103 protein-coding genes, 1 tRNA gene, 1 pseudogene and 1 riboswitch (2 of these 106 running past the window's edge) are annotated in these 115343 nt (G+C 48.0%); of the genes and pseudogenes, 50 read left to right on the top strand and 55 right to left on the bottom strand.

What is annotated here, in order from left to right:
• The 6 genes from thiQ to EDC45_RS02575 form a co-directional block, all read right to left on the bottom strand.
• A protein-coding gene (gene thiQ / locus EDC45_RS02600; RefSeq protein ID WP_133543155.1) for a thiamine ABC transporter ATP-binding protein crosses the window boundary here: on the bottom strand, nucleotides 1–420 show its 5' portion. It extends 237 nt beyond the left edge of the window; only the first 420 of its 657 coding nucleotides appear in the window; the start codon lies at nucleotides 418–420; its stop codon lies beyond the left edge, outside the window.
• Complete coding sequence (gene thiP, locus EDC45_RS02595) at nucleotides 413–2041, bottom strand: thiamine/thiamine pyrophosphate ABC transporter permease ThiP (protein ID WP_133543267.1); 1629 nt, start codon at nucleotides 2039–2041, stop codon at nucleotides 413–415. Before thiP ends, thiQ begins: the two co-directional genes overlap by 8 nt.
• A 10-nt stretch (nucleotides 2042–2051) precedes the next feature.
• Nucleotides 2052–3062, bottom strand: a complete 1011-nt coding sequence (gene thiB / locus EDC45_RS02590; RefSeq protein ID WP_133543154.1) for a thiamine ABC transporter substrate binding subunit — start codon at nucleotides 3060–3062, stop codon at nucleotides 2052–2054.
• A gap of 268 nt (nucleotides 3063–3330) precedes the next feature.
• A complete protein-coding gene (locus EDC45_RS02585) occupies nucleotides 3331–4080 on the bottom strand; it encodes an amino acid ABC transporter ATP-binding protein (RefSeq protein WP_133543152.1) in 750 nt (249 codons plus the stop codon).
• 10 nt (nucleotides 4081–4090) lie between these two features.
• Nucleotides 4091–4807 carry an amino acid ABC transporter permease gene (locus tag EDC45_RS02580; RefSeq protein ID WP_133543150.1) on the bottom strand — a complete coding sequence of 239 codons (717 nt, stop codon included), beginning with the start codon at nucleotides 4805–4807 and terminating at the stop codon, nucleotides 4091–4093.
• Entirely contained in the window at nucleotides 4797–5579 is a 783-nt protein-coding gene (locus EDC45_RS02575) for an amino acid ABC transporter substrate-binding protein (protein ID WP_133543148.1), read from the bottom strand. The genes EDC45_RS02580 and EDC45_RS02575 overlap by 11 nt, the downstream gene beginning before the upstream one ends.
• A gap of 271 nt (nucleotides 5580–5850) precedes the next feature.
• Between EDC45_RS02575 and EDC45_RS02570 the strand changes: the two genes are divergently transcribed.
• The 6 genes from EDC45_RS02570 to glnE all read left to right on the top strand — a co-directional run bounded on the left by EDC45_RS02570 (nucleotide 5851) and on the right by glnE (nucleotide 14946).
• Nucleotides 5851–6885: a YeeE/YedE family protein gene (locus EDC45_RS02570; protein WP_133543146.1), complete on the top strand. Its 1035-nt coding sequence runs from the start codon at nucleotides 5851–5853 to the stop codon at nucleotides 6883–6885.
• A 20-nt stretch (nucleotides 6886–6905) separates the two neighbouring features.
• Nucleotides 6906–7130: a sulfurtransferase TusA family protein gene (locus EDC45_RS02565; RefSeq protein WP_133543144.1), complete on the top strand. Its 225-nt coding sequence runs from the start codon at nucleotides 6906–6908 to the stop codon at nucleotides 7128–7130.
• A gap of 338 nt (nucleotides 7131–7468) precedes the next feature.
• Nucleotides 7469–9319, top strand: a complete 1851-nt coding sequence (locus EDC45_RS02560; RefSeq protein WP_133543142.1) for a beta-glucoside-specific PTS transporter subunit IIABC — start codon at nucleotides 7469–7471, stop codon at nucleotides 9317–9319.
• 114 nt (nucleotides 9320–9433) lie between these two features.
• Nucleotides 9434–10903 carry a glycoside hydrolase family 1 protein gene (locus EDC45_RS02555; RefSeq protein ID WP_133543140.1) on the top strand — a complete coding sequence of 490 codons (1470 nt, stop codon included), beginning with the start codon at nucleotides 9434–9436 and terminating at the stop codon, nucleotides 10901–10903.
• Between the two features lie 88 nt (nucleotides 10904–10991).
• A complete protein-coding gene (gene licT / locus EDC45_RS02550; RefSeq protein ID WP_133543138.1) occupies nucleotides 10992–11834 on the top strand; it encodes a BglG family transcription antiterminator LicT in 843 nt (280 codons plus the stop codon).
• 154 nt (nucleotides 11835–11988) lie between these two features.
• Nucleotides 11989–14946: a bifunctional [glutamate--ammonia ligase]-adenylyl-L-tyrosine phosphorylase/[glutamate--ammonia-ligase] adenylyltransferase gene (gene glnE / locus EDC45_RS02545; RefSeq protein ID WP_133543136.1), complete on the top strand. Its 2958-nt coding sequence runs from the start codon at nucleotides 11989–11991 to the stop codon at nucleotides 14944–14946.
• Nucleotides 14947–14949: 3 nt separating this feature from the next.
• On the opposite strand, the gene qseC is transcribed toward glnE, so the two are convergent.
• The 8 genes from qseC to mepM all read right to left on the bottom strand — a co-directional run bounded on the left by qseC (nucleotide 14950) and on the right by mepM (nucleotide 23317).
• Nucleotides 14950–16314: a quorum sensing histidine kinase QseC gene (gene qseC / locus EDC45_RS02540; RefSeq protein ID WP_424960654.1), complete on the bottom strand. Its 1365-nt coding sequence runs from the start codon at nucleotides 16312–16314 to the stop codon at nucleotides 14950–14952.
• A 5-nt stretch (nucleotides 16315–16319) separates the two neighbouring features.
• Nucleotides 16320–16985 carry a response regulator gene (locus EDC45_RS02535; protein WP_133543132.1) on the bottom strand — a complete coding sequence of 222 codons (666 nt, stop codon included), beginning with the start codon at nucleotides 16983–16985 and terminating at the stop codon, nucleotides 16320–16322.
• 215 nt (nucleotides 16986–17200) lie between these two features.
• Nucleotides 17201–17788 (bottom strand): NirD/YgiW/YdeI family stress tolerance protein, encoded by a 588-nt coding sequence (locus EDC45_RS02530; RefSeq protein WP_166635094.1) that lies wholly within the window; start codon nucleotides 17786–17788, stop codon nucleotides 17201–17203.
• 230 nt (nucleotides 17789–18018) lie between these two features.
• Complete coding sequence (locus EDC45_RS02525) at nucleotides 18019–18930, bottom strand: siderophore ABC transporter substrate-binding protein (protein ID WP_133543129.1); 912 nt, start codon at nucleotides 18928–18930, stop codon at nucleotides 18019–18021.
• Between the two features lie 14 nt (nucleotides 18931–18944).
• Nucleotides 18945–19709, bottom strand: coding sequence for an iron ABC transporter ATP-binding protein (locus tag EDC45_RS02520; RefSeq protein WP_133543127.1), 765 nt, complete (start codon nucleotides 19707–19709; stop codon nucleotides 18945–18947).
• Complete coding sequence (locus tag EDC45_RS02515; protein WP_133543125.1) at nucleotides 19700–20656, bottom strand: iron chelate uptake ABC transporter family permease subunit; 957 nt, start codon at nucleotides 20654–20656, stop codon at nucleotides 19700–19702. Before EDC45_RS02515 ends, EDC45_RS02520 begins: the two co-directional genes overlap by 10 nt.
• 19 nt (nucleotides 20657–20675) lie before the next feature.
• A complete protein-coding gene (locus tag EDC45_RS02510; RefSeq protein ID WP_133543123.1) occupies nucleotides 20676–21629 on the bottom strand; it encodes an ABC transporter permease in 954 nt (317 codons plus the stop codon).
• A 191-nt stretch (nucleotides 21630–21820) separates the two neighbouring features.
• Entirely contained in the window at nucleotides 21821–23317 is a 1497-nt protein-coding gene (gene mepM, locus EDC45_RS02505; protein ID WP_133543121.1) for a murein DD-endopeptidase MepM, read from the bottom strand.
• Nucleotides 23318–23590: 273 nt separating this feature from the next.
• Here mepM and znuC point away from each other — a divergent pair, with 273 nt between their 5' ends.
• Together znuC and znuB are read left to right on the top strand one after the other, a co-directional pair.
• Nucleotides 23591–24412: a zinc ABC transporter ATP-binding protein ZnuC gene (gene znuC / locus EDC45_RS02500; RefSeq protein WP_133543119.1), complete on the top strand. Its 822-nt coding sequence runs from the start codon at nucleotides 23591–23593 to the stop codon at nucleotides 24410–24412.
• Nucleotides 24400–25185 carry a zinc ABC transporter permease subunit ZnuB gene (znuB, locus tag EDC45_RS02495; RefSeq protein WP_133543117.1) on the top strand — a complete coding sequence of 262 codons (786 nt, stop codon included), beginning with the start codon at nucleotides 24400–24402 and terminating at the stop codon, nucleotides 25183–25185. The genes znuC and znuB overlap by 13 nt, the downstream gene beginning before the upstream one ends.
• 250 nt (nucleotides 25186–25435) lie before the next feature.
• Here znuB and metF read toward each other — a convergent pair whose 3' ends face one another.
• Nucleotides 25436–26317: a methylenetetrahydrofolate reductase gene (gene metF, locus EDC45_RS02490; protein ID WP_133543115.1), complete on the bottom strand. Its 882-nt coding sequence runs from the start codon at nucleotides 26315–26317 to the stop codon at nucleotides 25436–25438.
• A 242-nt stretch (nucleotides 26318–26559) separates the two neighbouring features.
• Here metF and trhP point away from each other — a divergent pair, with 242 nt between their 5' ends.
• Nucleotides 26560–27948, top strand: a complete 1389-nt coding sequence (gene trhP, locus EDC45_RS02485; protein WP_133543113.1) for a prephenate-dependent tRNA uridine(34) hydroxylase TrhP — start codon at nucleotides 26560–26562, stop codon at nucleotides 27946–27948.
• A gap of 253 nt (nucleotides 27949–28201) precedes the next feature.
• Entirely contained in the window at nucleotides 28202–28819 is a 618-nt protein-coding gene (locus EDC45_RS02480) for a class I SAM-dependent methyltransferase (RefSeq protein WP_133543110.1), read from the top strand.
• A gap of 46 nt (nucleotides 28820–28865) precedes the next feature.
• Here EDC45_RS02480 and glyA read toward each other — a convergent pair whose 3' ends face one another.
• The 7 genes from glyA to EDC45_RS02445 all read right to left on the bottom strand — a co-directional run bounded on the left by glyA (nucleotide 28866) and on the right by EDC45_RS02445 (nucleotide 36959).
• Nucleotides 28866–30128 (bottom strand): serine hydroxymethyltransferase, encoded by a 1263-nt coding sequence (gene glyA / locus EDC45_RS02475; protein WP_133543108.1) that lies wholly within the window; start codon nucleotides 30126–30128, stop codon nucleotides 28866–28868.
• Between the two features lie 148 nt (nucleotides 30129–30276).
• Nucleotides 30277–31566 carry a phosphoribosylamine--glycine ligase gene (gene purD / locus EDC45_RS02470; protein WP_133543106.1) on the bottom strand — a complete coding sequence of 430 codons (1290 nt, stop codon included), beginning with the start codon at nucleotides 31564–31566 and terminating at the stop codon, nucleotides 30277–30279.
• A gap of 28 nt (nucleotides 31567–31594) precedes the next feature.
• Nucleotides 31595–32203, bottom strand: a complete 609-nt coding sequence (locus EDC45_RS02465) for a hypothetical protein (protein ID WP_133543104.1) — start codon at nucleotides 32201–32203, stop codon at nucleotides 31595–31597.
• 72 nt (nucleotides 32204–32275) lie between these two features.
• On the bottom strand, nucleotides 32276–33877 hold the full coding sequence (purH, locus tag EDC45_RS02460) for a bifunctional phosphoribosylaminoimidazolecarboxamide formyltransferase/IMP cyclohydrolase (protein WP_133543103.1): 1602 nt from the start codon (nucleotides 33875–33877) through the stop codon (nucleotides 32276–32278).
• Nucleotides 33878–33964: 87 nt separating this feature from the next.
• Entirely contained in the window at nucleotides 33965–34447 is a 483-nt protein-coding gene (locus EDC45_RS02455) for a YbaK/prolyl-tRNA synthetase associated domain-containing protein (RefSeq protein ID WP_133543101.1), read from the bottom strand.
• Between the two features lie 150 nt (nucleotides 34448–34597).
• A complete protein-coding gene (locus EDC45_RS02450; protein WP_133543099.1) occupies nucleotides 34598–35008 on the bottom strand; it encodes a DoxX family protein in 411 nt (136 codons plus the stop codon).
• Between the two features lie 127 nt (nucleotides 35009–35135).
• A complete protein-coding gene (locus EDC45_RS02445) occupies nucleotides 35136–36959 on the bottom strand; it encodes a protein-disulfide reductase DsbD (RefSeq protein ID WP_133543097.1) in 1824 nt (607 codons plus the stop codon).
• A 218-nt stretch (nucleotides 36960–37177) separates the two neighbouring features.
• Between EDC45_RS02445 and parE the strand changes: the two genes are divergently transcribed.
• Nucleotides 37178–39076: a DNA topoisomerase IV subunit B gene (gene parE, locus EDC45_RS02440; RefSeq protein WP_133543095.1), complete on the top strand. Its 1899-nt coding sequence runs from the start codon at nucleotides 37178–37180 to the stop codon at nucleotides 39074–39076.
• A gap of 121 nt (nucleotides 39077–39197) precedes the next feature.
• Nucleotides 39198–41456, top strand: coding sequence for a DNA topoisomerase IV subunit A (gene parC / locus EDC45_RS02435; protein ID WP_133543094.1), 2259 nt, complete (start codon nucleotides 39198–39200; stop codon nucleotides 41454–41456).
• Between the two features lie 68 nt (nucleotides 41457–41524).
• Here parC and EDC45_RS02430 read toward each other — a convergent pair whose 3' ends face one another.
• Together EDC45_RS02430 and EDC45_RS02425 are read right to left on the bottom strand one after the other, a co-directional pair.
• Entirely contained in the window at nucleotides 41525–42226 is a 702-nt protein-coding gene (locus EDC45_RS02430) for a tetratricopeptide repeat protein (RefSeq protein WP_166635093.1), read from the bottom strand.
• 22 nt (nucleotides 42227–42248) lie between these two features.
• Nucleotides 42249–42962 (bottom strand): YwiC-like family protein, encoded by a 714-nt coding sequence (locus EDC45_RS02425; RefSeq protein ID WP_133543265.1) that lies wholly within the window; start codon nucleotides 42960–42962, stop codon nucleotides 42249–42251.
• Between the two features lie 129 nt (nucleotides 42963–43091).
• Between EDC45_RS02425 and EDC45_RS02420 the strand changes: the two genes are divergently transcribed.
• The gene (locus EDC45_RS02420; RefSeq protein ID WP_133543090.1) at nucleotides 43092–43445 is read left to right on the top strand and encodes a RidA family protein; all 354 of its coding nucleotides are present in this window, start codon (nucleotides 43092–43094) and stop codon (nucleotides 43443–43445) included.
• On the opposite strand, the gene EDC45_RS02415 is transcribed toward EDC45_RS02420, so the two are convergent.
• Complete coding sequence (locus EDC45_RS02415; RefSeq protein WP_166635092.1) at nucleotides 43429–44295, bottom strand: endonuclease/exonuclease/phosphatase family protein; 867 nt, start codon at nucleotides 44293–44295, stop codon at nucleotides 43429–43431. The two genes, EDC45_RS02420 and EDC45_RS02415, sit on opposite strands and share 17 nt — an antisense overlap.
• A gap of 129 nt (nucleotides 44296–44424) precedes the next feature.
• On the opposite strand from EDC45_RS02415, the gene EDC45_RS02410 reads away from it, so the two are divergent.
• A complete protein-coding gene (locus EDC45_RS02410) occupies nucleotides 44425–45747 on the top strand; it encodes a cation:proton antiporter (RefSeq protein WP_133543086.1) in 1323 nt (440 codons plus the stop codon).
• A gap of 101 nt (nucleotides 45748–45848) precedes the next feature.
• Here EDC45_RS02410 and EDC45_RS02405 read toward each other — a convergent pair whose 3' ends face one another.
• Nucleotides 45849–47981, bottom strand: a complete 2133-nt coding sequence (locus EDC45_RS02405) for a 3-hydroxyacyl-CoA dehydrogenase NAD-binding domain-containing protein (RefSeq protein ID WP_133543084.1) — start codon at nucleotides 47979–47981, stop codon at nucleotides 45849–45851.
• A 9-nt stretch (nucleotides 47982–47990) separates the two neighbouring features.
• Nucleotides 47991–49295 carry an acetyl-CoA C-acyltransferase gene (locus EDC45_RS02400; RefSeq protein WP_133543263.1) on the bottom strand — a complete coding sequence of 435 codons (1305 nt, stop codon included), beginning with the start codon at nucleotides 49293–49295 and terminating at the stop codon, nucleotides 47991–47993.
• A gap of 206 nt (nucleotides 49296–49501) precedes the next feature.
• On the opposite strand from EDC45_RS02400, the gene smpB reads away from it, so the two are divergent.
• The 4 genes from smpB (at nucleotide 49502) to EDC45_RS02380 (ending at nucleotide 55205) form a co-directional block, all read left to right on the top strand.
• Nucleotides 49502–49984 (top strand): SsrA-binding protein SmpB, encoded by a 483-nt coding sequence (gene smpB, locus EDC45_RS02395; RefSeq protein ID WP_133543082.1) that lies wholly within the window; start codon nucleotides 49502–49504, stop codon nucleotides 49982–49984.
• Between the two features lie 416 nt (nucleotides 49985–50400).
• On the top strand, nucleotides 50401–51663 hold the full coding sequence (locus tag EDC45_RS02390; RefSeq protein ID WP_133543080.1) for a TolC family protein: 1263 nt from the start codon (nucleotides 50401–50403) through the stop codon (nucleotides 51661–51663).
• A 4-nt stretch (nucleotides 51664–51667) separates the two neighbouring features.
• Entirely contained in the window at nucleotides 51668–53956 is a 2289-nt protein-coding gene (locus tag EDC45_RS02385; protein ID WP_133543078.1) for a type I secretion system permease/ATPase, read from the top strand.
• A 16-nt stretch (nucleotides 53957–53972) separates the two neighbouring features.
• Nucleotides 53973–55205: an HlyD family type I secretion periplasmic adaptor subunit gene (locus EDC45_RS02380; protein ID WP_133543076.1), complete on the top strand. Its 1233-nt coding sequence runs from the start codon at nucleotides 53973–53975 to the stop codon at nucleotides 55203–55205.
• Between the two features lie 60 nt (nucleotides 55206–55265).
• Here EDC45_RS02380 and ruvB read toward each other — a convergent pair whose 3' ends face one another.
• The 7 genes from ruvB to aspS form a co-directional block, all read right to left on the bottom strand.
• Nucleotides 55266–56273, bottom strand: coding sequence for a Holliday junction branch migration DNA helicase RuvB (gene ruvB, locus EDC45_RS02375; RefSeq protein WP_133543074.1), 1008 nt, complete (start codon nucleotides 56271–56273; stop codon nucleotides 55266–55268).
• A gap of 21 nt (nucleotides 56274–56294) precedes the next feature.
• The gene (gene ruvA, locus EDC45_RS02370) at nucleotides 56295–56906 is read right to left on the bottom strand and encodes a Holliday junction branch migration protein RuvA (RefSeq protein ID WP_133543072.1); all 612 of its coding nucleotides are present in this window, start codon (nucleotides 56904–56906) and stop codon (nucleotides 56295–56297) included.
• A gap of 60 nt (nucleotides 56907–56966) precedes the next feature.
• Nucleotides 56967–57539 (bottom strand): crossover junction endodeoxyribonuclease RuvC, encoded by a 573-nt coding sequence (gene ruvC, locus EDC45_RS02365; RefSeq protein WP_133543070.1) that lies wholly within the window; start codon nucleotides 57537–57539, stop codon nucleotides 56967–56969.
• Between the two features lie 96 nt (nucleotides 57540–57635).
• On the bottom strand, nucleotides 57636–58085 hold the full coding sequence (locus EDC45_RS02360) for a hypothetical protein (protein WP_133543068.1): 450 nt from the start codon (nucleotides 58083–58085) through the stop codon (nucleotides 57636–57638).
• A 43-nt stretch (nucleotides 58086–58128) separates the two neighbouring features.
• Nucleotides 58129–58869 (bottom strand): YebC/PmpR family DNA-binding transcriptional regulator, encoded by a 741-nt coding sequence (locus EDC45_RS02355; protein ID WP_133543065.1) that lies wholly within the window; start codon nucleotides 58867–58869, stop codon nucleotides 58129–58131.
• Between the two features lie 281 nt (nucleotides 58870–59150).
• Nucleotides 59151–59594, bottom strand: coding sequence for a dihydroneopterin triphosphate diphosphatase (gene nudB / locus EDC45_RS02350; RefSeq protein WP_133543063.1), 444 nt, complete (start codon nucleotides 59592–59594; stop codon nucleotides 59151–59153).
• A 43-nt stretch (nucleotides 59595–59637) separates the two neighbouring features.
• Nucleotides 59638–61413, bottom strand: a complete 1776-nt coding sequence (aspS, locus tag EDC45_RS02345; protein WP_133543061.1) for an aspartate--tRNA ligase — start codon at nucleotides 61411–61413, stop codon at nucleotides 59638–59640.
• Nucleotides 61414–61617: 204 nt separating this feature from the next.
• Here aspS and EDC45_RS02340 point away from each other — a divergent pair, with 204 nt between their 5' ends.
• The 6 genes from EDC45_RS02340 (at nucleotide 61618) to priC (ending at nucleotide 66340) form a co-directional block, all read left to right on the top strand.
• On the top strand, nucleotides 61618–62136 hold the full coding sequence (locus EDC45_RS02340) for an isoprenylcysteine carboxyl methyltransferase family protein (protein WP_133543059.1): 519 nt from the start codon (nucleotides 61618–61620) through the stop codon (nucleotides 62134–62136).
• 65 nt (nucleotides 62137–62201) lie between these two features.
• Nucleotides 62202–62939 carry a carboxy-S-adenosyl-L-methionine synthase CmoA gene (cmoA, locus tag EDC45_RS02335; protein WP_133543057.1) on the top strand — a complete coding sequence of 246 codons (738 nt, stop codon included), beginning with the start codon at nucleotides 62202–62204 and terminating at the stop codon, nucleotides 62937–62939.
• A gap of 94 nt (nucleotides 62940–63033) precedes the next feature.
• Nucleotides 63034–63441 carry a lactoylglutathione lyase gene (gloA, locus tag EDC45_RS02330; RefSeq protein ID WP_133543055.1) on the top strand — a complete coding sequence of 136 codons (408 nt, stop codon included), beginning with the start codon at nucleotides 63034–63036 and terminating at the stop codon, nucleotides 63439–63441.
• A gap of 64 nt (nucleotides 63442–63505) precedes the next feature.
• Nucleotides 63506–64183, top strand: a complete 678-nt coding sequence (gene rnt, locus EDC45_RS02325) for a ribonuclease T (RefSeq protein ID WP_208107233.1) — start codon at nucleotides 63506–63508, stop codon at nucleotides 64181–64183.
• Nucleotides 64184–64351: 168 nt separating this feature from the next.
• Nucleotides 64352–65707: a Na+/H+ antiporter family protein gene (locus EDC45_RS02320; protein WP_133543053.1), complete on the top strand. Its 1356-nt coding sequence runs from the start codon at nucleotides 64352–64354 to the stop codon at nucleotides 65705–65707.
• 57 nt (nucleotides 65708–65764) lie between these two features.
• A complete protein-coding gene (priC, locus tag EDC45_RS02315) occupies nucleotides 65765–66340 on the top strand; it encodes a primosomal replication protein PriC (RefSeq protein WP_133543051.1) in 576 nt (191 codons plus the stop codon).
• Nucleotides 66341–66373: 33 nt separating this feature from the next.
• Here the strand turns inward: priC and EDC45_RS02310 are convergent, their stop codons facing one another.
• The 3 genes from EDC45_RS02310 to rpsO form a co-directional block, all read right to left on the bottom strand.
• Complete coding sequence (locus EDC45_RS02310) at nucleotides 66374–67789, bottom strand: glucose/sorbosone family PQQ-dependent dehydrogenase (RefSeq protein WP_133543049.1); 1416 nt, start codon at nucleotides 67787–67789, stop codon at nucleotides 66374–66376.
• 194 nt (nucleotides 67790–67983) lie between these two features.
• Nucleotides 67984–68073, bottom strand: a tRNA-Ser gene (locus EDC45_RS02305).
• Between the two features lie 257 nt (nucleotides 68074–68330).
• Nucleotides 68331–68600: a 30S ribosomal protein S15 gene (rpsO, locus tag EDC45_RS02300; RefSeq protein WP_133543048.1), complete on the bottom strand. Its 270-nt coding sequence runs from the start codon at nucleotides 68598–68600 to the stop codon at nucleotides 68331–68333.
• Nucleotides 68601–68888: 288 nt separating this feature from the next.
• On the opposite strand from rpsO, the gene garD reads away from it, so the two are divergent.
• The 5 genes from garD to EDC45_RS02275 all read left to right on the top strand — a co-directional run bounded on the left by garD (nucleotide 68889) and on the right by EDC45_RS02275 (nucleotide 73713).
• The gene (garD, locus tag EDC45_RS02295) at nucleotides 68889–70442 is read left to right on the top strand and encodes a galactarate dehydratase (protein WP_133543046.1); all 1554 of its coding nucleotides are present in this window, start codon (nucleotides 68889–68891) and stop codon (nucleotides 70440–70442) included.
• Nucleotides 70443–70741: 299 nt separating this feature from the next.
• On the top strand, nucleotides 70742–72178 hold the full coding sequence (locus EDC45_RS02290; RefSeq protein WP_133543044.1) for a hypothetical protein: 1437 nt from the start codon (nucleotides 70742–70744) through the stop codon (nucleotides 72176–72178).
• A gap of 112 nt (nucleotides 72179–72290) precedes the next feature.
• Nucleotides 72291–72716 (top strand): MarR family winged helix-turn-helix transcriptional regulator, encoded by a 426-nt coding sequence (locus tag EDC45_RS02285; protein WP_133543042.1) that lies wholly within the window; start codon nucleotides 72291–72293, stop codon nucleotides 72714–72716.
• Between the two features lie 9 nt (nucleotides 72717–72725).
• The gene (locus tag EDC45_RS02280; protein WP_133543040.1) at nucleotides 72726–73181 is read left to right on the top strand and encodes a GNAT family N-acetyltransferase; all 456 of its coding nucleotides are present in this window, start codon (nucleotides 72726–72728) and stop codon (nucleotides 73179–73181) included.
• A gap of 1 nt (nucleotide 73182) precedes the next feature.
• Nucleotides 73183–73713 (top strand): GNAT family N-acetyltransferase, encoded by a 531-nt coding sequence (locus EDC45_RS02275; protein ID WP_133543038.1) that lies wholly within the window; start codon nucleotides 73183–73185, stop codon nucleotides 73711–73713.
• Nucleotides 73714–73813: 100 nt separating this feature from the next.
• On the opposite strand, the gene EDC45_RS02270 is transcribed toward EDC45_RS02275, so the two are convergent.
• The 4 genes from EDC45_RS02270 to garL all read right to left on the bottom strand — a co-directional run bounded on the left by EDC45_RS02270 (nucleotide 73814) and on the right by garL (nucleotide 77959).
• A complete protein-coding gene (locus EDC45_RS02270; protein ID WP_133543036.1) occupies nucleotides 73814–74965 on the bottom strand; it encodes a CdaR family transcriptional regulator in 1152 nt (383 codons plus the stop codon).
• A gap of 13 nt (nucleotides 74966–74978) precedes the next feature.
• Nucleotides 74979–76115: a glycerate kinase gene (locus EDC45_RS02265; RefSeq protein ID WP_133543034.1), complete on the bottom strand. Its 1137-nt coding sequence runs from the start codon at nucleotides 76113–76115 to the stop codon at nucleotides 74979–74981.
• Between the two features lie 111 nt (nucleotides 76116–76226).
• Nucleotides 76227–77135 (bottom strand): 2-hydroxy-3-oxopropionate reductase, encoded by a 909-nt coding sequence (gene garR, locus EDC45_RS02260; RefSeq protein WP_133543032.1) that lies wholly within the window; start codon nucleotides 77133–77135, stop codon nucleotides 76227–76229.
• A gap of 53 nt (nucleotides 77136–77188) precedes the next feature.
• Complete coding sequence (gene garL / locus EDC45_RS02255; protein ID WP_133543030.1) at nucleotides 77189–77959, bottom strand: 2-dehydro-3-deoxyglucarate aldolase; 771 nt, start codon at nucleotides 77957–77959, stop codon at nucleotides 77189–77191.
• A 364-nt stretch (nucleotides 77960–78323) separates the two neighbouring features.
• Between garL and EDC45_RS02250 the strand changes: the two genes are divergently transcribed.
• From EDC45_RS02250 to EDC45_RS02235, 4 genes are all read left to right on the top strand, one after another.
• Nucleotides 78324–79688 (top strand): MFS transporter, encoded by a 1365-nt coding sequence (locus EDC45_RS02250; protein WP_133543028.1) that lies wholly within the window; start codon nucleotides 78324–78326, stop codon nucleotides 79686–79688.
• Between the two features lie 77 nt (nucleotides 79689–79765).
• On the top strand, nucleotides 79766–81103 hold the full coding sequence (locus tag EDC45_RS02245) for an enolase C-terminal domain-like protein (protein ID WP_133543026.1): 1338 nt from the start codon (nucleotides 79766–79768) through the stop codon (nucleotides 81101–81103).
• Between the two features lie 92 nt (nucleotides 81104–81195).
• Nucleotides 81196–82524, top strand: coding sequence for a glucarate dehydratase (gene gudD / locus EDC45_RS02240; RefSeq protein ID WP_133543024.1), 1329 nt, complete (start codon nucleotides 81196–81198; stop codon nucleotides 82522–82524).
• A gap of 133 nt (nucleotides 82525–82657) precedes the next feature.
• Entirely contained in the window at nucleotides 82658–83509 is an 852-nt protein-coding gene (locus EDC45_RS02235; RefSeq protein WP_133543022.1) for an aldo/keto reductase, read from the top strand.
• Between the two features lie 147 nt (nucleotides 83510–83656).
• On the opposite strand, the gene hpt is transcribed toward EDC45_RS02235, so the two are convergent.
• Both hpt and pmbA read right to left on the bottom strand, forming a co-directional pair.
• A complete protein-coding gene (gene hpt / locus EDC45_RS02230; RefSeq protein ID WP_133543020.1) occupies nucleotides 83657–84196 on the bottom strand; it encodes a hypoxanthine phosphoribosyltransferase in 540 nt (179 codons plus the stop codon).
• A 281-nt stretch (nucleotides 84197–84477) separates the two neighbouring features.
• Nucleotides 84478–85833, bottom strand: a complete 1356-nt coding sequence (gene pmbA, locus EDC45_RS02225; protein WP_133543018.1) for a metalloprotease PmbA — start codon at nucleotides 85831–85833, stop codon at nucleotides 84478–84480.
• A gap of 96 nt (nucleotides 85834–85929) precedes the next feature.
• On the opposite strand from pmbA, the gene yjgA reads away from it, so the two are divergent.
• The 4 genes from yjgA (at nucleotide 85930) to thiE (ending at nucleotide 89053) form a co-directional block, all read left to right on the top strand.
• The gene (gene yjgA, locus EDC45_RS02220) at nucleotides 85930–86466 is read left to right on the top strand and encodes a ribosome biogenesis factor YjgA (protein WP_133543016.1); all 537 of its coding nucleotides are present in this window, start codon (nucleotides 85930–85932) and stop codon (nucleotides 86464–86466) included.
• A gap of 171 nt (nucleotides 86467–86637) precedes the next feature.
• Nucleotides 86638–86730, top strand: a riboswitch (TPP riboswitch).
• Nucleotides 86731–86792: 62 nt separating this feature from the next.
• A complete protein-coding gene (thiM, locus tag EDC45_RS02215) occupies nucleotides 86793–87590 on the top strand; it encodes a hydroxyethylthiazole kinase (RefSeq protein ID WP_133543014.1) in 798 nt (265 codons plus the stop codon).
• On the top strand, nucleotides 87583–88389 hold the full coding sequence (thiD, locus tag EDC45_RS02210; RefSeq protein WP_133543012.1) for a bifunctional hydroxymethylpyrimidine kinase/phosphomethylpyrimidine kinase: 807 nt from the start codon (nucleotides 87583–87585) through the stop codon (nucleotides 88387–88389). Before thiM ends, thiD begins: the two co-directional genes overlap by 8 nt.
• Entirely contained in the window at nucleotides 88382–89053 is a 672-nt protein-coding gene (gene thiE / locus EDC45_RS02205; RefSeq protein WP_133543010.1) for a thiamine phosphate synthase, read from the top strand. Before thiD ends, thiE begins: the two co-directional genes overlap by 8 nt.
• A 139-nt stretch (nucleotides 89054–89192) precedes the next feature.
• Here the strand turns inward: thiE and EDC45_RS02200 are convergent, their stop codons facing one another.
• The 8 genes from EDC45_RS02200 to nfsA form a co-directional block, all read right to left on the bottom strand.
• Nucleotides 89193–90449: a YkvI family membrane protein gene (locus tag EDC45_RS02200; protein WP_133543008.1), complete on the bottom strand. Its 1257-nt coding sequence runs from the start codon at nucleotides 90447–90449 to the stop codon at nucleotides 89193–89195.
• Between the two features lie 79 nt (nucleotides 90450–90528).
• Nucleotides 90529–92043 (bottom strand): DHA2 family efflux MFS transporter permease subunit, encoded by a 1515-nt coding sequence (locus EDC45_RS02195; protein ID WP_133543006.1) that lies wholly within the window; start codon nucleotides 92041–92043, stop codon nucleotides 90529–90531.
• 14 nt (nucleotides 92044–92057) lie between these two features.
• Nucleotides 92058–93215 carry an EmrA/EmrK family multidrug efflux transporter periplasmic adaptor subunit gene (locus tag EDC45_RS02190; protein WP_133543004.1) on the bottom strand — a complete coding sequence of 386 codons (1158 nt, stop codon included), beginning with the start codon at nucleotides 93213–93215 and terminating at the stop codon, nucleotides 92058–92060.
• A gap of 18 nt (nucleotides 93216–93233) precedes the next feature.
• On the bottom strand, nucleotides 93234–93914 hold the full coding sequence (locus EDC45_RS02185; RefSeq protein WP_133543002.1) for a M15 family metallopeptidase: 681 nt from the start codon (nucleotides 93912–93914) through the stop codon (nucleotides 93234–93236).
• 1 nt (nucleotide 93915) lies between these two features.
• Nucleotides 93916–95049 carry a succinyl-diaminopimelate desuccinylase gene (gene dapE / locus EDC45_RS02180; RefSeq protein WP_133543000.1) on the bottom strand — a complete coding sequence of 378 codons (1134 nt, stop codon included), beginning with the start codon at nucleotides 95047–95049 and terminating at the stop codon, nucleotides 93916–93918.
• A 7-nt stretch (nucleotides 95050–95056) separates the two neighbouring features.
• Complete coding sequence (locus tag EDC45_RS02175; protein WP_133542998.1) at nucleotides 95057–95404, bottom strand: ArsC family reductase; 348 nt, start codon at nucleotides 95402–95404, stop codon at nucleotides 95057–95059.
• Between the two features lie 72 nt (nucleotides 95405–95476).
• Nucleotides 95477–97360, bottom strand: a complete 1884-nt coding sequence (gene gss, locus EDC45_RS02170; RefSeq protein ID WP_133542997.1) for a bifunctional glutathionylspermidine amidase/synthase — start codon at nucleotides 97358–97360, stop codon at nucleotides 95477–95479.
• A 256-nt stretch (nucleotides 97361–97616) separates the two neighbouring features.
• Nucleotides 97617–98351 (bottom strand): oxygen-insensitive NADPH nitroreductase, encoded by a 735-nt coding sequence (nfsA, locus tag EDC45_RS02165; protein ID WP_133542995.1) that lies wholly within the window; start codon nucleotides 98349–98351, stop codon nucleotides 97617–97619.
• A 210-nt stretch (nucleotides 98352–98561) separates the two neighbouring features.
• Between nfsA and tgt the strand changes: the two genes are divergently transcribed.
• The 12 genes from tgt to gntR all read left to right on the top strand — a co-directional run bounded on the left by tgt (nucleotide 98562) and on the right by gntR (nucleotide 109419).
• Nucleotides 98562–99716: a tRNA guanosine(34) transglycosylase Tgt gene (gene tgt, locus EDC45_RS02160; RefSeq protein WP_133542992.1), complete on the top strand. Its 1155-nt coding sequence runs from the start codon at nucleotides 98562–98564 to the stop codon at nucleotides 99714–99716.
• 3 nt (nucleotides 99717–99719) lie between these two features.
• A complete protein-coding gene (locus tag EDC45_RS02155; RefSeq protein WP_133542991.1) occupies nucleotides 99720–100244 on the top strand; it encodes a hemerythrin domain-containing protein in 525 nt (174 codons plus the stop codon).
• A 19-nt stretch (nucleotides 100245–100263) separates the two neighbouring features.
• Nucleotides 100264–100482: a sulfurtransferase TusA family protein gene (locus EDC45_RS02150; protein ID WP_133542989.1), complete on the top strand. Its 219-nt coding sequence runs from the start codon at nucleotides 100264–100266 to the stop codon at nucleotides 100480–100482.
• A gap of 118 nt (nucleotides 100483–100600) precedes the next feature.
• Complete coding sequence (locus EDC45_RS02145; RefSeq protein WP_133542987.1) at nucleotides 100601–100963, top strand: hypothetical protein; 363 nt, start codon at nucleotides 100601–100603, stop codon at nucleotides 100961–100963.
• A gap of 172 nt (nucleotides 100964–101135) precedes the next feature.
• Nucleotides 101136–101438 (top strand): preprotein translocase subunit YajC, encoded by a 303-nt coding sequence (yajC, locus tag EDC45_RS02140; protein ID WP_133542985.1) that lies wholly within the window; start codon nucleotides 101136–101138, stop codon nucleotides 101436–101438.
• 27 nt (nucleotides 101439–101465) lie between these two features.
• Entirely contained in the window at nucleotides 101466–103316 is a 1851-nt protein-coding gene (gene secD, locus EDC45_RS02135; protein ID WP_133542983.1) for a protein translocase subunit SecD, read from the top strand.
• Between the two features lie 24 nt (nucleotides 103317–103340).
• Nucleotides 103341–104294, top strand: coding sequence for a protein translocase subunit SecF (secF, locus tag EDC45_RS02130; protein ID WP_133543260.1), 954 nt, complete (start codon nucleotides 103341–103343; stop codon nucleotides 104292–104294).
• A gap of 137 nt (nucleotides 104295–104431) precedes the next feature.
• Nucleotides 104432–106417: a transglycosylase SLT domain-containing protein gene (locus EDC45_RS02125; RefSeq protein ID WP_133542981.1), complete on the top strand. Its 1986-nt coding sequence runs from the start codon at nucleotides 104432–104434 to the stop codon at nucleotides 106415–106417.
• A 33-nt stretch (nucleotides 106418–106450) separates the two neighbouring features.
• Nucleotides 106451–106753 carry a trp operon repressor gene (gene trpR, locus EDC45_RS02120; protein WP_133542980.1) on the top strand — a complete coding sequence of 101 codons (303 nt, stop codon included), beginning with the start codon at nucleotides 106451–106453 and terminating at the stop codon, nucleotides 106751–106753.
• Nucleotides 106737–107471 (top strand): monofunctional biosynthetic peptidoglycan transglycosylase, encoded by a 735-nt coding sequence (mtgA, locus tag EDC45_RS02115; RefSeq protein ID WP_133542977.1) that lies wholly within the window; start codon nucleotides 106737–106739, stop codon nucleotides 107469–107471. Before trpR ends, mtgA begins: the two co-directional genes overlap by 17 nt.
• 56 nt (nucleotides 107472–107527) lie before the next feature.
• Nucleotides 107528–108280 carry an SDR family oxidoreductase gene (locus tag EDC45_RS02110; RefSeq protein ID WP_133542975.1) on the top strand — a complete coding sequence of 251 codons (753 nt, stop codon included), beginning with the start codon at nucleotides 107528–107530 and terminating at the stop codon, nucleotides 108278–108280.
• Nucleotides 108281–108417: 137 nt separating this feature from the next.
• Nucleotides 108418–109419: a gluconate operon transcriptional repressor GntR gene (gntR, locus tag EDC45_RS02105; RefSeq protein WP_133542973.1), complete on the top strand. Its 1002-nt coding sequence runs from the start codon at nucleotides 108418–108420 to the stop codon at nucleotides 109417–109419.
• A gap of 53 nt (nucleotides 109420–109472) precedes the next feature.
• On the opposite strand, the pseudogene EDC45_RS02100 reads toward gntR, so the two are convergent.
• The 4 genes and pseudogenes from EDC45_RS02100 to EDC45_RS02085 form a co-directional block, all read right to left on the bottom strand.
• A pseudogene (locus EDC45_RS02100) lies at nucleotides 109473–111332 on the bottom strand (UDP-glucose:protein N-beta-glucosyltransferase).
• A 259-nt stretch (nucleotides 111333–111591) separates the two neighbouring features.
• Complete coding sequence (locus EDC45_RS02095; RefSeq protein ID WP_133542971.1) at nucleotides 111592–112239, bottom strand: bifunctional 4-hydroxy-2-oxoglutarate aldolase/2-dehydro-3-deoxy-phosphogluconate aldolase; 648 nt, start codon at nucleotides 112237–112239, stop codon at nucleotides 111592–111594.
• 18 nt (nucleotides 112240–112257) lie between these two features.
• Nucleotides 112258–114054: a phosphogluconate dehydratase gene (edd, locus tag EDC45_RS02090; protein ID WP_166635091.1), complete on the bottom strand. Its 1797-nt coding sequence runs from the start codon at nucleotides 114052–114054 to the stop codon at nucleotides 112258–112260.
• Between the two features lie 13 nt (nucleotides 114055–114067).
• Nucleotides 114068–114586 (bottom strand): gluconokinase, encoded by a 519-nt coding sequence (locus EDC45_RS02085; RefSeq protein WP_133542969.1) that lies wholly within the window; start codon nucleotides 114584–114586, stop codon nucleotides 114068–114070.
• 314 nt (nucleotides 114587–114900) lie between these two features.
• Here EDC45_RS02085 and EDC45_RS02080 point away from each other — a divergent pair, with 314 nt between their 5' ends.
• Nucleotides 114901–115343, top strand: the beginning of a protein-coding gene (locus EDC45_RS02080; RefSeq protein WP_133542967.1) for a GntP family permease. Its footprint extends 940 nt past the window's final position; only the first 443 of its 1383 coding nucleotides appear in the window; its start codon is at nucleotides 114901–114903; its stop codon lies beyond the right edge, outside the window.

The following is a 115343-nucleotide window of genomic DNA, read 5'->3' as shown; positions in this document are numbered from 1 at the left end:
TAATGCCACTCGTTGTTTCTGCCCGCCGGACAAACGGGTCGGCAGTTCGTTTAAAAAATCCCTTAGCCCGACCGCGCTTGCCGCCTGTATTATACACTTTCGTTCCTGCGGCGTTAATGTTAATTCCGGTTTCAGCCCCAGAGCGATATTTTGCTCCACGTTGAGATGCATAAATAAATTATTTTCCTGAAACAACATGGATACGGGCCGTTCAAAGGGTTGAGTAAAGCTGTGATTTTCTCCGTTCAATATAATTTCCCCTTGTTGCGGCAGTTCAAAACCGGCAATAAGATTCAACAGGGTACTTTTCCCCGCACCGCTTTCGCCGACAATGGCCACTTTTTCCCCTGCGCGGATATGCAGAGAAAACTGCATCGACATAGATTTATAGCGGAATAAAACCTGTTCCAGTTTAATCATTTGTATCCTTACCGGTTTGTATCCCCGGCGCATAACTTTCCGCCAGACGGAAAACCGCCAAACAGAATAACAGTAAAACCATGGCGGTTACCGCCGCCTGATCGCCGCGATAACTCCCCAGCTGCTGATACAGCAAATAAGGCAACGAAGAAAAATCCCGGCTACCGAATAAAGCGATAGCGGTAAAATCACCCAGCGACAGGCAGCATGAAAGGGCAAAAGCATATTTAAAGGGTGCCGCCAGTAAGGGGCCTTCAATCAGCTTAAAGCGCCGCCAGCCCCTTATCCCCAGGGATTGACAAAGTTTTTCATAATACTGCATATTGGCTCTCATGGGCGGAGAAAGCACGCGCAATACAAAGGGCATGGCGGAGAGTCCGTTACATAGCACCACTACGCCGAACAATGCGGGCTTATTAAATTCCATGCCCTGTAACAACAGAAATAAACCTATGGCTAATACCATTGCAGGCACCGCCAGTACCACCATTCCCAGATTCATTAACCCCTCCGCCCAAGCGCTCAGCCCGATCCAATGCAAGCGGCGGGATACCAATAATAAGGCGTAAGCCATCAATAAGGCGAGCAATGCCGAGGATAATGCGATACTCAGCGAATATCCGAAAGCTCGCCATAAGAAAGGATTTTGCCACAAATCTGATAGCTGCGCCGAACTCAATCCGGCCCACAGAATATTCAGCAAGGGGAGTAACAGAAAAACAACCATCAGCGTAATAAAAAAAACTTGCCAAAGTTTAACCGCACTTGATTGCGGAGCAAACCAGTGTTCGAGCTGATCCGTTTCCGTTTGCGCCATCACTCCGAAACGGCTGCCAAAACTGAACAATACAAAGCAGAAAACAAATTGCAACAGGGTAAAAAAAGCCGCTTTGCTCAAATCGAAATCAAAAACAACGGCCTGATAGATGGCCACTTCCAAGGTAGTAAATTGCGGCCCGCCCCCCAAAGTCAATACGATGGCAAAGCTGGTGAAGCAAAGCATAAAAATTAAGATGGCCACGGGCAACAGCTGCTGGCGCCAATAGGGAAATTCAATCAAGCGGATAAAGTGCCAGCCACGGATATTCAGCTGTGCGGCAAGCTGGCGCTGTTGATTCGGTATTGCGGCAAAGCAGGGCAAAAACATCCGGGCGGCAAGGGGAATATTAAAGAACAAATGGGCGAGCAGAATGCCTTTTAATCCGTAAATATTCGGCTGTAGCTCAATCCCCAGCCGTGCGGCAAACTGCGCTAACCAGCCGGAAGCGCCGTACACCCCGAATAAGCCGAAAATAACCGCCAGAGAAGGCAGCACAAAGGTCAGAGAAAACAAACTGCGCAGATAATTTTTACCCGGAAAGCGCTGATAGAAAAAAGCACGGGCGAATAATAACCCTATCAGTACCGAGAATAATGCGGATAAAAAGGCCTGAGCAACGCTGAAAAAAATAACCTGCCGTACATAGGCATCTTGCAGGATATTGCGCCAACTTTCCGTTTCCCCCTGAGCTAATACGGCATGTAAGGCTCCGCCGTAAACGGCGAAAAGTAAAACTAAAACCAGTATTCCGCCCGCATATTGGGCGGGCCGGAAGCGGGCGAAAAACAAGGCGGGGCGCATCATTGCGATATTACCGGCTTAAAGCGCGCTGCCACTGCTCAATCCATCTTTTCATTTGCTCGCCGCTGAGATTCAGGGTATCTAGCGCTTTAGTCCGCATCTGTTTCGCCTTTAAGGCGTCAAAATGAGGTTCCGTTTCCGCTGCGATAACAGGCAACATAATATTTTTACTGACGATTTCCTTCTGTGCCTGCGGGCTAATCAAAAACGCCAGGAAAGCTTCCGCGCAATTATCCTTATCTTCCTCTCTGCCGGCAATTTTCGCCGCCAGTTCAATTTGCAAAACGCCGCCTTCGCTAAATTCGGTCGCCGCATAATTGCTATTCTTATCTTGCAAAAGATGGTAGAGCGGCGAGGTACTGTGGCTCAGCACCAAATCCCCTTCTCCTTTAAGAAATACCCCGTAGGTTTCCGACCACCCTTTACCCACGGTTAAAGTATGAGTTGCCAAACGGCGCCAGATTTTTTCCGTTTGCTGCGGCGGATAAAGACTGTTCACCCATACCACTAAGCCTCGGCCGATACTGCTGGTACGCGGATCCTGATAAATAATTTGCAAATCTTCCCGCTCAATCAATTCCTGCAAACTTTGCGGCGGATTCTTCAACTTGGTTTTATCGTAAATAAAAGCGTATTGCCCGAAGTCATAGGGTAAAAAGGTGCTATCCTGCCATTTTATAGGTAATGAAATCGCTTCCAGAGATACCTTATTTGCACCGAACAGTCCCGATTGACGGGCCGCTTCCAACTGGTGATTATCCAGTCCCACCACAACATCGGCTTTGCTCTTTTTCCCTTCCAAGCGTAAACGGTTAAGCATGGTGGAACGGCTGTCGAAAGGCACCAAATTAAGCCGACATTGAGGAGTTTCCCGCTCAAACATCTTTTTCACTTCGATACCCGGCCCCCATTGGGCAGAAAAGAATTCTTCCGCATAAACATTAATTTCAGTCGGCGCGGATAATGCAGAAAACGGCAGAGAAAGTGCGGTTAGAAAAACCAGTGATTTTATTTTGAACATAAAAAAATCCTTTAATAAGCGAACATCGCCGGGTTAAAGGAATTTAAGTGCGGTCAAATATCGGATAAATTTTTGACGTCTCAAATCCCTACGCTGTTCGAGTTTCTTGACAAAACCCTAATAGATCAGGTTCTACGGGTTTTATCTCAGCCCTGAGGCACCCCGTTGAGAACGATTTTCAGAGTTTAACCTCTTTATATGGCTTTAAGCAAGCCGCATAGCGGCTTCCATCGAAATAAACTCAAGGCCTAAAGCGAAAAATAAAGGATTAATGTGCGCGTAAACGCTGCAAAAAGGCTTTGGTACGTTCGTGGCGAGGATTATCGAACAACTGCTGCGGCGACCCCTGTTCCACAATAACCCCCTGATCCATGACCACCACCAAATCCGCCACGTCCAGAGCGAATTTGATTTCATGGGTAACCACCACCATAGTCATCCCCTCAAGGGCCAGCTCTTTCATACTGTCCAGCACATCTTGCACCAGTTCCGGATCCAGTGCGGAGGTCGGTTCGTCAAACAGCATCAGCTCCGGCTGCAATGCCAGAGCGCGTGCAATTCCTACCCGCTGCTGCTGACCGCCCGACAACTGAAAGGGATACAAATCGACTTTATCCGCCAACCCCACTTTACCCAACAGATTCAGGGCTTCTTCACGAGCTCGTTGAGGAGACTTATGCTGCACATATACCGGCCCTTCCATAACATTTTCTAAAGCGGTTTTATGCGGGAAAAGATTATATTGTTGAAATACCATGCCCGATTTACGGCGCAGGGCAAGAATATCTTTTTTCACCGACTTAGCGGCAAAATCCACTTGCAACGGACGTTCATTTTCAAAAGCGATACTGCCCTGCTCCGGTATTTCCAAAGCGTTCAAACAGCGCAAAAAGGTGGTTTTCCCCGAACCGGAAGGGCCCAAAATAACAATGACCTGCCCTTTCTTAATGTCCAGATCAATACCGCGCAGAATTTCGTTATCGCCGAAGGCTTTATGAATATTGCGTATTTTAATCACTCCAGAATCCTTATCGTGCTACATAGCGTTCCATACGTTTTTCCACTCTGGCCTGAATAAAGAACAGTACCCAGCAGAAACACCAATAAATCAGACCCGCTTCAATATAAATAGGCAAAAAGTCGTAGGACATATTCGCCACCTGCTGAGCCACGCGAAACATTTCCGTTACCGTAACCACCGAGGCCAAGGAAGTATCCTTAAACAGACCGATAAAAGTATTACTTAGCGGCGGTACCGCTACCCGAAATGCCTGCGGCGCAATAATGCGGCGAAAGGTCTGCATATAGGTCATACCTATGGTATAACCGGCTTCCCACTGACCTTTAGGTACGGAAGAAATCGCCGCCCGCACGGTTTCCGAAGCATAAGCGCCAATATTCAGAGAAAAACCGATAATTGCGGCGGGAATTGGATCGATATAAACGCCTATGGCCGGCAGACCGTAGAACACGACGGAAATCTGCACCAGCATCGGCGTACCGCGGATAATCGAAATATAAACTTTAACGATAAGCAGAAAAATACGGTGAATAATTCCGCCGCCCGGTGTGATTCGTACCAGAGCAACGGCCACCGCAATTATCATACCCAGAATAAAGGAAATAACGGCAAGCGGTATTGAAACCAATACCGCTGCGTTAACCATGGGCCAGAATGCGTTTATAACCAAATCCGCTCGGGCTTCGGTCATAAACGGAATAGAGGTAAGAATATTATTTAACACTGATATCTCTGCCGAAGAATTGTTCACCCAGTTGTTTCAGGGTGCCTTCATTACGCAGTTCTACAATCGCCGCACTGATTTTAGCCAATGCTTCCTCATTCCCTTTGTTTACGATTAAGCCTGCCCCTACTTTTTCATCGGTGGGCGCTTCCCAGGCGGTTTTCAACCCGGAATTCGGATTTTTCTTCAAATAATCCAATAACGCCAAACTGTCATTAAAGGTCAAATCCGCTCTTTTCTGTTGAATCAATAACAACCCCTGCGCCATACCGTCGATTGGTACGATTTTAGCCTGTAATTTCGTTGCCAACTCGCCGTAGTTACTGCTCAGCGTCTGAGCCGCTTTGCGTCCTTTTACATCTTCTAGGGTTTTAATGCTGTTATCCTCCTGACGCACCAGCATCATCGCACCGGACCAGCTGTAAGATTCGGATTTGTCAAAAGTCGCCTTACGTTCCGGCGTCGTCAGTGCAACCTGATTGGCCACCATATCGAAACGGCCCGCTTTCAGACCCGCCATCATAGAATCCCAGGAGGTTTCTTTAAATTCGACTTTTACCCCTAATTTTTCCGCTACCGCACGGGTAACTTCAACATCGTAGCCGGTTAATTTACCGCTGGCGTCATGATAAGTAAAAGGGGCATAGGTTCCTTCCGTCCCTACGGTAATAGTTCCTTTATTATTAATACGATCAATCAGACTGTCCGCCGCTTGAGCGCTTGCCGCAAAAGCTAAAACGCCGGTCATCAGAAACGCTAATTTTTTAAACATAAAACTTTTTCCTTCTGTAAGAGAAACGGGTGATTATTCTAAAATAAAAAAATCCATTCCTAAATACCTTATTGTTATAAGTTATATTCAGGATGAATCTTCCGTTGTCTTTTCATACCAAAAATGCTGATTAAATCCGCGCCCCGCAGCTATGTCAGAATATTTTCTGAGAACAATATCACAAAAAAACAATTTGCCCGTTTTAGCCGGAAATATAATTATTTATACTGTGGTTGCTTTACTTATCAACACATTATACTAAGGTTTAGTTATGTTTCTGTCTTTCTTATCCGCTCTGCTAATCGGCAGTCTGCTCGGTTTCATCTTCCAACGTTCCCGTTTTTGCCTAACCGGCGGCTTCCGCGATATGTATATTAGCCGCAACAACCGTATGTTTTATGCCCTGCTAATCGCTATCAGCGTACAGAGTATCGGCGTTATCGCATTAATTCAAACCGGCTATATAGGTTCGCCCTATAAAGATTTTTCCCTGTTTTCCACTATTATAGGTTCCGTTCTGTTCGGCATCAGCATCGTACTTGCCAGCGGCTGCGCCACCGGAACCTGGTATCATGCGGGAGAAGGTCTGATCAGCAGCTGGATCGCATTACTGATGTATATGATTAGCGCTGCAATGATGCGCTACGGCCCCCTTAACGGTTTTCAAAAATCCATGGCACAATATGGGCGAATTAATGACAACCTGGCGGCCAGCCTGAATATTTCCGCCTGGTGGCTGGTCGCCCTGTTGGTCGTAATCACCCTCTTTCTGGTTTACAAATCCCTCAGTAAACCGAGCTTAAAACTCGCCACCCTGCCGCCGCGTTATTCCGGCCTGCGCCACTGGCTGTTTGAAAAGCGCCATCATCCTTTCTTTGCCGCGGTTTTAATCGGTCTGCTGGCATTCGCCGCTTGGTGGGTAAATGCCATGCAGGGGAAAACCGCCGGCTTGGGGATTACCGGCCCTTCCGCCAATATTATTAATTTTCTGACTACCGGCGATACCAAAAAAATTAACTGGGGCGTCTTTCTGGTTCTGGGAATCCTGCTCGGCTCTTATCTCGCCGCTAAAGGCAGCCATGAATTCAGATGGCGGTTACCTGACTTAAAAACCCTGGCGAATAGCGTTATCGGCGGTTTATTAATGGGCGTCGGCGCCTCCCTTGCCGGCGGTTGTACCATAGGTAACGGATTAACCGCCACCGCTGCAATGAGCAGTAAAGGCTGGATTTCCTTATTTTTCATTATGGTGGGTACCTGGCTGATGAGCCATTTTATGTACGTTCGCCCCAATAAACAGGCATAATCAACAACGGAGAAATTACTATGCGCTATCTTCTTGACACCAAAGGACATCTTTGCCCCTTTCCGCTAATGGAAGCGAAAAAGAAAATCCTCGAACTTGCCCCCGGCGACGAACTGCAAATTCAGTTCACCTGCGCCGAAGCAACGGAAAACCTGCCGCGCTGGGCTGCGGAAAACAATTATCCGGTTACCCATTTCGCCCAAATTGATGATGCCGCTTGGGAAATCATTATTCAGAAAAGCTAAATAAAGGGTATAAAAACTCGCTGAAAAAACACCGCACTTTAATGCTCTCCAGCCCGTGCGGAACCCTTCCATGCCGAGCGCCGTATTATACAGCCCTCGGCTTTTTTCAAATTTAGCAAAATTTCTGTGATCCCCGTCGAGCTTTTATTGTTGAAGCTTTGCCTTTAGTTTTGAGCTCGCCTACCTTTTCTCCCGAGAGAATAATCTATCTCTAATATTTAAGATTAAGATAAAAAATTTTTTAAATTTAGGGTGTTACGTTAATTCGGCAAGCCTAAACAAAATAATGTGATTACATATTGTTTTGTTTAGGCTTTTTTATTCTGAGGAGATTTTGCATGGCAAAAAATTTTTCAACTATAGCGGCTGAAATTATTAGCGCCGTAGGCGGAGAACAGAATATTCATTCATTGGTTCATTGCGCTACCCGTCTGCGCTTCGTATTAAAAGATCCCCAAAAAGCCGATAAAACAGGGATAACCCACATATCCGGCGTAATCAGCCTGGTAGAAAGCGGCGGACAATTTCAAGTGGTCATCGGCAATAATGTCGCCAAAGTCTATGCTGAAATTTTAAATATCGCCGATATAAAAACCGACTGTGATTCGACCTGCGCACAACCAAACCGCCTGAACCGGGCCATTGATTTTATTTCCAGCGTATTTACGCCGCTTATCGGCATTATGGTTGCCAGCGGTCTGGTAAAAGGTACGACAGCGACCTTATCCCTAATCGGATTACTGGATATGCAGTCCGGCGCAGCAAAACTGCTGAATACAACGGGCGATGCTTTTTTCTATTTTCTTCCGTTGGCACTGGCCTTCACCGCCGCAACCAAACTAAAGGCCAATCCGTTTTTAGCGCTGGGTATTGCCGCTTCCTTGGTTTACCCCGGCATGGTTGAAGCCACCGCCGGCGGACAAACACTCAAGCTGTTAGGCATTAATTTTCCGTTAATGAATTACACCTACAGTGTCATTCCGGTTTTAATCGCCGTTTTCCTACAATCTTATGTACAACGCTTTTTCGAGAATATTTTACATGAGGCCATCCGCTCTTTTCTTGCTCCCACCTTTACCCTTCTCCTTATCGTACCTTTGAGCTTTATGCTTATCGGTCCTCTGGGGGCGGGAATAGGTTATGCTCTGGCCTTCAGCGTAGACTGGATGTACGTAACCAGTCCCCTGCTAACCGGGCTGATTATGGGAGGGATCTGGCAAATACTGGTGATCTTCGGTATCCATTGGAGCATTGTCCCCATTATGATCAACAATCTGGCCATATCCGGTTACGACATTTTAATTCCGATTGTAACCGGCGCCGGAGTTCTCGGCCAAGTAGGGGCCGCAATGGGTGTATTTGCCAGAACCCGCCGAAATGAATTAAAAACCACTGCTGCCTCAGCCTCTTTAAGCGGTTTATTCGGCATTACGGAACCTATTATTTACGGCATCACGCTACGTTTTAAAAAGCCCTTTATTTTCGGTTGTATCGCCGGCGCCGTCGGTGGTGGAATTATCGGCGTCGGCGCAACCAAAGCTTTTGCTTTCAGCTTCGGCGGATTACTTGGTTTTCCGACCATGATCGGCAATGACAGCAACGTCTGGGCCTATGCTCTCGGCATGGGTGTCGCTTTTGTACTAAGCTTTATGCTCACTTATCTGTTCGGCTATCGGGATGATGAAAAAAACAACCTTACGGAAAATAAGATTCAAAGGGAAAATTCCCCGCTTTACTATACTTTAGCCAGCCCGTTAAGCGGAAAAATCTATCCGCTCCGCAGCCTGAGCGATCCTATGTTTTCTTCCCAAGCCTTGGGCAAAGGTATTGCGATTCTCCCGGACGAGGGTGAATTACGTTCCCCGGTAAAGGGAGTGGTAAGTTCCGTATTCGGTACCGGACACGCCATTAATATCATCGCTGACGAAGGTATGGAAATCTTAATTCATATAGGTATTGATACGGTACAACTGAACGGAAAACATTTTGAAAGTTTTGTAAAAAGCGGAGATCCCGTTGAAATCGGAACATTATTGGCAAAATTTGACCAGGAAGCCATTAAACGGGCGGGCTTTTCACTTATTACTCCGCTGATTATCACAAACTCCGAAGATTATCTTGATCTAATAGCTACGGATAAAACACATATAGAACAGGGCCAACCTTTAATGAAAATCATCGTAAATTAAACCGGGATTATTTAAAGTGCGGTCTTTTTCGAACAAGTTTTTTACTCATCGGCATAAGTAACTTAAGTATCAAAAGGTTTAGTCATACATGTTAATAGGAACAAGGAGCATTATATGAATCAACTAAAATCTTTTCCGGCAAATTTCCTATGGGGCGGAGCGACCGCCGCCAATCAGATTGAAGGCGGATTTGATCTGGGCGGTAAGGGACTCTCCAGCGCGGATATGGTCGCTTATGTGCCGAAATCCGAACGGGGGGCGAACAATATTTCCATTGAAGTGGATTCGCAACGTATTCAAGATATTTTATCCGGCGTATTTCAGGGTCGTTTTCCCAAACGGGAAGGCATTGATTTTTATCATAGCTACCCGCAGGATATCCACCTAATGGCGGAAATGGGCTTTAAAATGTTACGAATATCCATTCACTGGTCAAGGATCTTTCCTAACGGAGATGAAAAACAACCGAATGAAGCGGGATTGGCATTTTACGACAAGATTTTCGATGAATTGCTGAAATATGGCATTCAACCCATGGTTACCCTTTGTCATTATGAAATTCCTCTGGGTTTAGTACAAAAATATAACGGATTCTTACATCGGGCCGTAGTAACCCACTTTGTGAACTATGCCGAAGTCCTCTTTAAGCGTTATAAAGATAAAGTAAAATACTGGTTAACATTCAATGAAATTAACATGGTAACCATGCACAGTCCTTATACCGGTGCCGGGGTTATTCTCGACCGCGTGCCGAAGGCGCAACGGGAAAACGCCAAATATCAGGCGCTGCACCACCAATTTCTTGCCAGTGCATTAGCCACAAAATCCTTACACAAAATTATTCCCGACGCCCGCATGGGTTGTATGCTGGCGCGTATGCTGCACTATGGACTAACGGCCGATCCTGAGGATCAACGTGAAGCGCAATGGCGAAATCAACAAAATTTATTCTATACGGACATACAGGTAAGGGGCGAATATCCAAACTATATAAGGCGCTATTGGTCTGCTAATAACCTATCCCTTCAAAAACAAAGAGATGACGATATTATCCTAAAACAAAATCCGGTAGATTTTATTGCTTTCAGCTACTATATGTCGGTTTGTGTAACCGCCCATAAGGATCAAAGCAAACCTATGGACGGAAACTTTATTGAAGGGGTAAGAAACCCCTATTTGCCCATCTCCGATTGGGGCTGGCAAATTGATCCCATCGGCTTACGCATTGCCCTGAATGATCTGTATGATCGCTATCAAAAACCGCTGTTCATCGTGGAAAACGGGTTAGGCGCTTATGATAAAATCGAGAAGGGTAAAATACATGATGATTATCGGATCAATTATCTGCGTAGCCATATCTGCCAAATGCAAGAAGCCGTTAGCGACGGGGTGGAACTTTTAGGCTACCTTGCATGGGGGCCCATTGATCTGGTCAGCATGTCCACCTCGGAAATGTCAAAACGCTACGGTTTTATTTTTGTCGATATTGATGATGAAGGCAAAGGCTCCCGGCAACGTATTCGTAAAGATTCCTTCTTTTGGTATAAAAAAGTCATCGCAAGCAATGGGACGGATTTAACTTGACCACAGGCAAGGCGGGAGCGCGCCAACCACAGGGTGAAACTATGCACCCGCCTTAATTTAAGTCGGTGATTTATGATAAGGCTTACCTATGCTAATTATTTCCAAAGTTTTTAACAATAACGCAGCACAGGTTAAAAATGAACGAGGTACCGAGCTGGTGATATTGGGGAAAGGTATTGCATTCGGTAAAAAAGCCGGCGATAGCCTCAGCGAAAAATCCATAGAAAAAATCTTTACCTTAAATAATGATCCCTTCACCATCAGATTAACGGAAATCCTCAGTGAAATTCCGCCGGAATTTTTTCAGTTAACCAATCAAATCGTCAAGTATGCCAATCAACAATTAAAAACCAGGCTGAGCAACAGTATTTATGTGAGCTTAACCGATCATCTTTATCACGCCGTTATCCGCATAAACAGCGGGGCTCGCATACAAAACGGGCTTTCCTTTGTAATCCAAAGGCTCTATAAGCAGGAATTCACTGTCGGGAAATATGCGGTGGCTCTTATAAATAAAAGCATGAAATTGGAAATGGACGATGATGAAGCCGGATTTATCGCATTACATATTTTTAATGCCAGAACAGACAGCAATACGATGAAAGACACTTATCGTACAACCCGGATCATCAAAGATATCCTAAACCTGATAAGTTATCACTTTAAGCTTAAATTAGATGAAAGTAGCCATGATTACGCACGCTTTATCACCCATTTACAATATTTCAGCCGGAGGCTTTTTGCCCCCGCTCAGCCCGGCCGTCCCGATAACATTCTCTATAAGCAGACTAAATCGGCCTACCCTAATGCCTATCGCTGTATTGCTAAAATCGAAAAATATCTCTCCCAAAATTTTGATAAATCCCTTACTGACGACGAACACTTATATTTAGCCTTGCATATTCAGCGTGTCATCTACCGGACAAAATAGCTATCTTTGCCGATTGTTCCAAGAGAGGGCTCATTTAAAAAAGCAAAAAGCACCGCACTTTCTCGCTTGTGGCCCCCAAAGTGCGGTCTGTTTTTTCTTAGTTTTTCATGCTACAGTTGCTGCGCTTTAACCGACAAACCAAAGGGGGACGGCGATGCCCTTGCCGCAAACGGAAACCATTCTGAACCATCTGGCCGCATTAATGATCGAACATTTTCCGCAGCAGTTCGACCATCAGCTCTATAAACAGATCCAACGGGAACAACAGAACCCCGACAGCCATATCCGCCGGCTCGCCGAGGCAGTGGCGATGTCCGACTTTGTTGCCGATGTGCTGCATAAACAACCGCACTTTCTGCGCCAATGTTGGCAAACCCCGCCAAGTTTTAGCGCCTGTGAAAACTATATGTCCCGACTGAGCGAGCAACTGCGGGAAGCGGATCAGGAACAGGATTTCTACCGGATTCTGCGCCTGTTCCGTAACCGGGAAATGGCTCTGCTCAGTATTTGCCAGAGCCTGAATCTGGCAACGGTGGAACAGATTTTTATCCGCCTTTCGCAATTAGCCGAAGCACTGATTATTCAGGCGCGGGACTGGCTGTACCAACGGGCCTGTGCGGAAATGGGCACGCCGACGGACGAAGAAGGGCGTCCGCAGCAGCTGTATATTTTAGGTATGGGCAAACTGGGAGGCTATGAACTGAATTTTTCCTCCGATATAGATTTGATCTTTACTTATCCTTCTGGCGGCGAAACCCGTGGGGCAAGAAAGGCGATAGACAACCAGAAATTCTTTATCCGTTTGGGGCAGCGCTTAATCAATGCCTTGGATCAATATAGTGCCGACGGATTCGTCTACCGCACCGATATGCGTTTGCGCCCCTTCGGCGATAGCGGCGCACTGGCGTTAAGTTTCAACGCAATGGAAAGCTATTATCAGGAACAGGGGCGCGACTGGGAGCGCTATGCCATGATTAAAGGACGTATTCTCGGCGCGGAAGAGGGCGATCCGAATGTGCTCAGCCTACGCCGTTTGCTGCGCCCTTTTGTGTACCGGCGCTATATTGATTTCAGCGTGATTCAGTCCCTACGCGATATGAAAAATAAAATCGCCCGCGAAGTTCGGCGCCGTAATCTGAGTAATAATATTAAGCTCGGCGCCGGCGGTATCCGTGAAATTGAATTTATCGTGCAGGTTTTTCAACTGATGCGCGGCGGACGGGAATTAAGCCTGCAACAATATTCATTACTCGCCCTGCTGCCGGAAATTGAAAAACTGGGGCTTCTCACCTCGCAGCAATGTGAGGATTTGCAACAGGCTTATTTATTTCTGCGGCGGACAGAAAATATTTTGCAAGCAATTGAGGATAAACAGATACAGGTACTGCCGGAAAATGAACGGGATCAGGCCCGTCTTATCCATGCCTGCGCTGTTTTCAGCCGGTTAAATCCGCAACAATGTCCCGTTGAAATCCGCTACCCTATTCAAGACTGGCAAAGCTTCTTGCAAATACTGCAGGGCCACCAACAAAAAGTACGAGATATTTTCAATAGCCTGATCGGTGAAGAAAATCCTTCGGAGCAGGAAAGTGAAGAAAGCGAATGGAATGATTTTCTGGATACGGATAGGCTCGATGATGATCAGGAAAACGCCCCCTGGCCTGCCGCTATGGCAGGCGATGCACAGCTGCGCACACAAATATGGGAAATTCTAAGCCGCTTTAAACAGGAACTGGCACGCCGCCCTATCGGCCATCGCGGCCGGGAAGTGTTAAGCGCGCTGGTCCCATTGCTGCTACAGCGGATTTTTTCCCGCCCCGATCCGCTGCCTCTGCTACCTCGCATGCTGAATATTGTAGAAAAAGTTCTGACCCGTACCACCTATCTGGAATTATTATTGGAACATCCGGCGGTTCTCTCCCGCTTAATCGAACTCTGCTCGCAGTCGAAAATGATTGCCGAGCAGCTGGCCCGCCATCCGATTTTGCTGGACGAACTGCTGGATCAAGATAGCCTGTACCACCCAATTCCTTGCGAACAATATGCCTCGGAACTACGTCAATATCTCCTGCGTTTACCCCAGGAGGACGAAGAACAGTTTTTCGACGGGCTGCGCCAGTTTAAACAGGTCAATCTGCTTCGTATTGCAGCGGCGGATATTCTTAATGTACTGCCAGTAATGAAGGTCAGCGATCATCTGACCTTCCTGGCGGAGGCCATTATCGCCGCCGTGGTTGAGGCCGCCTGGCAAAAGGTCAGCGCCCGTTTCGGCACGCCCGCCCATTTAGCGCCGGAGCAAAAAGGCTTTGCGGTAATAGGTTACGGCAAACTGGGCGGCATCGAGCTGGGCTATAAATCCGATTTGGATATGGTTTTTTTATACGACGGCGCCCAGTCCCAAACCCAGGGCGGAATAAAAACCATTGATAGCAGTCAGTTTTATCTGCGACTGGCACAGAAAATCGTTAGTATTTTCAGTACCAATACCAGTGCCGGCATACTCTATGATGTGGATATGCGCCTGCGTCCTTCCGGCGAAGCGGGATTACTGGTCAGTTCGTTAAACGCTTTCGAAGATTATCAGCGCCATGAGGCTTGGACTTGGGAACATCAGGCGCTGGTTCGAGCCCGCAGCGTCTTCGGCGAGTCCCGCCTGCAACAGCGCTTTGCTCAAATCCGCAGCGATGTGTTGGCCATGCCGCGCGATACAGATAAACTGCGTTCGGAAGTCAGACAAATGCGCGAAAAAATGTATCTTCATCTGGCCAATACGGCGGCGGATAAATTCAATATAAAAACCGATCCGGGCGGCATCACCGATATTGAGTTTATCGCTCAGTATTTGGTACTGGCCAATGCGCCGCATAACCAGGATTTAGCCTATTGGTCGGATAATGTCCGTATTTTTGATGTTATGGCCAGCAATAGGGTTATTGAATTGGAAGAAGCGGAACGCCTGAAATCCTGCTATGTAACTTTGCGTAACCGGATACATCATCTGAATCTGCTCGGCGAGGACACATTGGTAAGTGCGCAGGAATTTCACCAAGAACGGCAGTTTATCCGCCAAATCTGGCAGCGCCTGTTTGTAGGCGATACCTCCCCGAGCTAATAGTTAATGCAGCAAAATCAGGCAGCGCAAGCCGACTCGGGTACCATTCGGAGCTTTTATATTTTCCAGCTTCACTCGGTAATGATGTAATTCGGCAATGCGTTTTACGATGGATAAACCGAGTCCGCTGCCCTTTTCATTTTGCCCGGCGGGGCGGAAAAAGCGCTGTCCGAGTTTTTCAAGGGCTTCTTCTTCCACTCCGCCGCCGTTATCTTCAATGCGAATACGGTCTTTTTCCAGATACAGATTAATCCGGGTTCCCGGCGGGCAATAACGCAGCCCGTTATCCACAAGATTACGCAACATCAGACTGAGCAATAAAGGCTGACCTTGTTGCGGCGAAGGGGTTTCCAGATGGATAAAAGCCAGTTCCATATTACGTTCCCGAGCGCTGAAATACAGCTCGCCAATTAAAGAACGGATAAGTTCGGGCCAATCGATCCGTTGCGGATGCTCCGGCTGCTCCTGATGATCGAGCCGGGAAAGGGTGAGCAGCTGTTCCACCAGCTGGCCGGCACGATCGATACCCAGTTGCAAATTTTGCAGCGCCTCCCGGCGTAGGGGTTCATCATCAGCGGCCATTTGTGCGATTTCGGTCTGAATCCGTAACGCGGTGAGGGGGCTGCGCAGTTCATGCGCCGCATCCGAAGTAAAACGCCGCTCGCGTAATAACATATCCGAGGTACGTTGGAAAAAAAGGTTCAGGCTTTCCACCAAAGGCAGAATTTCCTCCGGAATATGACGGGTGGATAACAACCCTACTTCCTGCGGCGAACGGCGTTTTACCTCCTCACCGACATTTTTCAGTATGCGCAACTCGCGACCGATAAAAAAGATAATCAGCCCGATTAACAAGGGCAGACTGGCTATCCAGATCCATAACTGGCTAAATACAAATTCCCTAACGACCTCCGCCCGATATTCTATTTTCTGTCCTACTGCAATCATTAAACGGCCGTTGTCCGAAGGCATCCAGAAAATGCGCCAGGGTGCGCTTTCACCGCTGGGAGTCGCAACGGAAAAGCCCCGTGCTGGCGCAAAAATAAAGTTACTGCCTTTATGATCATCACTTAAGATCATTTCTCCCCGGCGGGAAAAAATGGCAAAGGCAAGGGCATCGTCATCCAGTCTTTTCGGTGGCGGCGGAGCAAATCTGCGTCTTTCTTCGGATTTCTTACGATCCTTCAGAAGGTGGCGTAAATCGGAGGAAGCTAAGCGTTTCGCCAGTAAAATCTGTTGCAAATCAAAGGTATCATTGGTTTTTTTACTCACCTGCGACCAGGCGAACAAGGCGGAAACCGTCCAGATCAATAGCGCAACCGCCGATAAAATCAGCATCAAACGAAAACGCAAACTGCTATTTTTCACTGCGATTATCCTTCTTCTTTACCCAACACATAACCAACGCCGTGAACGGTACGAATAAAGCTTTTTCCCAATTTCTGGCGTAAATTATAAATATGCACTTCCAACGCATTACTGCTGACTTCATCGTCCCAGGTATAGAGTTTTTCCTCAATAAAGGTGCGGCTCAGAACCCGTTCTTTATTGTACATAAACAATTCCAACAGCTTATACTCGCGCATGGTCAGTGCAACTTCGTTCCCCTTTAGCCTGACCTTACGCTGATGGGGATCTAAACTTATCGCGCCATGTTCGATTATCGGATTAGGCTGTTTATAACTGCGACGAATCAGCGCTTGTAAACGGGCGACTACTTCCGCCAGTGCAAAGGGTTTGCACAGATAATCGTCCGCACCGCCTTGCAGGCCGCTAATGCGTTCTTCCAATGCCCCGCGGGCGGTTAAAATCAGCACCGGCGTATCCAGACCTTTAGTTCGCCATTGGCGTAGAATCTCCAAACCGTCCCTTTTGGGTAGGGTTAAATCCAGCACTACCGCATCATAAGGCGCACTACTCAGCGCCGCCATGCCGGTATCGCCCTCTTTAAACCAGTCCACCGTAAAACCGGATTTTGTCAGCCCGACCTCAAGACCGTTGCCGATCAGAGGATCATCTTCAATTAATAAAATTCGCATAAAATTCACCGCACTTTGCACATTTGGGAAGGCGGCGGGAAATCACCGCTAAATGGCCTTATCGTTCAATTCTAACCTTTCGATTTTACGGGATAGCAATGTTGAAAACAAATAAGGGTTAGCCATTGTCCGCCGCCAAAAACAAAAAAGGCGGCATTGCTGCCGCCAAGGGGAAGCGGTATAAAACCGCCAAGGGTAATTCTTTCCAAGCCCGCTTATTCCGTCTTCGGCGCTGCATTATCCGAAGGCGGAAGTCTATTCATCTCCAGCTTCAACGCTTCGACTTCGGTTTTACCCCAGGACTTTTCCACTTCAACCAACAAACGTACCTTATCATGGGGACTGATATGTTTGCCCCGCCAGGCACGAGGGTTAATTTCAAGATTCAATTCTCCGCTGTCGTCTTTAAACAGATAATCTTTTTTACCGATTTGTTTTACAATTCGTCCTTCCAGAATAAGCAGCTGATCATCATGCCATTTTTCCGCATCCGCCACTTTTGCCGGTTGTTTAGATTCAATAAACCCGCCGCCTTTGCGCCGTCCGCCTTTTTCCATGCCAGGCATTTTACTCGCACCTAATTCGTGCGGCATAGGCCCCCGGCCTTCATGCCGGTGCCGACCTTTATAAGAACCTTCTTTAGCAGCTGCCTTAGCTTCCCCTTTGCCGCCCTCAGCCGGCTGTATCTGGAGGGGGATGTTTTGTTGTGTCGCACCTGAGTTATCGCTTTTCTCCATCTGAGCATAAGCCGAGGTAGCGGCAACAGATAAGACTAAAAGTGCAACTAAGCTGAGTTTTTTCATTATCATTCTCCTAATGCAAATATTTATCTTTACATGGGCGCTATTAAAGCAAAGGAATATTAAGAAAAAATTAAGGCGGGGATTTTTTTAACCGAGGCTATGGCGGCGAAATATAAAAAAGGGAAAACAAGCTCATCGCCGCTTCCCCTTAACCCGGAGATTACAGCCGCCCGCACTTAAATCTCGATAACCCTAAAATTATCTCGACAGAGCGGGAAACAAAAAACTTTTTATTTTTTGACCGCACTTTGCAGTTCGTCAACCATAATCTTCATGGATTGCAATCCGCCGAAAGCCAAATACCAGTTGGACGCATTCAGATAGACAATATGGTTTTGCTTCGCCGCCTCGGTCTGTTTGATCAGGGCGTTATCCAAAACTTTCTGTGCGTTATTCGCTTTTTCGGTAATGGCTGCGGTGCGGTCGATAACCAACAAGTAATCCGGATTTTTTTCTGCAATATATTCAAAGCCGATGCTATTGCCATGGGTAGAAGCGGATAGACCCGGATCAATCGGGGTAAAACCAAATTTCTGATACACCAAAGCATAACGGGAATTATCGCCGAAGGCGCTGATCCGACTTTCGTTGACCAGAGTTACCAATGCGTTTTTTCCCTTAGTCTGCGCCTGTAAACCCTCAACAAGGGTATCCAGCTCGGCTAATTTCTGCCGGGCTATATCTTCCTTGGCGAAGATTTGTCCCAATGCGCGCACATTGGCGGCAAAACTCCGGTAATAGTCGGAAAAATCATTATCAATATAAAAAACCGGTGCAATTTCTTTCAGGCGATTCAGTACCTTCTGCTGACGGGCGGAAGCGATGATTAAATCCGGCTCCAAAGCATTAATGGCTTCGAAATCCGGTTCGGGCAACGTACCGGCATTTTTATACTTATCCTGAGCAAATTCGGATAAGTACTCGGGGATACGCCCTTTCGCCAGTGCGATAACAGAATCTTTGGCACCCAACTCGCGAATGCTGTCTAAGGCACCGAAATCAAGAACCACGACCCGTTTCGGATTCTGGGGTACGCTTTGTCGACCGGCGAAGTTTTCGACCTGAATTTCTCCGGCCTGGGCGCTGAGCAGACAAAAAGTGGCAATCAACCCCGTAATTAAAGATGAGAACGTTTTCTTCATAAATTTCCTCCGTTTTATTCTCTGAAATACAATGCGATTTTATGCGAATTAATTTCCTCAATGGGAATGTGCATGCCGTAAATTTCCTGCAGAACCGAGGTTTGCATAATTTCCGCCACAGTCCCTTGGCGTACCAGGCGCCCGTCCCTCATGGCCACAATATGGTCGGAATAACAGGAAGCGAAATTAATATCATGAATGACGATAACGATGGTTTTATTCAGTTCGTCCGCCAATTTGCGCAGCACCTGCATAATCTGTACCGAATGTTTCATATCCAAATTATTCAGGGGTTCGTCCAGTAAAATATAATCCGTATCCTGCGCCAGGGTCATGGCGATATAGGCCCGCTGACGCTGGCCGCCGCTGAGCTGATCGAGATAACGGCTGCGATATGCCTGCAAATTCATATAATTAATCGCATTATCAATAAAAGTGCGATCCTTTGCGCTCAGATTTCCCTTACTGTAGGGAAAGCGCCCGAAGGCAACCAAATCCTCTACGCTTAAGCGTAAATTAATATGATTGGATTGCCTTAAAATAGAAAGCTGTCTGGCGATATCCGAACTTTTTTGCCCTTCCAGAGGCTTACCGTTTAAACGAATTTCCCCGCTGTCGGCACGCAACAAACGGCTGACAATAGATAACAGGGTGCTTTTACCCGCGCCGTTCGGGCCGATAAAAGCAGTGATTTTACCCTGCGGAAGAGTCAGCGAAACATTATCCACCACCTTTTTATCCGCATAACTTTTTGTAATATTTTTAATTTCTATTGCCATTTTTTACTCGTTCTTAACAGTAAATAAATAAAGTAGCTGCCGCCGACGAAATTAATAATAATGCTCAGCGTTGTATTAAAGCTGAATACCCTTGATACCAGCACCTGCCCCACACAAAGGGTAATCACCGCAATACAGATCGCCGCCGGAATCAGTATTCTATGCCGATAATCCCGAATAAACTCAAAGGTCAAATTCATCACCAACAAACCTAAAAAGGTCAACGGCCCCACCAATGCGGTAGACACCGAGGTTAAAACCGCAACGATAATCAGCAAACGCTTACTGATTTGAGCATAGGATACGCCCAGATTAATTGCGTTTTCCCGCCCTAATGCCAGTACGTCTAAATAGGGTAGGTAACGATAGGCATAAAGGATGGCGAATAATAATATAGCCAGAGCCACCCAAAGAATTTCCGTATTGATCCGATTGAAGCTGGCAAACCCAATATCTTGCGCAATCTGGAATTCGTTCGGATCGATCAACACTTCCATAAAGGTCGTCATGCTTTGGAAAAAGGTGCCGCAAATAATCCCCACCAGCAACAGGAAAAAAATGTTCTGATGCTCCCCTTTAAATAAGAAGCGATATAGCCCCAGCGCAAACAGCATCATTACTCCGGTACTGGCTAAAAACAGTAAAACGGGATCAATGGACTGCAGGGTTTTTGAACCGAATAAAAAAATAATCAGGGTTTGTATCAACAAATACAGGGAATCCAGCCCCAGAATACTGGGGGTAAGAATACGGTTATTCACCAGGGTCTGAAAAATCATTGCCGCCAGCGCAATCGCCGCACCGGTCAGTATAATGGCTGCCAGGCTGAGCATTCGATGGTGCAGCGCATACTCCCAACGATTCGGCAAAAGGTAAAACAGATATAAAGCCAGGGCAAGCAGCAATACCGCCGCCAGTCCCCATAGGGAATAATATTTTTTGTACATAAGATTCAGCATATTGTTATCAGGCGTGGCGATAGCGTTTAAACAGCAGATACAGGAAAATAGCGCTGCCGAATACTCCGACTACGGCATTTATCGAAATTTCGTAAGGGTAAATCAGGGTGCGCCCCAAAATATCGCAAAATAAAACAAATACGGCGCCCAAAAGTGCGGTATGCGACAGTGTTTTTTTCAGATTATCGCCCAAATATAGAGTTACCAAATTGGGAATAATTAACCCCAGGAAAGGAATAACACCGACGGAAACAATCACTATAGAGGAAACCGTGGCGACAACCGCCAGCCCCAGATACAACACCTGTTGATAATTCAGGCCCAGATTAACGGCAAAATCCTCGCCCATACCGACGATGGAAAAACGATTGGCGAACAAATAGGCTACAATCAGTGCCGGAATACTGAAATACAACATTTCATAACGCCCGGACATCACCAGTGAAAAATCCCCCTGCAACCAACCGGACAGATTTTGCAGCAAATCCTGCTGATAAGCGATAAAGGCGGTTATCGCACTGATAATATTACCGAACATAATACCCACCAGAGGCACAAAAATCGTATCCTTAAATTTCAAACGGGAAAGAATGCTCATAAACAACAGCGTCCCCACGAAAGAAACCAAAATCGCGATCAGAGTTTTCAGCAACATTGAAGCGGCCGGAAACAGCAATATCGCAATCAAAATTCCTAAACGGGCGCTATCCATAGTACCCGCCGTGGTCGGCGAAACGAAACGATTACGGCTCAGTTGCTGCATCACCAGCCCGCAGATACTTAATGCCGCCCCGGCGATCAGAATACTAATCAGACGAGGTACCCGGCTAATAAAAAAGATTTGCCACTGCGCCGGATCAAAGGCCAGCAATCCGCGTAAATTCAGCGTACTTACACCGAGAAAAAGCGATATAACGGAAAGAATCAATAACAGAATAAGGAAATAACGACGCCGAACCATGCTCTAAATATAAATGAGAATAATTGCGAATAATGCTAACACAAAGGCGCCTAACGATAAAGAATAAAGCGGATAAATATAGTCAGAAAAGCGGAGAGAAGCCTGTGCGCCGGAATTTATACAACTTAAGAAAGAGGATAGCGCACCGGCAGAAAAGAATTTAAGCGGGAAGGATTCTTGAAAAAATCGTTTTAATTTAATTTCAGGCGACGTTCGGCGGCTTTTGCCACAACCAGGAATTTACGCCGTTCGCTTTCACGCATACCGCTGCTGTTACCCGGCAATTTCACCGTCAGCGGGTTCACCGGGCGGCCGTTAATATGGAATTCATAATGCAAATGGGCGCCGGTGGAAATACCGGTATTCCCCGATAAGGCGATACGTTCGCCGCGTTTTACGCTTTGCCCGGCCCGTACCAGCGGTTTACTAAGGTGCATATAGACGGTCTGATACTCTCTGCCGTGGCGAATGATAATATAACGCCCGGCCCCGCCGCGCTGATAAGCCACTTTTTCCACAATACCGTCCGCCGGTGCAATTACCGGCGTTCCGCTCGGCAAAGCAAAATCCACGCCTTTATGCGGACGAATCCGACCGGTAACCGGATGGCGGCGACGGGGATTAAAAGGTGAGGAAACCCTGGCCTGACGTTGAATCGGATAACGGGCAAAACCTTTCCCCAGGGTTTCCCCCTGACGGTTATAATAACGCCCGTTTTCCGCCTGAATGGCATAGTAGCTTTTTCCTTGGGTAATAATATGAATCGCCTCTACATTCCCCTGTCCGGTCAGCTTATCTCCCACATATTCCCTTGAGATCAGGAGCGCAAACTCATCCCCCGCCCGGAGTTTTGCCATATTCAGCTGCCATTGCAGAGCGGTCGTCAATTGTCCGATCTGGCGGCGATCTAAGCCCAGCTTCTGTAGCCCTGCACGCAAGGAGGTGGTTACTTTTCCTTTCAGTACCTCTTTTTTCCAGGTACTTTTCTTTTCCAGAACCTGGCGTCTGAAATTACCGTCGTTACCCCGCTCGTAAATGCGCTCTTCTTTTTCGGAAACAAGCCAGTTTAAATATTCTAGCTCGCTATGCCGATCCAGAATCCAGTACATTTGCTGTCCGGCTTTTAGAGACTTCAGTTCGGGATAGCGTTTAATCAGTTTATTAGCGGTTTCCGCATCCAGACCGGAAAGCTCCAACACGTCTTTTAAGCTGTCGCCGCGTACAATCGTATGACTGAATTGGTCGGTAATTCTTTTCGCCTGATCAGCGGCATCCAATAAGTCGTTCAGTGCGTCCTGCGCATCTTTCGGCAATTCATCCAGAGCAAGCTCATCGCCGTCCAGATCGATTTGATCCACTTCATCATCATCTCCGGACAGATCATCATCATAAGAGGTGGCATCATTATCCGCTTCGGAACCCAGAATGGCTCTGCTATTCTGGCGAGCATAATCCAGCACCAGTGAAATCGCCGTATGCGACGGCGTTACGGGAAGGGAAGAATGCAGCTTTTCATAGCCGCTATCATTGACCGAGGTAATTTGTTCCACATTGTCTTCAACGTTATCTTTCAGGTGTAGCAACAGGCCGGAAAAAATAGACAGGAGGGCGGCAAAAAAAATCGCCGCCTTAATGCGCGATTTTCGTTTCCGTCGCTCTCTCGCCAACTTAATATGCTGTACTACCAAAAAAAACGTTCCTTATACTTCAATTACTTCGCAAGCCGTGTTCTGTAAGACAGAAAAACAGGAGGAAAATTCATTATACAGAAGAAAAAAAATTTAACTGAGTAAATTATCGGCGCTTAGACTTATTCGCCGCCGTCAAATTTTCAGCTTGCCAATAGATTGAATACATTTTCACCTTCTTGGCCCCAATAAAACACAAATAGAGAAACGAATTGCGCCGGCGTAAAAAATAAGCTATGGTTAGCGCCATTTTAATTGCTTTTATGCCGGACGATGCAAATAAACGCTATTCAAATCCCTTTGGTCGAACTTAAGGATATTTCCGTGGTATTCGGCCAAAAAACCGCTTTGCAGAATATTAATTTGGCGGTTTATCCCAATTCGGTAGTAACTATTGTCGGCCCGAACGGCGGCGGCAAATCCACGCTGCTGAAAGTATTGCTACGCTTGCAACAGCCCAGCGGCGGCAAGGTGATTCATGCCAAAAATCTGCGTATCGGCTACGTACCGCAAAAAATACAGATTGATCATAATTTTCCCATCACGGTGAAAAAATTTCTGTCTTTAAAACAAGGGGTGGGCTCCCAGGAAATTTATGAAACTGCCCGGCTGCTATCCGTATCCCATTTGCTGAACAATAGTATGCAGAAACTTTCCGGCGGTGAAATGCAAAGGGTATTACTGGCACGCGCCATTCTCAGTAAGCCGAACCTGCTGGTTCTGGACGAGCCGACGCAGGGCGTGGATATTAACGGACAAATAGAACTCTATCAGCTGATTCATCAAACCAGAAAAAAACTCAACTGTTCGGTGCTGATGGTTTCCCATGATTTGCATCTGGTCATGGCGGATACCAGCGAAGTATTCTGTGTTAATCAGCATATCTGCTGTGCGGGATCACCGGAAACCCTTTCCAATGATCCTAAATTTATCCATTTCTTCGGCGATCAATTTTCTAAAAATATTGCGGTTTATACTCACCGCCATAACCATAAACATGATATGCACGGCGATGTCTGCTGTACCGCAAATTCGCATAGCACAAGCTGCCTGCATCGGGTACGGACAAAAGAGGACGAGCCATGTTCGAAATAATTTTACCCGCCTTGCTGTGCGGCCTTTTGCTGTCATTAATCAGCGCCCCCCTCGGCGCTTTCGTCGTCTGGCGCAAAATGGCTTATTTCGGCGATACCCTATCTCACTCCGCCTTATTAGGAGTAGCTCTGGGTATTTTTCTGGATATTAATCCTTATCTTTCAATTCTGATCCTGACCCTAGTGTTGGCAATCAGCATGGTATGGCTGGAAAACAATACCACTTTTTCCGCCGACACCCTGCTCGGTATTATCGCTCACAGTTGTCTGTCTCTGGGGGTGGTTACCGTCGCCTTGCTGAAAAATGTGCGGGTGGATTTAATCGGCTACCTGTTCGGCGATCTGCTTTCGGTCAGCTATCAAGATCTTTTTTATATCGGACCGGGAGTTCTGGCCGTTGCCGCCACATTGCTCTATTACTGGCGTCCGCTGATCTCCAGCACGGTTAGCCCCGAACTGGCGCAGGTGGAGGGCGTGAAGGTGGCGAAAATGCGCTTTCTGCTAATGATTCTGACCGCATTGACCATCGCCTTAAGTATGAAATTCGTTGGTGCGCTGATAATTACCTCGTTGCTAATTATTCCCGCCGCTACCGCACGGCGTTTCGCCCGAACCCCGGAAGCTATGGCTATCGGCGCTATTTTTATCAGTATGCTGTCTGTATCCATAGGCCTCACAATCTCGGCATTTTATAATACCCAGGCCGGTCCTTCCGTGGTGCTTGGAGCCGCCGCATTGTTTTTCCTTTCTCTATTTAAGCGCGAGCCTATCTAAAGCAAACTATCGAAAAACGGAAACATAGGCTTTTGCACAGGGGCGCCCATAGGGCGTCCCCACAATCATCGGCAAATAACCTTGTATCTGTCGATAATCCGCCAAGCTAAAAAACTCGGGCCAAAAATAACCGCTCTTTTTCTCTCCGCACCAAAACATAATATTAATCTGCCCGCATTTTGGTGCAAGATAATTGTAGGGAGGCGATATTCACCTCCCTCGGATTTAGCTTATAACGAGATTATGTTTTTTAATCGGGACGAACGCCCAGCGTGTGGCAGATTGCATAGGTCAGTTCGCTGCGATTCAGCGTATAAAAATGAAAATCCTTCACCCCTTCCCTCGATAATATGCGCACCATATCCATCGCCACACTTGCCGCCACCAAATTGCGAGAAGTGGGATCATCGTCCAGACCTTGATACATTTTTGCCAGCCAGGCGGGAATTTTTACATTTGTTACCTTTGCCATTTTTTGCAGCTGATTAAAATTGGTTACCGGCAGAATCCCGGGCACGATTTCCGCTTCAATACCGACCGAGGCACAACGATCACGGAAGCGCAGATAACTTTCCACATCAAAGAAAAACTGCGTAATCACATGGTTGGCGCCCGCTTCAATTTTACGCTTCAGATTGATTAAATCCGCCTGCGCCGATTTGGCTTCCGGATGAATTTCCGGATAAGCGGCCACGGAAATATCGAAGTCCGCCACCGAGCGCAGTAACGCCACCATATCTGCGGCATAAAACGGCTTCTTGGCATAGCCCTTCGGCTCATCGCCGCGCAATGCCACAATACGACGGATACCGTTATCCCAATAATCGCGGGCAATTTCCTTCAGCTGCTGCGGTGTCGCATCAATGCCGGTAAGATGCGGCGCCGCCTCCAAACCGGTTTCCTGTTTAATCCGTTTGACCACCGAATGGGTACGATCCCGTTCGCCGGAATTGGCACCATAGGTAACGGAAACAAATTTCGGCTTTAATCCCTTTAAACGGTGAATGGAATGCCATAATGTCTGTTCCATTTTCTCGTTTTTCGGCGGGAAAAATTCAAAAGACACATCTATATTGCCATTAAGATCCGCAATATGCTGATTCAAAGTATCGATATCCGCTGCATATCCCATTGTTCACCTCGCTGCCGTCTAAATTACAATTGGTTAAAATCTTATCGGTTTCAGAGTAAACAGAAAGCAATTATGCGTCAATTTCAAATATTTCATTGTTTGGATGAATTAAATTAATAAACAATAAGCTTTAATTTCGACGGCGGGAATTAGTCCTTTACAAATCCTTAAATCGCCCTAAAATGCAGATCCCCTAAGATTTACCCCGGGTAAATCACTGACTTGATATCAGAAAAGAGAAAATTATGACAAGCTTTAAACCAGAACTTTTATCCCCGGCCGGTTCATTAAAAAATATGCGCTACGCCTTTGCCTACGGCGCCGATGCTATTTATGCCGGACAACCGCGCTACAGCCTGCGCGTACGTAATAATGAGTTTAATCACGCCAATCTGAAAATCGCGATTGATGAAGCTCATGCGCTGGGCAAAAAATTCTATGTGGTAGTGAATATCGCCCCCCATAACTCCAAACTGAAAACCTTTATTAAGGATTTAAAGGTTGTTGTCGATATGCAGCCCGATGCTTTGATTATGTCCGATCCCGGGCTGATTATGCTGGTACGTGAAAATTTTCCGCACATGGATATCCATCTGTCGGTACAGGCCAATGCGGTAAACTGGGCTACGGTGAAATTCTGGAAACAAATGGGGCTGACCCGTGTGATTCTATCGCGCGAACTCTCTCTGGAAGAAATTGCCGAAATCCGGCAGCAAGTACCGGATATCGAGCTGGAAATTTTCGTACATGGCGCGCTTTGTATGGCCTATTCCGGCCGCTGCCTGCTGTCCGGTTATATTAATAAACGGGATCCGAATCAGGGAACCTGCACCAATGCCTGCCGCTGGGAATATAAAGTGGAAGAAGGAACGACCGATGCAAGCGGTAATATCGTTCCGGTGGAAGTGGATCCCGCACAGCAAATCGAAATTAAAAATGTTGCTCCTACCCTAGGTGCTGGCCCGACAACGGATAAAGTCTTCCTATTGGCGGAAACTCAGAATCCCGAGCAGCAAATGAGCGCCTTTGAAGATGAACACGGCACCTATATTATGAATTCGAAAGATCTGCGTGCGGTACAGCATGTGGAAAAATTAACCGCTCTCGGCGTTCATTCGTTAAAAATCGAGGGGAGAACCAAATCTTTCTATTACTGCGCACGCACCGCTCAGGTTTATCGTAAGGCTATTGATGATGCCGCCGCCGGCAAACCTTTTGATAAAAGTCTGTTGGATACCCTGGAAAGCCTTGCTCACCGCGGTTATACCGAAGGTTTTCTACGCCGCCATACCCATGACGAATACCAAAACTATGATTACGGCTATTCCGTTTCCGAGCGTCAGCAATTTGTGGGAGAATTTACCGGCCGGCGTAATGCGCAAGGAATGGCGGAAGTGGCGGTAAAAAATAAATTTTTACTCGGCGACGAAGTGGAAATGATGACCCCGAAAGGTAATATTCTGTTTAAAATCGAACGCATGCTAAACCCGAAAGGCGAAGAAACCCAAGCCGCTTTAGGCGACGGCCATTTTGTTTTTCTTGAGGTTCCGCAGGATATCTCCCTGGATTATGCACTGCTGATGCGTAATCTGAGCGGTACAAACACCAGAAATCCCCATGATAAAAAATAATTGTTAAATTTATGTTGCATTTGTTAAATTTATCCCTATAATTTAACCATACTCTAAAAAGTATGACTCCAAATATTTTGCCCTTTCGATTTGAAAGGGCTTTTTTTATGGAAATCTTCCCCTCAAAGAATAAATTCGCAGTGATATACTATTACCAGGTTTTTTCTGTTTCCGCGGAAAAAGAATAAAATATTATGCACGGATAATAATGCTATAATTTTTAAGCGCTTAATTAAAAATAAGAGTATGAATTATGTCTAATTTTATTTTTTCTAAAGATTGGTTCAGCCACAATATTCCCCCCTTAACTAATATTTTTAGTCATATTCAGCCAAAAACTATTTTAGAAGTAGGTTCTTTTGAAGGGCGCTCTACCGTCTTTTTTGCCGAATTAGCAAGAAAATTCCAGAGTTCGGTTCAAATCTGTTGTGTCGATACCTGGCAGGGCTCCGTTGAACATAGCCATATTAATATGGCGGAGGCGGAACAACGTTTTTTACATAATGTTTCTTTGATTTCTCAGCAAATAGCCAATATTGAGATCCTTCAATTTAAACAATCCTCTCATCAGGCGATGATCGACTTATTGGCTCGGGGTTATGCCAACTATTTTGATTTTATCTATATTGACGGCTCGCATGAAGCGCCCGACGTACTATTTGATGCATTACTCGCGCATAGACTATGTAAAATCGGCGGCATAATCGCATTTGATGATTATCTTTGGTCTCCAAACAGACCTACGCAAGATGATCATTACTTACTCGTCAAACCGGCAGTGGATCATTATGTCAATACTTATCAGCGTAAACTGCAGGTTATTCAAATGCAGCAACTTTATCAATTATATGTAAAGAAATTAGCCGATTAAAAAGAAAAAGCGGCGAAATATCGCCGCTAAAATATCGTTTTTATGCTTAGGCATAAACCGGTAAACGCCGGCAGATTTCCAATACCTTAAGTTTAGTCGATTCGACCACTTCAGTATGATTTTCTTTGCCGATACTGTCTAAAATATCGCACATCCAACCGGCCAGCGCCTTCACGTCTTCTTCTTTAAAGCCGCGACGAGTTACCGAAGGGGTACCCACACGAATACCGGAAGTTACGAAAGGTTTCTGCGGATCATTAGGCACCGAGTTTTTATTTACCGTAATATTCGCCGCACCTAAGGCTGCATCCGCCGCTTTACCGGTAATACCCTGTTTAATAAAGCTGACCAGGAATAAATGGTTTTCCGTACCATTGGATACCACATCGAAACCGCGCTGTTTAAATACTTCCACCATGGCTTTAGCATTTTTCAACACCTGTTTCTGGTATTCTTTGAATTCCGGTTCCAATGCTTCTTTAAAGCAAACCGCTTTCGCCGCAATTACGTGCATTAACGGGCCGCCCTGACCGGCAGGGAACACCGCACTTTGCAGTTTTTTATACATTTCTTCGTCTTTGGCGGCAGACAGAATTAAACCGCCGCGCGGACCCGCCAGAGTTTTATGAGTTGTGGTGGTAACCACATGGGCGTGCGGTAACGGGTTAGGATAAATACCGGCAGCAATCAGCCCCGCCACATGGGCCATATCCACAAACAGGTATGCGCCGACTTCATCGGCGATTTCACGCATTTTCGCCCAGTCAATCACCTGTGAATAAGCGGAAAAACCTGCTACCAACATTTTCGGTTTTACTTCAAGCGCCTGTTCGCGCAACGCCTGATAGTCGATAACGCCGTCTGCGGTAATGCCATATTGAGCGGCACGGTAAATTTTACCGGAGAAGCTGACGGAAGCGCCATGCGTCAAGTGTCCGCCATGGGCCAGGCTCATTCCTAAAATAGTATCGCCCGGCTCCAATAAAGCCATATATACCGCCGCATTAGCCTGTGAGCCGGAATGGGGCTGTACGTTGGCATAATCCGCACCGAATAATTCTTTCGCCCGATCGATCGCCAATTGTTCCACGATATCTACGTATTCACAACCACCGTAATAACGTTTTCCGGGATAACCTTCCGCATATTTATTGGTTAACTGCGAACCTTGTGCCTGCATGACGCGCGGGCTGGCATAGTTTTCGGAAGCGATTAATTCGATATGTTCTTCCTGACGACGATCTTCGTCTTGAATAGCCTGCCATAGCACCGGATCATAATCGGCGATATTCATACTTCTTTTTAACATTGTCTTATCCTCTTAAAGGTGGTGTGAAAGATGCTTTAGTGTACCCGTTTAGGTCAAAATATTTAATTAAAATTTAGCCTCGAATTTTTCATCCCGATGATGAAAATAATACATCATCGGGGCAAAAGGCCGAAAGTGCGGTATTTTTTTAGGCTTTTTTCTCTCTTGCCACCGCACGGTAGCCGATATCACGACGATAGAAACGCCCTGTCCATTGAATACTTTCCGCCAACTGCAATGCTTTCTGCTGCGCTTCAAATACGGTTGCACCCAATGCGGTGGCGCAGAGCACCCGTCCGCCGTTAGTAACCAGTTTACCCGCTTTTTCGGCCACACCGGCTAAGAACACTTTCTCCTCAGTACCGCTTGCTGGAACCAAGCCCTGAATCTCATCACCCTTGCGATAATCGCCGGGATAGCCTTGCGCCGCCAACACAATTCCCAAGGCCGCTTGTTGATGCCATTGAGATTGAATCTGATGCAGTTCGCCCTTACAGGCTTTTAAACAAAGTTCGACTAAATCGGATTTCATTCGCATCATTATCGGCTGAGTTTCAGGATCGCCGAAACGACAGTTAAATTCGATAACTTTCGGCTGGCCTTGATTATCGATCATCAATCCGGCATAGAGGAAACCTTTATAGGTATTACCTTCCGCCGCCATCCCCCGCACGGTAGGATAAATAATTTGCTCCATCACCCGTTGATGAATTTCCGCAGTAACTACCGGAGCCGGCGAATATGCGCCCATGCCACCCGTATTCAGCCCTTTATCCCCTTCGCCCACACGCTTGTGATCCTGACTGGTCGCCATAGGCTCCACATGTTCGCCGTCCACCATAACGATAAAACTGGCTTCTTCACCCGCTAAGAACTCTTCGATTACCACACGACTGCCCGCATCGCCGAAGGCATTACCGGACAACATATCCTTAATCGCTTCTTCCGCTTCGCTCAAGCTCATGGCGACAATAACCCCTTTACCCGCCGCCAAGCCGTCCGCTTTAATAACGATAGGCGCGCCTTTTTCGCGTACATAGGCCAGTGCCGCTTCCACATCGGTAAAGTTACGGTATTCCGCGGTAGGAATATTGTGGCGGGCCAGGAAATCTTTGGTAAAGGCTTTTGAACCCTCCAGCTGCGCCGCCGCCTTAGTAGGGCCGAAAATGGTTAATCCCGCCTGTTCGAAAGCATCGGTTACGCCGATTACCAAAGGCGCTTCCGGGCCGACAATAGTCAGTTCAACGGCATTTTCCCGAGCAAATTTCACCAAGGCGGGGATATCCGTCGCACTGATAGCGATATTTTCAATATTCGCTTCCTGCGCCGTTCCCGCATTACCGGGTGCCACAAACACTTTTGTCGCCAACGGCGATTGCGCCGCTTTCCATGCTAAGGCGTGTTCACGACCGCCGTTGCCGATAATTAATATGTTCATATGTCGTTCCTATTAATTTAAATCGCCCTTACTCAGGCTGTAAATTGTTATGGTAGCATTTTTTGCCGGCTTCTTTATTACACAGATTAACGGTTCCGCCCAAGCGAATCAGCTGAGCTAAACGCTGCTTATCAATCCCCAGATTATTAGCGCCTAAATCCGCACTTGTCGGGCGCCAGGCGCTCCAGTGCTGAAACAAAAAATCCTCGCCTTGCAGAAAGGTCATCACCGTCCCTTCGCCATAAGGAGCATTGGGCATCTTATCTGCGCAAAAAAACACCCAGCTAATAATATCGCCCGCTTTATAGAAGGGATCCTTATGCCGATAGAATTTCGAAAAAGTAAGATTAGAGCAAAGCTGCGGCAGCGCTTTTACATTGGCGGCGACCAGCTGTTTAAAATCGCCCTGATTAATTCGTTTGTAACCGATAAAGAATTTTTTCCAGCTTTCTACACTTTCGCTTTTATCCACATATTCGGCCTGATATTCACCCGCCGGCGTTCCCTGCATAAATGCCAGTTTGGCATAACTAGGTACGGCAAAATCAATTTGTTCGCCGACCACTTTAAAGGGGGCTTGCGCCGCAACCGCAGGGGCTAAAAAGCAAAGGCTAACAGATAAAATTTTGTTGATCATTTTTCCTGCTTTAGACGTTAATTCGCTACCGATTCGACCTGCCGCCACAGATAGCGGCAGGCTTCTTTCCGATTAATGGCGGAAATGACGCATTTTCGTCAGAACCATCACCATGCCGTGCTCGTCCGCCGCATCGATCACCTCCTGATCGCGCATGGAACCGCCCGGGTGAATAACACATTCGATACCGACTTTTGCCGCCGCATCAATACCGTCGCGGAACGGGAAGAAAGCATCGGAAGCCATCACACAGCCTTTCACCTGCAGCCCTTCGTCCTGCGCCTTAATTCCGGCAATTTTCGCCGAATAAACACGACTCATCTGGCCGGCGCCGATACCTATGGTCTGGTTATTTTTAGCATAAACGATGGCATTGGATTTAACGAACTTCGCCACTTTCCAGCAGAACAACATATCTTCCAGTTCCTGTCGGGTCGGCTTACGTTTACTCACCACTTCCAGATCTTCGATGCCCACTTCGCCTAAATCCGCATCCTGTACCAGTAACCCGCCGTTCACCCGTTTCATATCTAAACGCGGTTGCGCTTTAGTTAACGGGCCGCAGGCCAATAAGCGCACGTTCTTTTTAGCCTTCACCACCTCTACGGCGGCGGCGGACACCGTCGGCGCAATAATCACTTCCACAAACTGGCGTTCCACAATGGCTTTTGCCGTTTGCTCGTCCAGTTCCCGGTTAAAGGCGATAATTCCGCCGAAAGCGGAGGTCGGATCGGTTTGATAGGCGCGATTATAGGCCTCCAGCGTATCCCGACCTAAAGCTACGCCGCACGGATTCGCATGCTTAACGATAACGCAAGCCGGCTCCTCAAAAGATTTTACACATTCCAGCGCGGCGTCGGTATCGGCGATATTGTTATAGGAAAGGGCTTTTCCCTGCAATTGTTTTGCCGTTGCGACACTGGCTTCGGTAACTTCTTTTTCCACATAGAAAGCAGCATTTTGGTGGCTGTTTTCACCGTAACGCATAGTTTGTTTACGAATAAAATTTAGATTCAGGGTGCGAGGGAATTGGCCGCAGTTTGCGTTTTTATCTTCTTCCTCGGCGGCAAAATAAGGTTTCACCATACGACCGAAATAGTTGGCAATCATCGCATCGTACTGCGCCGTATGTTCGAATGCCTTAATCGCCAGATCAAAACGGGTTTCCAAGGTCAGGCCGTTCTGATGCCTGTCCATTTCCTCCAGAATTGCATTAAAATCGCCGTTATTTACCACAATAGCGACATCTTTGTGGTTTTTGGCCGCCGAGCGTACCATGGTGGGTCCGCCGATATCGATATTCTCTACCGCATCTTCCATACTGCAATCCGCTTTCGCTACCGTTGCGGCAAAAGGATAAAGATTCACCACCACCATATCGATAGCTTCGATTCCCTGTTGCTGCATCACCTCGTCATCAATACCACGACGACCTAAAATGCCGCCATGTACCTTCGGGTGCAGGGTTTTAACCCGGCCGTCCATCATTTCCGGAAAACCGGTATAATCGGAAACTTCGGTTACCGGCAACCCCTTGTCAGCCAACAATTTGGCGGTACCGCCGGTGGACAATAACTTAACCCCGCGCTGTACCAGCCCCTGAGCGAATTCAACAATACCCTTTTTATCTGAAACACTGAGTAATGCTTGGCGAATAGGACGAACTGTTTGCATTAATAATTCCTTCAACAAAAGTAAATAAAGAGTGAAACAAAAGACGTCGCACATTATAACGCAAACGGTTGCGCAAAGGATAGCTTTTTAATTCGCAAATTCGATTAAGTGCGGATTTGCCATACGTTTATAGTCTTCCGTATTCAGGATAATGGAACGCTCTAAGGTACCTGCATTAAAGGCCAACTCGTCGAAACGCTGAAATAATAAAGGATCCGCCGCCAGTTTCAGCTGCTCGTGAAAACTAAAGGGAGGAATAGCGCCGAATACGCAATCGGTCAACTGCTGAGCTTCCAGCGGGCTCACCAGCGAGGCGCGGCTGCCGCCGAAGGCGAGGGCGATTTTAGTTAAATCCGCTTTCTTATCCGCCGGTAATACGGCCAGCACATATTGTTTGGTTCCCTTACCCTTTACCACGCAGAGCAAAGCTTTAGCGCCCTGCCCCAGTTCGGTACCCCGAATTTTTGCCACTTCTTCCGATTTTCCCGCACTCGGATGTTCAACCACGGAATAGCGAGCCTGATGAAGTTCAAAAAGAGCGGTCAGTTTTTGAAAAGTTTTTTCCGACATGAAATTTCTCCGCAACATTGAGAAGGTGAGAATAATCTATCAGGTTTAAGGGGAGAAGAAAACCGTAAAAAGGCCTGCGCAAAGGCAGGCCTAAAGGTATTATGGGTAGCCCCGGTTTAATGTCGGCAAGCTGCCGGGGGCAGAACGAAATTATTGCCCCTTGCGGAATTTATTATCCAAAGCGAAGGCGCCGGCACCGGCAAAGAAGAAATATAAAAACAGCACGGAATACAAAGCGGCAAGCTCGCCGTGATTGGCAATAGGTAATAATACGTCGGAAGCGGAAGCATGCATACCGAAATAAGCAACCGCCATTTCACCGGCCAGTAAAAAGGCGGCGGGACGGGTAAACCAACCTAAAATCAGCAGCAGGCCGCCGACAATTTCCAATACGCCGCCGACACCCAGCTGGGAAAACAGCTCGACGCCGCCCTGTCCGCCGGTCATGGAAATCGGAAATTCCCAGAATTTTGCCGTACCGTGCAATAAAAACATATAGCCGGCGATAATACGCACGAAAGCCAATACATAAGGGCTGAATTTATTTAATGATGATGACATTTTCTTTCCTCGTAAAAACAAGATTTATAATCTTTGCACTGATTATGCAACGCCGCACATCATAGCAATTCGGCATGATTGGAAAAACCCCGCCGGCAAAGAAACACTTTCAACCGAAAATAAAAAATCAATCGGAAATTATCCGGTATTCTTTCATAAAGTTTAAAAATTCCGCAGCCGACATAAAACCGTTAATACGTGTACCCGAAAGCTCAATCCCCTGTTGGTCGAAAAAGATCAGGCTCGGCAGGCCCAAAACGTTTAGTTGGGTCAGCAACTCCGTATTCGCCACACTGTTTCTGCTGATATCCGCCCTTAGCAATAATACTCTGTCCTTCAGCGCATTACGTACGGCGGGATCGCTAAAGGTATATTTTTCCAGTTCCTTACAGGCCACACACCAGTCCGCATACAAATCCAACATGGCAACCCCATGCGGATTATTTTTCAAAGCCTGTTGCAATTCGGCATAGGAAGCGATGCTTTGAAAAACCTCGTCATCAGGCTTGCTCAGCCCGGCATCGGTAGCAGAATGCCAGACGATTGTCTGCAGGGGCGCCGCCGCCACAATAGCCGCCGTTAGCGCCAGAATACGCAACAGCATCGCCGCCCTACCCTTACCTGCGGAAAACGCCAGCCACAGCAAGAACGTCGTTGCCAACAGCGCCCATAGCGCCTGCTCCCAGAGCGGTGTAATCAGGCGGGAGAGTAAAAATATCGGCAATGCCAACATCACAAAACCAAATGCGGTTTTCACTTTAAGCAGCCAAGGACCGGATTTTGGCAGAATACCGTTACCGAACAGGGTGATTAACATCAACGGTAAGCCCATACCTAAAGCAAGTAAATACAGGCTTAAGCCGCCGATCAGCAAATCGCCGCTCTGGGCGACATACAATAAGGCGCCGGATAAAGGAGCGGAAGTACAGGGAGAAGCCACCAGGCCGGCCACCAGCCCCATTAGGAATACACTGCCGTAAGCGCCGCCGGACTGGCTTTCGCTCAGACGATACAGTTTATTCTGCAACCCGTTCGGTAGCTGTAAGTCAAACAGGCCGAACATGGAAAGAGAGAGCAAAATAAAAATCAGCGATAACCCGATCAGCACATAGGGGCTTTGCAACGCCACCTGAAAAGGCAGACCAATGGCCGCAACAATCAGCCCCAGCAGAGTATAAGTCAGCGCCATGCCCTGTACATAAACCAGGCTGAGCAAAAAGGCGCGCATTGTATTAGGTCGCTTCTCGCGCCCTATTACCAGGGCGGAAAGCAGCGGCAACATGGGCAACACGCAAGGCGTGAAAGCCAGCCCCAGCCCTAATAGAAAAAATCCCCATACGGCGAATTTTGTCTGAAACAAGCGAGCGCTGAGGTCTTCCGCCAGAGCCGGAGCGGTCGAAGTCTTGCCTTGCGGCTGCGCTAAATTTTGTCCATAGGAAAAACTCGGCGCTTTTTCCACCGCACTTTTGCCTTCTTCCTCTTTGCTCTCCGCCGGTTTATTCTCTCCCGCAGACAAAGCTGAATTCAGCGCGCCGGGAATATCTCCGAAGCGCATTTCCCGACTTTCCGGCGGATAACAGAACCCGGCGGTACAGCCCTGATAGCTAACCAAAATCCGGCTATCCGGCGTAACTCCGCGCACCGGAACTTGAATGCTCAATTGCTGGCGGAAAATATCCGTTTCACCAAAAAATTCGTCCTGATGTTTTTCCGCCGCCGGGAATTTCACTTCGCCAGTTTCACCCGGCGAAACTTCAACCCGAATTTCCTTTTTATACAAATAATAATCCGGTGCGATCTGCCATTGTAAAAGCAGTGAATCATCACCTCTTTCGGCCGTAAATACAAAGGCCTCCTGCGCTGTTAAAAAACGAGATTTGGTTCCGAACAGCCCCGCAGATACGGAAAATGCCGTTATCCATAACATTAAAAACAGAAAAAACTTTTTCATTATTCCCCGCAATAAAATAAACTTACCGGCGAATTTTAACATAATTTATACAAAGAAGAATAAAAAGCCTGACAACTCGGAGTTCAGCACTGCCATTACCTGTTTCCAACCGCCTATAAAGGCGTTTTTACCGGAGCAGGCGCAAAAGTGCGGTCGAAATGCGCCGACTTTTTTGGTAGAATTCCGCTAATTTTTGACATTAAAAAACCGATAAAACCATGACAGATAATTATTCCGCACAAGCGATTACCGTCTTAAAAGACCTTGAGCCCGTTCAGTTGCGCCCGGGCATGTATACCGATACCACCCGCCCGAATCATTTAGGCCAGGAAGTTATCGATAACAGCGTTGACGAAGCTCTGGCCGGTTACGCCGATAAAATCGAAGTGATTTTACATCCCGACCAATCCCTTGAAGTCATTGATAACGGTCGCGGTATGCCGGTGGATATTCACCCTACCGAAAAAATTTCCGGCGTCGAACTTATTCTGTGTAAACTGCACGCCGGCGGCAAATTCTCCAATAAAAATTATACCTACTCCGGCGGTTTGCACGGGGTCGGGATTTCCGTGGTCAACGCCCTGTCCGAACGGGTGGAGGTGCAGGTTAAACGGGACGGACAAATTTATAAAATCGTCTTCGCCAACGGCCATAAAATCGAAGATTTACAGGTCATCGGCAGCTGCGGCAGACGTAATACCGGCACCAAAGTACATTTCAAACCTAACCCGAAATATTTTGACAGCGAAAAATTTTCCGTCGCCCGCCTGCGTCATCTGCTACGTGCCAAAGCGGTACTCTGCTCCGGTTTACAGATAAAATTTATCGATAAAGTCAATAACACGGAAGAAAGCTGGTGCTATAAGGACGGCCTGTCCGATTATCTGAGCGAATCGGTGAGGGACTATAGCTGCCTGCCGGAAACGCCTTTTGTAGGAGAATTCAGCGGCAGCGGCGAAGCGGTCAGCTGGGCGCTGTTATGGTTACCGGAAGGCGGCGATCTGATTGCGGAAAGTTACGTCAATCTCATTCCCACCATTCAGGGCGGAACCCATGTAAACGGTCTGCGCCAGGGCCTGCTTGATGCAATGCGCGAATTCTGTGAATTCCGCAATCTATTGCCGCGAGGAGTAAAACTGAGTGCGGAGGATGTCTGGGATCGCTGCGCCTATGTGCTATCCCTCAAAATGCAGGATCCGCAGTTTGCCGGGCAAACCAAAGAACGCCTGTCCTCACGCCAAAGTGCGGTATTTGTCGGCGGCGTCGTAAAGGACGCATTTAGCCTGTGGCTGAATCAAAACGTACAAATCGCCGAACAACTGGCGGAGCTGGCCATTAACTCCGCTCAAAAACGTCTGCGCGCCGCCAAAAAAGTGGTGCGTAAAAAATTGGTCAGCGGCCCCGCTTTACCGGGCAAATTGGCGGATTGCAGCCAACAGGATCTGGATAAAACCGAATTATTTTTGGTGGAAGGGGATTCCGCCGGCGGTTCCGCCAAGCAGGCCCGAGATCGGGAATACCAGGCGATTCTGCCGCTGCGCGGTAAAATTCTGAATACCTGGGAAGTTTCCTCGGATCAGGTTCTGGCCTCCGAAGAAGTGCATAATATCGCCGTCGCCCTCGGGGTGGATCCCGACAGCGATGATCTGTCCCAACTGCGCTACGGCAAGGTTTGTATTCTGGCCGATGCGGATTCCGACGGTCTGCATATCGCCACCCTACTGTGCGCCCTGTTCGTACGCCACTTTCCGCGACTGGTGCAAAACGGCCATGTTTATGTGGCGATGCCGCCGCTGTATCGAATCGATTTAGGCAAAGAGGTTTACTACGCCCTGGACGAAAGCGAAAAACAAGCGGTTCTCGATCGCCTGCGCCATAAAAAAGGCAAACCTAACGTACAGCGCTTTAAAGGGCTGGGGGAAATGAATCCGACACAGCTGCGCGAAACCACCATGGAGCCGAATACCCGCCGTCTGGTGCGCCTGACCTATGAACAGGATGAAAATCTAATGGCGCAAACCCTGGAATTAATGGATATGTTGCTGGCGAAAAAACGGGCGGAAGATCGTAAAAACTGGCTGCAAAGTAAAGGAGACCAAGCGGATCTCGCCGTTTAAAAAAACTCGGCCGAAAATCACCGCACTTTTTATCCCCGTACTTTTTATCGCCGCTGGCAAAACCCTTGGTTTTAAAGCGCAGATGGAATAAACCCCATAACAAACAACAGAAAACGAAAAAATGGAAACGGAACAACAAATTAATTATGAAGGCATCGAGCAGATGCCGTTGCGTACCTTTACGGAAAGCGCTTATCTGAATTATTCCATGTATGTGATTATGGATCGCGCCCTGCCCTTTATCGGCGACGGCTTAAAGCCGGTACAGCGGCGCATTGTATACGCCATGTCGGAACTGGGCCTGAATGCCGGAGCGAAATATAAGAAATCCGCACGTACCGTGGGGGACGTATTGGGTAAATTCCATCCCCACGGCGACAGCGCCTGTTATGAAGCTATGGTGCTGATGGCGCAACCTTTTTCCTACCGCTATCCCCTCGTGGACGGGCAAGGCAACTGGGGGGCGCCGGACGATCCTAAATCCTTTGCCGCCATGCGTTATACCGAATCCCGTCTGGCAAAAATTTCCGAAGTACTGCTGGCGGAACTGGGCCAGGGAACGGTGGATTACCAGCCCAACTTCGACGGTACCCTGGCCGAACCCCAATACCTTCCCGCCCGCCTGCCGCATATTTTGCTGAATGGTACCACTGGTATCGCAGTGGGCATGGCCACGGATATTCCGCCGCATAATCTGAACGAAGTGGCAGAGGCCGCAATTATGCTGCTGGACAATCCTCAGGCCGGTTTAGAGGATCTGCTGACCCGGATTCAGGGCCCCGATTACCCCACCGAAGCGGAAATTATCTCGCCGAAAGAAGAAATCCGTAAAATTTATGCAAACGGCCGCGGCTCGATAAAAATGCGCGCAGTGTGGAAAAAAGAAGAGGGAGAAATTATTATCAGCGCCCTACCTCATCAGGCCTCCCCTTCAAAAATTATCGCTCAGATCGCCGAGCAGATGACGGCGAAAAAGCTGCCGATGGTGGAAGATATCCGTGATGAGGCGGATCACGAAAATCCGGTGCGCATTATTATCGTGCCGCGCTCTAACCGAGTTGACTGCGAAGCCCTAATGGCGCATTTATTCGCCACCACGGATTTGGAAAAAAACTACCGCGTGAATATGAATATGATCGGGTTGGATCATAAACCTGCGGTTAAAAATCTGCTGCAAATTCTGAGCGAATGGCTGGATTTCCGTCGCACCACCGTAACCCGCCGCTTACAATACCGACTGGATAAGGTAATTTCCCGTCTGCATATTCTGGAAGGTTTAATGATCGCCTATCTGAATATCGACGAAGTTATTCATATTATCCGTAACGAAGAACAGCCGAAAACCGTCCTGATGGCACGCTTTAACCTCAGCGAGGAGCAGGCGGAAGCCATTTTGAATTTACGTTTGCGCCATTTAGCCAAACTGGAAGAACATGAATTACAGACGGAACAATCCGCCTTGGAACAGGAACGCTTAAGTCTGGAACAAACACTGGGCTCGGAACGGCGTCTGAATAGCCTGATCAAAAAAGAAATTCAACAGGATGCCAAAACCTATGCCAGCCCGCGCCGTTCGCCGCTCGTTGAACGTGCCGAAGCCCGCGCCATTGCCGAAAGCGAAATGATTCCGGCGGAAGCTGTAACCCTTATTCTGTCCGAAATGGGCTGGGTACGCTGTGCCAAGGGCCATGATATTGATGCCGGCGCACTGAACTATAAGGCGGGCGACGCCTATCTGGCTCATGCCTGCGGTAAGAGTAATCAGGCGGCGGTCTTTATTGACAGCAGCGGGCGTAGTTATGCGCTGGATCCTCTGTCTCTTCCTTCCGCCCGTTCCCAAGGTGAACCTCTCACCGGTAAATTAACCCTACCGCCGAATGCAAGCGTCCGTCAGGTATTGATTGAAGCGGAAGATCAGGCGCTGCTGATGGCTTCCGATGCAGGTTACGGCTTTATCTGTAAATTTGAAGATCTGGTGGCGCGTAACAAAGCCGGCAAAGCGGTGATCAGCCTGCCGGAAAATGCCAATGTGCTACCGGCATTAAGCATAGCGGATCCCGAGGCATTGTTAGTGGCGCTGACGAAAGCGGGCCGTATGCTGATTTTCCCGGTACGGGATCTGCCTTCGCTGGCAAAGGGCAAAGGCAATAAAATTATTACCATTCCCGCCGCCGAAGCAAAAGCAGGCTCGGATTTACTGGTCAAACTATTATTAATCGGTGAAAAAGACGGCCTGATATTCCATTCCGGCAAACGGAAAATCACCCTGAAAGCGGAGGATCTGCAAAAATTCCGTGCCGAACGGGGGCGTAAAGGCACCCAGCTGCCGCGCGGTCTGCACAGCGGCGCCGAAATCGAAATACTGAAAGCGGAAGCTTAAACCGCATAAAAAAATACCTCCCTGAGCCGGGAGGTATTTTTATAGGTAATAGATCTGATAGGCTAAAACTAAGGGCGCCGGCTCTCCGGCTCCAACTCCTCCAGTCTTGCCGCTGCCATAGCGGCGGATTCCGTATCGGATTTGGCACTTTGACGATACCAATGGATTGCCTTTGCGCGGTTGGGGCGCGTGCCTTCGCCTCTTTCGTACATTACCCCCAGTTTAAACTGCGCCTCGCCGTCGCCGGCTTTAGCCGCCCGTTCGAACCAGGTAAAGGAAGAATTCAAATTATTTTTACGGTAATAAGCGTTTCCCAGCATTGTCATTGCCTGCGGATAACGGATATTGGCGGCACGCTGCAGAATTTTTATCGCAAAGTCCGTGTCTTTTTTCACCCCCAAGCCGTCCAGATACATCATACCCAGGTAGGTTACCGCTTTTACGCTGCCTTTTTCCGCCGCCTCATTAAACCACCAATAGGCTTGCTCGGTATCTTTTTGCGTACCTCGCCCGGTAATATATAAGACGCCCAGATTAACCTGCGCCGCCGCATTTCCCCGTTGCGCCAGGGCTAATAGGTTCCGATGCACGCTTTGCCAATCCCCTTTATTCGCTGCCTGCTGAGTATTTTTAATCAGTTCGTCATCACTCGGTCCCTGTAAGTTCAGGCTCTCCACCGCCTGATTATCCACGCCCTTTTCTCCGCCGGAAAGGGGATTTGCCTGCACGCCGAATGCGCAACACAATAAAACTAAAAAACCTAATCTCATATATTCACCCTGATCTTTCCGATTACGCCGCATACAGCAGCAAAATAAAAAAAACTAAACTATTTCCCATTTCAATTAAACCTATCTGCCGCACCGAAAGTTTCTTTCCCGGTAGCCATAAGGCTCGTACCAAGGCGGGAAAAAATGCCGCCGCCAGCAAATATTGTTGCATAAAAATAAACAGTAAAACACAAAGCAGATGAAAAATCAGCGAAGCTTTCAAATAACGCGGATTTTTGCGCTCCCGCAATACCGACTTTACATATAGGGTGGTACCGATAAAAAATAAAGCGGGATAAAAGCCGACCTGCCAAATGCGTACATCGCTCGAACTGTCGGCGAAATAATAAGCCGCAGCGCCTGCCAGAGAAAAAATAGCGATGGCGGCCAAATCGTTACATAAGGCCCGTTCTTCTTTACGGCGGCTGAAATAAGCGTTAACCGCAGCCAAAGGCAGCATCGCCGCAGCAAAAAAAACAATATGCGGATTATAATAAAGTGCGGGCAAAACAAGCAGCAGGGCGACGCCGAGATAAATCGCCGACCATCGGAAATACAAAGGCTTATATTGCCGCTGACATAGTTTTAGCAACGGATAAGTGGCCAAATAAAGGAAAAACCAAGCGCTCAGCAGAAAAATATGCTGCCACAGCGGACGGGACAGAGCAACGCCGTATAAAAAGGGCAACAATGCCATAACAATGGCACCGTGCTGATTGGAAATAAGGGGTTTTATCATTTATTTGTTATTTCTTCCTTAATGATCTGCTAAAGGAGAATGCTACCCTCCTATAGACAAATTTTAGTGATTTCGGTTCGGAGTTGATATAATAACCGAGAAATTTTATCAGGAAAGGAGAAAATAATGCAGCGCATTCAACGTTTACATAGCAACGGACGTCTTGCCGAGGTCAGTATCCATAATAATGTCGCCTATTTTGCCGGTCAGGTAGCGGAAAAAAGCCTGAATCAATCGGCCTATGAACAGACCCGGGAAATATTGTCCTTAATTGATGAGCTGTTAGCTCAAATCGGTTCCCATAAAGCCAATATTCTGAATGCGCAGATTTTCCTCGCCGATATGGCGGACTATGCGGCAATGAATCAAGCCTGGGACGAATGGGTAGATCCCGCTTCCCCGCCAAGCCGTGCAACGGTGGAAGCCCGTCTTGCGCTGGCCGAATGGAAAGTGGAAATAGTGATTACGGCGGCGTTGTAATCAGCGCCGCTTCCACCAGTAGCGGATTATGATCCGAGCTGTCGGTGCGTAAGGTGGTGGCCTGCAGAATTTTTAACCCGCGCACGAACACATGATCCAAGGCATGGCCGAAAAAGCGCAGCCGTTCATCGGGGCTGAACGCCACTTCCTGTAACTCATAGCGCTGCGCCAACTGGCGCAGAATTTCCGTGCGTTCTCGGTTCCAGCTGTTAAAATCCCCGCCCATAATAATAGGTCCCTGATGGCGGGCAACCAGTGCCATCATATTTTCCAACTGACGCCGATAGGCCGTCGGCTGCCATTCGAAATTAATCAAATGTAAATTCACTACCAACAGAGATTGATTCGCCGCCAAGGGAAAACGCATAGCATTTCCCGCTTTCGGAATCATAATCCAGGGTTCTTTTTCCGCCCCGGCACAATATAAATCCGGACTGTTTTCAGCCAGTAATGCAAGGCCGGAAGCCTCGCCCTGGTAGGCAAAGGTGCGGGTATAGAGCGCAGCGGGGAAACGATCCGCATAATGCCGCTCCAATGCCTGCCCGCTGCTAACTTCCTGCAGCAGCATAAAATCCTGCTTCTCGGATAAACGCGCCAGTAGCTCCCGCCAGCCCGAATCCGCCCCCTTATGAAGATTCCAGACCAGAAAACGAAAGCTTTCCTGAGAAAGTGCGGTCGGATTTTGCCGATTTTTATGACAAAGCGGACTCACCTGCTCGAAGCCCGCGGCGGCAGGCGCTATAAACCTATTCTGCGGCGGTAAAAAAATATGTAGCCCGCTGTAAACATAACCCAGCCCCCCTAGCAGCAGTGCCGACAACAGTGCGCCAATTAATTTTATTCTGCTCATTTCTTTTTTGTATTTTCCGTTTTTTAACTTCCTAAACCGGCTCGGTTTCCTTATACTACGCAAATTCATCAACCAGTCAATCACCGTGACCAACCCACTTTGCCGGCGAAATTTTAATAAGGCAATATTATGAGTATTTATACCTATATCTGTTTCCTATCCGCCATCTCTATTTTAATCGGTTTTATTACCCGTAAAATCAGCGATAAAATTCAATCCACCATCGCCATTACCGCTTCTGCGATGATAGGTTCCCTAATACTTCTGCTGCTGGGTGCATTAAACTGGTTTAAGCTGGATGTGGTCGCAACGGAGGTGCTGCAACAACTAGATTTTAAGAGTTTCCTGTTGAACGGGATTCTGGGCTTTTTGTTGTTTGCCGGCGCCCTGGGAATTAAACTGCCGGTACTCAAGGATCAAAAATGGGAAATCACGATATTTGCGTTATTTTCGACCTTAGCCTCCACCTTCTTTATCGGTCTGATGATTTATGCCGCCGCCCGGCTTATCGGATTGGAAATAGATTTAATTTACTGTTTGCTGTTCGGCGCCTTGATTTCTCCCGACGATCCTATCGCCGTGTTGGCGATTATTAAAAATCTTCGTGCGCCGAAACGTTTATCCATGCAGGTGGAGGGAGAATCCTTATTTAACGACGGGGTCGGTCTGGTCATTTTCACCACCATTTTTGCCGTAGCTTTCGGCGGACAGGAAGCCTCTTTCAGCGGGGTTATGGGATTATTCCTGCACGAAGCCATCGGCGGCATTCTATACGGTTTAATTATCGGTCTGATTGCCCACTGGCTAATCTCCGCTACCGACGACGGCAGCTTGGAAATACTGATTTCCCTAACCGTACCTACGGCAGGCTTTATGTTCGCCAATAACGTGCTGCATGTATCCGGCGCATTGGCAATGGTGGTATCCGGCATCATGATCGGAAACTGGACTCGCCAGAAAGGTTTTTCCGAGCAAAGTCAGCGCTATCTGGATCATTTCTGGGAAATGATCGATCATTATTTAAATTCTCTGTTGTTCCTATTAATAGGTTTAGCCCTGTTGCTGGTGGATTTTACCTTACGCGGTTTTATTTTAATGCTGACGGCGATTCCCATTTGCTTGGCCGCCCGCTATGCCAGCCTCTGGTTGCCTTTCAAACTGATGCAAAAATTCCGTACCTATAATCCCTATACCTTAAAGATTCTGACTTGGGGGGGATTACGCGGCGGTCTGGCTCTTGCCATGGCGCTTTCCATACCGAGCGGAACGGCATTAATCAACGGTTCCGTCGATGTTCGCGATCTTATTTTGCTGATGACCTATGCGGTAGTGATGTTCTCAATTCTGGTACAGGGCGTTACCATTGAAAAAATGATTCAGAAATCGAAACTGGTGGATCCAAACCGGGAAGAATACCTCAGACCAACTCGGGAAAACACCGCTTCCCAGTAATTTTCGCCGCCTGTCCGGCCGGAACATAACCCTGCAGGGAATAAAAAAGGGCGTCGCAAACGACCAACAGTCGCGCGACGCCCTTGTTATGGCGATTACCCTCAGGACTCCTGCCGAGCAAGCTCCAGCAGCCAGCTGCAGGGACTAAAACGCTCGCCGTATCGACGGACGTGATCTTGCAGCTCCGCAACAATATTTTTTGCCCCGACTTTATCAATATAAGCGTAAATACCGCCGCGGAAATCAGGAAAGAAAGCGCCGAGTACGGAAGCCACATTCCCTTCTTCCCGGCTGGCGATAATAGCTTCCTGCCAACAATAACAGGCCTCGTTGATCATCATTAAAATACAGCGCCGCACGATTTCTTCCGCCTCCAGATTGTTTGAGGTAACTATTTCCAGAGTATGATAAATACTGCCGTCTTCCATACTGCGCTCACCGCTATCGGAATGGTAGAGATAAAAACCGCGTTTGTTTTTCGTTCCTTTTCTGTCATTCTCAATCAGATAACGAACGCGTTCCGGCAATGCGAAACGACTGCCGAAACAAGCTTCCAAATTCGGCAAAGACTGTACCAGTACATCCAGTCCCATATCATCGATCATCGCCAACGGCCCTAAACTAAAGCCGAATTCCTGCAAGGAACGATCCACAAATTCAATGGCTTCGCCGTCAATAACGCAACGAATCGCTTCCAACAAATAAGGGGTCAAAATGCGATTAACAAAAAATCCGGGCTTATCCGCCACCAGTAACGGAATTTTTCCCTGCTGCACGGCAAAATGAATGGCTTTGGCCAGGGTATGTTCGGAGGTTTGTTCATGGGGAATTATCTCCAGCATTTTTCGCTCGGCCACAGGACTAAAGTAATGAAAGCCGATAACATTGGCCGGATTCGGCGCGCTTTCCGCAATTTCCTTCACCGAAAGGGTCGAAGTATTGGTGGCATACACAATATTATCGCCGAAATACTTCATTCCCTCGCTGACCATTTGCTGTTTCAGCGCCAAATTTTCATACACCGCCTCAATGACAAAATCCGCCCCCGGCTTGCCGATAAAGCGCTCGCCACCGGAAATAAGCTGCATAATCTGTAGCATTCTGCCCGGCGCCAATTCCCCTTTATCCACCGCTTTATGTAACAACAAACTGGTCTGATGCAAAGCTTTGCGTATTTCATTTAAATGAATATCCTTAATCCGTACCGGTAATCCGGCACGGTAAGCGGAAAGATAGGCGATACCCGCGCCCAGAAAACCGCTGCCTAATACCGCAACGCTTTTAATATCCTGCACCTCGCTACGCGCCCGATAATGGGATTTCATGCTGCGCGTGGTTTGTTCAAGACGACGCAATACCTGCGACTGTTCACTGAAAAAAAGTTGACTCAGCGCATTGGCTTCCGCCGCCAAAGCGGCCTTTGCCTCCGTCGCCTTTAGTAGCGCTAACAGGCTTTCCCGCGCCGGACTATTATCAAAGGCAACGGATGAATAACGATTATGAATTCTTTCCAATAAGGAATTACGGATAAAGGCACGGCTTTCCGCCCGCCCTCTGAGTTTTTTCCAAGGGGAAATCCTTGCGGCCGAAGGTGCCCTTCTTAGTTGCGCAAGGTGCGCAAGTGCGGTCTGTAATAATAAATTTTCCGAGGTCAGCACCTCCACTAAGCCCAGCTGTTGTGCATGGCGACAACCGATTTTATTGCCGCTGAATAATAGCTGCGCCGCTTCTTTTAATCCGAGTAAAGCGGATAAACGCCGGGTTCCGCCCGCAAAGGGTAAAATGCCGGAACGAATCTGCGGCATAGCAAAGACAGTGGAAGCGCTGTCCGTTGCAATCCGCACCGAACAGGCCAGTGCCAGTTCCAAACCTATGCCATAGCAATCACCATGAATCGCCGCCACCACGGGTACCCGTAAACATTCAATTTCCCGCATCAATGCCTGGGCATCAATGGCAAAATCCCGTATCTGTTGCGGGGTTTTATTTTCCAATTCGCTTAAATCAAAGCCGCGGATAAAATTATTCGGCTTAGCGGAAATAAATACTAAGCCCTGTAACTGGCGATGGAGTACGGCACCGAGTAAGCTACGCAGTTGCCCGATAAAATCGCAGCCGAATAAATTAAAATCTCTGTCGTATCTATTTATTCGGATAATACCTATTTTATCCTGAACCTCTAATGTGAACAGAGATTGCCCCTCGTCATTATGTTGTAATTCTTCTTGTTGCATAGGCTTTCCTTACTCGCGTTCCAATACCATAGCACCGCCCAAGCCGCCCAAACCACTGGTAGCGACCAATGCCAATTGGCCGTTGCGACGTTTCAATTCGAACAGCGCCTGAATCAAGATACGCAGTCCGGTAACCGCTCGCGGATTACCATAAGCCAGCGAGCCGCCGAGAACGTTCAAACGCGTCGGATCCACGGCGCCAATGGCCGAACTGCGGTTTAAATAACAACGGGCGAATTCCCCATCTTCGAACAGGCGCAGGTTTGCCAATATCTGGGCGGCTGAAGATTCGTGGAAATCGAATAAATCCATATCGCTCGGTTTCATGCCCGCCCTCATCAATGCCAAGGAAGCGGCATAGGCGGTTCCGCTCAGCATATTTTCCCAAACCTCGTTCCCGGTCATCGCATAGCTGCGAATATAGCCCAGCGGCACTAATCCTTCTGCTTTGGCAATATCTTCCCGCATCAGTAACAGGGCGCCGGCACCATCACAAATAGGTGCGATATTCCCTGCCGTTACGCTGCCGTATTTCTTATCAATCAACGGCTTCAGCCCGGCATAATAGGCGGCCGTATGTGAAGATTGCAGTAAATTATCCGCTACGACGAAGTTTTCATAAGGATAAGGAAAAGACACCATCACCTGATCCTTCAACAATCCTTCCAACCAGGCGGATTTCGCTTTATGTAAAGAATCCAAGGTAAACTCGTCCTGCTCCCGGCGGCTTATCGAAAAAAGTTTCGCCATCTGTTCCGATACATCCGCTACGGAATAACCGGTAATATAATCTCGCAGATTCACTCCGTGCGGTTTAAAATCCTGCCATGACAGCTGTTTCAACAACCCAAACTTCCGTTCCCAGCCCTTGGCTTGCAGAATATCTTTACCAATCTGAAGCATACGCGGATTGATACTCAGGGAAGAATTGGAGATGGAATCCGCCGCCCCGGCAATTCCGGACAGAATCGAACCGCTGGCAATGCTGCTGGCAATATTCGCCACCGCCTGCAAACCGGTAACGCAAGAACTGCTGACCGTATAAGCCTGCACATGATACAGCCCCAGAGTTACGGCAATCTCGCGGGCAATATTGGCAACATGGGGCTGCTGTATCACCTGACCGAAAATCAGCTGCTGAATCAAACGGCGATCAAAGGGAAAACGGTTGAGCAGCTCGTTGGTTACCATAGTTCCCAAATCTGCGGCAAACACCTGTTTAAAGCCGCTGTCTTTCAGATTAAAAGGGGTGCGTACCCCGGCAACCACGGCAATTCGAGCCCCTTCCGCCGTACTCAATTTCTGTTCTGTCAACATATTAAATTTTTAAACCTCAAAGCGAATAAAGGGCTATTTCCGCATAGTTCCGTTTGCGCTATCCGTCCCAAGCCCCGTTCCAGCGCAAATAATGGACTTTTTTGAGCTAAAATACCATTGTTATTTTTGCCAATTTGTACTCTTGGAACAGATTAGGTAAAATCTTCCCCATTTCCTCTTGCTATCAGTATTTCAGAAAGATTATGACAAAAAAGAAACTAAAACCCGGGTCCAATACCATCGCATTAAATAAACGCGCCCGCCACGATTACTTTATTGAAGAAGAAATCGAAGCGGGACTTTCCCTGCAAGGCTGGGAAGTAAAATCCATGCGCGCCGGTAAAGCCAATATCAGCGACAGCTATATTATCTTTAATCAGGGGGAAGCCTATTTATTCGGTGCAACCGTTCAGCCGCTGAATGTCGCCTCCACCCATATTGTGTGCGACCCTACCCGTACCAGAAAGCTGCTGCTTAATCGGAAAGAACTGGCCTCTTTGTTCGGTAAAGCCAATCGCGACGGCTATACCATAGTAGCGCTTTCTCTGTACTGGAAAAATGCCTGGGCCAAAATAAAAATCGGTCTGGCTAAGGGTAAAAAACAACATGATAAACGGGAAGACATTAAAGAACGCGAATGGAAAATGCAAAAAAACCGAATTATGAAAAACGCTAACCGAGGTTAACCGCCCTCCGATATATTCGCCGTTCGATAACGAACGGCGAATATATTGCCGCTATCCCACCCCATCAAATCCGCAACCTATAAACATTTCCGGCGGCACAAATAATCAGCCTCTTCAGTCTCTCCCCAAGTGGCAACCCGCTCCATTACTCCGGATTAAAAGGCGGTTGTTTTACTTCCGCCTTATAAACTGAAATCCCTTTAGCAGTGGTAAAAAATCTTTTTCAAAATAAATTAAATCATTTTATTTATATAAAAAATCACTTATTCAACATTTCTAATTGAAATGTTAGAATGCTTCCTCTAACATAAGCCGTTTTTGTTTACACCATAATCAATTAAAAAAATATTGTTAAAAATGACCGCACTTTTTAATCAAAAATAATAACTAGGGGCCAGGCAAATATGAAAAAACATATGCGTAAACAAGTCTCGACCGCTCTCTTAGTGGGAAGCCTTTTATTTTCCACGCAGAGCGTATCGGCTAAAGTGTCATTGCAGCAGATTTTAAGAAACGCCTTTGTTGCGGATCCGACCCTGGACGAGGCTAAAGCCAATATCAATATGGCCCAAAGCCAAACCGAAGTATCCAAAGCCGGGCATTATCCCGTCGTTTCCCTCACCGGAACCTCCGTGTTGGATCAAAAGCATGTTTACACCAGTGAAAGACGCTCAGGCCCGGGAGTTGTAGCTCGCGTTAATCTATATGCTTGGGGCGGTATTGAAGCGGAAGTCGAAAGGGATAAAGCCAAAGAAGGCTATTATCAGCACAAACTAAACGAAACTCAGGAAACCTTGGGACAACAGGTGGGAGAACTCTACCTCGCCGCCTTACGCGCCAAGGAAAATATCGCCATCTATAAAGAAAGCCTGGTTCGCCATGAAAAAATCCTCCGGGATTTAAGAACCATCGCCGATTATGATGAAGGTCGCTATTCCGAAGTTAACGAAGCTCTTTCACGCCGTAACCAGGTGGAATCCACCATATTAATGCAGGAGCGTATTCTGCACGCCTCGCTCAACAGGCTAAGCCGTTACAGCTACAAAGTGTTAAGACCCGAAGATTTAAGCGATCCTTTTGCCGGTACCAGCGCCAGCAATTTTGTGCGCCGCTATAAAAATCCGGATCTCAAAAACTCGCCGACTTACTTAGCTCAACAGAAAGAATTCGAAAGCGCGCAGGCGGCGGTAAAAGCTTCAAAAGCGAAACGTCTGCCGGCCATTAACTTAGAAGGTAACGCCAACCGGCGCGAACATGAGGTATATATCAATATGTCCTGGGATATTTATAACCCGGCGACAAAATATGAGGAACAGCAAAACTATTATTCTCAAAAAGCGGCGGAAGCCAAACTGCGAGAAATAGAACTGGAAATGCAGGAAAAAGCCCTGACCTCGGAAGCGGATATGCTGCGCAATCAGCAACTTATGGCGGTTACTAAAAAACAGATCGCTTTACAGCGCAACGTTGTGCAGGACAATGAACTGAAATTCAGCGTCGCCGATAAAAGCCTGATCGATCTGCTTAATTCATATCAGGAATTAACCTCCGTACAGGCGGCCGAAGTTACGGCGCGTAACGATTACCGCGACGCAGCCTTAGTGTACCTGATTTCTCAGGCCCGTATAACAAACTGGGTGGGAACCAATTCCAATAACTTTCAAAAAATAAATAAATAATCTTATGAAATCAATTATTGAACATGTGGCGCTGGTTACGCAGCTATACGGCTCGCCCGTTGCTCAAGAAGCGCTGACGGCTCAGGTGGTAAAAAATCAAAACGGCAGTATTAACTTTCAGTCGCTAAGCGAAGTGCTGAAAACCTACGGGTTTGAAAACAGCATTTCTAAACGGGCATTACATGATATTCCCAGTCTGGCGGTTCCCTTGGTGGCTATTCTGCATAATGACGAAGCCTTGATTATCACGAAAATCGAGGGTAAGGGTAATCAACGGCGCTTTTATATTCAGCAGGCCGAAGAAGTCAAAAAAGTCATGAGCTATGCGGAACTCAGCGAACTTTACCTGGGTTATTGCTGGTTTATTAAACCTAAGGTCGCTTCCGATATTCGTTCCGATTTACCCGAATATCATTTGCCTAAAGCCTGGTTCTGGAAGGTAATCTGGCGTTTTAAAGCCTATTACGGACAAGTTATCTTAGCCACTTTTATTATTAATTTCTTGGCTCTGGTCAGTTCTCTGTACGTTATGAACGTGTATGACCGAGTCATTCCGAATCAGACTTACGAAACCCTATGGGCGCTGAGTATCGGCGTGATCCTGGCCATCAGTTTCGAATTTGCGGCGAAAATGATCCGCGCCCATTTAACCGATATTGCCGGTAAGAAAGCGGATTTAATTATCAGTGCCGCCTTATTCCGCCGGGTGATGGCGCTACGCCTGATAGATAAGCCGACCTCTTCGGGTTCTTATGCCAATAACCTGCGCGATTTCGAATCGGTACGGGAATTTATGACCAGTGCCAGCCTACTGGTTCTGGTGGATTTACCTTTCCTGTTTTTATTCGTATTCGTGATCTTTCTGGTCGGCGGCTACCTCGCTCTGGTTCCTCTATTCATTATTCCTACCGTGATTATCGTCGGTATCGCCATTCAGCCGAAGTTGGCGAAAAAGATCAATGAATCCATGCGTGAAAGTTCACAGCGTCAGGGCTTAATCGTAGAAGCGCTGGACGGTATTGAAACCCTAAAAGCCAATAACGCCGCCAACTGGGCGCAGCAACGCTGGGATATGTACACGGCCAAAACCTCTGCCTCACAGATAAAAGTGAAGGATCTGAGCAATTTTATCATTAACTTTTCCGTCGGAATGCAGCAGTTAAATACGGTTTTTCTGGTTATTTTGGGAACCTATTTGATTCACAGCCAGGACGAAACAGTTCGTATTTCCATGGGGGCGCTGATCGCTTCCGTTATTCTGTCCGGTCGCGCCCTTGCTCCGCTGGCGCAAATTGCCGGTTTGGCAACCCGTTTCCAACAGGCACGCTTAGCCTTAAAAGGGGTGGACGATATTGTTAATCGCCCGATTGAACGTGATCCGGAACGTAAATACATCACCCTGAAACAAACACAGGGGAAAATCAGCTTTAATAAAGCGGATTTCAAATATAACAAAGAAGCGCCGAAGGCATTGTCCAAGGTGGTACTGAATATTAACCCTGGTGAAAAAGTCGCTATTTTGGGCCGAATCGGCAGCGGTAAAAGTACCCTGCTGAAACTGGCCTCGGGTCTGTACGAGCCAAACGCGGGCGGCGTGCTGCTGGATAATATCGATCTACGCCAAATCGATCCGAATTACCTGCGTAATCAAGTTGCTCTCTTAGGCCAAAGCCCGCGTTTATTCTTGGGCACATTACGTGAAAATCTGGATATTGCCCGTACTGATAATTTCAGCGGCGATCAGGAACTGCTAATGGCTCTGCACCGCTTCGGCTTGGACGATATGGTACGCAAGCACCCGAGAGGACTGGATATGCCCCTGGGTGAAAACGGTTTAGGCCTGTCCGGCGGTCAGAAACAACTGGTGGCTCTTGCCCGCCTGACCATTAAAGACCCGCGGGTGGTATTACTGGACGAGCCGACCAGCGATCTTGATCAGGGCTCGGAAGAAATGGTGTTACAAGCGCTGGCACAATGGATTGGAAACCGCACCATGATTGTGGTAACCCATCGCCCGCAAGTATTGAAACTGGTTAATCGTATTATTGTCATGGACAACGGCAGCGTAGTTATCGACGGGCCAAGAGATGCCGTACTGGAACATTTGAAAAAGAACGAACAGGAAGCCCTTAAAGAGCAGCAAGCGGCCAAAGCTAAGCTACAACAGGCACAGGCACAGGCACAGGCACAGGCACAGGCACAGGCACAGGCACAGGCACAGGCAAAAAGTGTCGCCTCTCCGCAAGCCGCCGCGCAACAGCCCCAGGCAACCCTCGAGCGGAAACCGGCCTAAGACAGGAATAATATAAATGACTGATGAAAACAAACAAGACGAAATAAAACAATCGGATTTATCCTTAATTAATGATCTTAACGCCGCATTACAGGTGGAAAAACATCGCGGCACCTTTGCCGTGATTATCCTGTTCGGGGTATTTCTGATCGTTTTTGTTATCTGGGCCTATTTCAGTCCGCTGGAAGAGGTAACCCGAGGTCAGGGCAGCGTAATACCAAGCAGCCGCGAGCAAATCGTGCAGAGTCTGGATCCCGGCATTATTCAGCAAATGAAGGTAAAAGAAGGGGATATTGTTGAAAAGGGCCAGGTGTTATTGGTATTGGACGATACCCGCAGTTCGGCGATTTTGCGCGAAAGTGAAGCTAAAGTGCAGAACCTGCGCGGGATAGTGGCCCGCTTACAGGCTGAATCCGCCGGTATCGAGCTGAAATTTCCGCCGGATTTACCCCCTGAAGTAAAGGATCGTGAAACTGCCGTTTATAATGCGCGCTATAAAGCAATGCAAGATGCGGTGCAAGGACTTTCGCAAAGTAAAGCATTGCTGGATCATGAAATTAAAATTACCGAACCCATGGTAAAACGTGGTGTAGTCGCTCAGGTCGAATTATTGCGTATGCAGCGCCAGTCTTCGGATCTTGCCCAACAAATCGCCGAACGTCGCAACAGATACGCCACCGATGCCAACAACGAGCTGGTACAAACGGAGTCGGAACTTGCTCAGGCCAGAGAAAATATGGCAATGCGCGCCGATCCGGTGGAACGTTCTCAGATTCGCGCACCGCTACGCGGTATTGTAAAAAATATTCGTATCAATACCGTGGGCGGCGTGGTACAGGCCGGCCAGGATATTCTGGAAATCGTTCCCTTGGACGATACATTGCTGGTACAGGCCTATATTAATCCGAAAGATGTGGCCTTTATCCGCCCCGGTCAGCCCGCATTAGTTAAAATAGGCGCCTATGATTATTCACTGTACGGCGGTCTGGAGGGTAAAGTTATCTTAATCAGCCCGGACACCTTACAGGATGAACGTCGTCGCAGCGAACTGAATTTAAATGCGGAACAGGCCTATTATCGTATTCTGGTGAAAACCGAAGGGGATCATATGACCGACCGTCTGGGCAATAAACTGGATATCACCCCGGGTATGACCGCCACGGTGGATATTAAAACCGGTGAAAAAACCGTGTTCCAATATCTGATAAAACCTATTACCCGTATGAAACAAGCGTTGCAAGAACGCTAAATTTATCCGAAAAAAACAGGGGCTAAAGCCCCTGTTTCTACAATAATGATTGCCGCTATTTTATTCTGCGAGTTTTTCCAAGCCGAAATGGCGGTAAGTTCGCGCGGTGGCAATTCTGCCGCGCGGCGTACGCTGGAGAAATCCCTGCTGAATCAAATAAGGCTCCAACACGTCCTCAATAGTATCTCGCTCTTCTCCGATTGCCGCTGCCAAATTATCCAACCCCACCGGCCCGCCGTCAAAACGTTCGAGCAAGGCATTTAATAATTTACGATCCATAAAATCAAAGCCGGCGTTATCAATGTCCAACAGGGTCAATGCTGACTTAGCCACGGATTCGGAAATTTTACCGCCGTTTCTCACATCTGCATAATCCCGTACCCGTCGCAACAGACGGTTGGCTATACGCGGCGTACCGCGCGAACGACGGGCGATTTCATGGGCCGCCGCCGCCGCAATATCCAAGTTAAGGCAGGCGGCGCTGCGCGCCACGATGCTACTGAGATCCTCTACTGAATAAAATTCCAGACGCTGTACAATACCGAAGCGATCGCGCAAGGGCGAGGTAAGAGAACCGGCGCGGGTAGTGGCACCAATCAGGGTAAAGGGCGGAAGATCCAGTTTAATTGAACGTGCCGCCGGCCCTTCGCCGATCATAATATCCAGCTGATAATCTTCCATAGCCGGATAAAGCACCTCTTCAATTGCCGGCGACAGACGATGAATTTCATCAATAAATAAGACGTCATGGGCTTCTAAATTGGTCAGCATCGCCGCCAAATCCCCGGCTTTTTCCAACACCGGCCCGGAAGTGGTTCGGATATTGACGCCCATTTCATTGGCCACAATATTAGCTAATGTGGTTTTACCCAGCCCCGGCGGTCCGAAAATCAATAAATGGTCTAAAGCGTCCTGACGTAATTTAGCCGCTTGGATAAAAATCTGCATCTGCTCGCAAACCTGCGGCTGCCCCACATAATCCTTCAGCAGCTTGGGGCGAATAGCTCTGTCTATATATTCGTCGTCCGCTTTTTCCGTAGCGCTGATAATACGATCCGCTTCTATCATATCCTTTTCTCTTACAATAAATTATAAGGCGGCTTTCAGCGCTTCGCGAATCAATTGTTCGCTGCTCAGCCCCGGTACGGCAACCTTTTTCACCATTTTCTCCGCATCTGCCGCTCGGTAGCCGAGGGCCACCAACGCAGCTACGGCTTCCTCCGCCGGAAGCACTTCGCCTTCGAATTGCTCCGCCGCGCTCAGCCCGGGGCTTTCAATAAAGAAGTCGCCCTGCCGAACACCTTTAAACTTACCCTTGAGTTCCACCAATAAACGTTCTGCGGTTTTCTTGCCTACCCCGGGGATTTTTACCAAGCGGGACAGTTCCTCATGTTCAATGGCATAAGCAAATTGTTCCACCGACATGGCGGATAGAATCGCCAGCGCCAGTTTCGGCCCGACGCCATTGGTTTTTATCAGTTCACGAAATAGGCTGCGATCCTGTTTATGGGAAAAACCGAACAACAGATGGGCGTCTTCCCTTACCACAAGATGGGTATAGATAATGGCTTCCTGACCGATTTCAGGTAAATTATAAAAACTGGTCATAGGCAGCAGCAATTCGTAACCAACGCCCTGAACCTCAAGTAAAATTTCCGGCGCCTGTTTCTCAATTAACAGCCCTTTTAAACGACCAATCATATTTTTCTCCGCCTCATAAAATCTTCGGCTAGTATAGGATAAAACTGGATAAATGACCAGTTAGATTTTTAGACGAAAGCGGCCACGGCTGTATCTCGCCCGCAAAAGAGCGGTCGTTTTTTCCTGACTTTTTTCTCCCTGGGCGGCAATCGCTACGTTCATGGCATGACGCAAGGAATGTGCATGAGTAATGGCAATGGCCAATGCATCCGCCGCATCCGCCTGCGGCGTATCCGATAGTTGCAGAATTTTGGTAACCATATGCTGAACCTGTTTTTTATCCGCCGAACCTATACCCACCACGGTTTGTTTCACCAGGCGCGCAGCATATTCAAACACCGGTAAATCATGGTTGACCGCCGCGACAATTGCGGTACCCCGCGCTTGCCCTAGCTTTAGGGCGGAATCGGCATTTTTCGCCATAAATACCTGCTCAATGGCAAACATCTGGGGCTGAAACTGCATAATGATTTCCGACACGCCGGCATAAATACGCTTCAGTCTGGTGGGTAAATCCTCGACTTCGGTACGAATCGCACCGCTGCCCAAATATTCCAGTTTGTTCCCGCACTGGCGGATAACCCCGTAGCCCGTTACCCTTGAGCCGGGATCTATACCTAAAATAATCGCCATTTTCTCTCAATATTTTGACGGATATAAATACGGACGCCATACCGGCGTCCGCTGACTGTTATTCGGATTTTATTCAACGGCGCAAAGCCTCCCGCTTTATTTATTCAGTTTCACCGTTGCCGCGCTATCTATACGGCAGTTTTTAGCCAGAATAAGATCCCTCTCTTCCCCCAGTTCAAACAGCATTACCGATGAAGACTGGGCAAAGGTAGCCAGGCTGAAGGTGCTGTCCGCATGCCAACGATACTGCTTGGAGGCGAAAGTTACCGGATTCGGCGCCTTGTTATCCAAAGGCAAGCCCTTGATTTGGCGATTATTCCCCAACAGAATATCTACGCTTTTTACCTGCTCGCCTTCAAAATGGTAAGTGGCTGTTACCCGTTGCTTGTTCTGGCAACGATAAAGTACGGATTTTTTCACACTTTTCGCTTGAAGGGAATGCGCTTCCGTTACCTTCGTTTGTGTAGGTGCGGGCTGCCGTACGGAACAGGCGGATAATATCAAGGCTCCCGCCAATAGCGGAATAAATCCCATCGTTTTTTTCATGCTAACTCCTTTTATGCGTGTTTTATGCTATGCCCTCTGCTTTTTACAGCAAAGCGGCCACCTCATCACTGATTTCACCGTTATGATACACGTTCTGAACATCGTCGCAATCTTCCAGCATTTCAATCAGTTTTAATAATTTCGGCGCGGTTTCCGCATCCAGATCAACCGTAGTAGATGGGATCATAGTAACTTCCGCTTCCTGAATCTTAAAGCCGGCCCCTTCAATGGCATCGCGCACCCCGCCTAAATCTTCCCAAGCGGTGTAGATTTCAAAACTGCCGTCTTCCTGCGGCTGGATATCGTCCGCCCCCGCTTCGATAGCGGCTTCCGTTAATGCGTCTTCATCCGCCTGTTCTATCAGGATCAAACCTTTTTTACTAAACAAATAGCCTACGGAACCTTCGGTACCCAGATTACCGCCGCATTTGGTAAAACTCGGACGTACCTGAGAAATAGTACGGTTAGCGTTATCACTTAAACATTCCACCATTACCGCAGTACCGCCCGGTCCGTAACCTTCGTATACCCGGGTTTCCATATTGGTATCGTCCCCGCCGCCTACGCCGCGTTCAATGGCACGATTAATGGTATCGCGCGTCATATTGCTGGCTAATGCTTTATCCACTGCGGCACGTAAACGCGGGTTGGCGCTTACGTCGCCGCCGCCGATTTTCGCTGCGGTAACCAGTTCGCGAATTAATTTGGTAAAGATCTTACCGCGCTGCGCGTCTTGCGCCGCTTTACGGTGTTTAATATTGGCCCACTTACTATGTCCTGCCATGTTGTTTCCTTCTATAAATTTGCAATAATCTGCAAAACACTGTTTGCGCCGTACGGCGCCGGTTGAATACTATCTTGTCTGATACTCGGCATAATCTCGTATCGATGCCGAATTAAATAAAAAAACCGCCCTAAAATCGGATCGGGCAAGCGAATAACAGCAATCCCGACTAAAATCTTCGCACGCTGATTATACCGCTATCCCGCATAAACTTATGTGCGCCTTTTGTATTGAGCTGTCGCTTCAGGCCTCTTCAGCCCGCTTGGCTGCCAAGCGCCGCCTTATCGCCTACCCATTAAATAGGTTCTGATGGCAGCCGCATTATTCGGTGATTTAGTTAAACTCGCCGCCGCCTCCGCCTCCAGCCATTGATAGGCCAAATGCTCGCTTAATCGGGGAATCCGCTCTTGCGGCAAGGCCAGCAAAAACCAATGTTCTCGGCAGCGGCTGACATTAGGTGCGTATTTATACCGAAAATGGGGAAAAATTTCAAACTCAACACTGTATCGGCAATCGATTAGGCTAAGATTTTCCCCTTCGATATCAATTCCCGTTTCTTCCCGCACCTCACGCAGCGCCGTGTGCCGAGGCTGTTCCTTTTCCGCCAGCGACCCCGTTACCGATTGCCAAAAGTCGGGATCGTCCCGGCGTTGCAGCATCAGCACCCTATCGGAACTTTGTGCGTAAATAACCACCAGAACGCTGTTAGGATTTTTGAATTTCATAAACGAAGGGCGTATGTCATACGCCCCGACCAATTATGCGAAACTATGCGGATTTATCCGTTTTCACCACGTCAATCGCCAGTTCCGCCAAAGCCTGCGGATTGGCAAAGCTCGGCGCTTCGGTCATTAAACAAGCGGCGGCGGTGGTTTTCGGGAAGGCGATCACATCACGGATATTTTCCGTACCTGTCAGCAGCATGGTGAGGCGATCCAAGCCGAAAGCCAAACCTGCGTGCGGCGGAGTACCGAATTTTAAGGCGTCTAATAAGAAGCCGAATTTTTCCCGCTGTTGCTGTTCGTCGATACCTAAAATACGGAATACGGTCTGCTGCATTTTCGGATCGAAGATTCGCACCGAACCGCCGCCCACTTCGTAGCCGTTAATCACCATATCATAGGCATTGGCCACCGCTTCGGTAGGATTGGCTTCCAATTGTTGCGGCGTAAAGTCGCGCGGCGAGGTGAAAGGATGGTGCATTGCCGCCAAACCGCCTTCTTCATCGCGTTCGAACATCGGGAAGTCGATAACCCACAGCGGTTTCCATTGTTCCGAACGGGTCAGACCGAGATCCTTACCTAATTTAAGACGTAGCGCACCCAAAGCGTCGGTGGCCACCGACCATTTATCCGCGCCGAAGAATAAAATATCGCCGTTTTGCGCAGAAGTGCGGTCGAAAATGGCTTTAATTTTTTCTTCGCTCAGGAACTTGGCAATCGGGCTTTGTACCCCTTCAAGACCTGCATTAATATCGTTGATTTTTAACCAAGCTAAACCTTTCGCGCCGTAAATACCGACAAACTGAGTATATTCGTCAATTTGTTTGCGGGTAACAGTTGCACCGCCCGGAACACGAATCACCGCAACTCGTCCGTTTTCATCCTGTGCCGGTCCGCTGAACACTTTGAAATCCACATCTTTGACAATATCCGCCACATCTACGATTTCCAGCGGGTTACGTAAATCCGGTTTATCCGAACCGAAACGGCTCATGGCTTCCTGCCAAGTCATAACCGGGAAGGCGCCCAGATCGACACCGATAATTTCCTGCCACAGCCCGTGAATCATGCGTTCCATAATTTCACGCACTTCCGGTGCGGTTAAAAAGGAGGTTTCCACATCGATTTGGGTAAATTCCGGTTGGCGGTCGGCACGCAGGTCTTCATCACGGAAGCACTTAACAATCTGATAGTAGCGATCGAAACCCGACATCATCAATAGCTGTTTAAACAGCTGCGGCGACTGCGGCAAGGCATAGAATTTGCCTTTATGTACGCGGCTCGGTACTAAATAATCGCGCGCGCCTTCCGGGGTCGCTTTAGTCAACATCGGGGTTTCGATATCCAGGAAGCCTTCGCCGTCCATAAAGCGGCGCACAAAGGCGGTGATTTTCGCCCGAGTTTTCAAACGCTGCGCCATTTCCGGACGACGTAAATCCAAATAACGATATTTCAAACGTTGCTCTTCGGTATTATTTTGATTGAAATCCAGCGGTAAGACTTCGGCGGCGTTATAAACGAACAAGGCCTTTGCCAAAACTTCCACTTCGCCGGTAGCCATATTTTTATTGATCTGATTTTCCGGACGGGCGATCACTTCGCCTTCGATACGGATACAGAATTCATTACGCAAGGCCGCCGCCGCAGTTAATGCCTGCTGATACTTCGGATCGAAACAAACCTGTACGATGCCCTCACGATCCCGCATATCAATAAAGATTAACCCGCCTAAATCGCGACGGCGGTGAACCCAACCGCTCAATGTTACTTCTTGTCCGACATGGCTGCGGTTTAAGCTACCGCAATAGTGAGAACGCATCATATAAATTATCCTTTTTTGTTTTGAGTTAAATTCCGGAAAATACCGCTGATTATAACGAAAAATCGAAAGGGAGAGAACGGTTATTTACGCCCTCGCCCGGGCAAAATCCCTTCCTTTCCGCGGAAAAATTAATGCAAGATACAACCTAATCTGATATGTTAACCCGGCAAAAGGATATTGCCCCCGTTTCAACAAGGAGAAATTATGTTCACTATTAATCTGATCTTTATTCTTATTTTAGCCATTCGGTTTTACAGCTTATCCATTTCCATCCGCAACGAAAAAGCCCTTCTCGCCAAAGGTGCCGTGCAATACGGAAAAACCAACTCGATGCTGCTTTCCGCCGCTCATATTCTGTTTTATCTCTGTGCCATCGGCGAAGCCAATTACCGTAATATCGAACTGGACGCCCTTTCCCTTAGCGGTTTGTTTATTTTGTGTTTTGCCATTTTAATGCTGTTTTGGGTAATAGCTTCCCTAAAGGAAATTTGGACGGTAAAAATCTATATTTTGCCCCAACATAAAATCAACCGTTCCTTTTTATTTAAATATTTCCGCCACCCCAATTATTTCCTCAATATTATTCCCGAACTTATAGGTTTAAGTTTATTCTGCCAGGCCAAATATACGGCAATGATCGGTCTGCCGATTTATCTGCTTATTCTTACCGTTCGCATCAAACAGGAAGAAAAAGCCATGGCGCCCCTATTCCGCCAACCGTAATTGGGATTTGTATCGGGAAAAAACTTCTTCTAAAATGAGCGCACTTGAAACAACAGGTAGCCCTCATGAATAAAAATAAAGATACGATATTTTCCGCCCCCATTGAAAAACTGGGGGATTTCACCTTTGATGAAAATGTAGCGGAAGTTTTCCCCGATATGATTCAACGTTCCATTCCGGGTTATTCCAATATTATTACCGCAATAGGTATGTTGGCGGCGCGCTTTGTGCGAAGTGGTACGAATGTCTATGATTTAGGTTGTTCGCGCGGAGCCGCCACCCTGTCTGCACGCCGCAATATTAATGCGGAAGGGGTAAAAATTATCGCTATTGATAATTCTCCGCCCATGGCGGAGCGTTGTCGTCAGCATATTCAGGCCTATCAAAGCCATATTCCGGTGGAGATCCTGTGTGATGATATTCGCCATGCCGATATCGAAAACGCCTCAATGGTAATTCTGAATTTTACCCTGCAATTTCTGCCGCCGCAGGATCGTGCGGGATTGTTGCAAAAAATCTATGCGGGACTGAATCCCGGAGGCATTCTGGTGCTGTCGGAAAAATTCCGCTTTGAGGACCAAACCGTCGATCAATTACTAATTGATTTACACCATGAATTTAAACGGGCTAACGGTTACAGCGAACTGGAGATCAGCCAGAAACGCACCGCACTGGAAAATGTGATGCGCATCGATAGTATCGCATGCCATAAACAACGCTTGCAGGAAATTGGTTTTGCCCATACGGAACTCTGGTTCCGCTGTTTTAATTTCGGTTCGATAGTTGCCATTAAATCCGAGTAAAGCGCAGAAATAACGCGTCGGATTGAATTATCACCTGATTTTCCGCCGGATTTATGGCATAATCCCGCCGCTATTATTTTATGCGGAGGAAATTATGCGAATTCTACATACCATGCTAAGAGTCGGCGATCTGGATCGTTCGATTAAATTCTATTGCGATATACTGGGCATGCGTTTACTGCGTACCAGTGAAAATCCGGAATATAAATATTCGCTGGCCTTCGTTGGTTATGAAGACGAAGATAAAACGGCGGTTATTGAGCTGACTTATAACTGGGGCGTGTCGGAATACGAAATGGGCGGCGCCTACGGCCATATCGCCATAGGGGTTGAAGATATCTATGCGGTTTGCGAGTCGGTAAAAGCGGCCGGTGCCAAGGTAACGCGCGAACCCGGCCCGGTTAAAGGCGGTACGACGGTTATCGCTTTCGTAGAAGATCCGGACGGTTATAAAATCGAATTTATTGAAAACAAAAGTGCCAAGGCCGCACTGGGCAACTAACTGAAACCTATTGCGGTACGCAGCTCTGCGTACCGTTTTTATTTGTGTAAAATTAGGATTTATCGTGACCGAAATTCATACCGAAACTGCGTGCAGGGAATCCCTTCCGACGGATTATAATTTACTTAAAAATCGTTTCCGCGGCTATTATCCGGTAATTATCGATGTGGAAACCGCCGGTTTCAATGCCAAAACGGATGCGCTGCTGGAACTAGCGGCGATTACCGTTAAAATGGATGAAAACGGGCTATTACAGCCGGATCAGAAATGTCATTTTCATATTCAGCCTTTCCCCGGCGCCAATATTAATCCGGATTCGCTTAAATTTAACGGTATTGATATCGATAATCCGTTGCGCGGTGCGGTTCCCGAACTGGAAGCCATTACCTCATTGTTTCAGATGGTACGGCGCGGACAAAAAAATGCCGATTGCCAGCGTTCGATCATCGTCGCGCATAATGCCGCTTTCGATCAAAGTTTTGTTATGGCGGCGGCCGAACGTACCGGGGTAAAACGTAATCCTTTCCATCCTTTCAGTATGTTTGATACCGCCAGTCTGAGCGGGTTGATGTTCGGTCAGACCGTACTGGTAAAAGCCTGCCAGGCCGCCGCTATTCCTTTCGACGGTAAACAGGCCCATTCCGCCCTCTATGATACGGAACGCACCGCCGAATTATTCTGTTATATGGTTAACCGTCTGAAATCCCTCGGCGGCTTTCCTCATTCCGAAAAAAAGTGCTGAAAAAACACCGCTCTTTTCCGCCGGCGCAAAGAAAATTTGCGCTGCGGCATAACCGGCCCGATACGAAAAGAGAGAATAGAGGCCTGAATTTGCTTCCTCCTCTGGACAAATCATTTTTTTTCGGTACAGTTAAAACTTTCTGAACAAGCTTAAGGAACAATACCTGTCATGTTAACCAATGCTGTCGTTATCTCCATTATTGTCCTGCTTATCCTCAGCCTGCTGCGTATCAATGTGGTTATCTCTCTGGTGATTTCCGCACTGGTGGCGGGCTTGGTAGGTGATTTGGGCATTTCCAAAACCATTGAAACCTTTACCGGCGGTTTAGGCGGCGGTGCCGAGGTGGCAATGAACTATGCCATTTTAGGCGCTTTTGCCGTAGCTATTTCAAAATCCGGCATCACAGATTTACTCGCCTACAAGGTGATTAAACGCCTCGGGCATCAGCCTACCGGCAGTTCAATGGGTAAATTCAAATACTTTATTCTGGCCATTTTATTATTATTTGCCATTTCTTCTCAGAACCTGCTGCCGGTACATATCGCCTTTATTCCGATTGTAGTGCCTCCGTTACTGAGTATTTTTAATAAGCTTAAAATCGACCGCCGCGCCGTAGCCTGCGTGCTTACCTTCGGTTTAACCGCAACCTATATGTTGTTACCGGTCGGCTTCGGGAAAATCTTTATCGAAAGTATTCTGGTTAAAAATATTAATGAAGTGGGCGCCGCCATGGGGTTACAAACCAATGTGGCCGAAGTGTCCCTCGCCATGTCCATTCCCGTTTGCGGTATGATCCTCGGCTTACTCACCGCGATTTTCATCACTTATCGTAAACCGCGCGAATATGCGCTTAGCATAGCGGAACCTACTACCGAAGAAATCGAGCGTCATATTGCCAATATCAAGCCTTTCCATGTTAGCGCCAGCATTATCGCTATTTTCGTTACCTTCGGTTTACAGCTGTTCACCAGTTCGACCATTCTCGGCGGATTGGCGGGTTTAGTTATTTTTGCCCTGTGCGGTATTTTCAAACTAAAAGAAAGCAACGATATTTTCCAACAAGGTCTGCGCCTGATGGCGATGATCGGTTTTGTTATGATCGCCGCTTCCGGCTTTGCCAATGTGATTAATTCCACCGGCGGCGTTACCGAACTGGTTAATACCTTCAGTCAGGATATCCGTCCGGGCGATAAAGGGATTGCGGCCATTTTGATGCTGATTATCGGCCTGCTGATTACCATGGGCATAGGTTCTTCTTTTTCCACCGTGCCGATTATTACTTCTATTTATGTTCCGCTCTGTTTGTCCCTCGGTTTTTCACCGCTGGCTACGGTATCTATCGTCGGTGTGGCGGCAGCCCTGGGAGATGCGGGTTCTCCGGCTTCCGACTCGACCCTGGGCCCGACTTCCGGTCTAAATATGGACGGTAAACATGATCATATCTGGGACTCCGTGGTACCGACTTTCCTGCACTATAATATTCCTTTATTGGTATTCGGCTGGATTGCGGCAATGGTGCTTTAAAATAATAGGCCTCCCCTTAAGGGGAGGTTTCCTTTGTTCCCTGCATAGACCACAGCTATGAATGATATCTCTCATCTTGTGCAACATCTGCGTCTTCGGGTCGATGCGCTATATGCCCGCTACCATGCGGATCCGACGCAAAAAATCAAGGCGAAATTCGACCGCTCTTTATTCCGTCAGGATTCTCAAACCCTATCCGATTATTTAACTCAAATCGAAGAAACCCTGGCATTACTTGCAGATTTTAGCCCAGTGCAAAAGGAGCAATTGATATTTTTCAGCGAAAAACTGGCTGCGCAATGTGCCGCGCTTAGCGAAGCCCTGCAAAGTGCCGAGCAGCGCCCGAATAGCGAGTGCCCCCGCCCTCAAGGACGCACAGAGCGGTTAAAGCAAGCGTTGAACTTGCTGCCGCCGCGCGAACGTCTGGTAAAATATTACGAAGCGCTGCAGGCATTAAATGAAAAAATCGCCGCACAGCAAGATAATGTCGCCGCCTGTACCGACCGGCAACAACAGATACATTACCTTCATCAACTGGAAATCACCCGTCAGCGTCGGCAACGCTGTTTGGAAGCCATTGAAGTTTTGGAAGAATATCTGAACTTTCAACGTCAGAATAAAGAAAACGGCTGAAAATACTTTCAGCCGTCGGAAACTAGCTAAGGTCTATTTCGCCTCAAAAACCAAAATCGCTCCCTGATTATCCACTTTATCCGTAGGTTGCAGTTCTTTGCCCATAATATAACCGGAACTGTCCGTAGCAATATAAATTTTACTGCTGTCAGGTGAAACCAATACCATGCGGTAACGATTGCTGGTACGGAAATGGGTCAGCACTTCGCCCTGTACCTGGCGGCTATCGCCGCTTAAGGGAAGTTGATACAGGATCCCGGTTTTTACTCCGGTTACCAACAATGAATTTTGCAGACTTTTAATTTTTCCGTCCTTCGGATAATAAGCGATACTGGTGGTCGCCACCGTCGGCCAACAAATATAATCGCCTCCGCATTTCGGATCATTAAAATTATAGCTGTTCGGTACCGTATAGAAAGTTTTTAGCGGCGGCTTAAAATTATCCGGATGAACATCCGTTTCTTTCTGGTATACGGCTTTCACGCCGTCGGGTACGGTAACTTCGTCATATACCGGCGCTTGAGTACAGTTATCCACCTGCGAATAATTAACATAGCTGTAGGCCTGGTTATCCTGATAGCCGGCAATATGCGGCCAGCCGTAATTACCGCCTTTCTCGATAAGGTTGACTTCATCGTCCACCCCCGGCCCCTGATCCACATTGAATAACAGATCCCCCACCCAGACCAGACCTTGCGGATTGCGGAATCCATAGGCCCAAATATGGCTTTTCACCCCGTTAATACTCGGGTTATCCGCCGGAATAGAACCGTCTTTATTCAGCCGCAAAATTTTACCGCGATAGTTACTGAAATCCCCTTTTGCCACCTGTTCCGCACTAGGTAATTTCTGAGCGCGGATTTCCTTACAGCTGTTGGCGTATTGGTTAAAGCCGCTATCGCCGAAAGTCGCCAGCAACTTACCCTTTTTATCAAACATCAGTCGGCCGCCATTATGATCATCTCCGCCGGTCAGATTATCCAGTACGATCTGTTCATCCCTTAGGGTACCGGCCTTGGCGTCGAAATGAAGACGCACAATACGTCCGGCGGTGGATTTTCCGTCTTCAGGCTTTTTCGCATAGGTGTAATAAACGTAAACATAGTCTTCTCCTTTACCTTTGAGAAAATCAGGATCAAAGGCCATGCCCAATACGCCCTGGTGAACCGGCTGAGCAAAGGCTTTTTCAAAGGTATAAAGCACCTTATGTTCGCCGCTTTGCGGATCTATGCTCGAAATCCGTCGCCCTTGGCGTTCGGTAATCCAAATTTTACCGTCCGCTCCCCAGACCATATCCCAGATGCCGTCCAAGCCATCAACCAATACGGAGCTTTTAAAGTCCTGCTCAATATTGGCTACTCTCGGATTCTGTACAACCGTATTCTCGGCATAGAGGTTAATACTGAACAGGGCGGTTGCGATTGCTATGGCAGACAATGTTTTTTTCATCGGAGGTTCCTCGCTCGCTACAATAAATATTAAGGCATTCCGAGCGCATTAGACGCTGTTATATTCCCCTTGTCAACGCCCTAAAACGGGTATAATTTGCGGCCGCAAAAATAAAGAGGAATCATTAAAAGAGGAAATAAAAAACCGTAAGCAACCCTTGATAGGGACAATACTTACGGTTTTCAAAAAACTGATGGCGGAGGAACTGGGATTCGAACCCAGGGAGGGCGTAAACCCTCGCCGGTTTTCAAGACCGGTGCCTTCAACCACTCGACCATTCCTCCGTGATTTAAGCGTGGAGAATAATACGGACTAAAGGGCTGTCTGTCAAGCCGGCAATGTGAAAAAAGCGGCGCCGGAATAATTGGAAGGGTTACAATAAAAAACTCGCGGATTTTCGACCGCACTTCAATCTGATTTTTGTCTTTCACAACCGACTATAATCCGACCGGATTCGCCGCTTATGCTTCCTATCAGAGTAAAAATAGCAAAAAAAAGCTCCCCGCAGGGAGCCTTGAATTCTTTCGGTTGTCCGCTACGATTAGCGACGTAAACCTAAGCGCGCGATAGTTTCGGAATACAGCGCCAGATTGGTACGTTTTAAATAGTCTAATAGTTTACGACGACGGGAAACCATGCGTAATAAACCGCGGCGGCCGTGGTGGTCTTTTTTATGTTCGGCAAAGTGCGCCTGTAAATGATTGATCTGAGCGGTTAATAATGCGATCTGAACTTCGGAAGAACCGGTATCTTTTGCATCACGACCGAATTCAGCGACAATCGCCGCTTTTTTTTCTGTACTTAGAGACATATAAAATCCTCTTTAATAGGGTTTGTGAATAATACATCGTTAGCCGATCTCTAATTCAGCCACGACAGGAGCTTGGTATTTTAGCGATTCGAAACCAAAAAGCAATCAAATATTTTCATTCCCGCCGATTCCGCCGGATTTTAAAGCCGAGTCCCCAAAGACAAATTGTAAAAATGCCCAAAAATTCGTACTTTGCAAAGACTTTATTTAGCATTTGCATAATTGTGTTTAACCGGCATCTTTCCCATAATAAGACTCATCTTTCTACCTCAGCCAATAGGAAATAATATGAGTACCCAGCAAAAACCGCTTTATATTAAAGTACACCCGACGGATAACGTAGCCATTATCGTCAATAGTAACGGTTTGCCTGCCGGCACGGCCTTTGATGACGGACTAACCCTAACAGAACATGTACCCCAAGGCCACAAAGTAGCCTTACAGGATATTAAAAAAGATGCCGAAATCATACGTTACGGTGAAGTTATCGGCTATGCCGTACGTGATATTGCACAAGGCTCCTGGATCGAGGAATCGCTGGTACAGCTACCTAAAGCACCGCCGCTGGAAAGCCTGCCGCTGGCCACACGCCCCGCACCGCAATTAGAACCCTTGGAAGGCTATACCTTCGAAGGCTATCGTAATAAAGACGGTAGCGTGGGTACTAAGAATATGCTGGGTATTACCACCAGCGTGCATTGTGTCGCCGGGGTGGTGGATTATATCGTGAAAATAATTGAAAGGGATTTACTGCCTCATTACCCGAATGTTGACGGTGTTGTAGGGTTAAATCATTTATACGGTTGCGGAGTGGCGATTAATGCCCCGGCAGCGGTAGTACCTATTCGTACCATTCATAATATCGCCCTGAATCCAAACTTCGGCGGTGAAATTATGGTGATCGGCTTAGGTTGCGAAAAATTACAACCGACCCGCTTGTTAGAAGGTACTTCGGACGTGTATCCGATTTCTCTGCAAGAGGCCAGTATTACCAGTTTGCAAGACGAACAGCATGTAGGATTCCAGTCCATGGTTTCTTCCATTCTGGAAACAGCGAAAAAGCATCTGGAAAAACTGAACCAGCGTAAACGCGAAACCTGTCCCGTTTCCGATCTGGTGGTCGGCGGACAATGCGGCGGCAGCGATGCTTTCTCCGGAGTAACCGCAAACCCGGCGGTAGGCTATGCCGCCGATCTGTTGGTACGCGCCGGCGCTACCTTTATGTTCTCCGAAGTTACCGAAGTTCGAGACGCCATTCATTTGCTTACTCCGCGCGCCGCCGATAAAGAGGTGGGTAAACGTTTGCTGGAAGAAATGAAATGGTATGATGATTACCTTGATATGGGCAAAACCGACCGCAGTGCCAACCCATCTCCGGGAAATAAAAAAGGCGGTCTTGCCAATGTGGTGGAAAAAGCCTTGGGTTCTATTGCGAAATCCGGCAGCAGTGCCATTGTGGAGGTGTTATCCCCGGGGCAGCGTCCGACTAAAAAAGGTTTGATCTACGCAGCTACGCCTGCCAGCGACTTTGTATGCGGAACCCAGCAACTGGCTTCCGGCATTACGGTACAGTTATTTACCACAGGTCGCGGAACCCCATACGGTTTGGCGGCGCTACCCGTAATTAAAGTCGCCACCCGTTCCGATCTGGCCGAACGCTGGTTTGATTTAATGGATATAGATGCAGGTACCATTGCAACAGGTAAAGAAACCATTGAACAGGTGGGTTGGCGGATCTTCCACGAAATTATTGAAGTGGCCAGCGGACGCAAGCAAACCTGGTCGGATCAATGGGGACTGCATAACGCCCTATCCGTCTTTAACCCGGCACCGGTAACCTGATTAGCAGATTCCCATCGGGAAATAACCGCTTCCATAACAAAGGGAGCGGTTTTTTTATTTTCTTCCCATTTCATCTCTCCGCATATTAATTGTTTTTCCTCACTTGCTTATGGAGCATCAATAAAAATAATTGCGCCTCCCCTACTTGATTTAATCCTATATCGTACTAAAATAAGTCCGATATAAGACTTTATCCCAAATTATATTCTCTGTACCCGCCCTAGCGACCCGGCCGAACCCTTAGGGGCTGTCATAGGCGCGGAATTAATAAGGTTTTTGACAAATAAGAGGAACCCCATATGAAAAATATAAATCTACAGCAATACGAGCCGGATATGGGGCTCGGACGCTATTCCTGGCAACAGCTGATAAAATGGCTGTTAATTGCCCTGTTGATCTACGCGCTGGGCAGCATTTTTATTTCCAATCCTTTTTCCATTTTCGTGGATCGTAAAACCCCGGTGGATTATTCCAGAATCATGTATTTCCACGGTTTGGCTATTGGTTTGGCGGGTTTGACTTGCTTAATCGTGAACCAGGTATTTAATCTTGATAACAAATTTAAAAAGATTATTTTTTACTGCACCCTGGCCGCCGTGTTTTTCGGCCTAAGCGGCGGCGCCATTAACCGCTCCATGGAAGAAACTAAGCTGATGCTCTGGTACCAGACCCTGGGATTCTTTGCCTTAGATGGGGTATTGATTACCTTATTTATCGCTTTCCTGTATAGCCGTCCCCGTACACAGCAGCCTTCATTCGCTTATTATCTGGCAACCATATCTTCAGGTACCGCAGTAATCGCCGCCTTAATCGGAGATTTAATCGGTGTTATGCTGGATTTCGGCGATATCGGGGGAATTTTCGGAAGCTATGCCTCGGCAATCGGCTACAGTTTATCGGAATGGAATGATAATCTGCTGAGATCTCATTCGGATATGATCGTTATTGCCGTTATCGGTCTGCTTCTTTCCGTTATCGATCAAAAATACGGACGCCATCTGATCGGCACGGCTAAATCCATAAAAATCAGCGGCGAACTTATGGCTATTATCGGTATTCTATTAATGGCACTTATCCTGCTGGTTTCCGGTTTCTGCGGAGTAAACTGGCAAATTCCGCATATTTTCACCGAAAAAGGCTTTTATGCTCCCCGCGGGCAAAGCGTTGCAGGTATCGATTTGGTGGATTTTGTCATAGGTACCCTGTTCCTGTTCGGCGGTTTAATGATTATCGGCGCCCTGCTGTTCGGCAAAAAGAGCGCTAACAATCAACTGAGTCAAACGGCCAAATATACCTTAAGCGGTCTGTTCCTCACCTGGAGCGGAATTATCCTTACCGTAGCAGGTATGGGCTTTTTACAGGAATATCGGGCGGATCTGTACAGCTCATCCAATGATGTGCCCCTGGCGGATTACGGCTTTGCTTTTAGAATGTTGCATTTGGACGTCAGCCTGATGCTGTTCCCTGCCATTATGTTGGTAATGCTGATTGCCCAGCACTTCCTGCAGGCTAAGCAAAATAAAAATATGCAGCGTTTTTTACGTACCGGCGTTCTGTTCTGTACCCTAGGCTCTTTAGTTTATATGGTACTGAACCCTGCGGCATTCGGCCCGGGTTACTGGATTGTCGGACTGGGATTCGCCTTTGTGGTATCCGGTATGATCTATTTCTTTGTCAGCGCCCATCATCAAGAAACGGAGAAATTTGACGGGGTAACCGAACATTCGCAACCTTAAGCGGGAATTTTCCTGCCGGAATCAGCCGAAGAGAAATGCGAGGATAGGCGCTATTGACTTCAAAAGGTAATGGGTTAAACTAAATCGGTTATAATACGATATAGGACTAAAAATGAATCCTCTTGATAAATTATCCTCACTTTCCGCCCAGCTTTCGCAGATTTATGCGCAATGGGCGAAACAATATAATCTGACCCTGAACGAATTACGTTTTTTATACCATATCAATGCCCAGGGTTCCTGTTCTCCGAGCGAAATCGGCGATAAATGGAGTCTGCCGAAGCAGACGGTTACTTCCGTTTGTAAGCAACTCAGCCAGAAAGGTTTTCTCCGTTTTTCGCCGGATCACAAGGATAAACGGGCGAAACGGATTGAATTAACCCCGGCGGGATTGGCATTTACCCAACCTATGATTGAAAACCTTATCCGCTTGGAATATCAAGCCAGTGCCGACTTCGATCAGGAAAAGATCACCCTGTTGTTAACCGAAATCGAACGTTGGCAGGCGATGTTAAATCATTATCTCAACAACCAATAGAAGGAACCTATGTCCCTCTTAATCCGTAAAGCCCAACGCCGCGATGCCGAACAAATATGGCGATTAATGCGCGAACTGGCCGAATTTGAAAAATACCTCGACAGCTTCGCTATTACCCCGGCCATAGTGGAAGAATGCGGTTTTGATAAACAACCGCCCGATTTTCACTGCCTGGTCGCCGCCGAGAATGAAAAAATTACGGGCATTGCCGTATATTATTTTCTTCCTTTTACCGCGCAAAACCGACCGGCAATTTATTTAAAAGAACTCTATGTGGATTCCGCTCAACGCGGCCGGAAAATCGGTGAAAAACTGATGCAGGCGCTGAAACAACAGGCCCGTTTACATAAATGCGGCTATATAAAATGGAATGTTGCCCCTTGGAACGAACAGGGAAAAAAATTCTATGCCCGTCTTGGTGCGCAACAAAATGATCAATGGTTAAATTACGAATGGCGAGTTTAATATGCAAATCAGAAGACTAACCATATCCGATCTTCCGCAACTGCGGCAAATCGGAATCGACACCTTCCGTGAAACCTTTAGCTGCAGCAATAGCGCGGAAAATATGTCGGCCTATCTGACACAGAGTTTTTCCCTGCCCCGTCTGCAGCAGGAACTGGAAAATCCTCATAGTGAATTTTATTTTGCCGAACGGGATAATCGGATAGCGGGCTATTTAAAACTCAATAGCGCACAGGCACAAACGGAATTACAGGATAAAAGAGCGGTCGAAATCGAACGTATTTATGTTTTGCAATGCTGGCAAGGTAAAGGCATAGGTCAGAAATTATATGAATTTGCCCTAAATCGGGCCCGGGAGCAACAAGCGCACTATCTTTGGTTGGGGGTGTGGGAACATAATCACAAGGCCCTGGCTTTTTACCGTAAAAACGGCTTTACGGAGTTTGACCGGCATATTTTTCTACTGGGGGAAGATAAGCAAAGGGATATAATGATGAAACGCCCGCTACTTATTGAAAATCAACAAATATAAATCTGCGGCAAATTTAATAAAAATGCGGAAGCTTTTTTGCTCTCCGCATTTTTTTGATTCTCATCCCTTATTAAGGGTATACCGATCAGGACGAGGTTCCTCAGGAAATAACGTGCAGGGCCATATACAGCAGGAACCTGTCGTCGGTACTGTTCAGATCCAGACCGGTAAGATCGGAAATTTTGTTCAGGCGATATTCCAGCGTATTACGATGTACATAAAGCGCTTTTGCAGTAGCAATGGTTTGCATATTATTTTCAAACCAGGCTAACAGCGTCTTCACCAATGCTCCGTTATTATCCATCAGTTTCAGTTTTTTCAAGGGGCGTTCCAGTTCGTCTTTCTGCCAGCCGTTTTTTAACTGATTGAGCAATACCGGTAAAATCAGTTCCTGATAGTTATAGATAGATTGTTTCGGTAAGCGCGACTTGCCGATTTTCAATGTAGTGCGCGCCGTATGATAGGATAAAAACAAACCGTTTTCCGTAGTGAAATAATTTCCCAGAGCAATACGTACATTGGACTTAATATTATCGTTCATGCGCTCGAGCAGCTGTCTGATCCGTTCAATATGATTGTCCGCATCCCAACGTCCGAAACTATTCAACGCCGGTTTCAGGATCACCAATTCGCTCAGCGACAATACCGCCACCAAATTATCGCGCTCCGGATATTTGAGTAACTGTTGCAGATTCTGCAATTCCTCACGCCCTTGCTCCACGCCTAACCGAGCGCTATCTATTTCAATAATACAGGCTACGCGCGGAATAGAAAGATCCACCCCTAGGCGATTCGCCCATTCGACGATATTCGGCGTTATGCTTTCACTATTAATCAGATTCAGGATCAGCTCTTCTTTTAAACGGGTGTCCTGGGCCAACAAATTAAAGAGTCTGGCCTGCTCCAGCATCATTTCCGCAGTCATACATACCAATTTACCGAACTCCTTCAGGCTGGTCGGTTCGCCGGTCAAACCGATAACGCCGATAACCTGACCTTCCACCCGCAACGGTAAATTAATACCGGGACGAACGCCGTGTAAGCTATGAATCACCGCTTCATTAATATCCACGGTTCGTCCCTGTGATAATGCCAATAATGCGCCGTCATGAATTTCACCTATCCGACTGATATCTCCGCTGGCAATGATTTTGCCTTTCGCATCCATAATATTGATATTACAATCAATAATTTCCATCGTCCGTTGTACGATTTTCTGCGCTAATTTCTCATCTAATAGGTAAACTGACATGGTTATTGTTTTCTCAAGATATATTCATTTTAAGTAAGGCGGCGATATTTCTTGCCGTAATTTCCAGATTTTCCTCCGCCTCGGCCAAGGCTTCCGGCAGGGTACAGACCTTATTCAATACGCTGAATACCGCATCCAGTCCGTGGTCGTAAACAACCTGAATATCCTTACCTAAACTACCGGCAATACCGATAACCGGCACCTGATATTTCTTCGCCACCGCCGCCACACCGATAGGTACTTTGCCGTTAATGCTCTGATGATCCAAACGACCTTCGCCGGTAATCACCAAGTCAGCATCCTTTATTTTATCTTCCAGTTCAAGCAATTTTATAATAATACCGATACCGCTCTTTAATTCGGCATTGAAAAAACCCGCAAAGGCAGCGCCTAATCCGCCGGCGGCACCCGCACCCGCCAGGGTTTCGACCTCGCAGCCCAAATCGCGGCGAATAATCTCGGCATAATGTGTTAAGGCTTTGTCCAGGGTTTCAATCATCGCCGGCGTAGCCCCTTTCTGCGGGCCAAAAACTGCGGAAGCGCCGTTCTTTCCGGTTAGCGGATTAGTAACATCGCAGGCCACCTGAAAGCGGCATTCTCGTAAACGCGGATCCGCCCCGCTCATATCTATTCTGGCCAAATCCGCAAGTGCGCCGCCGCCGTAGCCGATTTGTCGATTCTGCTTATCCAGTAATCCGATCCCCAGCGCCTGCAACATTCCTGCCCCGCCGTCATTGGTTGCGCTACCGCCCAGGCCGATAATAAAATGTCTGACCCCGGCATCTAATGCGGCGGTGATTAACTGTCCGACCCCATAGGTGGTGGTAATTAAAGGATTGCGTTTATGTTCGGGTACCTGCTCAATACCGCTTGCCGAAGCGATTTCGATAAATGCGGTTTTTGCGTCTTTCGAGATACCCCAGAACGCCGGCTGCCGCTCTCCCAAGGCGCCGATCACCTCGGATTCGATAATTTCTCCCTGAGTCGCTTCAACCATGGTACAGACCGTACCTTCTCCGCCGTCGGCAATAGGGACTTTGACATAAGTAGCATGCGGAAAAATCTGTTTAAAACCTTTTTCGATGGTATTTGCCACATTCATTGCCGAAAGGCTTTCTTTATATGAATCTGGTGCAATAACGACTTTCATATGATATCTCGCTTCTTTCTTACTTCTGTTTCTATTCCGATGCTTAGTGAGAATAAAATTTATCGGAAGATTAAACGGGAGGATATTTCCCCCTCCCGTTTGATCGGACTGTTAATCCCTTGTAATTTCCGTATTCGCCAGTCTTTCGTAATAACGTGCCAAAGCACTGTGATCCAACTGACCGTCGCCGGCAATCTTCAGCGCCTGCATCATTTCCATCACGGAGGCGGTTAACGGCAGATAAGCGCCGACACCATGAGAAGTATCCAAGGCGTTGGCTAAATCCTTAATATGCAGATCGATTCGGAAGCCCGGTTTGAAATTACGATCCAATACCATCGGCGCTTTCGCATCTAATACCGTACTACCCGCCAGACCGCCGCGAATCGCCTGATAAACCAATTCCGGATTAACTCCGGCTTTAGTCGCCAGCATTAACGCCTCGGACATTGCCGCAATATTCAAGGCCACAATCACCTGGTTCGCCAGTTTAGTCACATTACCCGCGCCGATATCACCGGTATAAACAACGGAACCCGCCATCGCTTTCATCACATCATAGTATTTATCGAAGACTTCTTTTTTACCGCCGACCATTACGGACAGAGTGCCGTCAATGGCTTTAGGTTCGCCGCCGCTAACCGGTGCGTCAAGCATTTCGATCCCTTGTTTTTCCAATTCGGTGTAAATTTCACGGCTTGCCAACGGAGCAATGGAACTCATATCAATTAAAACCAATCCCGGTTTTGCCCCTTCCAGAACGCCGTTTTCACCTAATACGGCGGATTTTACATGGGGAGAATTAGGTAACATGGTGATAACCACATCAACCTGCGCCGCCACTTCTTTGGAATTTGCCGCAGCAACCGCACCTGCGGCCACAACATCTTTTACCGCATCCTGATTGAAATCGGTAACCACCAATGAATAACCCGCTTTTAGCAAGTTCTTACTCATAGGTTTACCCATAATACCTAATCCGATAAATCCGATTTTCATATTTAACCTCTCTTGTTGCATTAACGTTAATTACCGGGCTCCGTCCCGATGTTTAAAAAACTCCCAGCCTAGGGTTAGGCCTTAAAATTATCGCGTAATTTCTGTGTGGCGGCACGGAAAACCCCTAAATCGCTGCCTACCGCAACGAAGGTTGCTCCCCATTCCAGATAGCGACGCGCATCCTGTTCCACCGGTGCCAAAATACCGCAGGCTTTACCATATTTCTTCGCCACGGCAAAAATATGCTGAATTACTTTTTGCACTTCCGGATGATTAGGATTACCCAAGTAGCCCAGGGCGGCGGATAAATCGCCGGGACCGACGAAAATACAGTCTACCCCTTCCACAGCGGCGATTTCTTCCGCATTATCAACCCCCTGCTGGCTTTCAATCTGGACAATCACACCGATATTGTCATTGATCCGTTTGAAATAATCCGGAATGGTGGCATAACCGTTGTTCCGATGAGAAACGGAAACGCCGCGAATACCCACCGGCGGGTAACGGGTCGACGCCACCGCCTGTAAAGCATCTTCTTTACTTTCCACATAAGGTACTAAAATATTGTAGAAGCCGATATCCAATAAACGCTTAATCACTACGGGATCGTTTTTCGGCGGACGTACAATCGGCATACTTTCGCTGTCTTTTAACGCCATTAATTGCGGAATAAAAGAAAGAACATCATTAGGTGCGTGTTCGCCGTCCAATAACAACCAGTCAAATCCGGCCAATCCCAAAACCTCGGTTGAAATAGGATTGCCCAAAGCGCTCCAGCAACCGATTAATTTTTCACCTTTTAGTAATTTCTGCCGAAACAGGTTCGGTACGTATTTTTCGTTCATCGCAGCTTCCTTTTTTAGTCTGATAAGAAATTGCAGAAAGTCTAAATTTTTTTCTTCCAACAATCATTGTATAAATGCACAAAAACAAATTTTAAAACCGACCCATATATATGCAGACGCATAGCCCTCTATTTAATATTTCCGAACAAGCAAGCCTTTATATAAAGGAGAAGAGGCTACTGCTTCGCGCATAAAACGGATGCCTCAATAGAACTAATTTGTGATGGAGATCACAAACAGCTGTGCAGGCGCACAAATAAAAATCGAATTTATTTTTTATCTTCTGACAAATACCGAATACGCATTCAAAGCGAATTCATATAATTTTTAGCGTCGTGAAAATCATTACAGTCAGGAGTTAATTATGAGCGATAACAATGCGAGCGTACGCAGTACCACCGCAGAAGTCATAAAACGCACTAATGTGCGCTGGACCATCGTGGTGCTTTTATTCTTTGTAACCGCAATCAACTATGGGGACCGAGCCACCTTAGCGATTGCCGGTAAACCTATGTCCGATGCCATAGGTATTGACGCCGGCGGCATGGGTTGGGTCTTTTCCGCCTTTTCTTGGGCTTATGTACTGGGCCAATTACCGGGCGGTTGGCTACTTGACCGCTTCGGTTCCAAAAAAGTTTATTTCCTTAGTATCCTGTTCTGGTCGATCTTTACCCTATTACAGGGTGCCGTCGGCTTGTTCTCCGGAGTTTGGGCACTGATTATCCTGTTCTCTCTGCGTTTCCTGGTCGGGATTGCAGAATCTCCTTCTTTCCCGGGTAACAGCCGTATTGCAGCAGCTTGGTTCCCGGCCAAAGAACGCGCTACCGCAGTGGCTATCTTTAACTCCGCGCAATACTTCGCTACCGTGATCTTTGCGCCGATTATGGGTTGGTTAACCGCAGAAATAGGTTGGGAATCCGTCTTTATCTTTATGGGGACGGTAGGTATCTTAATCAGTTTCGTCTGGCTGAAAGTTATTTATAATCCGAAAGAGCATCCGAAAATCAATCAGGCCGAGCTAGATTATATCGAAGCGGGCGGTGCCTTAACCAATATGGATCAGCCGAAAGAAGACGGCAGCAAAAAACAGGGTCCTAAATTCGGTTATATCAAACAGCTATTGAAAAACCGTATGATGCTGGGGGTTTATCTGGGTCAATACTGCATCAACTGTCTAACCTTCTTCTTTATCACCTGGTTCCCGGTTTATCTGGCTACGGAACGCGGTCTGGATCTGAAATCCGTCGGTTTTATCGCCGCAATCCCGGCCATCTGCGGTTTCCTCGGAGGCCTCACCGGGGGTGTTATTTCCGATGCCTTAATGAAAAAAACCAATTCTTTATCCATTGCACGTAAAACCCCAATCGTATTAGGTATGCTGTTCTCCATGAGCATGGTCTTCTGTAACTATGTGGATTCCATTTACATGGTGGTACTGTTCATGTCCATGGCCTTCTTCGGTAAAGGTGTCGGCGCTTTAGGTTGGGCGGTAATGGCGGACACCGCGCCAAAAGAAATCAGCGGTTTGGCCGGCGGTCTGTTCAATATGTGCGGTAACCTGTCCGGTATCGTTTCACCTATCGCCATCGGTTATATCGTAAAACATACAGGGCATTTCGAATGGGCGTTGGTATTCGTCGCCGTTCATGCTCTGATTGCCGCCATCAGCTTCCTGTTTATCGTCGGTCCGATTAAACGTATGGAACTGAAACCTATTGAAGACAAATAATCGCAACGGCACAGGCCAGTTCAATTGCCTGTGCCGTTACATAATACGCTATTAACTCGCTAGCGAAGGAAATAAGTATGAGTACAGAATCCGTTCCACTGATTACCGAAATGAAAGTAATCCCCGTCGCAGGTCATGACAGTATGTTAATGAATGTGGGCGGCGCCCATTCCCCATATTTTACCCGTAATCTGGTTATTCTGAGCGATAATGCCGGTCATACCGGCGTAGGCGAAGCGCCGGGCGGAGAAACCATCTTAAATGCGCTGAAAGAAGCCATACCTCATGTGGTCGGCCGCCCTATTTCCATCCTTAACCGAATAGTTACCGATATGCACAAGGGCTACCTTGACGCCGACTATGATACCTTCGGCAAAGGGGCTTGGACCTTCGAACTGCGCGTAAATGCCGTTGCCGCACTGGAAGCCGCACTGCTCGACTTAATGGGGCAATTCCTGCAGGTACCCGTCGCGGAATTATTGGGGCCAGGCAAACAACGGGACGAAGTAACCGTTCTAGGTTATCTGTTCTATATAGGTGATGACAAAATCACCGATCTGCCTTACCAGCAACCGCTTTCCGGCTGCCATGAATGGTATAAAATCCGCCGTCGCAAGGCCATGGACACACAAGCAGTGGTCGAACTGGCGGCAGCGGCAAAAGATCGCTACGGTTTCAAGGATTTCAAAATGAAAGGCGGCGTATTTGCCGGCGAAACGGAAATCGAAACAGTCAGCGCCTTAAAGAAAAACTTCCCGGATGCAAGAATCACCCTGGATCCGAACGGCTGCTGGTCGCTGGAAGAAGCCATTCAGCTGTGTAAAGGAATGCACGAGGTATTAACCTATGCGGAAGATCCTTGCGGAGCGGAACAGGGCTATTCCGGCCGTGAAGTAATGGCGGAATTCCGCCGTGCCACCGGTATTCCAACCGCCACCAATATGGTCGCTACCAACTGGCGCGAAATGGGGCATTCCATTATGTTGCAGGCGGTAGATATTCCTTTGGCGGATCCGCATTTCTGGACTCTGACCGGCGCCAGCAAGGTCGCCCAGTTATGTAATGAATGGGGATTAACCTGGGGCTGCCACTCCAACAATCACTTTGATATTTCTCTCGCCATGTTTAGCCATGTGGGCGCTTCCGCCCCGGGTAATCCGACCGCACTGGATACACACTGGATCTGGCAGGAAGGTGATTTCCACCTGAGCAAAAATCCGCTTGAGATCATCGACGGTAAAATCAAACTGAATGATAAGCCGGGACTGGGTATTGAGCTGGATATGGAAAAAGTGATGCAGGCTTATGCATTGCATCAAAAATTACCGAGCGGTGCGCGTAATGACGCCGTTCCGATGCAGTTCTACTACCCGGGCTGGAAATTCGATCGTAAGCGCCCGGCAATGCTGCGCTGATACGAATATAACCCCGGTAAAAAAACTTTGCTTTTTTAGACCGCACTTTTAACCTATTTATATACAATCAGTTAACACAAAGAGGCTTTATTATGACAACACCAGTAATTACCGAAATGCAGGTTATTCCCGTTGCCGGACACGACAGCATGCTCCTTAATCTGAGCGGCGCGCATTCCCCTTATTTCACCCGTAATATCGTTATTCTCAAAGATAACAGCGGTAATACCGGGGTCGGTGAAGTACCCGGCGGCGAAAAAATCCGTCAGACCTTGGAAGACGCCAAACCTTTGGTCGTAGGTAAAACCCTGGGGGAATATAAAAATGTGATGACCAAAGTACGAGATACCTTTAACGATCGCGATGCCGGCGGACGCGGCCTGCAAACCTTCGATTTACGTACCACCATCCATGTGGTTACCGCCATTGAAGCGGCGATGCTGGATTTATTAGGCCAGTTCCTCGGCGTTAGCGTCGCTTCCCTGCTTGGCGACGGACAGCAGCGCGATGCGGTGGAAATGCTCGGTTACCTGTTCTATATCGGCGACAGAAAGAAAACGACCTTGGCCTACCAGAGCCAGGAAAATGATCCTTGCGAATGGTATCGCGTACGCCATGAGGAAGCCCTTACGCCGGAAGCCGTGGTTCGCCTGGCGGAAGCCGCCTATGAAAAATACGGCTTTAACGACTTTAAATTAAAAGGCGGCGTACTGGCCGGCGAACAGGAAGCCGAAGCGGTAACCGCTTTATCCAAACGTTTCCCTGAGGCCCGTATTACCTTGGATCCGAACGGTGCTTGGTCGCTGGAAGAAGCCATTCGTATCGGTAAACAGCTACGCAATGTTTTAGCCTATGCGGAAGACCCTTGCGGTGCGGAACAGGGCTATTCCGGCCGAGAAGTGATGGCGGAATTCCGCCGTGCCACCGGCTTACCGACCGCAACCAATATGATCGCTACCGACTGGCGCCAAATGGGACATACCATTTCTCTGCAATCCGTCGATATCCCTCTTGCCGATCCGCACTTCTGGACCATGCAGGGATCGGTACGAGTCGCTCAAATGTGCCACGAATGGGGATTAACCTGGGGTTCTCACTCCAATAACCACTTCGATATTTCTCTCGCCATGTTCACCCATGTCGCCGCAGCGGCGCCGGGTAAAATTACCGCTATCGATACCCACTGGATCTGGCAGGAAGGCAACCAGCGCCTAACCAAAGAACCGCTACAGATCAAAGGCGGCTTGGTCGAAGTACCGAAAAAACCGGGGCTGGGCATCGAATTGGATATGGATCAGGTGGCGAAAGCACACGAATTGTATAAAAACATGGGATTAGGCGCCCGCGACGATGCCATGGCAATGCAGTTCCTGATTCCGAACTGGAAATTCGACAATAAAAAACCTTGTCTGGTACGTTAATCTTCCCGTTCTATAAATTTATTTGCCGGCCCAGTGCTGGCAAATTTTTTATCCGGGGATTATGCTAAGCCGCAAACCATCAAAGTAAAGGGCGCGATCCGATCTCGCAATTAATTGCTACGGAGAAATAACAATGCAAACAATCAATCTGAAAAATGGCGATAAACTCGCTGTGCTGGGCATGGGAACCTGGTTTATGGGCGAGCGTCCCGCACAGCGTAAAGAAGAAATAGCTACGCTGCGTTATGCTATTGAGCAGGGGGTTAATCTGATCGATAGCGCCGAAATGTATGGTAACGGACGTTCCGAGCGCCTGGTCGGCGAAGCCATTGCCCCCTATGCGCGGGAATCCCTTTATCTGATTTCAAAAGTTCTGCCCGAAAACGCCAATCTGCGCCGAATGGAGCAATCCTGCGACGCTTCTTTACGGGCGCTGAATACCGATTATCTGGATATGTATCTGTATCACTGGCGCGGCGCCACGGCGTTGGAAGAAACCGTACAGGGATTGGAAGCCTTAAAAGCGAAAGGAAAAATTCGCGCCTGGGGCGTATCCAATTTTGATCTGGAAGATATGCAGGAACTGCTAGCCCTGCCGCAAGGGAAACATTGCCAGTTGAACCAAGTACTGTTCCATCTGGGCTCGCGCGGTATCGAATATGCGCTTAAACCTTATCAGGATCAGCAACATATCCCGACCCTTGCCTATTGTCCGCTAGCCCAGGCCGGTCGCCTACAGCGTAATCTTATCAATCATCCCGTGCTAACGGAGGTCGCACAGGAAATCGGCTGTACGCCCTATCAGGTTTTATTACTGTTCGTACTGGCTCAGCCCAATACCGTCGCTATTCCGAAAGCCGCCCAACTACAGCATTGTAAAGATAATATCGCCTGTTTGCAGCTCAGCCTCAGCCCCCAACAGCTGATGCGCTTAAACCGAGCTTTTCCCGCCCCCACCCGCCGGCAAGCACTGGATATCGTTTAACTCGAAAGCGCCGTGGAATCCGACTCGGAGCGACAATAGGCTAAAACAGCGGCATACTGATAAAAAAATCCTCGTTACCCGAGTAACGAGGATACATGAAAAAACTTTGTCAATTTCAACCGCACTTTAAGGGCGGTAACGCAATATTTATTCTTCCAAGATAACTTTACCGATATAATCCAGATTACGGTGGCGCTGCGCATAATCAATACCGTAGCCCACCACGAATTCATCGGGAATCGCAAAACCGACCCAGTCCACCGGCACTTCAACCTCACGGCGCGAAGGCTTATCCAACAGGGTACAGATCGCCAACGAAGCGGGATTACGCAAACTTAAAATTTCGCGTACTTTCTCAAGGGTATAGCCGGTATCAATGATATCTTCCACAATCAGCACATGTTCGCCTTTAATATCGCCGTCCAAGTCCTTACTGATTTTAACGTCATGATTGGTAGTCATACCGCTGCCGTAGCTGGAGGTCGTCATAAATTCGATTTCCAGCGGCAATTCAATACGGCGAACCAAATCCGCCATAAACATAAATGAACCGCGCAGCAGACCGACCACAATTAATTTATCTACCTTTTTCTGCTGATAAAAGCGGCTTATCTCCTGTCCGAGCTGATCAATACGGGAATGTACTTCCCGCGACGGGATCAGGGTTTCGACCCGATGTTTTTTCATACTGATTTTTCCATCAATGAGAACAGTTAAAAATTCGTGCGCCGGCAACCTGCCGGGGGCGCATATCATACCATAAAAAAAAGACCGAAGTTAAATAACCTCGGTCTTTTGCTACCCTAACGAATTTACTTTCTACTCTGCCCGTTCGGAATAATAGCTCGGATTTGAAAAGACCTCTACCTATATCCTTTCTTATCCTCTTCCCAACAGACAGGCTTATCATAGAGGAAGGCGAATTGTTCGTCAATAGTAATTATTCTCATTATCAAAAATAATTCCCTCTAGCTACCGGAAATCTTCATACTCTCCACTAACAGGGAACCGGTCTGAATATTAGAACGCAACTCAATATCATCACCCGCCGCCGCAATATTGGCCAGCATATCCCCTAGCTGACCGGCAATGGTAATTTCCGCCACAGGATACTGAATTTCACCCCGCTCCACCCAAAATCCGGACGCCCCGCGCGAATAATCTCCAGTAACCATGTTAACGCCCTGCCCCATTAAATCGGTAACCAGCAGTCCGCTGCCCATTTGTCGCAGCAATGCCGGCAAACCGCCCGTGCTGTTCGGTCGCACCAGCCAGTTATGAATACCGCCGGCATGGCCGGTACTGCGCATTCCCAGTTTTCTGGCACTGTAACTGGTCAGCAAATAGGTTTGCAGAATACCTTTATCAATAATTTCCCGTGCAACCGTTTGTACCCCTTCGCTGTCAAAGGGTGAAGATGCCAACTGACCGCTCAAATGCGGACGCTCACTAATTTGAAACCAATGCGGCAATACCTGTTGCCCCAAATGATCCAACAAAAAACTGGATTTCCGGTATAAACTGCCGCCGCTGATAGCCGTAGCCAGATGACCGATAATTCCCGTCGCCACATCATTCAGAAAAAGAACCGGAGCCTGCCGAGTGCTAATTTTACGCGGATTCAAACGGGCAATCACTTTCTTCGCAGCATTCTCTCCCACCAACTGAGGTGCGTCCAGCGCTTCCGCCCGTCTTGATAGGCTATATTCATAGTCCGTTTCCAGTTCCCCGCCGTCGGCACCGATCAGCGAACAAGAAATAGAATAACGGCTGGAAAGATAGCTCTGTAACATTCCATAACTGTTGCCATAAACCCTTATCCCCTGATGAGAATTAAAGGCTGCGCCGTTACTGTTAACAATGCGGCGATCATAATCCAAGGCCGCACTTTCCGCCGCTAGCGCCAGATTCAGCGCCTGTTCGGTATCAAGATCGCTCGGATGATACAAATCCAGCTCCGGCGCTTCAAAGGCGATCAAATCCCTGTCCGCCAAGCCGGCACAGTTATCGGGCGAAGTGTATTTGGCAATGGCCAGCGCCGCCTGTACCGCATTTTTAATCGCCGCCTCACTCAGATCGGAAGTGGAAGAATTGCCTTTACAATGCCCCGCATACACGGAAATTCCCAGGGCGCCGTCATTATTAAATTCCACGTTTTCCACTTCTTTCAAACGGGTAGAAACCGACAAGCCTTTTACCTTAGTTACCGCCACTTCGGCACTGGCTCCCGCCTGAGCGGCGATCTCAAGGGCATAACTCACCGCATCGCGCAATCTGTTTTCCTGTTGTTTCAATGCGGCACGCTGATTTTCTATCATTTCCATAACAAACCTTTTACCTCGATAAATTTCCGCCATTTTATCTTATTTTCCGCTTTTATGCTAAAATGCGCCGGCATAATGAATTGAAAGGGACGGAACATGAAAAAACGCGGAAAAAAAATCGTAGCGGACTGGGAAGATGAAGAACAAGAAGAAATTATCTGGGTCAGTAAAAGCGAAATAAAACGTGATGCGGAAGAACTGAAAAAGCTCGGTGCGAAACTGGTGGAGCTGACCAAAACCAATCTGGAAAAAATTCCTATGCCGGAAAATCTGGCGGATGCCGTCGAACTGGCAAGACGACTGCAAAAAGAAGCCCGCCGCCGCCAGTTACAATATATAGGTAAATTACTGCGCGCCATGGATACCGAACCTATTCGGGAAGCCCTGGATAAAATCGAAAATAAACATAATCAGCAACAGGCGCTGCTGCATAAACTGGAGCTGCTGCGCGACGAACTGGTGGAAAAAGGCGACTCGGCGTTAGGCCAAGTGCTGGAAACCTATCCTCGGGCGGATCGCCAGCATTTACGTAATCTTATCCGGCAAGCCCAGAAAGAACGGGCGCAAAAGAGCGCACCGAAAGCCTATCGCGAAATTTATCGTTATCTGAGCGACCTGCTGCTCCAGGAATAATCCTTTATCGGGGAAAAGTGCGGTCAAAAACGGCAAAGTTTTTTCCGCCTCAATCCGAATTCTAAAAAACCGCCTAAACAAGGCGGATTTTTTATGCCCGCTTATAACCCGGGACAGTTCACATTTTTAACCGAAAACTTTTGCTTTCCCGGCGCCGAAAGCATAGACTGATAACGTTAGTCGGGGTGCGGCACAGCCGCTGAGATGATACCCGTTGAACCTGATACAGCTAATACTGGCGTAGGAAACTAATCTTTTCACTATTTTTCTCTTCCTTCGTTTATTGCCGCTGTTCTTCTTTTATTCACTCATTCAAAGGAAACAACATGCAATTCCGTTATTTACACCAAGTACGCGCCCGCAATCCGTTGGTGCATTGTATTACCAATATTGTGGTTACCCAGTTTTCCGCCAACGGATTACTGGCTATCGGCGCCTCCCCCTTTATGTCCACCATGGCGGAAGAAGCCGAAGATATTCAACACTTCGCTCAGGCGCTGCTGATTAATATCGGCACCATCAATCGCAGCGACGTAGAAGCCATGCTGGTCGCCGGCAAAGCGGCCAACCGAGTCGGCATTCCGGTGGTTCTGGATCCCGTCGGCGCCGGCGTAACCGAATACCGACGTAATATCACCCGGCGCTTACTGGCGGAAATCCGTTTTAGCGCCATTCGCGGCAATGCGGGGGAAATGGCCTATTTGGCCGGTGTGGAATGGCAAAGTAAGGGGGTTGATGCCGGCCGAGGGAATGGCGATCCGAGCGAAATCGTGCATAAGGTCGCCCGCCAATACCATTGTATCGGCGCCCTTAGCGGAGCGACGGATTTTATCAGCGACGGTGAAAAAATTGTCAAAATCAAAAACGGCAGCCCGCTTTTCCCACAAGTTACCGGATCCGGCTGTTTATTAGGGGCGATCATCGCCGCCTATCTCGGTGTTGCCGCTGCAAACGACCGCTTCAATGCGGTGCTGGAAGCCTGCGCCGCCTATGCGGTTGCCGGCGAATGTGCCGCTCAAGGACTGGATCGGCGTAGCGGCGATTTTGCCTTGGAATTAATCAACCAGCTGGCGTTACTTGAAGATTCGACAATCTGCGCCCGTGCGGAGGTGGAATATGTCTGATTTTCCTCAGGTACTCACCATTGCCGGTTCCGACAGCGGCGGTGGCGCCGGTATTCAGGCGGATTTAAAAACCTTTCAGATGCGCCGGGTATTCGGTACCTCGGTAATCACCGCAATAACCGCTCAGAATACGCTGGGGGTATTTGATATTCACTGTATCCCCTTATCTTCCATTGAAGCGCAAATCAAAGCCGTCGCCGAGGATTTTAATATTAAGGCGGTAAAAATCGGAATGTTGGCCAACAGCGACATTATCGAATGTGTGGCGAAGAGCCTCCGCCATTATGCTTTCGAGCAAATCGTTCTGGATCCGGTCATGATAGCTAAAGGCGGTGCCTCTTTATTACAACCTTCCGCCGTCAACGCCCTGAAACGCTACCTACTGCCGCTGGCAAAGGTAATCACCCCCAATTTACCCGAAGCGGAAACCCTAAGCGGTATCCCTATTCGTAATCAGCAGGATTGCCGCCGGGCGGCGGAAATACTGCAAGCGGCGGGAGCCGAAAACCTGATTATCAAAGGCGGTCATAGCGAAAACAGCGGCAGTACGGAATGCCGCGACTATCTATTTACGCCCCATGGGGAATTTATACTGAATGCCAAGCGCTACCCCACCCGACATACACATGGTACCGGTTGTACCTTCTCCGCCTGCCTGTGTGCGGAACTGGCGAAAGGTCATAGCGTAGAAGCGGCGGCTCGTAAGGCCAAAGCATTTATTTCCGCCGCCATCGCCGCCCCCTTAAATATCGGGCACGGACAAGGCCCCACCAACCATTGGGCCTATTGCGATGAATAAAAACAGCTCTTTACTCAGACTCTATTTTATCGCCGGCAGTCAAGACTGCCGCCATCTGCCCGGCGATCCCGCCCGGCATTTGCTCAATATTTTACAGAAGGCGCTGCAAGCAGGCATCAGCTGCTTCCAGTTTCGCGATAAGGGGCCGGGTTCGCTGCAACAGGATCGGCGCAAGCAATATCAACTGGCCGAACAATGCCGAGATCTGTGCCGCCGCCATCAGGTACCCTTTATCGTTAATGATGATGTGGAAATGGGGCTGGCAATAGAGGCGGACGGGCTGCATACCGGACAATCGGATACCCGTATCGAAAAAATTATCCGCCACGCACCGCCGCATCTGATTTTGGGGCTGTCCATCAATAATCAGGCGCAGGCCCTTGCCGCCGAAAAGCTCGAACGTATCGATTATTTCGGCGTCGGCCCGATTTTTCCGACCCAATCCAAAGCGGATGCTCAAGCGGCGGTCGGCCCGGAATTTATTGCCGCATTACGCCGCCAAGGCATTCGTAAACCTATTGTCGCCATCGGCGGTATTAACCAAGAAAATCTGCCGCAGCTACGGCATAAGGGAGCCCAGGGGATTGCACTGATTTCCGCCATTACCAGAGCCGAAAATATTCAACAACGGGTGCAACAACTGCTAAAAATTCAAATTGATTAAGCTAACTGCGGCTATAAGTTTAAAAAGAGCGGTCAAAAATCGCCGACTTTTCCCCGATATACAGTTTCCTGAAGAGATAAAACAAAAATGCCGTCGGCCATAAAGGCGGACGGCATTTTTAACGGTGGAAAAATCGGCTTTAATTTTTCTCCTGTTGATTCTGGGCGGAGATTTCTTCCTCAACCATTTCTCGCATATCCTGGCGGATGCTATGATTATCAATTACCGAATCTTCCACCAGCTGATTTAGTTTTACCTGGTGTTTAGGGGTAAATTCCTGTTCTTCGTCATACTTTTTCAGCATCAGCGCAAACATCTGACGACGGCGTACTCGTTCTTCTTCTATCCCTTTACGGTTTTTAAACCAAGCCACGGATAAAATCAGCAGCAACAGAATCCCCACATAGCCGAGAATCGGGAACATGGTGGCCACTAAGGTTTTGAAGCCGGCAAAACTAAGACAGAAGCCGATGCCGACTAAGGCAATCATTAACCCTTTAAAGCGTTTTTCACTGCCGTCGGAAAAACGTTTTGCCAGGGAATAATATAGACTGATGGCGGTATTAAAAATCATGCCGAAAATAATCAGCGACATAAGGGTGCCTAACCAAGGGTGAATCTCCGCCACCAAGGCCTGCATCGGAATATCCGCAGCAGCGATAAAATCTATACGAGCAAGCAGGATAAAGGCGGTACAGGCGGTAATAATGCCGATAAGCACACCGCCTACCAAGCCGCCGCACCCCGCTTCGCCCACATACATGGCATCGCCGCCGAGAACAAAGGCCATCGCCGCTCCGGTCATCATACAAATAGCATAATAATTCAGTACCGAAACCCAAATATTCGGGAAAGAAACCGGTTGCTGTAAGGCAATTCGGTCGAGCTGTTGCCAATCGTAGGATTTATCCCAGAAGGTATAAATGGTCAGGGCGATAATGGCGAATACGATAATCGGGGTAAACAGCCCGATAGCCTGGGAAACCCGCTCAAAATTCATCATACTGACCACAATTACCGCCAGGCTGCAAATCAAGGCGCCCACCCAAGTGGGAAAACCGAATTCTTGATTTAAATTGGCCCCGGCACCGGCAATCATAACGAACCCCAGTACGAAACCGCTGACAATCAGAGAGGCATCCAAAAATTTATTTACTAAGGGGGTGGTTATTTGGCCCAGTACCTCGCTGTGCTCACCGGCACGATAATAGGAACCCAGCGCCAGAACGATACGCCCGAACAGCATATGCAGAACCGCAACAATAGCCACGCCCACAAGACCCATAGTACCGAAACTCACAAAGTACTGAAAAACTTCCTGCCCGGAGGCTAGCCCTGCCCCGGTTAATACCCCCACATAAGCCAGGGCGATGGTGAAAATCTTTTTATAATTCATCTGTATTTCACTCCGAAAAAATTAAACCGAAAAATAATAATTACATGAAAAAAATCCGGGATGGAAAAATCCCCAATAGTTAATGTTTTGCGCCGAAAGGCGGTTTCGCCAACCAGACAAAAATTACCAGGCTCAGAAATAAGAGAGCGGACAACCAAAAAATCTCATTGGCTCCGATAATAAACCCCTGTGCGGTAATGGTTTTAGCCAGTTGAGCGGAAGTTTGCAGCTGATTAAAACCGCTGCTTTCCATCATGCTGTAATAGGCTTGTGCATTCGGATTATAGGGGGTGATAAACTCCGTCAGCTGGGTGTGGTGCACCGCTTCTCGGTTATACCACATAAAGGTAGTCAGCGAAGTGCCCACCGATCCCGCCAGGGTACGCAAAAAGTTAAATAAACTTGAGGCCGAAGCCATTTTTTCCGGTGCCAAGCCGGATAAGGTGATGGTAGTCAGCGGCATAAAAAAACAGGCGACGGCGATCCCCTGTATTAACTGAGGCAAAGCCACATCGGCAAAGGTCATATCCGGTTCAAAAGTTACCGCCCGCCAATGGAAGGTCAGGGCATACACCACAAAACTTACGGAAACCAGAATACGCATATCCAGTTTGTAACCGAAGCGACCGATAAGGGGCGATAGCAGAATTGGGAACAGTCCCACCGGCGCCGCCGCCAGCCCCGCCCAAGTGGCGGTATAACCGTACACTTGCTGTAGCAGCAAGGGAATCAGCACCACCGAACCAAGATAGATTAAAAAAGCCAGGCTGGTACACAAACAACCGACGCTGAAATTACGCGATTTAAACAGGGAAATATCCACCACCGGATTATCTTCCGTCAGCTCCCAGATCACCAGAGCAATCAGGGCGATCACCGAAATCACCGTTAGTATGATGATTTCATCGGAATTAAACCAGTCCAGCTCGCGCCCCTGATCCAGCATCAGCTGCAAGCAACCGACCCCGACCACCAGTAAAATCAGCCCGACGGTATCAATAGGTTGCTGATAGGTTCGGGTTTCCCGTTTACCTAGGGTTTTCCAGCTCATAAATACCACTGCCAGACCTATAGGCACATTAATAAAGAAAATCCACCCCCAGTGCAGATTATCGCTGATCCAGCCCCCCAGAATAGGGCCGAAAATCGGTGCCACGACCACGGTCATCGACCAGAAAGCCAGCGCCATACTGCGTCTTTCCGGCGGATAATTGTTTAACAGCAGGCTCTGCGAAAGAGGAATAATCGGCCCCGCCGCCAGCCCCTGCAATACGCGACATATAATCAACATACTCAGGCTATGGGATATACCGCATAACCAGGAGGCCAATACGAATAAAAAGGTAGCCAACAGAAACAGTTTTACTTCGCCGAAGCGTTTTGCCAACCAACCGGTAATCGGAATGGCAATCGCGTTAGCCACCCCGAAAGAAGTGATCACCCAGGTTCCCTGGCTGGAAGAAGAGCCTAAATCGCCGGCAATGGTAGGAATTGCCACATTGGCAATGGTGGAATCCAATACCTGCATAAAGGTAGCCAGCGATAAAGCCAGAGTGGTTATCACCAGGGCGGCGCCCCGTAAGGGTTTTTGCATAACAGGCTCCGCGCTTAGTGAATATTATCCCGAATAATCTGTTCGATCAGCTGCTCCGCTTCCTGGCCGTGATAATCCAACACATCTGTAGCATATAAAGGTTCGGTGCGACGCGTGCCTAACACCTCTCCCGACTTATCGCCCACATTCACGCTAACCGAGGCGGATAAACCGATACGCAATGGAAATTTGCGCATTTGTTCCGGATCCAGTGCAATTCTCACCGGAACCCGCTGTACCACCTTAATCCAGTTACCTGTGGCATTCTGCGCCGGCAACAAGGAAAAAGCGCTGCCCGTTCCCATATCTATACCTTCGACCCGCCCCTCGAACTCCGCATCAGTGCCGTATAAGTCGAAATGCAATGTTACTGGTTGTCCGATGCGCATATTCGTCAGTTGAGTTTCTTTAAAATTGGCGTCCACCCACATCTGTTCGGAAGAAATTACCGCCAGTAGCGGGCTGCCGACAGAAAGCTTCTGCCCAATCTGCACATTGCGACGCGCCACATAGCCGTCCAACGGGCTTAAAATTTTACTGCGTTGCAAATCCAACCAGGCTTTTTTCAATGCACTGGCGGCATTACGCACCTCCGGCTGCTGCCGGAGCGGTGTCTGCATCAATAATGCCTGATTCGCTTCCAGTTGATTACGCATAGCATCCAGTTCCGCCTTAGCCGCACTAACCGCCTCTCTGGCATGTTGCAGGCTTTCCTTATCAATAGCTTGGCTTTTCGCCAGTTGTTCGCGCCGCGCCAGATTTCCCTCCGCCTGGGCGAGCAGCACCTGCTTAGCCCGTACCGATGCCTCTAGTTGTTTTACCAAGTAGTGCAGTTGAGAAATCTGACGCACGGCGGAAGCCAGACGATCTTTCGCCTGTTCGAACACCAGCTTCAGATCCGTATCGTCCAGTTCGATTAATACATCTCCGGCCCGCACAAAATCCATATCTTCCGCATTAATACGTTTGACGCTACCGCTCACCTGCGCCGATACCATCACCTGATTACCCGCGACATAGGCGTCTTCCGTTTCTTCATAATCTTTGATGAAAACAAACCAATAAATGCCTACCGCCAGCGCTATCAGCACCAAAACGGTAATAAAAATACTTAGGGCTTTCTTTCTCTTTTTACTTTTATGGGTTGCGGATTGTGCTGAGCTTTCACTCATAATAAGTCCTTATTATTCTTATAGATAAAATCGTTCGAAAATGTCATCCATATGACTAATTAAGGTTGCTTTCCCTGCAATCTCTTCATCTTGCCAGGCGGCCGCCAGTAGCTCCGGGCCGAATTGACGTCGTGCTGCTTCGGCAACGGGTAAATAGCTGATATGCCAAGGCTCCCGTCCAATTTCCAGTCGCTCCGACACATTGATAAAGGGCAAAGTAAAATCAAAACGGGCTAAGGCTTCGTTTAGAAATTCGCTTAGTTCGAAAAAATAACCGCCCCTTTCATATTCCCAAGGCTCAAGCTGTAACTGCTGCCCGGGCGGTAATAAATGGGGATCAAAAATATCGATTTCCGTTCCCCAATGATGGCGGCTGCCGCCGGGCAAGGCCGACCAACGCAAAATCGCCTGCGCCTTTTCCCAATCGGAAAGCCCCTCCAAAGGTAGCGGCTTACCTTCATCATCATGTACTTTGCGTCGCCCTTCAAACTTCTCGTTCCAGATCCTTTGTTGACGCTGAAAATCGCGGAAACTGCTTGCCGGTTGCAGGTTAAAACCTTGCTGGGCCGCACTTTGTTGTAAGGCGATAAAAGCCTGTAACGCCTCCCCTTGCAGGGCGTGCTGATTAGAAAACGGACAAGGCAGCGGCTGTAAATGGCAACGGGTTTTGCCGCTTAGCATTTGGGCATTGAATATCATCTTAAGCGTCCAACAGATTACTTAGAATGCGGCGGTAAACTTTTCCAAGTGCGCCGAGATCGCTACAGCTGACGCATTCGTCCACCTTATGAATAGTTGCATTTAACGGCCCGAGTTCAACTACTTCGGCCCCGGTCAGGGCGATAAAACGTCCGTCCGAGGTACCGCCGCCGGTTTCCAACTGCGGCTTAAGAGCGAGGCAATGATACAGCGCCTCGCTAACCGCATCAAGCAGTTTACCCGGCCGGGTTAAAAACGGCTTACCGGACAAATTCCACGTAATACGGTAATTAAGTCCATGTTTTTGCAGCATTTGCGCTACCTTCGCCTTGATCTCCGCATCATCAATTTCGGTACTGTAACGCAGGTTGAATTGGATATAAAGTTCGCCGGGGATCACATTATTACTGCCGGTACCCCCATGGATATTTGCAATTTGCAAACCGGTGGGCGGAAAAAATTCATTGCCCCGATCCCATTGGTAGGCGATCAATTCCTGTAGGAACGGCAAGGCGTTATGGATTGGATTACGGGCCAGATGGGGGTAAGCCACATGGCCCTGAATACCTTCAATATATAAATCGGCGGTCAGTGATCCCCGTCGCCCGTTTTTTACCACATCTCCTAGCCGCCGACTGGCTGAGGGTTCGCCTACCACGCAATAATGGATTTTTTCCCCGCGCGCCATCAAGCGATCCACGACTTTTGCGGTACCGTCCTTTGCCGCCGCCTCTTCATCGGAAGTAATTAAAAAAGCGACGGTTCCCTTATGCTCGGGATTGTTCTTTACATATTCCAATGCGGCGATCAGCATCGCCGCCAGAGAACCTTTCATATCCGCCGCACCACGTCCGTACAGCATATCGCCCTCAATATGAGCGGCAAAAGGCGGATAGCGCCATTGTTTTTCATCGCCGGCGGGAACTACGTCCGTATGCCCGGCGAATACCGTTAGCGGAGCGCCGCTACCATGGGTGGCCCATAAATTCAGGGTATGGTTAAAGGGCATAAATTCCAGGCGGAACCCCTGCGCTTCCAATAATGCGCCGATCAACGCCTGACAGCCTTGATCATCGGGGCTGAGGGAGGGGCGTTTAATCAGCTCAATAGCTAAATCAATGATCTGTTGCTGCATATTTTCCTTATAAACCGAAGGCTTGTTGATAAGCTTTAGGATCAAATCCGATTAGGGCTTTATCCTGTTGCAGAATAATCGGGCGTTTAATCAGGGTCGGGTGAGCCGCCATCAGCTCAAGTGCGGTGCTTTTCGACAAAGTTTTTTTCAATGCTTCGTCCAAATTACGCCAAGTGGTGCTGCGCTTATTCAGCATTTGCTGCCAACCGAATTGCGCTTCCGCCTGTAGCAGCCAGTTCTGATCAAGCCCCTCAATACGATAATCGTGCAGCCGGTGCTCAATATGTTGCTGTGTCAGCCAGTTCAACGCCTTTTTCACCGTATCGCAATTTTTGATGCCATAAACCTTTATCATGCCGTTTTCCTTCTTTGTCATAGCGAGAGGAGTTAAATAATACGTGATTTTTTGCTTTTTTGCATATAGGGCTTATTTAAACTCCCGATCGGGGAAAACCCGCAGCGGCTGCATATCGCTATCGCCCATAATCACTCGGCTCGGATCGGAACGTAAACAACAGCCGCCGTAATGCCCGCCGACAGTAAAGGTGCAGATTTGCATATATTGATCTTCCGCTTTCGGCAAACACCAGAGCTGCTGATAGATCTCGCTTTGCCGTGCGAAACGTCCCTCGGTGCGATCCAATAATAGTTCCCCTTCGCCTACCAGTTTTACATTATCGCCCCGTCGCCCGGCAATAGGCTTCTGAGCATAACCGCTGCGCAATAGGCTTTCATTCAGTTCAAAACCGGCTTCCAGCAAATAGCGGTGGTTAGGGAATAAGGACCAGAGTACCGGTAAAATCGCTTTGTTACTCGGAATCGCCGTCCACAGCGGTTCGAAAACCAATACTTCGGGGCGCAGCAACACATCGATTAAACGTACCCTATCTTCCGCATAACCGGTACGGATCGGAGGGGCCACTTCGCTGCCCGTCGCATCTTCGCGCAGCTGCTCCAATACGGTTTCCCAGGCCCAGGTTTTCCATACGGTTCGCACCTGATTTCGTTCATCATCCAGCAGGCGTCCTCGTTTATCCCATTGTAGCCCCTCCGTACCCCGAATAATTTTGCTACGGAATCCGGCCCGCACTAAACTTTGCTGCATAAACAGGGCGTGATAATCCTCTTCCGCATCATAATCCTGCATAATATGTACCAAGGGGCTAGCGGCACTGTGCTTCCAGGTATCGGATAAAGCATCCGCCAGTCTTGCGCCGGGATCCAACCCCAGCGCTCCGCCCGCCCGTTGCGCCCAATCCGCCAAAATAGCACCGGCCTCCGCATGACAGGAAGCGGAATCGGCATTATATTCATATACTTTCAGACCGCGGCTATCCATACAGAAATCCAGGCGTCCGGAAATGGTCTGATAACGTCGGTTTTGCCAGGACAGGCGTAAACGCGGCCAAAGCAGCTTCGGAATATTAAAATAGCGCAACAGATTATCGTCTTTCATCACTTTATCCGTTGCGTGCAGATACATTAAATGCAACTCGTTGGTGGCGCGAATCAGTTCCTGCTGTGCGCTTTCCGACATAATAAAGTAGCGATACTGATCGCTGCGGCTCACCCTGTGTCCGCCCATCGCCCGAATATAGGCTTTACGCAAGGGATCCGCACTATTCAACCATTCCCCTTCGAACTGAGCGTTATGATGAATATGACGAGCTTGAATACATAGGTTTTTCGCGTCGGGAACCGGCTGCGGCAGACTGTATCTGCTATCTTCGCTCTGAATCATCCAACCTAAAATGGTCGTATCCTCAAAGGTATCATGCAGCAGATAACCGGACTCATCTACGCTCATCTTCAGTTCCCTCGTCCATTGCCGCCCGCTCGGCAAGCGGGAATGGATAACATTCTGTTCCGCAATGCGCACCCGATCGGGCAGTACCTGAGTAATAATCGCCACATGTCCGGTTTGGCTAAATTCGCCGCCCTCCTGCCAAATAAGTAAAGCGCCGGGAACAGGAGCGCGTTTGCTCCCGTTAGCAAAGGCCTGCAAAGGCAGCAGCGCATCATTTACCACCTGGCGCAAAAAACGCAGCGAAAATATTTCATAGGCCATTCCCACATCGGTAAACACCATACCGTGGTTTAAATAGAGATAGCGGCGGGCAAACTCCACACATTGCCACTTATAGCCCATATATTCCCGCCCGAGGTAACTGCGAAAGGCCGCATCGTCGGGATATTCCTTTTTATCCGCGCTGGCGTAATCCGACGAATAAATCGCTACGCCGCCGGGTGCATAACCGAGTAAACTGCCGAAAGGATCAAGGGTGGATATATTAGGGGATCGATCAGACATAACAAACTCCGAGTAAAAAATAATGCGCTAGTATAGATCTTTATTTCCCGCCCCCCAAAGGGTTTAATCCCCCTTAGCCGGAAAAATCAGTTCTGCGGCGGGAAAAGTGCGGTCAAAATTTTCAAAGTTTTATTATGCCCTCGCAACGCCCCCCTGGTTACTCGGCTATTGACTCAAAGTGAATTATAAGGGGCCTGCCTTCGCCTCCCATACTAAACGAAAAGCCGGCGGCGGCCCCTAAGCCTATTTTTTAAGCCTATTTTTTCGCAAACCCCTGTTTTTGCAGATAGCCCAGCACTTCCGGACGCACCGGTTTATCCAAACTCTTAATCACATTTTTCGACCAGTTCATATCAATATCGCTACGGCGTCGGTAATAATCGGCCATCTGCCGATCATAATCCGCCAGCAACTCTGAATCCAAAGGCTGATAGCGATTTTCAAAAAACAGACTTTCGCGCGGTAAACGCGGTTTTAACGGCGGATCCTGATCCGGATAACCCAGACAAAGTCCCACCAGCGGCACGCAATGAGCAGGTAACCCCAGTAATTCACCGACTTTTTCCATCTGATTGCGTAGGGAACCGATATAAACTCCGCCCAGCCCCAGGCTTTCCGCCGCCAGCAACAGGTTCTGCGCCATAATGCCCGTATCCACCGCTCCTATCAGTAATACTTCGGTATAATCCAGTTGAGCCTGAGGACAAATCTGTTTGTGCTTGTGAAAATCAATACAGAATACCCAAAATTCCGGCGCTTTCTGTACATATTCCTGGTTGGAACAGCAGTGCATCAATGCAGAACGCAGCGCCTCATCGGTAACCCGTATGATGGAAACGCATTGCAAATGATTAGAGGTGGAAGCCGCACGCCCTGCATCAACCAGCTGTTCAATCAGCGCCCTATCGAGTTTCTGAGCCTTAAACTGACGAATGGAACGATGCGCTAAAATATGTTCCAGGGTAGCGGAACTAAGTTTTTGATCAGACATATTTTACTCCGAGAAAATAAAGAGCCCATTATACTACACCAATTAAGGCAGAAATTCAGCCCGCTCTCCCCCGCCGAGGCGGCAATAACAATGAACGTTGTGATTTCTGCAGGCAAAACCCCGGCGATTTATGTTACAATGCCACCTTTAACCGGAACGGCGCTAATCTCCCGTATCCTTATCTTCGAACTGTTTATTCGTTGAGGAAAAATGAAATACCAACTGCAAACAACAAACGGTCGCGCACGCCGCGGCAAACTGACCTTTGAGCGCCCGCAAGGCACCTTTAGCGTGGAAACCCCGGCCTTTATGCCGGTGGGTACCTATGGCACCGTTAAGGGCATGACGCCGGAAGAAGTAAGGGAAAGCGGCGCGGAAATTCTGCTCGGCAATACCTTCCATCTGTGGCTGCGCCCGGGTCAGGAAATCATACGCAAACATGGCGATCTGCATGATTTTATGCAATGGCAGCGCCCGATTCTGACCGACTCCGGCGGTTTTCAGGTGTTCAGTTTGGGGAAGCTGCGTAAAATCAGCGAAGAAGGCGTGAAGTTTCAGAATCCGATTAACGGGGAGCGTATCTTTCTGTCGCCGGAAAAATCCATGGAAATCCAATATGATCTCGGTTCCGATATCGTAATGATTTTTGACGAATGTACGCCTTATCCCGCCACCTTCGACTATGCCAAAAAATCAATGGAAATGTCGCTGCGCTGGGCCAAACGCAGTCGCGACCGCTTTGATCAACTGGGCAATAAAAATGCGCTGTTCGGTATTATTCAGGGCGGAACCTTTGAAGAATTGCGCCAAATCTCGCTGGACGGGCTGAAAGCCATAGGCTTCGACGGCTATGCGGTGGGCGGTCTGGCCGTTGGTGAGCCGAAAGAAGATATGCACCGTATTCTGGAATATATTACCCCGCAAATTCCGGCGGATAAACCGCGCTATTTAATGGGTGTGGGTAAACCCGAAGATTTAGTCGAGGGCGTACGGCGCGGCATCGATATGTTCGACTGCGTGATGCCGACCCGCAATGCGCGCAACGGCCATCTGTTCGTCAGCGACGGTATCGTGAAAATCCGTAATGCTAAATATCGCGATGACACTTCACCGCTGGACGCCGAATGCGATTGTTATACCTGCCGCCATTACAGCAAAGCCTATTTATATCATCTGGATAAATGCGGTGAGATTCTGGGCGCCAGATTGAATACCATTCATAATCTACGCTATTATCAGCGCCTGATGGCTCAAATCCGCCGCGCCATAGAAGAACATCGCTTTGAGGATTTCGTACAGGAATTTTATGCCCGCATCGGCAAACCCGTGCCGCCTCTGGACAGTTATCACCAATTTGAAGGATAAACCGTGTTAAACTTGGATCCGCAACAGTTCGCCAGTTGGGCGCAACCGCTTGATATGCTGTATGCCTGTCATACTAAGGTAAAAAACTTTTGTCGACAGCTGCAAAAACTGCCCGACTATTTAGAGCAACAGGGCATGACTGCAGCGCTGGAAAGGGATATCGCCCAGATTCTGACTTATTTTAATCAGGCTGCGCCCTTACATCATGAAGACGAGGAAAAAGATTTTTTCCCGGCGTTAATAAAACATTACCCTCAGGCGCAAGAGGAAATCGAGCGCTTGGAACAGCAGCATATTATGCTGCACCGCAACTGGAGCTTATTATCCGCCCAGTTGCTGGCGTTGAAAGAAGGAAAACGCAGCGATATCGACGCCGAACTGATTAAGGCGTTTATCGCCGGCTATGATAGCCATATCGCCATTGAAGAACCTTTATTCGAATTGGGTAAAAAATATTTATCCGCAACGGAATTGAACGCAATGGGAAAAATAATGTCAAAGCGTAGGCTCGCCGTTTCCGCCGGTTAACCTTAGCCCCGGGGTGGTGATGCAATATCAACTTGATGTGAGGGAGTACCGTTGTCCCCTCCCTTTATTAATGATTACGAAAGCGCTCGCTCGCTTAGGCGTCGATGATGAACTGAATGTACTTGTCGACGCTGCCGATGTCAGGGAAGATATCCGTTTATGGTGCAGGGAAAATCATTACGTTCTGAGTGATGAAAAAAGTACCGGAAGGTTAAAAATATGTAAAGACCGCCGTTAAACGGTGGAATTGAGGTGAAAATATCAGTGCGTTAATGCCCCATATTTTCTCCCTCTACTTAAGCATAGCTTTAACCGCTTTTTATTTTTATCTGTGTTTAGCCCATAAGGAGTTTTTTATGAACAAAAAATTACAAGCCCTATTCGTTAGCGCAGCTACCGTTTTCGCTTCCGCAACGGTATTCGCCAATCAGGTACCGGAAGTGGTTTACCAGCCAAAAGATGCGCAGCTGATTAAACAGCAGCATAAACATAACGGTGAATATGAAGCCACATACAGCCTGCCGGGTAACGATGTACGCCCTCTGGCGCAGGAAGTTGAAGCTTATGCTAAGAGCAAAGGCTTTAATGTGGTCAAATCGGAAATCAGACCGGACGATGCGGAATTTACCTTTAGACGGGACAGACAGGAACTGGAAGTTTCCATCGAAGCGGAAAAGAACAACCTGATTGAATACGAAGTTGATTTCGAAATCAATTAATCTTAAGCCTCGCTAAGGTTACAAAGTGCGGTTTGTTTTAACCGATTTTTTTATAATATCGTTTTAATATTACCGCCGTTTGTGGTATTTTAACCGCGATTTTATCAAGGTCAGGAACGCTGCTTGCAGCGTTCCCGTATTTTTATCACTCAATCAAAACAAGGAAAAGAGAATGGATGCACAACAAGGCAGCCCGATGTCAATGCTGATGATTTTTGTCATTTTCGGTCTGATTTTCTATTTTATGATCTATCGTCCGCAGGCAAAACGTAATAAAGAACATCGTAAATTGATGTCTGAATTGGCTAAAGGCACCGAAGTCCTTACTTCCGGCGGATTAGTCGGCAAAATCACCAAAATCAGTGCCGAAAGCGATATGATCGTTGTCGCTCTGAACGATAACAACGAAGTAACCATCAAACGTGATTTTATCGTTGCGGTTCTGCCGAAAGGTTCAATCAAATCTCTTCAATAATTCTATTCCATTCATCAAGGGAAATTTATGTTAAACCGTTACCCTTTATGGAAGAATCTAATGGTGATCTTCGTGGTCGCCATTGGTCTTTTATATTCTCTCCCCAATATTTACGGTGAAGATCCGGCCGTTCAAATATCCGGAACCCGAGGTCAGGAAGCAACCAGTAGCACCCTGTCCGAAGTACAGCGTCTGCTGGACGGCAACGGTCTGAAAACAAAATCCATATTACTGGAAAACGGCGCTATTCTCGCCCGTTTTAATAATACCGATGATCAGCTACTGGCCAAAGATAAAATTACCCAACAGCTGGGCCAGTCCTATTCCGTCGCGCTAAACCTTGCGCCGGCCACACCGGACTGGTTAAGCGCTATCGGCGGTAATCCGATGAAATGGGGGCTTGATTTACGCGGCGGCGTACGCTTCTTAATGGAAGTGGATATGAATACGGCGTTGGAAAAACGTCAGGAACAGCTGCAAGACAGCCTGCGTACCGAATTCCGCAAAGAAAAATTTCAATACAGCGCCATCCGTAACGGGGAAGATTTCAGTACCATAGTAACCCTAGCGAAACCGGAACAAATTTCCGAGGTAAAACGCTTCCTGCGTAAACAGCACGCCAATCTCGAAATCAGAGATATTTCCGCCAATACCCTCGCTCTTGCCCTGTCCGAAAGCGCATTAAACGAAGCCCGTGAAAACGCTATCGAACAGAACTTGGGCATTCTGCGCAAACGTGTGGAAGAATTAGGTGTTGCGGAAGCGGTTATTCAGCGCCAAGGCGCAGAACGTATCGTGGTGGAACTGCCGGGGATTCAGGATACCGCACGCGCCAAAGAAATTCTGGGCGCCACCGCAACCCTTGAATTCCGTATGGTAAACCAAAACGTCAGTCCGGAAGCCATAGCTCGTAACAGCGTACCTTCCGATACGGAAATCAAACTTAACCGCCAAGGTATGCCGGTAGCACTGAACAAACGAGCGGTACTGGGCGGCGAACATATTATTAACGCCAGTTCAAGCTTTAATCAGAATAACGGCACCCCTCAGGTTGATGTAACTCTGGACAGTGAAGGCGGCGACATTATGTCCGAAACTACCCGCCTTAATCTGGAAAAACCTATGGCGACCCTTTATGTGGAATACAAGGACAGCGGTAAGAAAGACGAAAACGGTAAAGTTATTCTGGAAAAACATGAAGAGGTTATTAATATCGCCACTATCCGCGGTCGTTTCGGCAGCCGCTTCCAGATCACCGGTATCGACAGTAGCGCGGAAGCACAGAATCTCGCCGTGCTGCTCCGTTCCGGGGCGCTGACCGCACCGATCCAAATTGTGGAAGAACGTACCGTGGGACCTTCGCTAGGGGCGCAAAATGTGGAACAAGGCTTAAAAGCCGGCCTATGGGGATTAGCCATCGTTATTCTGTTCTGTGTGGTTTACTATAAATTATTCGGTCTTATTGCCAGTATCGCCTTATGCGCCAACATGGTATTGCTGGTGGGTCTGATGTCGCTGCTGCCGGGAGCGACCCTCACCATGCCGGGAATCGCCGGGATTATCTTATCGGTAGGTATGTCGGTGGATGCCAACGTGCTGATTTTCGAACGTATTAAAGAAGAAATGCGCAACGGTCGCTCCATTCAGCAAGCCATCCATGAAGGTTATAACGGTGCCTGGACCAGTATTTTTGACGCCAACCTCACCACTATCCTGACCGCCGTAGTACTCTACGCCGCAGGAACGGGGCCGGTTAAAGGGTTTGCTATTACCCTTGCCCTGGGGGTTGCTATCTCAATGTTTACCGCAATCACCGGAACCCGTATGTTGGTGAATCTGATTTACGGCGGTAAACGCGTCGAAAAACTATCAATTTAATCGCGGAGAATAATTGTGACCGTAATGAATAAACAAAAGCACGAATATAAAGGCGTAGGTTTACCCTTCCGCCTGGTTCGCTTTATGGATTACCGTAAAGGGGGTTATATATTTTCCGCCCTGCTGACCGCTGTCTGCCTGTTCTTCATCATTACCAAAGGCTTTAACTGGGGACTGGATTTTACCGGCGGCGTGGTTATCGAAACCCGTTTTTCTCAACCTGCCGATCTGGATAAAGTCCGTACCACCCTGAGTAGCAACGGTATTGCCAGTCCTCTGGTACAGACCACCGGCAGCGCCAACGAAGTGATGATTCGTTTACCTGTGGGCGACAGCGACGCCCATATCGGCGATAAGATCAAAACCATGCTGGCTTCTCTGGATAGCGGCTTACAGATCCATAGTGTGGAATTTGTCGGCCCTAACGTCGGTGAAGAACTGACCCTAAGCGCAATCTACGCCACCCTGGCAACCTTGGCGATGTTGCTGATTTACGTCGGTATGCGTTTCGAATGGCGACTGGGCATGGGCGGTATTCTGGCGCTGGCCCACGATGTTATCGTAACCCTCGGCGTATTCTCTCTGCTGCAAATTGAAATCGATCTGACCTTTGTGGCGGCGATTTTGTCCGTGGTGGGATATTCCCTGAACGACAGTATCGTGGTATTCGACCGTGTACGTGAGAATTTCCGCAAAATACGCCGTATCGATTCACAGGAAATCATCGATATTTCCCTGACTCAAACCCTAGCCAGAACCATGATGACCTCGGTTACCACCCTATTTGTGGTTATCGCTCTGTTTATTTTCGGCGGGCCGACTATTCACAGCTTCTCGTTGGCCTTACTGATCGGGATTGCTTTCGGTACCTATTCATCGATTTTCGTAGCGATCGCCGTATCCTTTGACCTCGGGTTGAAACGCGAACACATGCTGCTGAAAGTAGTGGAAAAGGAAGAGTTTCAGGAAGGGCTGTAATAGATTAATACCCCTATCTAAACCCGGTTAGCCTTGTTAACCGGGGTTTTTATCCCTTGTTCCCCGTACCAAAAAAGAAAACGGGAACTTTAAAGCGGAAAAGTCGGTCAAATACAACATTGTTGCGGAGTATAAAAATGTTAAAACCTTCTTTTCTTATTAGTCTCGCCACCCTAATGCTAACCCTGCCGCTTTCCGCCGCACAAACAGATCTTGAGCGGCAACGGGATATTTATCAAAAAATCAAACAGCTTCTCAGCCTTTCCCAGAGCGAGCAAACCCTGAACCTTAGTAAGTCTTTACTGGCTCAGATCAAAGACTATCCCCTTTATCCCTATGCCGAATACCGGATAATAGATGCGGATAAAAAAAATCTCAGTTTTGCGATTATCGAGGATTACCAGCGACGTAACCCGGATCTCTTTCTAAGCGACAATCTAAAACGCAGCTGGCTGCAACGGAGCGCGGAAAATAAAGACTGGCAGGGTATCCTTGCTCATCAATCCGGTCTGCCCTCAGACCAGGCCAGCCAATGCCTGCTGTTTCAAGCGCGGCAAAACCTGCGCTCGAATGAAACGACAAGCGCCCTGCTCTCAGCGCACTTACCGCAAAAAAGTATGGAAAGTCTTTGGTTGACGGGCAAAAGCCTGCCTAAGCAATGTGATCCCATTCTGGCTCAATGGGCCATGCAGGGCGGACTGAGCGATGAACTTTTACAACAACGAGCCATGCTCGCCTTTGAAGCGCAAAACCATGGATTGCTGACGGCACTGCAAAAATATGCACCGCCGAACAGTCCGACGGCGAAACTGCTCAACGCCTTGAACCTTTATCGGAAATCACCTCAGTTACTGCTGGAAATCAATCAAAAAGATGCCGCCCTCAGCACCGAGCAAAAGCAACGTATTGCCATAAAGCTCTTTCCGCTGCTGCTAAAAAATCTACAGGAGAGCGCAATTACGGAGATGAACGCGCCTTTTGCGCCTTACCAAAATCTGGCCCAACAACTGAATTTCAGCCCGGCACAAACGGAAGAATGGAAAAAAGCCTTTATCGGCCATATCTTTGACAGTGAACGCGAGCCCCTCATACGCTGGCGCGATCAGGAACTGCTGAAACTTAAAGACGATAAACTAAGCGAACGCCGTATTCGTACCGCCTTACGCCAAAAACAGGATACCGCCCCTTGGCTGGCATTACTTTCGGAGGCGGCTAAAAATAAGGACGAATGGCTTTACTGGCAGGCCAAAAACTTACCGGCTGAAAAAAGTCGCCCGATTTTGACCGCTCTTGCGCAGCAGCGGGGATTTTACGCCATGCTTGCCAACGCAGAACTGCAAACTAGCTATCGTCCGTCGATGAGCGCCTCTCCTTCCGCCGCTCAGGCGGAAAAAAGCCTGCGCCCTAAATATAGCCGCCAGCTCGATCGTATTGCGGAATTACGCTATTTTAGTCAGACCGCCGAAGCCAACCAAGAATGGAGCAATTTGTTAAATCGTGCTACGGATACGGAAAAACTGGCACTGGCTCGCTATGCGCAAGAGCGGCAATGGTTTGATTTAAACGTGGAAGCCACTATCCGCGCCAAGGCCTGGAATCATATAGCCCTGCGTCTGCCCATGGCCTATACCGACTGGTTCGATCTCCTACTGCAAGGTAAGCGGATTACCCCGACTTTTGCCATGGCCATTGCCCGCCAGGAAAGTGCTTGGAAACCCTATGTCAGTTCCTCCGCCAATGCGCGCGGTCTAATGCAGCTGTTGCCTACCACCGCCAAATTGACCGCACAGAAATCCGGACTACCTTACAATCATGAAAATCAGCTGTATGATCCTTTTAACAACATTATGCTGGGCACCGCCCATCTGCAAGAACTCTATGAGAAATACGGTAACAACCGGATTCTAATCGCCGCCGCCTATAATGCCGGGGCGGGTCGGGTCGAACAATGGCTGAACAGAAGCAAAGGCCGCCTGAATATGGCCGAATTTGTCGCTTCCATTCCGTTTTATGAAACCCGCGGTTATGTGCAGAACGTACTGAGTTACGATGCTTATTATCAAATTCTGCGCCAGGGATCACAGCAATTATTTTCCGATCAGGAGTATAATCGGCTATACTAGTGCAATAGTATCGTTATGATAAAAGGAGATGATATGTACCTCAGCCGCAATATGACGCAATGGACGGCGTTTCTTGATATGCTACGCCAGGCTTTCGAACAGGGCAAAGAGCAAGAATTACTGACCCTGCTGCTTACCGCAGACGAACGAGATGCGGTAGGCTTACGTTTACAAATCGTAGCCCAATTACTGGATAAAGATATTTCACAGCGGGAAATTCAACAGAATCTTGGTACCAGCGCCGCAACTATTACACGAGGTTCGAATATGATTAAACTGATGGACCCGCCGTTTATCGATTGGCTGAAAGCACGGCTGAATGAGCAAAAAATCTAACGCTTCCCGCTTGCGCCACCCTTTCCGGCATTGCTCCGGGCATAAAAAGTGCGGTCGTTTTTTGGCCTTTTTTTTATTGGCTTTTTTAGCGCTCACCCTAATGTTGAGAATTCTGCCAGTGCCCTTTTCCGCTTATATGGCACAGCAGCAAATCGGCCGTTTATTACAAGGCGATTTTTCTTTCCGCTTACATTATGACTGGGTTAGCCTGGATAAAATCTCTCCTTCCATGCAGCTTGCCGTTATAGCTGCGGAAGATCAGCGCTTTGTCGAACATTATGGCTTTGATTTAAGCGCCATCGAACAGGCGCTACAATATAACCGTCGTTCCAACCGTATCCGTGGCGCTTCCACTATTTCTCAGCAAACGGCCAAAAACCTCTATCTATGGCATGGTCAAAGTTGGTTACGCAAGGGACTGGAAGTACCAGTTACCCTGGTGCTGGAAACCCTGTGGTCGAAAAAACGCATTCTGGAAGTTTATCTGAATATAGCCGAGTTCGGGGAAGGCGTCTTTGGTGTGGAAGCAGCCAGCCAACGTTATTTTAATAAACCGGCACAGGCGCTAAATGCGTCGGAAGCCGCATTACTGGCCGCCGTACTGCCTAACCCCATTGCCTATAAGGCAAATCGACCGGGCAGCTATGTAAAACAGCGACAAGAATGGATTATGCGTCAAATGAACAGCCTGGGGAAAGCTTATCTATCCGGACTATAATCCGTGAAGCGCCAACCTCGCCTTAACAAAAACAGAAAGCAGAAAAGGAGAAAAATATGACAGTATTGGTAACAGGTGCATCGGCAGGCTTTGGCAAAGCAATCTGCAAAGTCTTGGTCAATGCGGGATATAAAGTCATAGGCTCGGCTCGCCGTAGCAAAAAATTACAACAGCTGCAGGCCGAGTTGGGCGAAGCTTTTTATCCTCTACAAATGGACGTTTCCAAACCGGAATTAATCGACCGGGCCCTGGCGCAACTTCCGGCCGAATGGGCGCAAATCGATTTATTGGTTAATAACGCCGGGCTCGCCCTTGGTTTGGAACCCGCCTATAAGGCTGACTTTAAAGACTGGCAAACCATGATCGATACCAATATCGTCGGTCTGACCTATCTGACCCATAAAATCCTGCCGCAAATGGTGGAGCGTAATCAGGGGCATATTATTAACCTTGGTTCCATCGCAGGTAATTATCCTTATCCCGGCGGTAATCTGTATGGGGCGACTAAAGCCTTTGTCAAGCAGTTCAGTCTGAATTTACGCGCCGATCTGGCGGGAACAAAAATCCGGGTCAGTAATGTCGAACCGGGATTATGCGGCGGTACTGAATTTTCCAACGTGCGCTTTAAAGGCGATGACAATAAGGCGGCGGAAGTCTATAAGGGTACCGAGTTTATCCGTGCCGAAGACATTGCCAATGCCATATTATGGATTTACCGCCAACCGCCTCATGTTAATATCAACCGAATTGAAATTATGCCGGTAACACAAAGTTTCTCCGCCTTACAGGTCAGCCGAGAAACCAATTAAGCCGAAAGGGGCACTCATAATTTATTTTCGTCGCCCCGGAAGTGCGGTAGAATTCGGGAGAATTTTTTATAATTGCGCCTTGCGGCGGTAACAATCAAAATCCCGTAATTCCGACCGCACTTTTATCAGATAAGATTATGCAGACTAAACGAAAACGTCCCACTCTACAGCATATTGCCGAGCATCTCGGCATCACCAAAATGACCGTCAGCCGCTATCTGCGCAACCCGGAACTGGTGGCGGAAAGTACTAGGGTAAAAATCGCCGCCGCCATAGAAAGCTTCGGCTATATTCCCAATCGCGCACCGGATATTTTGTCCAATGCCAAAAGCCGAGCCATCGGCGTACTGGTACCTTCGCTTACCAATCAGGTTTTTGCCGATGTGATCAAAGGTATAGAAACAATCACCGATCAGGCCGGTTATCAAACCATGTTGGCTCACTACGGTTATAGCATTGAAAAAGAAGAACAGCGGATAGAATCGCTGCTTTCCTATAATGTGGACGCGCTTATTCTGTCGGAAAATCAACATTCCGAACGCACCTTAAAAATGCTGGAAGTGGCCAATATTCCGGTTATTGAAATTATGGATAGCGGCGAATCCGGCATTCAGCAAGTGATAGGCTTCGATAATATCGCTGCCGCACAAGCAATGACGGATACCATGATTAAACGTAACCATACGAATATCGTTTATTTTTCCGCACGAATGGATAAACGTACCCGCCTGAAAATGCTGGGTTATGAAAATACCATGAAAAAATATGCGTTGACGCCGCGTTTCCTGCTCACGGAAGAATCCTCTTCCTTCAGTCTGGGCGCCAAGCAGCTACATCAGGCCCTAGAAAAATATCCTGATCTGAACGGTATTTTCTGTACCAATGACGACCTTGCCATCGGCGCGTTGTTCGAATGTCAGCGTTTAGGTATCAAGGTTCCGGAACAAATTGCCGTAGCCGGTTTCCATGGCCATGATGTGGGGCAATCTATGACTCCTCAGCTAGCTACGGTTATCACCCCGCGTTTAAATATCGGCTACCGCGCCGCTCAGGAATTACTGGATCGCCTGCAAGGTCTCCCGCAGCAAAGCAATATTATCGATTTGGGCTACCAGATCCATATCGGACAAAGTATCTGAATCAAATCCATAAAAAACAGGACGTTATGCCCTGTTTTTTTTATTTCCGCGCTTTAGCGTCCGGCCAAATCCCGCACCTTCTGCAATAAAATCTCGCCCATCGGCTGAGGATTACCGCTGAATAAAGTACTTAGTTTATTATTGGCAATAATATCCCGACGCAGCGCCAAGCGCTCTTCATGATTTTCCGCCAAACGAATCGCCCGCGCCACATATTCGTCCGCCGTATCGGCAATTAACCAATCCGGCAAACCTAAACGCTTAAATAGGCCTTCATCAATATGCTCATGAACTTCCGGCCCGGTCTTACAAATTCCAACCAATCCCAGGGTAACCATATCGATAATCCCGTTCGTATTGCCGAATGGGAAAGGATTGATCAGCATATCGCAGCGCCGCAACACGTCCAGATAGCGGAGGTAAGGGCTGTGCGGATATACGGTTGCGGCATCGCCCAAATAGGTACGGATAAAGCGTTCCACATAAGGATGGGTAATACCGATACTCTGCCCCAAAGCAAAATGAAAATGCACATCCACCTTAGCTTGTTCACGAATACGCCGGCAAGCGGCCAGAAAATAGGGATTCAGTTTCATCGTGGTGGAAGCGATACCTATATTCACCCGATCCGGCTGCTCGCGCAGAATATAATCGACCTTTTCCGGCGCCAGTGCGGAAGGTACATAGGGTAAGGCATCTTTCGGCAGACGCAGCAGCTTTTCACTGAAGCAATCTTCGCTACCCACATAATCGTCTTCCACAATAACATATTCGATAAAATCCGAATAAGTGGTGGCAGGGTGGCCCAGGGCAATAACCTGGATCGGCGCCACACGCGTATTACTGGCGAAAATAGTGGCTAAATCCATCCCTATACTCGGCATATAGAAAACCGCTGCGCCGTTCTGCTCGCAAATCTCTTTCAGCTGATTTAACTTCTGAAAAATATTGCCGTTATCGATCAGATGAAACTCATCGAATACCTAGCGCCCCGCCTCATCAACGGCATCGCTACCCAAGCCGATCAGATAAAAATGCTGACGTGCGGCAATCATTGAAGTGGAATGGGTACGATAAATGGAATGGGCCGAATGAAAATGCTCCAGCATTACCACCATTACCGGCTTATTATTACGTTCGCCTAACGGATACAGGTTTTCCCGATCGGTCCAGCCGCCGTTAAGTAAATGACGACGCACCACCTTATTCAACGCCCCTTTTACCTGATGCTTGTTCGCCGCCGTATCATAGCTGCAGTGCATATAAACATCATGCAGAATATTGGCGGGCAGCGCATCCAGAGAATCGAAGCTTTCCAGAAACTGAGGGAACCATTGCAGTACCGTCGCGCGTTTCGAAAAGGCGGCGTCGGTACCTATAAAGCGCGGTGATTGCAGGGCGAAGCACAGGGAGGCGCATAACACCTGATCCGCGTTCCAGAGTGCCTCCAAATTGATATTAACGTTAGAGTCGGGAAAATAAAGAATACAGAACTTAATCAGCGCCTCTTTAGAACCTTCCAGCACAAACTCTTTATGCGAAGTTTCCTTATCTTTATTTAAATTATAATGTTGCAGAATATGATCCGCATTGACATAAGGCGAAGCTGCGAAAATCAATGCCAGCCAACGCTGAAATATAAAAAACTGTTTAGCGCCGCTCCCCGAAATAGATAAAGCCCGGTCGGCAAATAATTCACCGATGGCATTGGCCAAACGGGTACAGATATAAATCGTCCGTTCTTTCTCCAATCCGTTCAGCTGCTGCGGGTAATCGCAGTCAATACCGTTAAACAAACCGAAATTTTCATCCAGCTTGCCCAAAATATTCAATAATTCTCTGCAGGCGACCTCATAATCTTTGGCCGCAACGGCCGTTTCAAAACGTAAAACGCTGGGTTGTTGCTCAGACATAGTTTCCCCGATGTTATTTGCCCCTAAGGCATTGAAAATTAAATAATGAAATTCGGGCAGAAGTATACGATGTTTTGCATCAAAATAAATCAGGAAAATTCATTTTCCGCAAAAGAAAAGGAAGTTTTTACCAAAAAGGCGGATTTCCTCAAGAGGAGATATAAAAATCTTGGTATTTTCCGACCGCACTTTAAAGGCTCGGCAGAAAAGGAAAAGGCGGAGATATTCCCCGCAACGGAGGAATATCCCGCTTTATCCATCAGCTTCTTAAATCAGTGGCCAGTTTTACCGCTTCGCGGCTTAAAGCGGCGACTTTCTGCCAATCCTGCTGCGCAACCGCATCATTAGGTATCATCCACGAGCCGCCCACGGTCGCCACACAGGACAGCGCCAAATAATCCGCCAGGTTTTTCGGCGAAACGCCGCCGGTCGGACATACTCTCAACTGCGGTAAAGGCGCGGAAATCGCTTTTAATGCCGCCGCTCCGCCGTTTGCTTCCGCCGGAAAAAACTTAACATGATCATAGCCCAGCTCCAGTGCCGCCATCATCTCGGAAGGGGTTGCCGTTCCCGGAATTAAAGCTACGGAAGATTTTGCCGCATGCTTCAACAATGCCGCAGTGGCTCCCGGAGAAATCACGAATTTCGCCCCGGCGGCTACCGCCTGATCATATTGTTCGGCGGAAATCACCGTACCTGCACCGACCAATGCCTGCGGCATAGCTTCGCTGACGAGGCGGATAGCATCTAGGGCTACCGGCGTACGTAACGTAATTTCAAATACGTTAATACCGCCTTCGGATAAAGCTTGCGCCATAGGTAATGCGTCTTCAAGACGTTTGATCACCATCACGGGAACGATGGGAGAAGCCGCAAACACTGCGGCGGGAGAAACAACCCATTGCATAATGTTTTCCTTATGAAGTTAAAATAAAATACAGGCGCCTTCTTCCGCCGAAGACACATTCTTTCTGAATAAACCGAACAATTCCCGTCCGGAATGACGATAATCCGCACTTAAATCCGGCAGTATCGGCTCGCGTCCGGATAAATAGCTTAGGCACTGAATACTCCCCTCTTCCGCATCAATCGCAATTAAATCGCCGTTGCGTATCAATGCCAGAGGACCGCCCTTAACCGATTCCGGCGATAAATGAATAACCGAAGGCACTTTACCGGAAGCACCGGATAAACGACCGTCAGTAACCAATGCGACTTTGAAGCCTTGTTCCATCACATTACCCAAAATCGGCATCAGTTTATGCAGTTCGGGCATACCGCGTGCCGCCGGCCCGCTATTACGTACCACCACAATCGCGTCGCGGTTCAATTCGCCTTTATGATAAGCCTCAACCACCTGATCCTGATCTTCGAATACCAGCGCCGGAGCCGTCAACTTACGGTGGGCTTCCGCCACCGCACTGATTTTTATAACACCGCGGCCGAGATTTCCGCCCAATACCTTTAAACCGCCCTGCTCGCTAAACAACTTGCCTGCAGGCGCAATCACATCGGCATTACGGGTATCCTCGATTTCTTTAAACACAACCCGACCCTTTTCCAGTACCGGCATTTTGAAATAATCCGTCATACTGCCGAAAATCGGTGTTGCATCCCTATAGAATAATCCGCGTTCCGCCAGATGACGCAACAATAAAGGAACGCCCCCTGCGGCATGGAAATCGTTAATATCCGCCGCACCGTTCGGATAAACCCTGGTCAGCAACGGCACCACGGCGGAAAGCTGATCAAAGTCGTCCCAGTTAAGTACAAAGCCCGCAGCCCGTGCCACCGCAATCAGATGAATGGTATGATTAGTACTACCGCCCGATGCCAACAAGGCCACTAAACCGTTCACCAGGCTTTTTTCGTCCACCACCTTGGCCAAAGGTCTGAAATCACCGCCCTGACGGCAGATTTTAACCATATGGGCGCTCAATAATGCGGTTAGCGCCGGCCGTAGCGGATCATTCACGGGGACGAAAGCCGCGCCCGGCAACATCAGCCCCATAGCTTCGAATACCAACTGGTTCGTATTCGCCGTACCGTAAAAAGTACAGGTACCCGCACTATGATAAGAGTTATTTTCCATATTCTGCAAGGCATTTTTATCAACTTCTCCGGCCGCATACTGCTGACGAATCTTAACCTTCTCTTTATTGGAGATTCCCGTCGCCATCGGTCCTGCAGGTACAAAAGCGGTTGGTAAATGCCCGAAGGACAGCGCACCTATTAACTGACCCGGTGCGATTTTATCACAAACGCCGAGTAATAATGTCGCATCGAAGGTATTATGGCTTAAGCCGATAGTGGTAGCCTGTGCTATAAGATCGCGCGAAAACAGCGATAAATCCATACCGCTCTGCCCCTGAGTAATGCCGTCGCACATGGCGGGTACTCCCGCCGCCACTTGAGCGGAATGTCCCAGTTCGCGCAATACTTGTTTTATTTCGTGCGGATAATCCTGATAAGGCTGATGAGCGCTAACCATATCGTTATAGGCGCTGACTATGCCGAGATTAATCCGGGTAAAATCCAGAATATTGCGTTTTTCCTGCGCACAGCAGGCGGCAACGGTATGCGCAAGATTGCCGCAACTCAAAGAAGCTCTGGTGGTTCCCTGCTTAAGCTGTTCCTCCACCCGAGCCAGGTACTGCGCTCTTGTCTGTCGACTGCGCTGCAAAATATTTTCGGTAACCCGTAAAATAACAGAATTCATCATATGACCCGCCGCATTATTTTAATAAAGGTTCAATCACCGCAACACAGCGTGCGACCACTTCATCAAAACCGGCATCAATATCCACCGCATAGACATCGGTTTCCTCCGCTTGAGGAATTTCCAGGGTTGCAAACTGGCTGCGCAACATATCCGCTTTCATATAATGCCCCTGGCGCTTCTGCATCCGAGCGAGCACCAGGTCAAAATCGCCTTTCAGGAAAATAAATTTTACATCGTTACCTTCACGGATCTGATCCCGATATTTTTTCTTAAGAGCCGAACAGATGATAATGCCCTTTTCCGATTTCTGTTCCAGGCTGAAAGCCGCATCGCGGATACGTTCCAGCCAAGGAGCGCGATCTTCATCATTGAGCGGCTGACCGGAAGCCATTTTAATAATATTTGCACGGGGATGCAGATCATCTCCGTCAATCAGCTTTAAGCCGAGTTTTTCCGCAATTGCGGTTCCCACACTGGTTTTCCCGGTACTGGAAACGCCCATTAAGATAAAACTTTTACCTGATTTATGCATGATAAACACCTCAATAATAAAATTTGCGCTATAACATAATATGTTACCAGTAACTTTAAAAGCAGTATTTTTTATTTTGAATATTTTTGTGATCTCAATCACATTTTCTCTTAAAAGCTAAAACATCAATCAAAAAACAAAGTTAAATGGATAAAAGGCGATTAATTAATCAATAGTAATCACAAAAACCATGATCATGATCACAAAATTAAAATTTAGTTTTCCAGATTATTGCAAATAATGCTGTTATCGGTAACACTGCGTGCGGTTTTAAATTCAATCTTGATTTTTTACTCAATGCAGGAGTTTCCGTTATGGATCACTTACCTATAACCCATAGTGCGACCAGCCTCTTATTAATTGCTTTGGGCGCCGTTATTACCTTACTTATTCTGATCATGCGCTTCCGCGTGCATGCTTTCGTCGCCTTAACCTTAGTCAGCTTGCTGACCGCACTGTTTACCGGTACGCCCTTTAATAAAGTCGTCCCGACCATGCTAGGCGGTTTTGGCAGCACATTGGCTTCCGTTGCCCTATTGGTGGGTTTAGGCGCCATGATCGGGCGCTTGCTGGAAATCAGCGGCGGCGCCAAAGTGCTGGCCGATACCCTTATCAGCACCTTTGGTGAAAAACGGGCGCCCTTAGCCCTCGGGGTCGCTTCACTGTTGTTCGGATTCCCGATTTTCTTCGATGCGGGTCTGGTGGTGATGCTGCCGATTATTTTCACCGTCGCCAAACGCTTCGGTGATTCCACCTT

This window comes from Mesocricetibacter intestinalis (assembly GCF_004363295.1).
Lineage (GTDB): Bacteria > Pseudomonadota > Gammaproteobacteria > Enterobacterales > Pasteurellaceae > Mesocricetibacter > Mesocricetibacter intestinalis.
Note: the sequence above shows the minus strand (reverse complement) of the source record. Positions and strands in the feature narration are given on the sequence as shown.

Excerpts from the sequence above, each read along its gene's own strand:
- ruvC (WP_133543070.1), bottom strand. The coding sequence starts at position 57,539 with ATGGCGATTATTTTAGGTATAGATCCCGGCTCAAGGGTAACGGGCTAC.
- garD (WP_133543046.1), top strand. The coding sequence starts at position 68,889 with ATGAGTACCCAGCAAAAACCGCTTTATATTAAAGTACACCCGACGGAT.
- EDC45_RS02185 (WP_133543002.1), bottom strand. The coding sequence starts at position 93,914 with ATGATATTCAATGCCCAAATGCTAAGCGGCAAAACCCGTTGCCATTTA.
- parC (WP_133543094.1), top strand. The coding sequence starts at position 39,198 with ATGGAAACGGAACAACAAATTAATTATGAAGGCATCGAGCAGATGCCG.
- trpR (WP_133542980.1), top strand. The coding sequence starts at position 106,451 with ATGTACCTCAGCCGCAATATGACGCAATGGACGGCGTTTCTTGATATG.
- gudD (WP_133543024.1), top strand. The coding sequence starts at position 81,196 with ATGACAACACCAGTAATTACCGAAATGCAGGTTATTCCCGTTGCCGGA.
- thiB (WP_133543154.1), bottom strand. The coding sequence starts at position 3,062 with ATGTTCAAAATAAAATCACTGGTTTTTCTAACCGCACTTTCTCTGCCG.
- yajC (WP_133542985.1), top strand. The coding sequence starts at position 101,136 with ATGGATGCACAACAAGGCAGCCCGATGTCAATGCTGATGATTTTTGTC.
- nfsA (WP_133542995.1), bottom strand. The coding sequence starts at position 98,351 with ATGTCTGATCAAAAACTTAGTTCCGCTACCCTGGAACATATTTTAGCG.
- EDC45_RS02250 (WP_133543028.1), top strand. The coding sequence starts at position 78,324 with ATGAGCGATAACAATGCGAGCGTACGCAGTACCACCGCAGAAGTCATA.
- licT (WP_133543138.1), top strand. The coding sequence starts at position 10,992 with ATGCTAATTATTTCCAAAGTTTTTAACAATAACGCAGCACAGGTTAAA.
- edd (WP_166635091.1), bottom strand. The coding sequence starts at position 114,054 with ATGATGAATTCTGTTATTTTACGGGTTACCGAAAATATTTTGCAGCGC.
- ruvA (WP_133543072.1), bottom strand. The coding sequence starts at position 56,906 with ATGATTGGTCGTTTAAAAGGGCTGTTAATTGAGAAACAGGCGCCGGAA.
- glnE (WP_133543136.1), top strand. The coding sequence starts at position 11,989 with ATGCCCTTGCCGCAAACGGAAACCATTCTGAACCATCTGGCCGCATTA.
- metF (WP_133543115.1), bottom strand. The coding sequence starts at position 26,317 with ATGGGATATGCAGCGGATATCGATACTTTGAATCAGCATATTGCGGAT.
- EDC45_RS02515 (WP_133543125.1), bottom strand. The coding sequence starts at position 20,656 with ATGTACAAAAAATATTATTCCCTATGGGGACTGGCGGCGGTATTGCTG.
- EDC45_RS02175 (WP_133542998.1), bottom strand. The coding sequence starts at position 95,404 with ATGATAAAGGTTTATGGCATCAAAAATTGCGATACGGTGAAAAAGGCG.
- EDC45_RS02200 (WP_133543008.1), bottom strand. The coding sequence starts at position 90,449 with ATGAATTATAAAAAGATTTTCACCATCGCCCTGGCTTATGTGGGGGTA.
- EDC45_RS02095 (WP_133542971.1), bottom strand. The coding sequence starts at position 112,239 with ATGCAATGGGTTGTTTCTCCCGCCGCAGTGTTTGCGGCTTCTCCCATC.
- EDC45_RS02085 (WP_133542969.1), bottom strand. The coding sequence starts at position 114,586 with ATGCATAAATCAGGTAAAAGTTTTATCTTAATGGGCGTTTCCAGTACC.
- purD (WP_133543106.1), bottom strand. The coding sequence starts at position 31,566 with ATGAACATATTAATTATCGGCAACGGCGGTCGTGAACACGCCTTAGCA.
- rpsO (WP_133543048.1), bottom strand. The coding sequence starts at position 68,600 with ATGTCTCTAAGTACAGAAAAAAAAGCGGCGATTGTCGCTGAATTCGGT.
- EDC45_RS02245 (WP_133543026.1), top strand. The coding sequence starts at position 79,766 with ATGAGTACAGAATCCGTTCCACTGATTACCGAAATGAAAGTAATCCCC.
- EDC45_RS02270 (WP_133543036.1), bottom strand. The coding sequence starts at position 74,965 with ATGTCAGTTTACCTATTAGATGAGAAATTAGCGCAGAAAATCGTACAA.
- secD (WP_133542983.1), top strand. The coding sequence starts at position 101,466 with ATGTTAAACCGTTACCCTTTATGGAAGAATCTAATGGTGATCTTCGTG.
- parE (WP_133543095.1), top strand. The coding sequence starts at position 37,178 with ATGACAGATAATTATTCCGCACAAGCGATTACCGTCTTAAAAGACCTT.
- EDC45_RS02320 (WP_133543053.1), top strand. The coding sequence starts at position 64,352 with ATGTTAACCAATGCTGTCGTTATCTCCATTATTGTCCTGCTTATCCTC.
- EDC45_RS02535 (WP_133543132.1), bottom strand. The coding sequence starts at position 16,985 with ATGCGAATTTTATTAATTGAAGATGATCCTCTGATCGGCAACGGTCTT.
- EDC45_RS02190 (WP_133543004.1), bottom strand. The coding sequence starts at position 93,215 with ATGAGTGAAAGCTCAGCACAATCCGCAACCCATAAAAGTAAAAAGAGA.
- EDC45_RS02410 (WP_133543086.1), top strand. The coding sequence starts at position 44,425 with ATGAGTATTTATACCTATATCTGTTTCCTATCCGCCATCTCTATTTTA.
- EDC45_RS02570 (WP_133543146.1), top strand. The coding sequence starts at position 5,851 with ATGTTTCTGTCTTTCTTATCCGCTCTGCTAATCGGCAGTCTGCTCGGT.
- EDC45_RS02465 (WP_133543104.1), bottom strand. The coding sequence starts at position 32,203 with ATGATCAACAAAATTTTATCTGTTAGCCTTTGCTTTTTAGCCCCTGCG.
- mtgA (WP_133542977.1), top strand. The coding sequence starts at position 106,737 with ATGAGCAAAAAATCTAACGCTTCCCGCTTGCGCCACCCTTTCCGGCAT.
- EDC45_RS02380 (WP_133543076.1), top strand. The coding sequence starts at position 53,973 with ATGACTGATGAAAACAAACAAGACGAAATAAAACAATCGGATTTATCC.
- znuB (WP_133543117.1), top strand. The coding sequence starts at position 24,400 with ATGTTCGAAATAATTTTACCCGCCTTGCTGTGCGGCCTTTTGCTGTCA.
- EDC45_RS02290 (WP_133543044.1), top strand. The coding sequence starts at position 70,742 with ATGAAAAATATAAATCTACAGCAATACGAGCCGGATATGGGGCTCGGA.
- znuC (WP_133543119.1), top strand. The coding sequence starts at position 23,591 with ATGCAAATAAACGCTATTCAAATCCCTTTGGTCGAACTTAAGGATATT.
- tgt (WP_133542992.1), top strand. The coding sequence starts at position 98,562 with ATGAAATACCAACTGCAAACAACAAACGGTCGCGCACGCCGCGGCAAA.
- gntR (WP_133542973.1), top strand. The coding sequence starts at position 108,418 with ATGCAGACTAAACGAAAACGTCCCACTCTACAGCATATTGCCGAGCAT.
- EDC45_RS02150 (WP_133542989.1), top strand. The coding sequence starts at position 100,264 with ATGCAATATCAACTTGATGTGAGGGAGTACCGTTGTCCCCTCCCTTTA.
- EDC45_RS02265 (WP_133543034.1), bottom strand. The coding sequence starts at position 76,115 with ATGAAAGTCGTTATTGCACCAGATTCATATAAAGAAAGCCTTTCGGCA.
- pmbA (WP_133543018.1), bottom strand. The coding sequence starts at position 85,833 with ATGGAAATGATAGAAAATCAGCGTGCCGCATTGAAACAACAGGAAAAC.
- smpB (WP_133543082.1), top strand. The coding sequence starts at position 49,502 with ATGACAAAAAAGAAACTAAAACCCGGGTCCAATACCATCGCATTAAAT.
- aspS (WP_133543061.1), bottom strand. The coding sequence starts at position 61,413 with ATGATGCGTTCTCACTATTGCGGTAGCTTAAACCGCAGCCATGTCGGA.
- ruvB (WP_133543074.1), bottom strand. The coding sequence starts at position 56,273 with ATGATAGAAGCGGATCGTATTATCAGCGCTACGGAAAAAGCGGACGAC.
- EDC45_RS02390 (WP_133543080.1), top strand. The coding sequence starts at position 50,401 with ATGCGTAAACAAGTCTCGACCGCTCTCTTAGTGGGAAGCCTTTTATTT.
- gloA (WP_133543055.1), top strand. The coding sequence starts at position 63,034 with ATGCGAATTCTACATACCATGCTAAGAGTCGGCGATCTGGATCGTTCG.
- thiP (WP_133543267.1), bottom strand. The coding sequence starts at position 2,041 with ATGCGCCCCGCCTTGTTTTTCGCCCGCTTCCGGCCCGCCCAATATGCG.
- yjgA (WP_133543016.1), top strand. The coding sequence starts at position 85,930 with ATGAAAAAACGCGGAAAAAAAATCGTAGCGGACTGGGAAGATGAAGAA.
- EDC45_RS02450 (WP_133543099.1), bottom strand. The coding sequence starts at position 35,008 with ATGTCATCATCATTAAATAAATTCAGCCCTTATGTATTGGCTTTCGTG.
- secF (WP_133543260.1), top strand. The coding sequence starts at position 103,341 with ATGAATAAACAAAAGCACGAATATAAAGGCGTAGGTTTACCCTTCCGC.
- EDC45_RS02530 (WP_166635094.1), bottom strand. The coding sequence starts at position 17,788 with ATGAAAAAACTCAGCTTAGTTGCACTTTTAGTCTTATCTGTTGCCGCT.
- EDC45_RS02455 (WP_133543101.1), bottom strand. The coding sequence starts at position 34,447 with ATGTCGGAAAAAACTTTTCAAAAACTGACCGCTCTTTTTGAACTTCAT.
- EDC45_RS02565 (WP_133543144.1), top strand. The coding sequence starts at position 6,906 with ATGCGCTATCTTCTTGACACCAAAGGACATCTTTGCCCCTTTCCGCTA.
- EDC45_RS02125 (WP_133542981.1), top strand. The coding sequence starts at position 104,432 with ATGTTAAAACCTTCTTTTCTTATTAGTCTCGCCACCCTAATGCTAACC.
- EDC45_RS02430 (WP_166635093.1), bottom strand. The coding sequence starts at position 42,226 with ATGAGATTAGGTTTTTTAGTTTTATTGTGTTGCGCATTCGGCGTGCAG.
- EDC45_RS02520 (WP_133543127.1), bottom strand. The coding sequence starts at position 19,709 with ATGGCAATAGAAATTAAAAATATTACAAAAAGTTATGCGGATAAAAAG.
- EDC45_RS02275 (WP_133543038.1), top strand. The coding sequence starts at position 73,183 with ATGCAAATCAGAAGACTAACCATATCCGATCTTCCGCAACTGCGGCAA.
- EDC45_RS02235 (WP_133543022.1), top strand. The coding sequence starts at position 82,658 with ATGCAAACAATCAATCTGAAAAATGGCGATAAACTCGCTGTGCTGGGC.
- nudB (WP_133543063.1), bottom strand. The coding sequence starts at position 59,594 with ATGAAATTCAAAAATCCTAACAGCGTTCTGGTGGTTATTTACGCACAA.
- cmoA (WP_133543057.1), top strand. The coding sequence starts at position 62,202 with ATGAATAAAAATAAAGATACGATATTTTCCGCCCCCATTGAAAAACTG.
- EDC45_RS02510 (WP_133543123.1), bottom strand. The coding sequence starts at position 21,629 with ATGGTTCGGCGTCGTTATTTCCTTATTCTGTTATTGATTCTTTCCGTT.
- priC (WP_133543051.1), top strand. The coding sequence starts at position 65,765 with ATGAATGATATCTCTCATCTTGTGCAACATCTGCGTCTTCGGGTCGAT.
- dapE (WP_133543000.1), bottom strand. The coding sequence starts at position 95,049 with ATGCAGCAACAGATCATTGATTTAGCTATTGAGCTGATTAAACGCCCC.
- EDC45_RS02340 (WP_133543059.1), top strand. The coding sequence starts at position 61,618 with ATGTTCACTATTAATCTGATCTTTATTCTTATTTTAGCCATTCGGTTT.
- garL (WP_133543030.1), bottom strand. The coding sequence starts at position 77,959 with ATGAACGAAAAATACGTACCGAACCTGTTTCGGCAGAAATTACTAAAA.
- glyA (WP_133543108.1), bottom strand. The coding sequence starts at position 30,128 with ATGTTAAAAAGAAGTATGAATATCGCCGATTATGATCCGGTGCTATGG.
- thiE (WP_133543010.1), top strand. The coding sequence starts at position 88,382 with ATGAATAAAAACAGCTCTTTACTCAGACTCTATTTTATCGCCGGCAGT.
- EDC45_RS02560 (WP_133543142.1), top strand. The coding sequence starts at position 7,469 with ATGGCAAAAAATTTTTCAACTATAGCGGCTGAAATTATTAGCGCCGTA.
- thiM (WP_133543014.1), top strand. The coding sequence starts at position 86,793 with ATGCAATTCCGTTATTTACACCAAGTACGCGCCCGCAATCCGTTGGTG.
- EDC45_RS02385 (WP_133543078.1), top strand. The coding sequence starts at position 51,668 with ATGAAATCAATTATTGAACATGTGGCGCTGGTTACGCAGCTATACGGC.
- EDC45_RS02285 (WP_133543042.1), top strand. The coding sequence starts at position 72,291 with ATGAATCCTCTTGATAAATTATCCTCACTTTCCGCCCAGCTTTCGCAG.
- EDC45_RS02280 (WP_133543040.1), top strand. The coding sequence starts at position 72,726 with ATGTCCCTCTTAATCCGTAAAGCCCAACGCCGCGATGCCGAACAAATA.
- EDC45_RS02310 (WP_133543049.1), bottom strand. The coding sequence starts at position 67,789 with ATGAAAAAAACATTGTCTGCCATAGCAATCGCAACCGCCCTGTTCAGT.
- gss (WP_133542997.1), bottom strand. The coding sequence starts at position 97,360 with ATGTCTGATCGATCCCCTAATATATCCACCCTTGATCCTTTCGGCAGT.
- EDC45_RS02405 (WP_133543084.1), bottom strand. The coding sequence starts at position 47,981 with ATGCAACAAGAAGAATTACAACATAATGACGAGGGGCAATCTCTGTTC.
- EDC45_RS02555 (WP_133543140.1), top strand. The coding sequence starts at position 9,434 with ATGAATCAACTAAAATCTTTTCCGGCAAATTTCCTATGGGGCGGAGCG.
- EDC45_RS02355 (WP_133543065.1), bottom strand. The coding sequence starts at position 58,869 with ATGGCAGGACATAGTAAGTGGGCCAATATTAAACACCGTAAAGCGGCG.
- EDC45_RS02445 (WP_133543097.1), bottom strand. The coding sequence starts at position 36,959 with ATGAAAAAGTTTTTTCTGTTTTTAATGTTATGGATAACGGCATTTTCC.
- EDC45_RS02110 (WP_133542975.1), top strand. The coding sequence starts at position 107,528 with ATGACAGTATTGGTAACAGGTGCATCGGCAGGCTTTGGCAAAGCAATC.
- EDC45_RS02360 (WP_133543068.1), bottom strand. The coding sequence starts at position 58,085 with ATGAAAAAAACGATGGGATTTATTCCGCTATTGGCGGGAGCCTTGATA.
- hpt (WP_133543020.1), bottom strand. The coding sequence starts at position 84,196 with ATGAAAAAACATCGGGTCGAAACCCTGATCCCGTCGCGGGAAGTACAT.
- thiD (WP_133543012.1), top strand. The coding sequence starts at position 87,583 with ATGTCTGATTTTCCTCAGGTACTCACCATTGCCGGTTCCGACAGCGGC.
- EDC45_RS02195 (WP_133543006.1), bottom strand. The coding sequence starts at position 92,043 with ATGCAAAAACCCTTACGGGGCGCCGCCCTGGTGATAACCACTCTGGCT.
- garR (WP_133543032.1), bottom strand. The coding sequence starts at position 77,135 with ATGCAACAAGAGAGGTTAAATATGAAAATCGGATTTATCGGATTAGGT.
- EDC45_RS02575 (WP_133543148.1), bottom strand. The coding sequence starts at position 5,579 with ATGTTTAAAAAATTAGCGTTTCTGATGACCGGCGTTTTAGCTTTTGCG.
- EDC45_RS02525 (WP_133543129.1), bottom strand. The coding sequence starts at position 18,930 with ATGAAGAAAACGTTCTCATCTTTAATTACGGGGTTGATTGCCACTTTT.
- EDC45_RS02480 (WP_133543110.1), top strand. The coding sequence starts at position 28,202 with ATGTCTAATTTTATTTTTTCTAAAGATTGGTTCAGCCACAATATTCCC.
- EDC45_RS02415 (WP_166635092.1), bottom strand. The coding sequence starts at position 44,295 with ATGAGCAGAATAAAATTAATTGGCGCACTGTTGTCGGCACTGCTGCTA.
- EDC45_RS02420 (WP_133543090.1), top strand. The coding sequence starts at position 43,092 with ATGCAGCGCATTCAACGTTTACATAGCAACGGACGTCTTGCCGAGGTC.
- EDC45_RS02145 (WP_133542987.1), top strand. The coding sequence starts at position 100,601 with ATGAACAAAAAATTACAAGCCCTATTCGTTAGCGCAGCTACCGTTTTC.
- purH (WP_133543103.1), bottom strand. The coding sequence starts at position 33,877 with ATGCAAACAGTTCGTCCTATTCGCCAAGCATTACTCAGTGTTTCAGAT.